Origin of the sequence: Candidatus Cybelea sp. (assembly GCA_036489315.1) — a bacterium.
GTDB lineage: Bacteria > Vulcanimicrobiota > Vulcanimicrobiia > Vulcanimicrobiales > Vulcanimicrobiaceae > Cybelea.
The window spans coordinates 56,670-140,765 of record DASXFZ010000029.1; the positions used below are offsets into that span (position 1 = coordinate 56,670).

Below are 84,096 nucleotides of genomic sequence, written 5' to 3' on the forward strand. Positions count from 1 at the left end.
CGAACGAATGTTCAGCTATACGGGCGGCGATCCGACCGTGCCGGCGATCGTCGTGGACGGCGTGTACCGGCAGTCCGGCTGGGGCTCGCCGCCAAGAGGTTGAACGGTTCACTAACGCGCCGGTCGGCGCGTTTCACTCAGCAACGTTACTACACAACGGAGGGCTCCTACGATGGACACAAATAACCCGGCGGCTTCAGCGGGCTTCCTCGCCGGCTTTATCCTCGTTTACGGCGTCGTGCTGATCGCGATTGTGGCCTTCACGATTTGGGTCTACTGGCGGATTTTCGCCAAGGCGGGCTACAACGGCGCGATGTCTTTGCTCAATCTCATTCCCGGCGTGGGTCCGCTGATCTGCATGATCGTCCTTGGTTTCGGTCGCTGGCCGATTGAAGATGAGCTCGCGGCGTTGCGCGGCAGCGGCCCCACACCGACGACGGTTCCCCCGCCGCAACCCGGCACCGGCGTCATGCCGACCTAGGCTCCTAAGGAGAGGGCTGCCAAAGCTCCGCGATCCAGCGCTCGACGTCGTCTGCCTTTGAGGGCAGAGCGCCGGAGAGATTCTGCGGGGCGCCGCTCGTAACGGCGATATCGTCTTCGATGCGCACGCCAATGCCTCGGAAGCGCTCGGGGACGGTCGCGTCGTCGGGTTGGAAATACAGACCCGGCTCGACCGTCAGCACGACCCCTTCGCGCAGCTTGCCGTACCGGTACTCTTCGTCGCGCGCCCGCGCGCAGTCGTGCACGTCGAGGCCAAGCATATGGCTCACGCCGTGCAGGGAGTACCGGCGATGCAGGAGACGCTCCGGATCGAGCGCTTCGTCGAGCGAGGCGCGCAGGATGCCGAGGTCGATGAGCCCTTGCGCGAGCACGCGCACCGCGCTGCGATGCGGCTCGAGGAAGTCGTTGCCGGCGATGGCCGCTTCGATTCCCGCGCGTTGAGCCTCCCAAACGATCTCGTAGATCGTCCGCTGCTCGGGTGAGAAACGTCCCGAAATCGGCAGCGTTCGGGTGATATCGGCGGTGTACAGCGAGTCGCATTCGACGCCGGCGTCGAGCAGAAGCAGCTCGCCGGGCCGGACGGCCCCGTCGTTACGCGTCCAGTGCAGCGTACAGGCGTGCTCGCCGGCCGCGGCGATCGTCAGATACCCGACGTCGTTGGCTTCGATCCGCGCGCGGCCCCAGAACGCGGCCTCGATTTCGCGTTCGCTCTTTGCGGTGCGCATCGCCCGAATCGCATCTTCGAACGCGAGCTTTGAGATCGCACAGGCCTTGCGCAGCTCCGCGAGCTCGTACTCGTCTTTGATCAACCGCATCTCCGAGAGATGTTCGGCCAGCTCCGCGTCGTCGTCGCTTCGTTCGAGGATGCGATCGACGCTCTCGTTATCGCCGCGCACGACGCGCAGAGGATAAGCCGCTTCGCGCAGCTCCTGCAAATAGGCAGCTAAGGTCCGCAGCGGGCGGCACTCGTCGACGCCGTAGTAAACGAGGCTCTCGTCGACGCCCCGGTGGCGGCCGACCCATAGTTCACCCGCGACGCGATCGGTAAAAAACTCCGCGCTGCCGCGATTGTGCTCGAGGACGAAGAGCAGGCTGCGATGGCGCGCGCCCTCCGGTTCGAGCACCAAAACGCCGCTGGGTTCTCCGTCGCCGGCGAGGTACGCAAAATCGCTCGACGCGCGAAAGCGGAAGGAGGTGTCATTCGCCCGCACTCGCTCGACGCCCGACGGAATAACGAGGTACGTTCCGCGATACGCCTCCGAGAGCGCTTGCCGGCGCTGCGCAAATCTTGCTGCTTGCGGGTGCGGCCGGACTTCTGCCGGCCGGTCGATCCAGTCGTGGGACATGAATTCCACCAGCGCCTTGGGCGGCTGGAAGTCGTGCTTCGCCTGGGCGGGCTCGGTCTCGGCGGGGGCGTTTCGTTCGGTAGACATGGTTGGGGAGATGCTTCGCCTAACGCCCCGAGGGTCATGCAGCCGGACCCCAGTGGAGCAAGCCAGGTGCGCGCCGCCGACGTGCTGGCAAACGAGCGGACCTATTTGGCCTACGTGCGAACGGCGCTGGCCTTCATCGCGTTCGGCTTCGTCATCGCGCGTTTCTCGCTCTTTGCTCGCGAGTTTGCCACGCTCGTTGGAGGTTCGGCCGTTGCAGCTGGCATCTCGACGCGCTTCGGCACGGCGATGGCGGTCTTTGGGATCCTGATGGCGCTCTTCGGTGCGTGGCGGTACGCGGTTACCAATCGCGGGTTGCTGGAGGGGCGAGTCACAACGCTCTCCGCCGTCGCGGGCTACGCGATCTCACTCTTCGTAGTGGTCGTCGGCGCGATCGTGGCCTTCGCGCTCATGCTCTACCACTAGCGATCTCCAGAGAAAGGTCGAGTGCCGGCGCGCCGTGCGTCAGCCAGCCGACGCTGATGATGTCGACGCCGGTCTGCGCGATGTCGCCAACGCTGGCCTCGGTGACGCCGCCGCTCGCCTCGGTGATCACGCTTCGCTGCACGAGATCGACGGCTTCGCGCAACTGCGCGGTCGTCATATTGTCGAGCAGAACGGCGTCGATCGGGCTGCGCAGGGCTTCGCGCAGCTGCGCGATCGTGTCGACCTCGACCTCGACCTTCACCATGTGGCCGGCGCGCGCGCGGGCCGCCGCAACGGCCTCGGCGATCGAGCCGGCAAGGGCGAGGTGGTTATCTTTGATCAGAATCCCGTCGTCGAGACCGAAGCGGTGGTTGCGACCCCCGCCGCAGCGAACCGCGTAGCGCTCGAGCACCCGCAGGCCGGGTGTCGTCTTGCGCGTATCGGCGATCTGCGCGCGCGTGCCGGCCACGAGTTCGACGAACCTTCGAGTCGCAGTGGCGATTCCAGAGAGCCGCGAGAACAGGTTGAGCGCCGTTCGTTCGCCGGTTAGCAGCGTGCGCGCGCGGGCCTCGATCTCAACGACAACCTCGCCCGCCGCCACGCTCGCGCCGTCGTGCGCGTGCGGCGAGCTTTCGACGCTCTCGTCGAGCATCGAAAACGCAAGCAATGCGGCGTCGAGTCCCGCGATGATTCCGCCGCGGCGCGCAACGATTCGGGCGCGCGCACGGCGTTTGGCGTCGATGATTGCATCGGTCGTGAGGTCGCCGCCGCGGCCCAGGTCTTCGAGCAGGCCGGCGCGCACGAGCGGCGCGGCGATCAGCTCAAGCGACGCTGCGGAGTCGTGTGAACGAACGCTTTGCGAGGGCTTCATCGGCTTGCGGGTAGTCGCTTCGATAGTGGCTGCCGCGGCTCTCGCGGCGCGCGAGTGCCGCCTCGGCGATCAAACGCGCGGCGACGAGCAGGTTGCGCAAAGGACTCATCCCGGCCGCAACGCCGTCGAGTTCCCCAATTCGTCTGACGGCCTCTCGCAGGCCGGCTTCGTTTCGCACCAGACCGACGTTTGCGTACATCACGTTGCGCAGATCGTCGATCGCTTGCGCCTGCGTCATATCGCACGTCGCCTCAACGGCGTCGCGACCGGCCGGGACGTGCGCCCGATCGAGCGACGGAATTTGCCGGCGAGTGCCGGAGATGTCGCTCGCAACGCGCGAGCCGTAGACGAGCGCTTCAAGCAGCGAGTTGCTCGCGAGTCGGTTCGCGCCGTGCACGCCGGTCGCGCTCGTCTCCCCGCAGGCCCACAGTCCCTCCAGAGAGGTCCGGCCCCACTCGTCGACGGCGATTCCGCCCATGTGATAGTGCGCGGCCGGGGCAACGGGAATGTTCTGCAGTCGAGGATCGATGCCGGCTTCGCTGCAAAAGCGGAAGACGGTCGGAAAGTCTTGGGGAAAACTCGCACCGATCGCGGTGCGCGCGTCGAGCCCGACGGTTCGCCCCCGCTGCTGCTGTTCGAAGATCGCGCGTGCAACAACATCGCGCGGTGCCAGCTCGGCGTCGGGATGGATGGCGAGCATGAAACGCTCGCCGAGATCGTTCACGAGGGTCGCTCCTTCGCCCCGGACCGCCTCGGTGACCAGCGGCATCGGGTCGCGTCCGATGGCAAGCGCGGTTGGGTGGAACTGAACGAACTCCATATCGGCGAGCATCGCTCCGGCGCGCGCGGCCATCGCGACACCGTCGCCGGTCGCTTCGACGGGATTGGTCGTAAATCGATAGAGCCGGCCCATTCCGCCGGTGGCGAGCACGACGGCGGCTGTCGCGAAAGCGACGAGCTCGCCGGTCGCGTTCTGGCGTGCGCAAACGCCCTCGACTCGACCCTCGTAGAGCAGTAGATCTTCCGCGGTCGCGTTCTCGACGATCTCGATCGAGGGATTGTCTCGCACGGCTTCGATCAACGTCTTGAGGATCTCGTGACCGGTCGCGTCTCCGCCCGCTTTGACGATGCGCCGGCGCTGATGCGCGGCCTCGCGCCCGAGTGCGAGTTTGCCCTCGTCGGTCCGATCGAATCCCGCGCCGAGCTCGAGCAGCTCTTCCACGCGCGCGGGTGCGTCTTGGGTGAGGATCTCGACGATCTTCGCATCGCTGATGCCGGCGCCGGCGCGCTGCGTGTCGATCGCGTGCAGACGCGGCGAGTCGTCGGCGCCGATTGCGGCCGCGATGCCGCCCTGTGCCCAATCGGTCGCGGCGCCCTTCCCTAAGCGAGTCTTGCAGAGAACCGTCACCTTCGCAGGGGCGAGCTTCAGCGCGGCGATTAGCCCCGCGATGCCCGCGCCGACGACCAGGGCGTCGCAGCGACGCTGCTGCACCAGAGTTCCGCTCAGTCTTTCGGCTGGCGGCTGAAGTCGAGCATCCGCTCGACCGCGCGGCGCGCTCGGCGCGCGATTTCGGGGGCGACGGTCACCTCATATTCCATCGCTTCCAGAGAATGCAATACCTTTGGGAGCGTGTTCCGCTTCATGTGCGGGCAGAGATTGCACGGGCGCACGAAATCGACGTTTGGATAGCGGCCCGAGACGTTATCGGCCATCGAACATTCGGTCATGAGCAGAACGCGCGGCGCTGCCCTTTGCGAACCGGCACTGGAGGCAAGCCGTCCGACGTACTCGCTCATGCCCTGCGTCGAACCGACGTAGTCGGCTTCGGCCAGAACGTCCGGCGGGCACTCCGGATGCGCGAGAACGATCAGCGAGCCGTCTCCCTCGCGGAAACGCCGAATGTCCTCGCCGCGGAACCGCTCGTGCACCTCGCAGTGGCCCTTCCAGGCGATAATCTCGACGTTGGTCTTTGAAGCGACGTACTTGGCGAGGTACTCGTCGGGCAGGAAGACGACGCGCGTCGCGCCGAGGGCCTCGACGATCTCGACGGCGTTGCCGCTGGTAACGCAGACGTCGGACTCGGCTTTCACCTCGGCCGACGTATTAACGTACGTGACGATCGGCGCGCCGGGATAGGCCTCTCGCAAGAGGCGGACGTCGGCGGCCGTAATCGAGGCCGCCAGCGAACAGCCCGCGCGCAGATCGGGAACCAGCACCCTCTTGCCGGGGTTTACCAGCTTCGCGGTCTCGGCCATGAACTGCACGCCGCACAGGACGATGACGTCGGCCTCGGTTTGGGCCGCCTTCATCGCCAGCGCCAACGAGTCGCCGACGATGTCCGCGACCGTGTAGAAGATCTCGGGAACCTGGTAATTGTGCGCCAGGATGATCGCATTGCGCTCTCGTTTGAGGCGGTTGATCGCCGCGACGTAGGGGGCATGCAGCGGCCATTCGATGCGTGGAATGATGTGTTCGACGCGCTCGAAGAGGGGGTCGGTTTCGGCGGCGATTTCCTCGCGCAGGGGTAGATCGATGGCGCCCATAGAGCTTTTGGGGAATCTTGCGGGCTTGGCCGCGCCTTCTCCCCCATCTACAACCCGCCGGAGGGGCTGCCGGTTCTTACGGCGAGGCCTCGCACGCTGGGAGTCCTCAACCAAGCGTTAGAGGGGGCGGCGCTCTGGGTAGGACCGCGCACAGAGCATATTCGCAACAGGCTAGAGGAGGATTACCGCATGAACCGCTGGTTCGCCGGGCTTATCTGCGCCGGAACGCTGGTCGCCGGCGCTACGGCGCTCGCCGCAAACGCACAACCCGTCACGCCCGCCCCGTCGACATCACCGATGTCGTCGATGGCACCGATGGCGACCACCGCCCCTATGGGAACGGCGGCGCCGATGGCATCCGCGTCGCCGACGATGAAACCCTGACGCAAACCTGGCCGCGCGTGTCGATAAACTGTGGGCAATCACAATTTTCTTGTGGAGCGGTTGTGGACGACTCAGTAATGCTATTGCAACCAGTGTGTTGCTTTGATAGCATGCAGACACTTCGTTCAATGACGAAGCGCGGACCGTATCGAGCCGCGATCGGAACACGTTGACGATCCGTCGCAATCTTGCGGCGAATCCGAGTGGCCCGGTCGAACAACCGGATCGAAACGTCGGTGGGAAGGCGGAAACGGCTTCAAACAGGCGAGAATGACCGGAGATACGCAAAGCCCGTAACGTTTAACGCTGCGGGCTTTGCTCATTGCAGCGGCCGCCAAACAAGGCCGGGCGCCTGCGAACGGGCAATCTTGGCGCATCGTGAACGATCGAGTCGAGTTGACGTTGCGCGCGCTGGTTTTGGGCGCCGCAATCACGCTCGTCTTTACCGCCGCCAACGTCTACCTCGGCCTGAAAGTTGGGCTTACGTTTGCGTCGACGATTCCCGCCGCGGTCATCTCCATGGCGGTTCTGCGCGCCTTTCGTAACTCGACGATCTACGAAAACAACATCGTTCAGACGGTGGCTTCGGCGGCCGGGACGCTCTCGGCGGTCATCTTCGTACTGCCGGGGCTCGTGATGATCGGCTGGTGGAGCGGGTTTCCATTCGCCGAGTCGTTCGGGGTCTGTGCGATCGGCGGTATCCTGGGCGTAATGTACAGCGTTCCGCTGCGCCGCGCTTTGGTCTCGGGTTCGGATCTCCCGTACCCCGAAGGCGTCGCGGCCGCCGAGGTGCTGAAGGTCGGCACGGCCGCACCCGCGAGTGCCGGCAATCGCGCCGGCCTGATGGCCCTGCTCGCCGGAACGGTCGCATCGGCGGGCTTCGCGGCGATCGTAGCCACTCGAATCTTCGCCGGACAGCTCGCCGGCTATTTTCGCGTGGGCAATGCGACCACCGGCATCGGATTCGGGCTCTCGCTCGCGCTCGCCGGGGCGGGTCAACTGATCGGCATCACCGTAGGGCTCGCGATCCTGACGGGCCTCGTGATCGCGTGGGGCGTAGCGACTCCGGTGCTCACCTCCCTACATCCCCTCGCCGGCTCGGCGGCGGACGTCGCGACGGCGGTCTGGTCGCATCAGGTCCGCTTCATCGGCGCGGGAGCAATCGGCGTGGCCGCACTCTGGTCGCTCGGCCGTCTCGCGCGGCCCGTCGCGCAGGGCGTCGGTTCCGCGATCGCAGCGTCGCGGCGGCGCCGCGCGAACGGCGCGCAGAGCGAGCCTATTACCGAACGCGACCTGCCGATCGGCGTCGTTCTTTTAATAAGCCTCTGCTGCCTGGTACCGCTGGCCGCGCTCTTGGCTCACTTCGTCGCCGGCGGCAAGCTCGCGCCGCTTATCGGAATCGTAACAATAGCCGCGGTCGCCTACGTCGTCATCGCCGGATTCTTCGTGGCCGCCGCGTGCGGGTACATGGCCGGCCTGATCGGCTCTTCGAACAGTCCCGTCTCCGGCTTGGCGATTCTCGCCGTGATCGGCGCATCGCTCATGCTCGTTGCGATCGCGAAAGCCACGGGAACCCAGGCCACGCTCGAACTCATCGCGTACGCGCTCTTCGTTACGGCAGTGCTGCTTTGCGTCGCAACGATCTCCAACGACAACCTGCAGGATCTCAAGACCGGCCAGCTCGTCGGCGCGACGCCCTGGCGGCAGCAGGTTGCGCTAATCGCCGGCGTGGTCATCGGCGCGCTCGTGATTCCGCCGATCCTCAACCTCCTCAATCGCGGCTACGGCTTTGCCGGCGCGCCGAATCTGCAGGGGGCCGCAACACCGTTGCCCGCACCCCAAGCGACGCTGATCTCCGCGCTGGCCAAAGGCGTGATCGGCGGCCAGATCGACTGGCGGCTGATCGGAACCGGCGCCCTGATCGGTGCCGGGATCGTGGCCGTAGACGAGCTCTTGCGCCGCACGAAAAAGGCTGCGCTGCCGCCGCTGGCCGTAGGATTGGGCATCTACCTGCCAGCCTCGACGACGCTGCCCGTCGTCGTAGGCGCGATCGCCGGATGGCTCTACAACCGCTGGGCGACGACGTGCTCTCACAGCGGGCGGGCCAAACAGTTGGCCGTGCTGGTCGCATCGGGCCTAATCGTCGGCGAGAGCCTTTTTGGCGTGCTGCTTGCGGGCTTGATCGTCTCGACCAATAAGCCCGAACCCTTTGCGTTGGTCGGCGACGGGTTCGCGACCGCCTCGGCGATTCTCGGAGGCCTCGCCTTTGCGGTGGTGCTCGGCGGCCTTTACTGGTGGACGAGCCGCGTCTCGCAGCGGCCGGCTTAAGTTCGGGTAAGAAGTAGCGTGACGAGCTCGTGCAACCCGCTTGCTCTCAGCCGAACCTGTGAATGTCTGGGGTAAAGTTTCCCGTTAGAATGAGATTGGCGATATCGATTGCGCTCGTCGCGCTGCTGACGATGGGTTGCGGCGCTGGCCGAGGGCATCGCGGACGTTCTGCCTCGCCGGGACCGGCCAGCGTGCCGACGCAGACCGCGGCTCCGGCGACGGTCCACCCGACGGTGCAGATTGCCGGCATCGTCGCGCCCTACCAAAACGTCGCGATCTCGAGCGCCCTTTCAGAGCCGACCGATTCCGTCAGCGTCATCCAGGGCGATATCGTCCGGCGCGGCAAGATCCTCGCGCTGCTCGACACGACGGATCTGCGCGCGAGCTTCACGGCCGCGGAGCGCAGCGCGGAGTCTTCGGTTGCGCGAGTCTCGCAAACGCAGTATCAGGCCCAGCTCAATATCGGCCAGGGCGGCGACCAGGTACGCAACGCCACGGCGGCGCTCCAGCAAGCCCAACAGACCCTCGCCCTCGACCAAAAGAACTTGACGCGCTTTCAAACGCTCGAAAACAGCGGATACGTCTCGCAGCAGCAAGTCGACCAGCAGCGCACGACCGTTCACAACGATCAGCAGCAGGTGCTCTCGGCGCAAGCGTCGCTGCAGTCCGCTTCGCTCAACGCGAAGGTCAACGGCAGCTATCAGCAAGGGCTTCAGGCCGCGAACGTCGCGTCGGCGCAGGCCGACGCGGCCTCCGCGCAAGCGCAGGCCGCGCAAATTCAAGCGCAGATCGACAAGGCGCAGATAATTTCCCCGGTCGACGGCGTCGTTGTGAACCGGAATCTCAACCCGGGCGAATATCCCGGTTCACGCACGATCTTTACGGTCCAGCAGCTCAACCCGGTCTATGCCGAGCTCAACGCGTCCTCCGAGGACGTCTTTCGGATACGGCGCGGTGCCGCGGTCTCGGTCACCGTCGCTGGGGTCAATGCCGCGCCGTATCGCGGCCGGATCAACGCGGTACTCGGACAAGTACAGCCGGGATCGACGAACTTCACCGTCGAGGCGATCCTTTCGAATCCGGAATACCGCCTCAAATCGGGCATGGCGGTTACCGGCACGGTTGACCTCCCCGCCGTGACGGGAATCGGCGTTCCGGCGACGGCGTTTCTCGACGACGCGCACGACAGCCTCATGCTCGTTGCGCCGGACGGAACCGCGAAGCTTACGAAGGTTGCCGAACGCGGCAGCGACGGCAAAACATCGGTCGTAACCGGTGTTCCCGCGGGATCGAAGGTGATCTCGAACGGGCAGCTCGGCATTACGTCGGGGCAGCAAATAGCGGGCGAATCCCCCGAACCGTAGGTTTGCGCGATGTGGCCGACTCGTCTCTTCGTTTCTCGGCCGGCGCTGGTGTTCGTCGCGCTCGCGCTCATCGCGGTGGCCGGCGGGATCGCGCTGACGACGATCGTGCAGCAGCAGTTTCCCAACATCGATTTCCCGACGATCAGCGTGCGCGCGAGTTATCCCGGCGGATCGACGACGCAGATCCGCGACGCGATCGTACGGCCGATCGAAGATGCGATTGCCGGAGCTCCGGACCTCGACCACATCAACGCGACCGTTCAGCAGGGGCAGGCGACGATCTCGGCAGTCTTTTCGCTGACCTCCAACAAAACGACCGATCTCGTTCAGGTCCAGCGGCGGCTGCTCGTCGCGCAATCGCAGCTGCCCAGCGATATGCCGGCGCCCACGGTCGGCACCTTCGATCCGGCGCAGGCCACGATCGTCACGCTCGGCGTGAGCTCGCGCTCTCTTTCGCCGGGCGCGCTCTCGGCGATCGTCACCAACAACATCGTCCCCGACCTCGAACAAGTCGACGGCATCTCCAATGTAAACGTCGGCGGCTCGGTGACCCCGGCAATCGAGGTCTCGGTTAATCCCAATACGCTGACTTCGTCGGGGCTGACGCTCAACGACATCGTCAGCACGATCTCGCTCAATAACCTGCGCGAACCCGGCGGCATCGCCTACCTCCCGAACCGCGAGACGACGATCGACGTCCGCGGTGACGTTCGCAACGCGCAGACGGTCGCAAACCTTCCGGTGTTCGGAGCGTCGCCCTTTACCTCGACATTTGGAAATGCATCGTATAACGAGCCCGCTATTCCGGGCGCCCCAGGCGCCCCGGTGAGCTCGTCGAGTTCGCAAAGGAGTGCGGGGGCGGCCGCCGCGTTGCCGACGCCGGCCGCGCAGACGAACAATACTTCGGCGGCAAGCAATGCGGCAGCGCCCGCAACCGCGGCTCCGCTTGCGAACGCGTCGCCTGCGCCGTCGCCGTTATCGTCGACGGCGCCGACGCCGGGGACCGCGGTAACCTTCGCGACACCGACACCGCTGGCCGTACCCTCACCAGCCGCGACGTTCAATCCCGTCGTGGCGCAGGCGATCCTTCAAACGACCGCGACGACGGCGCCGAGCGCCGCACCGGGTTCGCAGCAGAACGCGAGCACGCCCGCAGGATCGGGCGGAGGCGGCTATGGCGGACCGTCGCTTTCGAGCGTGAATCCGTGGACCGCTACGGCGCGCGTCATCCGCGTCGGCGACGTCGCAGCGGTTACGGACTCGTACGAGCCGCAGCGGCAGTACAGCTACGTCGGTACGGTGCCGACGATCTCGCTGAGCGTCCAGAAATCAACCGGAGCCAGCGAAGTAACCGCCGCGCAGAACGTGATGAAGGCGTTGCCGGGAATCGAAGGCTCCTTCCCGGCACTCGACTTTAAGCTCCTCAACGATCAGGCGACCTACACAAAGCAACAGATTTGGGGTGTCTTTCATACGCTGATCGAGGCGGTCGCGATCACGGCGCTCGTCATGCTGTTCTTTCTGCGGTCGTGGCGCAACTCGATCGTCGTCCTCATCGCAATTCCGGCTTCGCTGTGCGTGACGCTGGCCGCGATGAAAGCCGTCAACTTCACGATCGACACCGTTTCGCTGCTTGCAATGACCTTGATCATCGGGATCTTGGTCGACGATTCGATCGTCGTGCTCGAGAACGTCGAGCGGCATTACGATAACGGCGAGGCCCCGCGTGAAGCGGCGATCAAAGGGCGGACGCAGATCGGCTCCGCTGCCGTGGTGATCACGCTCGTCGACGTCGTCGTCTTTCTTCCGATTGCATTTCTTCCGGGTACCGTCGGCAAGTTTCTTTCCGAGTTCGCGCTGGTCGTGGTCGTCGCGACGCTTACCTCGCTCTGCATCTCATTTACGATAACGCCGGCCTTGGCCGGCAACTGGTCGCTGCTGTCGAACTGGCAGGCGCCCAAACCGATCGAGCGTTTTGCCGAGGGCTTCGAAAATTTGCGCCAGTGGTATTCGCGGCGGGCGTTGCCGTGGGCGCTGGATCGTCCGGTGGCGATCGTCGTCGTCTCCGCCGTCGCGGTCGTGTTCTCGATTCTGCTGGTACCGCTGGGGGCCGTCGGCTTCGAGTTCATGCCCCCAATCGATCGCGGTGAGATCTTCGTCCAGGCAACCTATCCGACCGGCACGCCGCTGACGACGGTTAACGCGGCGATTGGGCAGATGGCCGCGCGCTTCCAAAAGCTGCCCGACGTCGCGTCGCAGACGGCGCTCGCCGGCGGAACGCAATCGAATTTCGGCGGCCTCCTCGTTCAAGGCTCCGTCGGCCAGATTCACGTCTTCTTGAAACCGGATCGTAAAAAGTCGACGAGCTACTGGGCACCGGTGCTCGGACGCATCGCGGGCGAAGTCGCATCCGGGGCGCGCGTCGTCGCCATCCCGGCCACCGGCACCGGCGGGGGGAACTCTCAGCCGATCGACTATCTGATTACGTCGACGCGCGACAGCCCCGAAGTCTACGCCGCGAAGGTCGCGCAAGCGCTGCGCGAGACGCCGGGCACCGCGAACGTCAACAGCTCCGCACAGCAGCTCGCGCCGCAGGTCGACATCGAATTCGATCGGGACCGGGCGCGCGTCTTGGGCGTGAATATCGGCCAAGCCGCGGCGGCGATCCGCGCAGCATTCGGCGGGACGCTCGCCACCCAGTTCAACACTTCTCGCGGCACGAAATACGTGCAGGTGCTCTACCCGCGTGCCTTCCAGACGAGCCTGACGACCGTCGCCGAGATTCCAGTCAGATCGCTCGGCGGATCGATCGTGCACGTCGGTGACGTGGCGCACTTCGTCGAGGATCCTTCCGAGCCGCTGCTGACGCGCGTCAATCGCGAGACGGTCGTTCACGTCCAGTCGAATCTCGCGGCCGGCGCGACGCAGTCGATCGTCCAGAAAGCATTTCTGACGCGCCTGGCAGCCCTGCACCTGCCTTCGTCGGTTTTGGTAAAGGCCAACGTGGGCGGCCAGCAGCAGAATCTCTCCGATACGGTGCGCGGAATGGGCTCGGCGCTGGTCCTCTCGCTGCTGCTGGTCTATCTGCTGATGGTCGCGCTGTACGACAGCTATCGTCTTCCCTTCATCATCATGTTCGCCGTGCCGGTAGCGGCGGTCGGTGCGCTGACCTCGCTTGCGCTCACGCATCAGGCGCTCAATCTCTTTTCGCTCATCGGAACGGTGCTGCTCGTCGGCCTGGCTTCCAAAAACGGCATTCTGCTCGTCGACTTCGCCCACCACATGGTCGAGCGAGGGATGAGCCGGAGCGATGCGATGATCGAGGCTGCGCGCGAACGCTTTCGCCCGATCGTCATGACGACGTGTGCGATGATCGCCGGTATGACCCCCATCGCGCTCGCGCTCGATGCGGGCGCGGCGCAGCGCCAGGCGCTGGGCATCGTCGTAATCGGCGGCCTGATCAGCTCCCTCTTGCTGACGCTCGTCCTCGTCCCGGTGATGTTCATGTGGCTCGGGCCGCGCTCGCACGGCGAGCGGGCGGCAGTCGCCCCGGCCGCACCGCCGATGCCGGCGGCGGTGAAATAGCTTATGTGGCTGACCGATCTCTTCGTTCGCAGGCCGACGCTCGTCACGGTCTTTCTCTCGCTGGTGCTGCTTGCGGGCACGATCGCCGGCTTCAACTTGGTAAAACAGCAGCTTCCGAATTACGACGTGCCCTCGATCCAAGTGCAGCTGACGTACTCGGGAGCCTCGACGACGGAGATGCGCGATGCGATCGTTCGTCCGCTCGAGGATCAGATCGCGGGGGCGCCCGACCTTAGTTACATCGAAACGTCGATTCAGCCCGGGCAGGCCTCGATCGTCGCCGTCTTCTCCTTGACCTCCGATCAGAATACGGATCTCGTTCAGGTGCAGGGGCGCGTGCAGAACTCGTTGCACCAGCTGCCGAGCGATCTTCCGACGCCGCAAATCTCGATCTACAACCCGAGCGAGGCGGTCGTCGTCTCACTGAGTGCTTCTTCGTCGACGCTCTCGCTGGGCGACCTTTCATCGATCGTGACCAATACGATCGTTCCGTCGATCGAACAAGTCCCCGGCGTCTCGTTCGTTCAGGAGAACGGCGCCGTCACGGCGTCGATACAGGTTAACGTCAATCCGCGGGCGCTGCAGTCCTCCGGCTTCACGCTGACCGACGTGATCAACGCGGTCGCGAACAATAACGTACGCGCTCCCGGCGGCATCGTGTACCAGCCGAACCGAGAGACGAACCTCGACATTCGCGGCGACATCACCGACGTGCCCTCGGTCGCGGGGCTGCTGCTCGGGAACACGACGACCTCGCCCGCCGGATCGGCGGAAAGCACGGTCTATCCGTGGACGGCTGCGCCGCGGCTCTACCGGATCGGCGACATCGCAAACGTGAAGGACGCCTACGAAACGCAGCGCGTCTATGCCTACACAAACGCAAAGCCCACCGTCGAGCTCGACGTCCAGAAGGCCGCCGGCGCGAGCGAGGTCGCTGCGTCCAACGCGGTGCTCGCCCAGCTTCCCGCACTGCGGGCGCAGTATCCGGATATCAATTTTTCGGTTTTGAGCGTTCAGTCGACGTACACGAAGGAGCTGCTCTCCGGCGTCACGCGGACGCTGATCGAGGGCATCCTCTTCACGGCGATCGTGATGCTGTTTTTCCTGCGCTCTTGGCGCAACGCGATCGTCGTCATGATCTCCGTGCCGGCCTCGTTCCTCGTCACGCTGGCCGCGATGCGCCTCGTCGGCTTTACGCTCGACACCGTATCGCTGCTGGCGATGACGCTGATGATCGGCATCCTCGTCGACGACTCGATCGTCGTCTTGGAGAATATCGAACGGCATCACGCCGAGGGCGAGGCGCCCAGAGCGGCTGCGGTCAACGGCCTGACGCAGATCGGCGTTGCGACGATCGTCATTACGCTGGTAATCGTCGTCGTCTTTGCGCCGATTTCGTTCCTCCCCGGTTCCGTCGGCCTCTTCTTGCGCGAGTTCGGCCTCGTCGTTACGGTCGCGACGCTGACGTCGCTCTTCGTATCCTTTGCGGTCACGCCGGCGCTGGCCGGGCGCTGGGCGCTGTATTCGCGCTGGAAACCGTGGAAAATCGTCGATCGATTCGGCCGCGGCTTCGAGAACGTTCGGCAATGGTATACGCGGCGCGCGCTTCCGTGGGGGCTCGAGCACCGCTCGGCCGTCGTGTGGATCTCGTTCGTGAGCCTGGTTCTCGCGTTGCTGTTGATACCGCTTGGGATCGTCGGTTTCGAATACATGCCGCCGGTCGACCGCGGTGAGATCTTCGTCAACATCGAGTTCCCGACGGGAACGCCGCTGACGCAGACGCAGCAGGCCGTGCTTAAGGCCGAACGCGTTATCGACGGCATCGCGGATATGCAGTCCGAGACCACAATGGCGGGCGCCTATCAGGGGCAGGTCAGCGGCTACATCAATAACGGCGCAATCGGACAGATCCACCTCTTCCTGCGCGATCGGCGGGGGCACTCGACCGAGTATTGGTCCGACTACCTGCGCTCGAAGATCGGCGGGCTTTTGCCCGGCGCCAACGTCGTCGCGGTTCCGGCGACCGATCCGTCCGGCGGCATCGCCCAGCCGATCGCCTACGTCGTTTCGAGCCTAACCGCGGATCCTTCACAGGCGGCGGCGCGTGCGTATTCCGCGCTGGCGGCGACGCCGGGAACCGTCGACGCGACGACGTCGCTCACGAACGAGGCGCCGCAAGTCGAGGTCGAGTTCGACCGCAACAACGCGCGCGCACTCGACGCAAGCATCGGCACGGCGTCGACGGCCGTGCGTGCCGCGTTCGGCGGCGATACGGCAACGCAGTTCACCGGTGCCCAGGGGCTCAAAGACGTACAAGTGATCTACCCGCCGGCCGATCTGCGCTCGCTGGGTCAGATCTCGGCGATTCCGATACGCGCGAACAACGGCTCGATCGTGCGCGTCGGCGACATCATTACGCTGGTCGGCGCGCCGGCGCCGCCGCTGATCATGCGGATCGACCGGCGCAACGTCGTGCTGATCGGGGCGAACGTCGCTCCCGGCGCGACGCTTTCAAACGTCGAGCGAGCCTTCGAGAAGCGGCTGCGGCAGCTCGATCTGCCAAAAAGCATCGTCGTTACGCCGGTCGCCGGCGGTAATCAGGAGAGCGTGCACGATACCGCGACCGAGATGGCCGTCTCGCTGGCGCTCTCGATCTTGCTGGTCTACCTACTGATGGTCGCGCTCTACAACGGCTACGTGACGCCGTTCATCATCATGTTCACGGTTCCGGTCGCGGTGGTCGGCGCGCTCGGCGCGCTTGCGCTCACCCACCAGACGCTCAATCTCTTCTCGATGATCGGCGCGATCCTGCTCGTCGGCTTGGTGTCGAAGAACGGCATTCTGCTCGTCGACTTCGCCAATCAGCTGCGCGAACGCGGGCTTACCAAGCTCGAAGCGATCGAGGAGAGCGCGCACGCGAGATTTCGGCCGATCGTCATGACGACGATCGCGATGATCGCCGGGATGCTGCCCCTGGCGCTCGCGCTCGATCCGGGGTCGCAGGCCGAGCGTCCGCTGGGCATCGTCGTGATCGGCGGCCTCTCGAGCTCGCTGGTTCTGACGCTGCTGCTTATTCCGATTATGTATCTACGCTTTGCGCCGCAGCATTTTCGCTCGTCCTCGCTCAACGGCGAAGCCGATTCGCATCAGATCGAGCTGCCGATGCCGCTGCCGGCCGCCGGCGAAACCGACTGACGCCGCAGCGCGCCGCGCGCTTTGGCCTTCGCGTTCTCCGTCTCCCGATCGCGCGCTGGAGCGTGCGTTACCAGTGAGTCGAGCAGTTCCGTCGCCGCAGTGGTGACGCGCTCGACGGCTCGCTCGAACGCGGCCTCGTTGGCTTTCGACGGGCGCGCGAATCCGCTCAGCTTGCGGACGAACTGCACCGCCGAAGCGCGGATCTCGGCGTCGGTCGCCGGCGGCTCGAAGTTATGCAGGGTCTTGATATTGCGGCACACGTTGCTCTCCAGGATCGGGATTTTACGGGGCGCTTTTCTGCCATTCCGAGGCTTCTACGCCGCTCAACGACAGCAGCTGCCCGCAAAGGGTTTCGACCGCACGATCGTTGGCTTTGGGCGAATAGATGGCGGCGCGCAGGCTGATGAAGCCGTCGTCGGTGCGCCGGTGTTCGATCGATTGCAGGCCGATCGTCGAGCCGCCGGCGGCGTCGAGGATTGCGCTTGCGGCTGCGTCCTGGCTCTCAGGGCGGCAAAGCGCCGATAGCTTGTACCTCGTTTCGGCGGCCTGCCGGGCGTGGGCGCGCGCGTCGATTGCGTCGGCGACCGGTTGAAAGACGCAGTTGAGCAAAATGATGGCGGCCGCTCCGGCGAAGGCTTCCGCCCAGAGGCCGAAACCGGCGAGTGCTCCGACCGCGGCCGTGGCCCACATCGTCGCGGCCGTGTTGAGCCCCGAGACGTTCGCCCCCGTGCGCAGGATGACGCCCCCGGCGATGAAGCCGACACCGGTGACGACGCCGGCGACGATACGGGTCCTGTCGCCCGCGCCCATGACGATGTCGAGCAGCGTAAAGAGCGCGGCGCCGATGGCCACGAGGCTGGTCGTATGCAGGCCGGCAGACCGCTGACGCCACTGACGCTCGAAGCCGATGAAGGCGCCCAAGAGCGCGGCGATACCGAGTCTCACGAAGAGCTCGAGCGGGGTAATGTGCGACAGCGAGGCGCTCACCGGACCACCATCGGGGCGTCGATTCGCCGGACGAGCCGCAGATTCAGCCGGCAGGCACCCTGCGAGCGCAAATCGTAAGGCGGCGCATGGAACGCTGGCCAACGCTTCGCTACGACGATTGGAAAGAGAGCCTGGCGACGCTCCACCTATGGACGCAGATCGTCGGCAAGATCCGTCTGCGGCTGACGCCGCCGATCAATCAGTGGTGGAACGTTGCCCTCTACGTGACCCCGAGCGGGCTTACGACCGCGGCGATGCCCTACGGTGACGGGCGTTCCTTCGCGATTACCTTTGATTTTTTGCAACACCGGCTCCAGCTCGACGGCTGCGACGGCGAGCACGCCGGATTTGCGCTCGAGCCGATGACGGTTGCTGCATTCTACGAACGGCTGATGGACGAGCTGCGGGCGCTCGATTTCTCCGTGCGGATCGATACGATGCCCAGCGAGATCGCCGGCGCGATCGCGTTCGAGCGCGACACCATTCACGGGTCCTACGATGCGCCTTATGTGGAGCGCTTCTTCCGGGCACTGCTGCAGGCCGATCGCCTCTGCAAGATTTTCCGCGCCGGCTTTATCGGCAAGGCCAGCCCCGTGCATTTCTTCTGGGGAAGCTTCGATTTGTCGGCGACTCGCTTCTCCGGACGCCGCGCACCCCTGCATCCCAGCGTTCCGAACTTGCCCGACTTTGTGACGCGCGAAGCGTATTCGCACGAAGAGTACAGCGTCGGGTTTTGGCCGGGCGGGCCAGGAATCGAAGCCTCGTTTTATGCCTACGCCTATCCCGAGCCCAACGGTTTCGCCGATGCCGCCGTCGCGACGCCCGGAGTCTGGAACGGCGCGATGCGCGAGTTTTTGCTGCCGTACGAGAGCGCGCGAGCTTCGCCGGATCCCGATCGCATTGTCCTGGGCTTCTTCGAGTCGACCTACGAAGCTGCGGCAAATCTCGGCCATTGGGATCGCGCCTCTCTCGAGCGCGTCGCCGGCTAATACGCTAGAGTTTGGCCGGCAGAAAACTCGAAACGGTGAAGCCCGCTCCATTGCTTACGACGCCGACGCCCCCGTCTTCGTCGGTACGGTAGATGCGCGCGCCGAATCGGCGTAGCGTCTCCAGGGTCGACGCTGCGGGATGCCCGAAGAGGTTGTGCCGCCCGACCGAGACGATCGCAACCCGCGGAGCCACCGCCGCGATGAACGCCGGCGACGATCCATAGGCCGAGCCATGGTGGCCGACCTTGAGCACGCCGGCGCGCAAATCGATTCCTTCGCGCAGAAACCGCTGCTCCGCTTCAGTTCCGGCATCGCCGGTAAAGAGCATGTGAAACCCACGATAGTCGAGCACGAACGCCAGCGAGTTGCTGTTGATCGCGTTGCCTCCGCCGATGAAGGGCAAGGAAGGGCCGATGAACCTCAGCGTAACGCCGTCGTCGGTCTGCCAGCGTAGACCGGCGCGCGGGTAAAAAATCGGCACGCCCGCCCCGCGGGCGGTCGCGATCGCGTCGCGATACGCGTGGCCGCTGTAGCTCTGGCCGCCGTCGTCGAACGCAGCGACGCCTATCCGGCGAAGTACCGGCGCGACGCCGCCCGCGTGATCGCCGTGCGGGTGCGACAGAATCAGTGCGTCGAGCCGGTGTATCCCCTGTCGTAAGAGGAACGGCACGACCGTCCGTTCGCCGACGCGTTCGGCGACCGAATCGCCGTTACGCGAGCCTCGTTCGAGGCGTCCGCCGGCGTCGACCAGGAGCGCGTGGCCGCGCGGCGTTTGAATCACGATTCCGTCGGCCTGTCCCACGTCGAGGACCGTTATGCGCAGACGTCCGTCGAACGTCTGCGGCGGCCAGAGTACGAAGCCGGTTGCAAGCGCAAGCGCGGCGGCCGCCGGCGTGCGTGCGCCTTTGTTCCAAAGCGCGGGCGCCGCGAGCAGCGCGACGTCGTAGAACGCAATGCACCACGCCGGCGCCGGTGTCATCGGCAGCACGGAGTATGGTGCTCCGGCGACGGTCTGCACGACGCCGAGCATCCACGCGAGCAGCCATGAGTTGAGGTTCGCGCACGCAGCGGCTAACGGTTCGCACCAGCTCAGCGCGAGCTGCCCCGCGCCCAACGCCATCGTCAGGGCGACGCAGGGAACCACCGCGAGGTTTGCCGCGACGGCGTAGGGCGCAAACTGCAAAAAGACGGCCGCGCCGAGCGGCCACGTTCCGAGCTGGGTCGCCAGCGTGAGCATCAGCCCTTCACGTACGCGCGCAGGTAAGGCGACGTGCGCTTCGATCGCGCGCTCGATTGGGGTCGCGCAGGCGAAGATGGCGCCGACGCAAGAGAATGAAAGCGCAAACGACGCGCTGGCGACGCTCTGGGGGCGCAAGTACGCGACGACGATCGCGGCGCCGGCGAGCGAGTTGAATGAAAACGTCGCGCGGCCGCAAGCGCGTGCAATCAGCGCAAGCGATGCCATCGTGGCGGCGCGCTCGGCGGGCAGCTGCGCTCCACTCCACCAGACGAAAGCCCACGCAAGCGCGATGGCGAGCGCGCAGGTCGACCAGCGCGGCAGCGCGGCCAGCGAAAGCAGGAGCAGGCAGAGTGCGGTCACCGCGCCCACGTGCAGACCGGCGGTGACCAACACGTGTACGGTGCCGGTCTCTTGAAACTCGCTGCGCAAGAGCGGCGGCAGCGCCGAGCGTTCTCCCCACAGCTCGCCCGCAAGCACCGAAGCCGCCGGTTCGCCGAGACGCTCCCGCAATCGCTCGTGTGCCCACAGGTGCAATTGCGCCAGAGCGATCGCCGCACTCCAGTGCGAGCCGGAGGAGGAGAGGATCTCGGCTTCGTCGAGCCGTCCGTCGACGCCACGGTCGTGCTCGATCGCGCGTTCGCTCGGCTCGCCGGGATTTCGTGCATCGTCGAACGGCGCGAGCCGGCCTCGCACGATCAGCTGCGCTCCGGGAGTTCGTGCCTCAGAACGCAGGCGGCCGAGCACGATCGTACCGTCGTCGAGCGCGAGCGTCATTGCCGTCGATCCGTCGTCGGTGACTTCTCGGTCGAGCAGCGTCGCGGCGTACCGGGCCGTGCGGCGTTCCTGCACTATCCGCTCGCCGTTGTGGCGGAGTTGCGCGTTCGACGCGGCGGCGACCAGGGCGAGCAATACGACGACGCGAAAGCGCGGCGACTCGCGGCCAAAACAGAGATAAACGGCCAACGCCGCCAAACCGATTGCCTCCACGGGGCGGAAATCGGCGGAGAGCGGCGTAACGGCTAGCGTTCCTAACAAGGTCGCGACCGAACAGCAAAGGAGTCCCCACGATGGCATCGCCATCCCCCTGCGACGACCCGGCGCGCCGGCTAGTCGGCACAGCGTAACGGAGCGCGACGATGCGCGTTGTGATTACCGGAGGCGCCGGTTTCATCGGGTCGCACATTGCCGACGCGTATCTCGCGGCGGGCCACGACGTGCTGATCGTCGATTCGCTCTGGGAACATGGGGGCGGACGGCGCGCCAACGTTCCCGAGGGCGTCTCATTGGTTCACATGGATATTCGCGACGAGGCGATCGGCCGGATATTCGCCGATTTCGCGCCGGAAGTCGTCAGCCATCACGCCGCCCAGCACTCGGTGGCGATCTCTTCGCGAGATCCCATCTACGACGCGCAAGTCAACGTGGTCGGCCTGCTCAACGTGCTCGAGCACGCGCAGCGGTCGGGTGCGCGAAAGGTGATCTTCGCCTCGAGCGGTGCGAGCTTCGGCACGCCGGACCATTTGCCGATTACCGACGATATGCCGCAGCGCCCGAGCTCGCCCTACGGCATCACGAAGATGGTGGCCGAGCACTACCTGCGTTTCTTCAAGGCCTCCCGGAATCTCGATTTCACCGCCCTTCGGTACGGCAACGTCTACGGGCCGCGCCAAGATCCCAACGGCGAGGCCGGCGTGATCTCGATCTTCATCGGTAAGTTCTTGGCCCACAAGGGGGTGCGCATCGACTGGGACGGCGAGCAGACGCGCGACTACGTGTACGTCGCAGACGTCGCACGCGCGAACCTCGCGGCGCTCGAGCGCGGTTCGGGCGAGTGCTACGTCATCGGAACCAACGTGCAGACCAGCGTGAACGAGATCTATCGCCAGCTCGTTGCGATCAGCGGCTTCGAAGCGCCAGTCGAACACAGCGAGGCGCGCGTCGGAGACGCGCGGGCCGCACAGTTCGACGCCTCGCGAGCGGCCGCGGAGCTCGGGTGGACGCCGTCGACGGCACTGAGCGACGGCATTGCCGCGACGTACGAATACTTCGAGCGATGGAGCGCTTCGCTCTAACCGCGCAGCTGATCGGCTCGACCTCAGCCAAGCTCGAAAAAGTTGCCGCGCTCGCGCAGTACCTGCGCTCGCTCGACGACGCGGATCTCGTCGCGGCGACGCGTTTCTTCACCGGCACGCCGTTTGCGGCACGCGACCGGCGTAAACTCTCCGTAGGCGGCCGAACGATCGTCGAGGCCGCGCGCCGAGTCTGGAATTTCGACGACGCGGCCTTGGAAGCGGCGTACCGCGCGACGGGCGATCTGGGCGCGGCATTGGGTCGTCTCGTCCGTACGCCGCGCGAGGCGACGCTCTTTGCCGATCGCCTGACACCGGCGATGCTCGACGCGTTCTTCGGCGAGATCGCCGGTGCGTCGGGAAAACGTTCGGGACGCCTCCGGGAGGCGGTGCTCGAACGCATCCTGCGCGCATGCGAGGACCCGCAGACCGCAACGTACGTCGTGAAGATCGTCACGGGCGACCTGCGCGTCGGCCTGCGAGAAGGCTTGGTGCTCGAAGCCATCGGCGAGGCGTTCGGTGCAGCTCCCGCGGCCGTTCGCCGGGGGCTGATGGCGGCGGGCGACGTCGGCGCGGTCGCGCTTGCCGCCAAGCACGGAACGCTCGACGAGCTCCGCGTCGAGTACGGTACGCCGATCGGGTTCATGCTCGCCACGCCGATTCCGTACGGCGATAGCTACGGCGATCTCGACGGCGATGCGTGGCTCGTCGAAGATAAATACGACGGGATACGCGCTCAGGCTCACATCCGCGATCGGCAAGCGCGTCTGTACTCGCGCCGGCTCAACGACGTGTCGGCCGCCTATCCGGAACTGATCGATGCACTGGCCGCGATCCAGCACGAGGTCATCCTCGATGGAGAGATCGTCGCGATGCGAGACGGGCGGGTGCTCCCCTTTCGTACGCTGCAGGCGCGGCTGCAGCGCAAAGTCGTCGAGGAGTCGCTGCGTTGCGAGGTTCCGATCTCATACGCCGTTTTCGACGTGCTCGCGTACGACGGCGAACTGCTGATCGACGAACCGCTGATCGCGCGCCGGGAGCGGCTCGCAACGCTCGAGCTGCCGTCCGCGTTCGCGACGATTGCTCCGTACGATCTCGTGCGCGAACCGCCGGCCGCCGAAATCAACGCGCGCTTCGACGCGGCTCGCGCCCGGGGGAACGAAGGCCTCGTGCTCAAGCGCGCGGATGCCCCGTATCTCCCTGGCCGCCGCGGAAAGTGGTGGCTCAAGCTCAAACGCGAGCTGTCGACGCTCGACGCCGTCGTCGTCGCGGTCGAATGGGGGCACGGCAAACGCTCCGGCGTGCTCTCCGACTACACGTTTGCGGTGCGCGGCGACGACGGGCAGCCGGTCGTCATCGGTAAAGCGTACTCGGGATTGACCGACGCGGAGATCGCCGGACTGACGCCCTGGTTTCTCGCTCACCGGATCGCGCCCCAACGGCGTCGAGCGAAGGCGCGAGCGTCGGAGATCCCAGTCGAGCCGGCGATCGTCCTTGAGGTAGCGTTCGACGTCATTGCGCGCAGCGATCTGCACGAAAGCGGTTTCAGCCTGCGCTTTCCGCGGATCGTTCGAATTCGCGACGACAAGCCGCCGGAGGAAATCGACACGCTCGAGCGCGTGCGCGAAATCTACACAGAGATGCTCGCCAGAGAGGGATTCGGATGAGAAGGTGCGCCGCAGGAGCGAGCGAACGCAAGCCCTACTCGACGTAGTCAAAGATATGGAGGTCGCCTATGCCTCTCTCTAAACGACTCGCAGCAGAGCTCATTGGTACGTTTTGGCTGGTTCTCGGCGGCTGCGGCAGCGCCGTACTCGCGGCTGCCTTTCCCAATCTCGGTATCGGATTTGCCGGCGTGGCGCTGGCCTTCGGGCTCACGCTGCTCACGATGGCCTTCGCGATCGGCGGCATTTCGGGGTGTCACATCAATCCCGCCGTGACCGTCGGCCTGTGGGCGGCTCGCCGCTTTCCCGGAAAAGACGTCATTTGGTACATCGTCGCGCAGGTGATCGGCGGCGTCATCGCCGGCGGCGTTCTCTATATCATCGCCAGCGGCCAGGCCGGGTTTACGACGGCGAACGGCTTTGCGTCAAACGGTTACGGCGATCACTCGCCGGGCCACTTCTCACTGCTCGCCTGCGCCGTCTGCGAACTCGTAATGACGGGCATGTTCATCTTCATCATCGCCGGGTCGACGGCCAAGCGCGTTATCGCCGGATTTGCGCCGATTCCGATCGGACTCGCGCTGACGCTCATCCACCTCATCAGCATTCCGGTGACGAACACCTCGGTCAATCCGGCGCGCTCCACCGCCGTCGCGGTCTACGTGGGCGGCTGGGCGATTGCGCAGCTCTGGCTCTTCTGGGTCGCACCGATCGTCGGCGGTGCGATCGGCGGCAAGCTCTACGACTCGCTCTTTGGTTCGGAGGCCTAGACGGCGGAGTCCAGCCGGACTCCCCGGTATTCGCGTGCGCGTGCGTTTTCCGGCCCGCGACACGTCAGCGCAGCGGCGCGGCTAACCGTCGTTTCGACGGTAACGATCGATCTGTGCCGGCGATCGATTACCTCCACTTCGGCACGTTCGTTTTCGAGCCAACGGATGGAGCCCACCGTTAGCGCGTCTCGCTCGACAACGTTGAGTTGCTGATGCGCGAACGCGAGCGCTGCTTGTACCACTGGTGCGAGGCCGATGCGGCCGCGCAGCAGCGAAGGCAGCAGTTCGCCGGCATCGGTGCGCTCAACGAGTTCCGCTGCGAGTTGCGCCGGCACGCGTCCGTAGAGTTCGCCGGTCGGTAAGATCAAGAGGTTGGCCGCGAAACGGTCGCCGCCAAGATGTGTCGTTTCCCATACGCGGTCGGGGCGGATCTGCTGCAACGCTTGCGCGACCGGTCTGCCGCGCAGCGCGCAGCACGCATCGTGCCTGCCGTGCGTGCAGACCAGGTAGAGCGGAGCCGTATCGATTGCGACAGGCCTACGGTGTGGACCCCCGGTTTCAAGTTCCGCGGCGATCTCCGCCAACTCGCGTACGCGCCACCACGTCGTCGTAGCCGGGCTGCTGCGCGTATCGGCGATCGCTACGTCGTAACCGCCGGCCGTTGCGGCGGCGTCGTGTCTGCCTGGAAGCCGAATCGCCTGCAGACGCATGCCCGCATCGGCGGCGGCAGCATCGATGCGGCGCGCCACCTCCGGGTCGCATCGGCTCTCGACTAAGCCGCGCGGTCCCCACCCTCCCGGCTGGTGAACGAGGAGCAGGCGCGTCTGCGGCGGAGCCGTGCCGATCATCGGATCGCCGCGCGTCTCGGCCGCGACGGCACAGCGAAATGCCGAACCGTTCGTCACACGGGGACGAGGACGCCGGCGCGCAGCAGTGTGGCAAGAAGGGCCATTCCCTGCTCGGTGTTGATGCCTGGCAGTTCGGCTGCCGAAACGGAAGAGCCGGACGCTGCCACGCGCGCGGCCTCGCCAAAGACCGCCGGCAACGCAACTTCTCGATCCGGTAACGCTATGACGACCTGCTCGCTGCCGTCGTGCACCAGCACGCGCAGTCCGGGCCGGAGGCGCACGCGTCGCTCCGGGGCGAGTTCGGCCGACGCGGCGATTTGATCGAACGGTGCTATCGCGGCCGGCCGCATTGCCGACGCGAGATATTTCGCGATTCCGCTCGCCGCGGCTTTGCGATCCAAACGGTCGATCGCGGTCCGAAGCGCCGCGATCGTCGCGGCGAAATCTGTTTCAATGGCCTTTTCGTCGCAGAGATTCACACCAATCGGCAGCGACCGGCGTAACTCCGCATCGTAGCAAAGCGACGCGAGCGCATGGTCGGCGAGCATTCGCCGCGTGACGGGATGGACGCCGATGGTCAGGTGGCCCGAAATTTCCTCCAGCGACGTCGCCGCGTGGATGTACCCGCGGGGTAAATACAGCACGTCGCCGCGTTCGAGAACGCGATCGATGAGCGGCGTTTGCGCAGCGCGAGCCTCGACCGCCGCTCGTCGCTCCTGCCACGGCTGATCGCGCAGCGGGGCATTCAGTACCGGCTCGTAAATTCGCCAACGCTTGCGGCCCGCGAACTGCAGCACGAACACGTCGTGAACGTCGTAGTGCGGCGCAAACCCGGCGTTCTGCGGAGGCGTTACGTACGCATTGACCTGGACGGGGTGTCCCAGCTGCGCCGAAAGCTCGCGAGCAAAGGTTTGGATGGGGAACCACGTTCGATGCAACGCTTGCAGCACGAGCGTTGCGCCGGCCTCGAACTCGACGAGCACGCTATCGTCGGCGACTTGATCGGAGATCTCGGCCCCCGCACCGCCGCTGCGCGTAAAGCGGGACGACGATACGAGCTCGCCGTCCCTGCTCATCCGTACGAAGGGCGTGCGCAGCCCTCGCTGCGATACTAGTTCGTCGACCGCACCAAGCGAGAGCAAATCATCGAAGCCGTCGCCGGGAAGCTGCGCCGCCGTTGCAACCAGCGGCGCCGCATCCCAGTACCGCGCGCCGAACTCCTCGAGTTTGAGTCCGGTGATGCGGAATAGCGGGTCAGCGATTGGCTCCGCCGTCAGCGCCCCCGTCGGCACCTCCATCGTGAACCCCCGGTTTACCCGACGCGCCGCCATCGGCCGGCCCTTCGGCGCCGCCGTCGGCACCGCCGTCGTGAACCCCCGGCCTTCCCGAAGCACCGCCGTCGGCCGGCCCTTCGGCTCCGCCGTCGGCACCGCCATCCGCGCCGCCGTCGTGAACTCCCGGCCGCCCGGAAGCACCGCCGTCGGCAGGTCCCTCGCTGCGGAACTGATCGTCTTCAAACATCGCGCGACTCCTATCTCAAGAGTGTTAGTGATTTCGAAAAAGTTGCTGTCCTAGCTTGCCCACCGGAGCCGGCCGCAAAACTGGCGGACGAGGAACTCTTAGGGGAACGCGTCTGGAGTTCGGATGTGCTCGGGGCGTACGCCGACGCCGATCAGCCGCGCGGGAAGGCGGCGCAGGAGCGGAAACTCGTCGAAGAGGCGCACGGCCAGGGGAGGCCGCGTAATCTGCGCGCCATGTAAGAGCGGATCGATCGCGCGATTTTGAATGAACAGCTGAAAGTCTTGGGTGATCTTCGTCGGAAACATGCGACGCTCTTGGACGCGCTGCAAGTCGTCGTCGCTCGGGGCGTCCCCGGCGGCCAGCACCGGCGCAAGAATATTGGCCGTCGCGACCGCGTCTTGAATCGCGAGATTGATCCCGACGCCGCCGATCGGCGACATCGCGTGCGCAGAGTCACCGATACAGAGCAGCCCAGGTTTGTGCCAGTGCTCGAGGCGGTCGATGCGCACCTCGAGCATCGAGACCTTCGACCAATCGTCGATCTCGGTGACGCGGTCGGAGAAAAACGGTGCAACCTCTACAATCGATTCCTGCAGCGCTTCGATCCCCTTGCTTTTAAGCGCGTCGTACGAGCCTTTGGCGATGATGTACGCCACCTGCCAGTAGTCACCGCGGTCGAGCGTGACCATCAAGTGACCAGTTATCAGCCTTCCAAGTGCTGCGGTCGGGTCGCTGGGGCTTTTGGAGATGCGCATCCACAGAACGTCCATCGGGGCGCCGAGGTTGTCGACGGTCAAGCCCGCGAGCGCGCGCACCGTCGAGTGACGTCCATCGGCTCCCACAACGAGCTTTGCATCGATCTGGAGCTCGCCATCGGGCCCCACGGCGCGTACGCCGGTCGTGCGGCTGCCCTCTTCAATCAGCGCGGTTCCGGCGGTCTTCATCAGCAAGTGGAACGTCGGATAGCGTTTTGCCTGCGCGGCAAGAAAATTCAGAAAGTCCCACTGCGGCATCATGCCCACGAACTTACAGTGCGTGCGCAGATGCGAAAAGTCTGCGACTTGGACGTTCTCTCCCGCGATGTTTGCGCCGACGGTCGCAAACTGGTTGTGCGGCAGCGCCAAGAACTCTTCGAGCCAGCCCAGCTCGAAGAGCAGGTCCAGCGTCGACGGGTGGATCGTGTCGCCGCGGAAATCGCGAAAGAAGTCCGGATATTTTTCGAGCACCACCACGTCGACCCCGGCGCGCGCGAGCAGCACGCCAAGCATCATGCCGCACGGTCCTCCGCCGACGATGCAGACGCTAGTGGATATTTGCTGCGGCGAGATCATGCGACGATGTTGACCAGCTTGCCGGGGACGTAGATCTGTTTGCGCACGGGCTTCCCTTCGAGATGAGCGTGAACGTTGGGCTCTTCGAGGGCGAGCGCCAATGCCCGCTCTCGAGCGATCGACGCCGGGACCCGGATGCGGGCGCGAACCTTCCCGTTCACCTGAACGACGAGTGTAATCTCTTCGAGCACGAGCGCTCGTTCGTCGGGTTCGAGGTACGACTCCAGGTGCACGGATCCGCGGTTGCCGAGCCCTTCCCACAGCTCTTCGGCGATGTGCGGCGCGAACGGCGCGATCAGGATCGGCATCGAGCGCACGGCGTAAAGGAGCGCCGGCGAATCGGGCCTCGTGCCCGCCGCGGCCGTCATCGCGTTTACGAGTTCGTCGAGCTTCGCAATCGTCGTGTTGTAATGGAAGCGGCGCGAGAGCGTCTCCTCGACGGCCGACTTTGCGACCAGATGGACGGCGCGCAGCAGCGCCTTGTCATCGTTCGATTCGGCCGGCGGCAGAGCGCGGCCGCTTTCGCCGCGCTCCGGCGCGGCGCGTTCCAAGAAGGGCCGGCAGGCTCGCCAGATCCGGTGCAGCAAGCGTACGCGGCCGCTGATTCCCTCGTCGGTCCAGTCGCTCGTATCTTCCGGCGGCGTCACATAGAGCAGGAAGAGCCGCATCGCGTCGACCCCGGTCTTTTCCGCGGTCTCGTCGATACCGACCACGTTGCCGCGAGATTTCGACATCTTCTCGCCGTCGCGCAGCACCATGCCCTGGTGGAAGAGGTGCGCGAAGGGTTCGTCGGGGCCCTCGACCCAGCCGCGATCGTGAAAGAACTTATAAAAGAAGCGTGAGTAGAGCAGGTGAAGCACGGTGTGTTCGGCGCCGCCGATGTACTGGTCGACGTTCATCCACTGTTGCGCCCGCGCGAGGGACCACGGCAACTGGTCGTTGTGCGGATCGAGGTAGCGCAGATAGTACCAGCTTGATTCGAAGAACGTGTCCATCGTATCCGCCTCGCGTCGTGCGGGTTCCCCGCACGACGGACACTTAGTTTCGACGAACTCCGCGACCGAAGCGAGCGGCGAACCCTCACCGCCCAAGCGCACCCCCGGCGGCAGGAGCACCGGCAAATCTTCGTCGGGAACCGGAACTTCGCCGCAGCGCGGACAGTACACGATCGGAATCGGCGTTCCCCAATAACGCTGGCGTGAGATCAACCAATCGCGCAGCTTGTAGTTGACGCTGCGCTTGCCGATTCCCAACGTCTCGAGCCGCGCGGCAATCGCCGCGCGGGCGCGTTCGCTCGACATTCCGCTGAAATCGTCGCTGGCGATGAGGCGCCCGTCTTCGACGAAGGAACCATCCGGTACGACTTCGGCTTCATCTGGAGGAACGACGACGGTGACGACCGGGAGCGCGTGCTTGCGCGCAAACTCGAAGTCCCGTTCGTCGTGCGCCGGCACGCCCATGACCGCGCCGGTGCCGTAATCGGCAAGGACGTAGCTGGTAACCCAGATCGGAACGCGTTCGCGAGAGAGCGGATGAATCGCGTAGGCACCGGTAAAGATGCCGCGTTTTTCCATGAGGCTCGTGCGCTCGAGCTCGGACTTCGACTTCAAGCTCTCGGCGAAGGCGGCGATCTGCGCGCTGCGCTCGGCCGAGATGATTCTCTCGAGCGCGGCGACGATTGGATGCTCGGCGGCCACGGCCAAAAACGTGACGCCGTACACGGTGTCGAGGCGCGTCGTAAAGACCTCGATGCCGGCGTCGAGACCGTCCACCGCAAAAGCAAACGTCGCGCCTTCGCTGCGTCCGATCCAGTTACGCTGCATCGTGCGCGTGCGATCGGGCCAGCCCGGCAGCTGGTCGAGGTCTTCCAACAGGCGGTCGGCGTAGGCGGTTATGCGGAGAAACCACTGCGAAAGATTGCGGCGTTCGACCAGGTGACCGCAGCGCCAGCAGCGTCCGTCTTGGACTTGCTCGTTGGCGAGCACGGTTTGATCCTGCGGGCACCAGTTGACCGGCGCCTCACGTTTATACGCGAGGCCGCGCTCGTAAAGACGCAAAAAGAGCCACTGATTCCAGCGATAGAACTCGGGCTCGCAGGTCGCGATCTCGCGCGACCAGTCGTAGCTCGTCCCCATCAAGCGAATCTGGCGGCGCATGTTGAGGATGTTTTCGGTGGTCCAGGCTGCCGGATCGGCGCCGCGCGCGATCGCGGCGTTTTCTGCCGGCAAGCCGAAGGCATCCCAGCCCATCGGGTGCAGCACGTTGTAGCCGAGCATCCGCATCATGCGCGCGACCGCGTCGCCGATCGAATAGTTCTTCGCGTGGCCGATGTGCAAATCGCCGGAGGGATACGGCAGCATCTCCATCGCGTAGTACTTAGGCTTTTCGCTCTGGTTGGGCGCGCGATAGGACGCGTCGCGCTCCCAGCGCGACTGCCACTTATGTTCGATCGAAGCGAAGTCGTAGCTTTCGGCCATGAAGAGCATCGTACACGCTCCGGCGGCCGCGCCGCTACCCTTTGCAACGCAGGGCGCCGTCGTGATGGACGGCCATGATACTACGAATTACGCTCGCCGCCGCGCTCGTCGCGGCCGTGGCTTTCGCTTTTCACCACTCGGCGCCGCGCAGCGCGATCGAGACGGCCGCTCTGCCGGCGGCACCCGCAAGCGCATCTCCCTCAGCGGATCCGCGCCAGGCGCACCGGCCGCGTCACCCGGCGCAGAGCGGGGAGGTGGTCGTTTACGTCGCGGGCGCGGTACGCCGGCCCGGCCTCTACCATCTGCAATTTGGCGACCGGTACGCGCGGGCGGTCGAACTGGCGGGCGGTTTGAGTCCGCAGGCCGACGCGGCCGGGGTCAACCTCGCCGCGCCGGCCGGCGATGGGGACGAGGTCGACGTTCCCGCCGCAGGGCAGGCGCCCGCCGTTCACCGGCAGGCACGCCGTGGGCGCCACCGCGCGCACACGCCGGTCGAGGCGAGCGTCGACATCAATGCCGCCGATGCGGCTGTGCTCGGGGCGGTCCCCGGAATTGGACGGGCGATCGCGCAGCGCATTATCGAACTGCGCGAACGCGAGGGTCCTTTTTCGTCGCTCGACGAGCTGCTCGACGTTGCTGGCGTGACGCAGGGCCGTTTGGAACGTGCTCGGGCCTATCTTCGGCAGCCTTAGGAAGCTCTTGCGGCGCTCCCGATCCTTCGCACAAAAGGTCATCCCGCGACGGGCTGCGCATTGAGATTGCGGCATGCAGTCGGAGCTCCCGCCAAAGCAGACGCTCCCAAGCCTTATTCGCGAGTCCCTTGCGGAGCCGCGCGATGAGGTGCTGGTCGAGCGCGTCGAAGGGCACTGGACGCCGGCCTCAAGCGCCCAGCTGCTGCAACGCGTCGTCGATCTCGCCTGTGCGATCCGCGATGCCGGCTTGGCCGCCGGCGACCGCGTTTCGCTCGTCTCACACAACTGCGTCGACTGGATCGTCTGCGATTTCGCGGCACTCTTTGCCGGCTGCGTCGTCGTCCCAATCTATCCCACCCAGGCCCTCGACCACACCGCGTACATCATCGAGCACTCCGGTGCGCGACTGATTTTCGTCGACGGAGCGCAGACGCTGGCGCGGCTGCGTGAATTGGGGGCACCGCTGCCGCGCGTCGTCGTCTTCGATTCCCGCGGCGAGGATGGCTTGGCCGCTTTCGAAGCACGCGGCGCGGAGGTCCGCGCCGCGCACCCGGAGCTCCCCGCAACCTACGAGGCGGCGCTGCACCCCGACGATCTCGCGGTGCTGATCTACACGTCTGGAACGACCGGAGCGCCCAAAGGCGTCATGCTCTCGCACGACAACTTGGCGTTTGACGCGCGCGTCTCGCTGGAATGCGGTTTCGACGGCATGGAGGCGGGGCGCGACGTGATCTCCGTGCTGCCGTATTCGCACATTTACGAGCACACGCTGATCTACATCTACCTGCTTGCGAAGGTACGGTACTTCATCTGTCACGATCCCGGCGAGCTGCTTGCCGATCTCAAGGACGTGCGGCCGTCTGAGATGACGTCGGTCCCCCGCATCTTCGATCGTGTGCTCGCGGGGGTGAAGGGTCAGGCATTGGCTGCCGGCGGCCTGCGCGCGCGGTTGGTGCCGTGGGCGCTCGAGGCCGGACGCGCCTACATGACCGCAAAAGTGCTGGGCAACGGACCGTCCGGGCGGCAGTCGCTAACGTTCGCGCTTGCCAAGCGGCTGGTACTCGGTAAGATCCCGCCGGCGCTGGGGCTCGATCGCGTCGAGTTTCTCTGCAGCGGGAGCGCTCCGCTCCACAGCGATACGGCAATGACGTTCTTGGCGATGGGCATTCCGATCATGCAGGGCTACGGGCTGACCGAAACGTCGCCCATCGTCTCGGTGAGCCGCTTGAGCGCCAACGAATACGGTGCCGTCGGGCGGCCGATCACCGGCGTCGAGGTCGAGATCGCCGGCGACGGCGAGGTGCTCGTCCGCGGACGAAACGTGATGCACGGCTACTATCACAACGAAGAAGCCACCGTCGCGGCGCTGGAGAACGGCTGGCTGCACACCGGCGATATCGGCGAACGCAACGCGGCCGGGTTTCTGCGCATTACCGACCGGAAAGGCGAGATCTTCAAGACCGATACCGGCAAGTGGATCGCGCCGGCGCGGATCGAGGCGAATATCAAGCGATCGATCTACGTCGCGCAGGCGCTGGTCGTGGGCAGGGGACGTCCGTTTCCGATTGCGCTGATCTGCCCGAACTGGACGTTCCTGCGATTGGCGATTCCGCAGATTCCCGCTGGAACCGAGCCGGAGGGCATGGCGGCCCGCGACGACGTGTGCGTCTTTTTGACGCGGGAGGTTCACACGCAGACCGCTGCGCTCGCCGGCTACGAGCAGGTGCGCAAGATCGTGATCGTACCGCACGAGTTTAGCGTCGAACGCGGCGAGCTCTCTCCATCAATGAAAATCAAAAGACGGATGGTCGAGCAGCATTATGCCGCCGAGATCGAGCGGGCGTACGAGGGTGCGACCGCGGTGCACGCGCCCGCATGACCTCCGCCTCCCAGCGGATCGACGAAGTCGTTCGCGGGCCGATCAAGAGCAAAACGGTCTTTCCTGCCCTGATCCTCCACCTCGTCGAGTGCCGGCCGGATCACGGTTACGGCCTGATGCAGCGTATCCACGAGATCTGCGGCGACCTCGTCGCGGTAAATACCAACAAGATTTATCCGCTGCTGCGACGCCTCGAAGAGCGCGGGTTCGTGACCGCTTCGTGGGAAAATCCGACCAAGCGTTCCCGCCGAGTCTACGCGATTACCGCGGCAGGCGCGGAACGTCTGCGCCGGATAAAGAGTTCGATGCTGCCGTATCTTGACTCGATCGCCGGAGCGATCGAACGCTTACGCGCCGAGTTGTACGAAACTAGCAGGACCCCGGAACCGTACCGACGATAGTCGGCATCGCATTGGGAGGTCCTCGTATTGCACGTTACATCGCTACGCATTCTGATTGTTGCAGCTGCGGCTCTGGCGTCCAGCCTGCCCGCGAGCGCCGCGAAGCCGCCGCCGATACCGCCGCTGACGCCCGATGCCGTCACCCATCATCGGATCGTCCTCGACGGCAGGACGCTGGCGTACACCGCCCGCGCGGGAACGATTACGCTGCGCAACGCCGGCGATCAACCGACGGCACGCGTCTTTTATACCGCTTACACGCTCGACGGCGCGAGCCCGTCGAAGCGGGCTGTAACCTTTCTGTACAACGGCGGCCCGGGAAGCTCGACGATGTGGCTGCGCATGGGTTCCTTCGGGCCGGTTCGAGTGCAAACGCCGATCGGTCAGCTTGCGGGTCCGCCCCCCTATCGGCTCGTCGACAACGGCAACTCGCTGCTCGACCGGACCGATCTCGTCTTCATCGATATGCCCGGGAGCGGATTCGGCCGCATCATCGGGGCAGGAAAGCGTGACGATTTCTGGGGCGTCGACCAAGACGTCGCTGCCTTTGCCCAGTTCATCCAGCGCTACATCACGAACTTCAACCGGTGGAATTCGCCGCGCTTTCTCTTCGGAGAATCGTACGGCACGACGCGCTCTGCGGCGCTCGCGAACTATTTGCAGAACGCGGGAATCGGCCTCAACGGCGTCGTCTTGCTTTCGTCGTTCTTGAACTCCAACATCGACTATAACGACGGTGCGCCGGTCGGCGGCGGCGACTGGGGATATCTCCTTTATCTCCCGACCGAGACGGCGACGGCGTGGTATCATCACGCGCTGGGCGACAGGCGGCCGCTCTCGCAGATCCTTCCCGAGGTGGAGAGCTTCGCTCTAGGCGAGTACCTCGATGCGCTCGGGCAAGGCGCGCAGCTCGCTCCGGACCGTTTCAACGACGTCGTCGCGAAGCTGCATCGCTACACCGGCCTCTCGGAAACCTACATCCGCAACTCGAATTTGCGGATTCCCTACGATCGATTCGAAAACGAGCTGCTGCGACAGCAAGGCCGTACCGTCGGGCGCATCGACTCGCGCTTCAAGACGTACGTGCTGGACCGCCCCGAAGTCTCACCGGATTGGGATGCGACCGACGCGGCGATCGACTCGGCGTTCACGTCGACCTCGAACTACTACCTGCGCCAGGTGCTGCGCTATAACACGCCGCTGCTTTACCGCGCCAATATCTACGACCTCATCTACGGCGGCGGGCAGAGCTGGGATTTCAAGCACGGTACGAACGTTCAGATTCTCAACGTCACGCCCGATCTGGCCCAAGCGATCACGTACAATCCGAACCTGAAGGTCTTTTCCGCAAACGGCTATTTCGATTTCGCGACCCCCTTCTTCGCGACGGTCTACGCGCTCGATCATCTCTATTTGGCGCCGGCGCTTCGGCGAAACATCACTTACGGCTTTTACGAATCGGGGCACATGGTCTATCTCCACCCGACCGCGCTTGCGCGCTTTCACGACGACCTTGAACGCTGGTACGCGGGAGCGCTGAAAAATGTTTAGCCTCGCCGTAATCCTAGCGGCAGCGGTCGCCGTGCCGCCGACCCCCGGGCCCAACGCGCCGGTGCCCGACGCGGTAAGCAAACACACCATAACCCTTAGCGGGAAGGTCTATCCGTACACGGCGCGCGCCGGTACGATCGCGTTGGAGAACGATAAAAACGAGACGACCGCCTCGATCTTCTACACGGCGTTTACCGAAGACGGCGTCGACCCGCACACGCGGCCGGTAACCTTTCTCTACAACGGCGGGCCGGGCAGTTCGACGATTTGGCTGCGAATGGGATCGTTCGGACCGGTCAGAGTCTCGGTCGGCGACGGCGTTCCGACGCCGAACGCTCCGTTCGGGTTGAATAGCAACCCCTACTCGCTGCTCGATCGCACGGATCTGGTTTTCATCGATGCGCCGGGGACCGGGTTCAGCCGGATCCTCGGAGCCGGAACGCCGAAGGAATTTTATGGCGTCGATCCGGACGTACAGGCGTTCGCGCAGTTCGTCTCCAGATATCTTTCGACGTTTGGCCGCTGGAATTCGCCGAAGTTTCTCTTTGGCGAATCCTACGGCACTCCGCGTTCGGCGATGCTCGTCAACGCGCTCCAGCAGAAAGGCGTCGGCATCAACGGCGTCGTGCTCCTCTCCTCAATTCTCGACTTCGGTCTCGCGTGGGACGTGAATTTCACTCCGACCGCCATCGGCGGCGGTGACTGGGCATTTCCGCTGTACCTGCCCACCGAGGCCGCCTCGGCTTGGTACCACCACGCGCTGCCCGGCCCCCAGACGACGCTGAGCGATCTGCTGCCGAAGGTCGAGGCGTTTGCGATGAACGAGTACCTCAACGCACTCGCCCAGGGAGCGAATCTCTCGCCCGGCACGTACAACGACGTCGTCGCCAAGCTGCACGAATACACTGGTCTCCCCGAACGCTACATCCGCGATTCGAACCTGCGAATTCCCTACTATCGCTTCGAAACCGAGCTCTTCCGCGACAGCGGCGTCATGCTCGGACGCTACGACGCGCGTTATACGAGCTACATGCTCGATCGTCTTCAGGAACGGCCCGATTTCGACGCCGTGGATTCGGCGATCGATGCGGCCTTCGTCGCGACCGGAAACTCCTACCTCCGCGACGTTCTCGGTTACCGCACGACGGCGGTCTATCAGCCGGAGATCAACGTGTTCCGGCAGTGGGACTGGAAGCACAACGGCTCCCTTCCAACCAATACCGCTCAGGATCTAGCGGCGGCGATGGCCTACAATCCGAATCTGCGAGTCTTTTCCGCAAACGGCTACTACGACTTTGCGACGCCGTTCTTCGCGACCGTCTACACGCTCAATCACCTACAGCTCTCGCCGGAGCTGCAGTCGCACGTCAGCTACGGCTTCTACGAATCCGGCCACATGGTTTATCTGCACACGGCCGCGCTCGCGCAGTTCCACGACGATCTGGAGCGCTGGTATTCGCAGACGCTCCAGGCCGGCCGGTAGTTACTTCGAGATCGCCTCGAACTTCGCGAGGGTCTGTTTGTAGATCGCCGCGAGCCGGTCGTAGCCGGTGCGCATGTCGGGCGTGGGCGCGGCGTCCGCACTTTCGACAGAGCTTTCGAGGTAGTCGAGCTGATTCTCGAGGAAGAGAAAGCTCGTGACGTCGTGCGAGTAGACTCCCATCGAATCGTCGGGATTCGCGGGAGGCGCCTGACCGGCGATCTCGCGGCCGATCGCTTGGGCGCGCTCCGGCGAGGCCCGCTTGGCAGACTCTCCGGCCTTCGCGCGCGACTGCGCCACTTCGGCCCGCAGCGCTTCAATGCGGCGCGCCAAGACGTACTGCGCGGATAGATCCGCGTCGCTCGCGGCGATGCGCGGATCTCGCTCGACGCGGGCTTCTCGCGTGTAGGAAGCTCCGTCGACGCGCAGACGCACGGTATAGCTTCCCGGCGGGAGCAGCGGACCGTCGGACGTGTCCTGGTGGAAGTCCCAAACGAAGCGATGCGCTCCGGCAGCCGTCTCGGGAAGAGGGTGGCGTTCGATCCAGTGCGTCGTAAAGGGAACCGATTGCGGATCGACCGCTTTGGGCGGCTGCGAACTCGACCACTGCCGCACGACGCTGCCGTCGCCGGCGAGAATCTCGATAACCACCGGACCGCGCGCCTCGTGCGGCAGATAGTAGTCGATGTAGAGTCCGGTCGGGGCATTGTCGACCTGCGGCTCGTCGAGCGGCAGCGGCGTCCCCTCCTGATTGCCGGGGCGGATCCGCCGCGCAGGGACCGGCGCGAAGAGATAGGCCCGGTCGCGACCCGCTTGGGTGACTTGCCGCAGCGGTGCGATATCGTCCATCACCCAAAACGCGCGGCCGTGCGTCGCCAGCACCAGGTCGTTGCCGTGCACGGCGATATCGCGGATGGAAGTGACCGGAAGATTGAGCTGCAGCGGCTGCCAGTTCGCTCCGTCGTCGAACGAGACGTACACGCCTCGCTCGGTTCCGGCATACAGGAGTCCGGCGCGGACCGGATCCTCACGCACGGCGTTGACGAACGATCCCGTAGGAATGCCGTTCGAGATCGAAACCCACGTTGCGCCGCCGTCGCTCGTGCGATAGATGTACGGCTTGTAATCGTCGAGGCGATGGCGGTCGATCGCGGCATATGCGACGGCGGGATTGTAATGCGAGGCCTCGATGATTCCGACCTTGCTCCAAGCGGTAAGCTCCGGCGGCGTCACATTCTTCCAGTTGAGAGCCTGCCCCGAGCTTGTCGAAGGCCGCGTGACCCAGATGTAACCGTCGTCCGTGCCGGCCCAAATGAGGCCGGCGCGCAGCGGCGAGGGCGCGATCGAATACACGACGCCGTGACGGCGCACGTTGTTGTCGTCGGCAAGCGTCGGTGCGTCGAGATTTGCCGGCGTGCCTTCGTCGGCGCGCGAGAGATCGGGGCTGACGATCTTCCAGGTTTCGCCGCCGTCGCGCGAACGAAAGATATTTTGGTGGGCGAAGTAGAGCGACGTGCGATCGACCGGTGAGAACGCCAGCGGCAGCGTCCAGGTGTTGCGCCATATCGTCTGGGGATGCGACAGCATCGGATCGACGTTCTGCTCCCAGCCGGTTGCCGGTATCTCGCGCGTTACCGTCGGACCGCCCTCGCCGCTAGAGTCGCCGAAGACCATGCCGTGACGGCGCGGATCGGGAGCGAGATTGCCGTTCTCGCCGCCGGCATCGAGCGGTCGAAAATCTTGCTGTGAGAGCGTTCCGTACTTGCTCATCGTCGTCGCCATGGCGGCTCCGGAATCTTGTTGAGCGCCATACGCAGAGTACGGGAAGCCATCATCGGTAGCGACGTGATAGAACTGCGCCGTCGGCTGATTGTACCAAGAGCTCCACGTCCTCGCGCCGTTGAGGCTCACGACGACGCCCTGATCGCTGCCGAGAATCATGCGGGCCGAGTCGGCGGGATCGATCCACAGCGTATGGTAGTCGTCGCCGGTCGGATCTCCCAAAATCGCGGAGAAAGTCTTCCCTGCGTTCGTCGAGCGATACATCGCCGTGTTCATCACGTAGACGACGTCGGGGTTGCGCGGGTCCGCGGTGATCCCGCCGAAGTACCAGCCGCGCTGCCAGATCCGTTGGTCGCCGCTGGTTCGAGTCCAGCTCGTGCCGTCATCGTCGGAGCGAAAGACGCCGCCGGCACCGGGCGGACTATCGACGTTAGCGTAGATGCGGTGCGGCGCGGCCGCGGAGATCGAAAGGCCGATGTGGCCGACGCGCTGCGGCAGTCCGTTGGTCAGCTGCGTCCACGTCGCACCGCCGTCGCTGGTTTTATAAAGACCGCTCGCCGGGCCGTTGGAAGGGGGATAGACGTTCCACGGCGGCCGGCGCGTCTGCCAAAGGGCGGCATAGACGACGTTTGGGTCTCCGGGCTCCATTGCCAGCGAGATCGCGCCGGTATCGGCGTTCTTGAAGAGTACCTTGTTCCACGTATGCCCGCCGTCGGTCGTTTTGAAGACGCCGCGCTCTGCATTTGGCCCGTACGGATGGCCCAGGGCGGCGACGTACGCGACGTTGGCGTCGTGCGGATCGACGACGATCGCGCCGATCTGTTTGGTATCGTTGAGGCCGAGATGGGCCCAGCTCTTGCCGCCGTCGGTCGACTTGTAGACGCCGTCACCGTACGCGATGTCGGAACGCATGTCGGCCTCACCGGTGCCGACGTAGATCGTCTTTGGATCGCTCGGCGCGACGGCGATTGCGCCGATGGAGCCGATTGCTTCGTGATCGAAAACCGGCGTCCACGTTCGTCCGGCATCGTTGCTTTCCCAGACGCCGCCGTCTACGGCGCCGAAGTAAAAGTGGTTCGGGTCACCCGGGACGCCGGTTACCGCGAGCGCGCGTCCGCCGCGAAAGGGGCCGATCAGCCTCCAGTGCAGCGAGCCAAAATACGCGGGATTGATAGAGACGGCTGCGAGAACGACGGCGAGCAGGTGCATAGCTCGCTACCATCCTCCGCCGCTGTCTCCGCCTCCCCCACCGAAATCGCCACCGCCGCCGCCGGAGTCGCCGAAGCCGCCGCCGCTCCAGTCGCCGCCGCTGGCGCTGCCCATGTCGGATTGGCCCGCGTCGCTCTGCCAGCCGCCGGAATCGTTGGCGCCCCAGCTCCCGCCGGCATCGGGGGCGCTCTGTCCGGATCCGCCGGGGAGGATTCCACCGGCGCCGCCCCCGCGGAAGAGCTCGTTACCGAGCCAGGCTCCGCCTAGACCGCCCAACAGTCCGCTCCAGAAGCTGCCGCCGCCGCCGTAGCCCCCATACCCATAACCAGGCGGCGGCCCGTAGCCCGGGCCCGGAGGTGTCCCGGGCGGCGCTGCGGGCGGTGCGCTTCCTCCATAGTAACGCGGGCGCGACACCGCGCGCAGTACCGAACGCAGAAGCAGAAACCCGATAACTGCGATGATGACCCACCAAAACATCGATATATGCCCCAATCGTGAAGTGTTGCGCGCAGCGGGCGCCGCAGCACCGGCTCCACCGGGCTGCGGCCGGTTGAGCTCGCCGCGGTGCGCGCGGTAGATGTTGAGGATGGCGCTTACCGCGCCCGTTATCCCGGCGTCGTAGTTTTCACTGCGGAACTGCGCTTCCATCGAGGTGCGGATGTCGCGAAGCACGTCGGGCGTGAACCATCCGGCTTGCACGCCATTGCGATCGGGCACGATGATGTCGCGCCGGTCGTCGCGTGCGACGAAGATCAGGACGCCGTCGACGCTCTGCTGCGAGAACGCGTTCTGGGCAGCGCTCTGCAGAGGAGCGCCCCCTAGCGACGGCACCGTGAGGACGACGATCTCTTTGCCGGTTGCCGCGTTGAAGCTGGAGATCTGCATGTTGAGCTGCGCGACGGTGGCGGTTGAAAACATTCCCGCTTGGTCCTGCACGAAGTCTTTAGCCGAGGCCGCAGCGGCGGCGCACAGCCAGATCGCGCCGAGAATTGCGAGGGCGGTTCCAGGCCGGGCCGTGGGAAATTTCATGTCCGGTCCTACCCCGCGCGTTCGGGCGAAGTTTCGGGCCGGCAGGGGAACTCGACATCCGGAGGTGCGAGCAGCCTAAGCGATGGAGCCGCGCGCATCCCTACGAGCCGGATCGCTTTCATTCGCCGAGGTGCTCGCGACCTCGATCGCCCTGATCGGGCCGAGCATGACGCCGATCCTGATCGCCCCATACATGTATGCGCTTGCCGGGAACGGTACGTGGCTTGCCTACGTCTTCGGCGGCACGATGCTGACCTTCGTCGCGCTCTGCATCAACCAATTTGCGCGGCGTTCGACCTCCGCCGGCTCGCTGTACCACTATGTGGCCGAACACTTGGGGCGCGCGGCCGGCGCAATCGCGGGCTGGGCGGCGATCTGGGCCTACGGCTTCGTGGCCGCCGCCGTACTCGGTGCGATGACGCTCTTCCTCGGCTTGCTTTTCGGCTCGACCTCGTGGTCTGCGTTTCTCGTCGTCACCGTCATCGCGCTGCTCGCGTGGCAAGCCGCGTATCGCGGAGTGCAAGTCTCCGCGCTGGTGATGCTCGTGCTCGAAGTGATCTCGGTCACGGTCATCTCGATTGTCGTCGTTACCGTGCTGGTCGCCCGGGGACCGTCGCTCGACCTCGCGCAACTGCGAATCGAGGGCGGTTTTCCGGGCGGCGTGGGACTATCGATCGCGTTTGCGGTCTTCAGCTTCGTCGGCTTTGAGAGCGCCACGGCATTCGGTGCGGAGGCCCGCCGCCCGCTCGTCGCCATACCCCGTGCGGTGATCGGAAGCGTCCTTTTCGTCGCGGCGTTTTTCGTCATCGCGACCTATGCGGAGATCGTCGGTTTCGCGCACGCCGGCAAACCGCTGGGCGCGGCGACCTTTCCGATGGGAACGCTCGCCCAGTTATACGGGATTGGATTTCTGCGCGTGCCGATTGCCGCCGGCGCGCTCTGCAGCGCCTTCTCCGTCTGTTTGGCGTGCATCACGACGGCCGGACGAATCGCCTATGCGATGGCATCGGCCGGGCTCTTCCCGGCCGTGCTGGCTCGCGTGGAGCCGCGCCACGGAACGCCCAACGTCGCGGTCACGCTTGTAACCGCGCTCACGCTGGGGGTCGCCCTGGCCGCGCTGGCCTTGCGCGTGGCGCCGATCGACATCTTCAACAACTGCGGCACGCTCAGCTCGTTTGGATTCATTCTCATCTATATGCTGATTGCCGTCGCGGCGCTCGTCTACTGCCGCAAGCTTGGATCGATGCGCGTCGTCGACTTCATCGTCTCGCTGATTGCACTGGGGCTGCTCGTGCTGACGGCGATCTGGCTCTTCGACTCCGTTCCGGCACCGCCGCAACGCTGGTTCGGATACTACTTCGTCGCGTACTTGGCGGCGGGTGCTATCTGGTTTTTGCTTGCCGGCTCACTGAGAGTGCAGCGAGGCGGTAACGACGATCAATCCGCCGGCGACGCTGAGCGCGAAAAAGAAAATAAAAATCCAAACGCCTAAGCGCATCCAAAAGTCGCGCCGGGTGCGCGAGGCTCGAGTCCGGTGTAGGGGCCGCCGGGCCTTCACGAGCTTTGCGCGCGCCGCTCGGCAACATTCGACCAGAGCCGCTCCAAATTATAGAAATCCCGTTGTTCGGGCGTGAAGACGTGCACGATTACGTTTCCGAGGTCGATGAGGATCCATGAACCATCCGTGTAGCCTTCGACGCGCGAGACTCCATAACCGTGTTTGCGCGCGGATTCGACGACGGCATCGGCGATCGCGCGAGTCTGAATCTTCGAGCGGCCGGTCACGATCGCGAACGTGTCGGCCAAAATCGTGCGGGCGCCAACGTCCAGCGTCGTAAAGGACTCGCCTTTCTTATCGAGCGCGCTCTCGCGTACGAGGTCGATTAACTCGCTGATGCGCGTATCTCCGCGGGCGCGCCGCCGGCAATCGCCAGGCCGAAGCGCTCGGCCGCAGCGAGCGTCGCCGGCAGCGTCGCCTGGCCCTTGCGGACATTGTGCTCGATGGCGCCGAGCAGCACGGCACGCATCGCCGATGCGAGGTCGCTGCGCGCGAGCTGCCACAGCGCCGCCCGCGGTTCGAACGAGCGCCCTGGTTCGAGCGAGTCGGCGAGGTAAACGATGCAATCCAGCGCCGACATATTCGCCGCGCCGGTGGTGTGTTTTTCGATCGCGGAGAGCACCTCTGCGTCGTCTACCCCGAACCGCTCGCGCGCAATCTCGGCCCCGAGCTTCGCGTGGAGCAGCATCGGATTCGCGCGTTCGGCGTCGCCGATCGAGAGTCCGCGCTCCTGCGACTCTGCCAAAAGGCGTCCAGGCGAATACAGACGCGCGAGGTCGTGCAGCAGCCCGGCCAGCCGCGCTTTCCCCGTATCGGCGCCGTGCCGTTGCGCGAGGAGCTCGGCGCAGCGCGCGACGCGCACGCTGTGCGCGAAACGCTGCTGTTGCCCCAGATGCCGTCGCAGACGCCGCGAGAGTTCGGCATACGAGGCGGTCATCGCGCCAGCTTGGCGCGCAGGGCGCGCAGACGATTGCCGTAGAGTTCGCTCTTCAGACTGCCGGCCCACATGATCAGTGCGCTTTCGTTGTCGTCGGTGTAGTAACCGGTGCGCATCGTAACCGTGGTAAATCCGTACTTTCGGTAGAGCAGCTGAGCGGATGAGTTGCTCTCACGAACCTCGAGCGTCATCCACGCCGCGCCGCGGTCGATCGCTTCGTCGATCAGCCGCGCAAGCAGCACTTCGCCGAAGCCTCTCCGGCGATAGCCGGGATCGACGGCCAATGTCGTAATGTGCGAGTCGTCGACGATGACCCAGATTCCGCCGTAGGCAACGACGCGGTCGTCGTAGCGCCCCACGAAATAGTGCGCCAGCTTATTGGTATTCAACTCGTTGTAGAACGCATCGCTCGGCCAAACGGTTGAAAAACAGGCACGCTCGATGCGCGTAACCGATGAAATGTCCCTTGACGTCATCGGTTCGATCGAGAATCGGTTCGGCTGTTGCGACGGCTGTTGGAGTTCTGCTTTCAAAGTTTCGGAATCTTTGCGGCGGGCAACTCGCCGTAGTCGGCGCGCACTTCATGCAGGCTTGCCGGAGGCGTGCGAGACCCTGCTGCGAGCGCGGCGGCTGCGGCTGCGGGCGTTACGGCCGGGTCGAAGGGACGCACGTCTAGGGCGCGTTCGGCGAGCGCGTGGAGGACGTCCTTCGGAGCGCCCACAACATCCAGCCGCCCCTCGTGCCCCTCGGCGAGCAATTCCTCGAGCACGTCGGCGGTTCGGCCGGAGGCGCGGCGCGTCTTCCCCCCAGACCGGTAACGCGCCGAGATGACGCCGGGGCGCCCAACCACGACCGTAAGCACGCGTTCGAACGATCGCCCGAACTCGATCAGGTCGAACGAAGAGATGGGGACCAGCGGCAGCCGCCAAGCGGCGGCGAGCGATTTGGCATAGGCAATGGCGATGCGCAGCCCGGTAAAGCTTCCGGGACCGGCTCCGACCGCGAGACGATCGATGCCCCCTCGCTCGAGGCCAGCTTCGTCGAGGGCTTGGCGCACGATCTCGAGTCCGCGTTCGAGCGCGATGTTTCCGGATTGTTGCGCGCAGCCGGCGATCCGATCGTCGCGCGCGACGGCCGCGGAGAAGAGCCGCAGCGCTCCGTCGAGTGCAAGAACGTTCATCGCAGGTCGCGAAGCACGAGCCGGCGAGGCTCGCTGCCGGCGCCTTCCATCTCGATCTCATACCGGCGCTGCGGAATCAGGTCGGGCGCGTTGCGCCACCACTCTACGAGGACGATCGAAGCGCCGTCGAACGCCTCTTCGAGTCCCAGCTCTACGGTTTCGCGCGGGTCCTCGATGCGAAAGAGATCGATGTGGTCGATGGGCGGATCTCCGCCGTAGCGATGCCAAAAGGTAAACGTCGGGCTAGACGACGGATCGGAGCCCACGAGCGCTCGTACGATCGCTCGAACGAGCGTCGTTTTGCCCGACCCGAGCGGGCCGGAAAGCGCGACGACGTCGCCGGCTCGAAGGCGCGGTGCAAGCCTCTGGCCAAACGCGCGGGTCTCCTCTTCGTCGTGAAGAGTCAAGTGCAACGGGGTGCTCCAACGCGGAGTTGAAATACTCGATCCATGAGTGCAGGTAAGTATTGAACAACGATATCATAGCGCAGGTCAACGTCGAAGATGAGATGCGGGAGAGCTATCTCTCGTATGCAATGTCGGTCATCGCTTCGCGAGCACTGCCCGACGTCCGGGACGGTCTCAAGCCTGTTCAGCGGCGGATCCTCTACGCAATGCGCGAGATGGGCTTCGAACCCACCAAGCAGCACCGCAAGAGCGCCGGTATCATCGGCGAGGTGCTCAAAAGCTATCACCCCCACGGAGACAGCTCGGTCTACGATGCCCTCGTTCGCATGGCGCAGGATTTCACGCTGCGCTATCCGCTGGTCGACGGGCACGGTAATTTTGGCTCGATCGACCCGGACCCGCCGGCAGCTTACCGGTACACCGAAGCGCGCTTGGCGCGAACGGCGCTCGACGTTCTCGCCGACATCGATAAAGAGACCGTTCCGTTCGTTCCGAACTTCGATAACCAAGGCGTCGAGCCCAGCGTTTTGCCGGGACGTCTTCCGCAGCTGCTCGTCAACGGCTCCAGCGGCATCGCGGTGGGTATGGCGACCAACGTTCCGCCGCACAATCTCGCCGAAATCGCCGACGCGATCGCGGCGGTGATCGACGATCCAGAGATCGGCATCGACGATCTCAGCAATATCGTCACCGGGCCGGACTTCCCGACCGGCGGAACGATCCTCGGGCACGAGGCCATCCGGGAAGCCTACCGGACTGGGCGAGGCTCCATCACGATTCGCGGCAAGGCCGAGATCGTCGAAGAGCGCGGCAAGCACAAGATCGTCATTACCGAGATCCCCTATCAGGTCTATAAGAGCCGTATAATCGAAGCCGTCTCCGAAGCGTACTCGGAGAAGCGCATAGCGGGAATCGCGCGCATGGACGACGAGTCGAACCGCAAAGGCATGCGGGTCGTTATCGAACTGCAGCGGAACGCGACGCCAAAGATCGTGCTCAACCAGCTCTTCAAGCACACGCCGCTGCAGTCGAGCTTCGGCTTCAATATGCTCGCGCTGGTGCCCGTCGGTAAGGCTCGAGCGGACGGCTCCGTCGCGCTCGAACCCCAGGTGCTCAATCTCAAGCAGCTCCTCGAGCACTTCATCGCGCACCGCAAAGACGTCATCGTCCGGCGGACGGCGTACGATCTGCGCAAGGCGCAGGAGCGAGCGCACCTGCTGGAAGGCTACCGAATCGCGCTCGACAACATCGACGAAGTCATCGAAATCGTGCGTTCGAGCCAGACGACCGACGAGGCTAAGCAGCGTCTCTCGCAACGCTTTTCGCTCAGCGAAGTGCAGGCCCAGGCGATCGTCGACATGCGTCTGCGCACGCTGGTTGGGCTCGAGCGCCAGAAGATCGAGGACGAGTACGCCGAGCTGATCAAGACGATCGCGGAGCTGCAGGATATTCTCGGCAGCCCACGTCGCATAGCGCAAATCGTCAAGGCCGAGACGCTCGAAGTCAAGAAGCGTTTTGGCGACGAGCGCCGGACCGGCATCGAACCCGCAGAAGGCGAGATATCGATCGAGCAGATCACGCCGAACATCGACGTCGTCGTCACCTACACGGTCGGCGGATACATCAAACGCGTCTCGGTCGACACGTTTCGAACGCAGCTTCGCGGCGGCCGCGGCGTCATCGGCATATCGAACCTCAAACGCGAGGACGTCGTCAGAAACTTCTTCGTTACCAAGACGCACGACCACGTGCTGTTCTTCACCAATAAGGGTCGCGTCTATCGCTTACGAGGTTTCGAGATCCCCGATACGACGCGTCAGGCGCGGGGTACGGCGCTCGTCAATCTGCTGACGCTCCCGCCGGGGGAAGAGGTGACGGCGGCCTTTCCGATCGACAAGTTCGAGGGCGAGAAGTACCTCGTTATGGTCACCAGGAATGGCGTCATCAAGAAGTCCAAGCTCTCGGAGTTCGCCAACGTTCGCCGCAACGGGCTCATTGCGATCAACCTCGATCCGACCGACGACCTGCTGGCCGTCGACCTTTCCGACGGTTCGCGCGACATCATCCTCGCGTCGACGCGCGGGATGGCGGTTCACTTCAACGAGAAGAACGTGCGGCCGATGGGGCGCCAGGCGCGCGGCGTCAAGGCGATGACGCTCGAGAGCGGCGACACGATCGTCGCGATGGACGTCGTTGAAGACGAACGGCGCGAGGTGCTTCTGGTCACGTCGCTGGCCTTCGGCAAGCGCACGCCGATCGACGAGTACCGGCACACGTCGCGCGGCGGCAAAGGCGTCAAGGCGTTCGCCCGTCAGCGCGACGACATCGGCCAGGTCCTCGATCAGATTCTCGTGGCGGCCGACGATCAGATCCTGATGATCACCTCGGGGAACCAGGTCATCCGGCTGAAGGTCGGCGACATCCGCAAGACCGGCCGGGATGCCAAGGGCGTCCGGCTGCAGCGGCTGGGCGAGGGGGACGAGGTCATCGCGATTACCAACCTTGGCAAACAAGCCAAACAAATCACCGAGATCACCGGGGAACCGCAACAAACCGAGCTGTAGGAGTGTCTAGAGAAGAGAGATGAGTGCATTAGCAGAGGTCAGCCAAACCAACTTTGAGACCGAGGTGCTTAAGAGCAGCCAGCCCGTGCTGGTTGATTTCTGGGCCCCGTGGTGCGGGCCGTGCCGCATGCTCGGTCCGATCGTCGAAAAGGTCGCTTCCGCGCACGCCGACAAGGCGAAGTTCGTCAAGTTGAACACCGACGATAATCCCGGCATTGCGGGTCAATATCAGGTCTCGGGCATTCCTTGCCTGATCCTCTTCAAGAACGGACAGCCCGTCGATCGCATCGTCGGATACGTTCCGGAGAACGTCGTTACGTCGATGCTGGGCAAGCACGTCGCCTAACGAACCGGTCCCGGGCCGTCCGCCGGCGATGCATCGCATCTTGGACGACCCGCGTCTTCGCGCGATCGAAGCGGAGGTCGGCCGGGAACGAATCAAACGCGCGGCCCAGGACGTCTTGGGCCGCGTTCGTCTTTCCGAGACGGTCGAGTTTGAAGCGATCGTCGCTGCGGTCGTTGAGGCGGCGCGAGAGTTGCGGCTGGGAAGCCTGCGGCCCGTCGTCAACGCTACCGGGATCCTCATCCATACGAATCTGGGGCGTGCGCCGCTCGGGCGCGACGTGCTGGACTCCGCCGCCGAGGCCGGCGGCTATTGCAATCTCGAGTTCGACCTTGCGGCCGGCGAGCGCGGCTCGCGCTACGCCGCGCTCGACGCGCTTCTCGCGGAGGTAACCGGCGCCGGCGGACTCGTCGTCAATAATTGCGCGGCGGCGGTTTTGCTCGTACTCGATACCTTTGCGCGCGGTCGCGAAGTGGTCGTCGCCCGCGGCGAACTCGTCGAAATCGGCGGCGGCTTTCGGCTTCCCGAGGTGCTCGAGCGCAGCGGCGCGAGGCTCGTCGAGGTCGGCACGACCAATCGCGTCTACCTCGCCGACTACGAGCGCGCGCTCTCTCCGCGGACGGGGCTGATCCTGCGAACCCACCCCTCGAACTACCGTATCGAAGGCTTCGTAGCCGCCCCCGATGCGGCGGCGCTCGCGCAGCTCGGCAAGCGCGTTGGCGTGCCGGTCGTCGAAGATCTCGGCAGCGGGGCGCTGGTCGACCTTGCCGAGTACGGCGTGCCGCACGAACGAACGGTAGGTGAAGCGCTCGCCGACGGCCTCGACCTGGTGACGTTTTCCGGCGATAAGCTCCTAGGCGGCCCGCAGGCCGGCATCATCGGCGGGCGGCCGCAACTGCTCGCGCGTCTGCAGAACAATCCGCTGTTGCGGGCGCTGCGCCTCGATAAATTGTCGCTCGGCGCGCTCGCCGCGACGCTGGGGTGCTACCGGAACGCAACGGCGCGCGAGCGGATCCCGATCTACCGGATGCTTTCGGCGACGCTCGCGGAGCTGCGTGCGAGGGCGCACGCTTACGCCGCCGCCGTTTCTTGCGCAGAAATCGTCGAAACGCGCGGCTATATCGGAGGGGGTGCCCTCCCGCAGGCGAGCATCGCCTCACTCGGAGTGGCGATCCAAACTTCCGACCCGGGGGCCCTCTGCGCGCGCCTGCGCTGCGGCGAGCCGGCGATCGTGGCGCGCATCGAGCGCGATCGCGTGGTGCTCGACCTGCGGACGATCGCGCCTTCTCAGGACGATCGCGTCGTCGCTCGCCTCGCGCAGGAGTTGCCCAGCTTTTCTGACAAGCGTTGAAGCGTCTTTTTCCGTTGGAGGTTTTTGGAGATGCGTCAAGCAGCGATTATTCGTTTGGAGGGGAGCGCCGCACTCATTATTGCGTTCGCGCTTTCCGCCTGCGGGGGCCACTCGGCGTTCGATGGAGCCGTTCCGGCAGGGGGGAACGCGCAGTTACAGCGCGGTCCGCTCTCGCCGGTGCGAAGCACTCAAAACTTGCGCGCGATGATGGTCAAGGGCGGCCTGGAAAGCAACGCTTCACACGGTGCGGGGTATCCCGTTACGGCCGATCCGCCGGTCTCGCACCCCAACGAAGCCCCTTGTGTTGACAGGCTCTTCAACCCGCACACTCCACCGCTGCAATCCAGCGGTCTGCCCGTCGGCAAGTTTGCCGACTATAGCGATCACCCGTTCAACTATAAGCCGCCGGCGAACTGTCCGGGGCCGTATGCAAAGATCGTCTTCAAAATGCATTTCCGGGTGACGGCCGGCGTGCAATTCGACAGGACGGGAGCCGTCTGGATCGGCGCCACGAACGTCTTCTTCGGGACCACCTCCGAGCCCGGACAGAACGCGAGCCCGCAGTGGGACGTCGAGCGGGACGTCAGCGAGTACGCGCCGATCTTCGCCCAGCCGTCGGTGGGGCAAGCATCGGTCTATAACATCGTCAACTCGCAGTACACCGGCATCATTTACGGCACGGCCGAGCTGGATTTCTATCCGGCGACCAAGCAGTTTCCGGCGGCCGCGAGCGCCGACGGCGTCTATCCGCTCTCTGGCGGACCGAGCGGCGGATACGTCTACCTCGACGCGGCCACCGACCAAATGACCGGTACGTTCACCTTCCCAACCAATGTCCGGGCGGCCTATTTGGACGTCTTTCTCGAGTCGCAGTCGGGCGACGAGTTTTGGTACACCTGTTTTCCGAACGATCTCGCCGGTAAGCTGCAAAACTGCGGCAATACCGCCTTCCGGGAAGGCGAGGTGAGCGTCGACGGACAGCCGGCCGGGGTGGCGCCGATCTATCCGTGGATCTACACGGGCGGCATCGATCCGTATTTATGGATCCCAATCCCCGGCGTCGAAACGTTGAACTTCAAGCCCTACCGTATCGACCTGACGCCGTTCGCGGCGCAGCTCGACGACGGAAATCCGCATACGATCGCGGTCTCGGTCTTCAACGACGACAACTACTTCGCGGCAAACGCGGCGCTGCTCGTTTATGAAGACCACGGCTCCACGCAAGTCACGGGCGGGCTGATCGAGAACGGGACGGCGTTCTCGCCGGCAGAGAAAGTAGCCGAACACGTGCGCTTCGACAAGTCCGGCAACGCCAGCGGAACGATCGACGTCTCGGCGACGCACCCGGTCAGTCTGCGGGGTTACGTCAACACGTCCAAGGGCCGCGTCACGACGTCGGTGACGCAAAGCATCGCCTTCTCCAACTTTCAGCGCATCAACGATACCTCGAGTCAGTTTCTGCAGAACATCAAGCAGAACACCACGATCACCTCGAATACGATGACGTCGACGCGCGGCAAGCGCCTTCGGGCGCAGAGCCAGTGGACCTATCCGTTCGACGTTCGCTACAACTACGTCGTAAAGAGCGGCGCGGCAACCCAGACGACCGACGTCTTGCAGACTAAGAGCGGCAGCGGGCTCGATCAAACCCGCAGCAAGGCATCATCCTGGTCGTCGCTCAACAACCTGCACTCGTACGACGTTCTGAACATCCACGGGAGCAACGCCTCGCCGTCGAACGCCAAGAGCCGCCAACAGTACAAATCGCTCAACGTTGACGGCGGATGCTATGAGGAGACGCTCAAATCGCTGCTTAACGTCTTGACGAGTAAGCTGAAGGGCTGCTAAGCCGCCGCGTCAGCGGTCGCTGAACCAGCCCGACGGCGCGACGTCGAGGTTGACGTTGATCTGTTTGACCTCGGTATACGCGTCGTAGCCATAAGTTCCAAGCTCGCGCCCGATGCCCGACTGCTTGTAGCCGCCCCAGGGTGCCTCGTTATAGGTCGGGTGGTACGTGTTGATCCACGTGATGCCGGCGCGCAGCTTGCGAATAACGCGGTGCGCCTTGGCGATGTCTTCCGTGAAGACGGCGCCGGCCAACCCATAGATCGTGTCGTTGGCGACGGCAATCGCTTCCGCTTCGTCGGCGAAGGTTTGCACGACCAGCACGGGGCCAAAAATTTCCTCGGCGACGATCCGCATCTGCGGCGATGTCTGATCGAAGATCGTCGGAGCGATGAAGTTCCCCGCGGCGAGCTCACCGCCGAGCCGTTCGCCGCCGCAGAGAAGCTTCGCGCCTTCCCCGACGCCGGCGGCGATGTAGGCCTCGACGCGTTCGCGATGGACCGGCGAGATAATCGGTCCCATCTCGGTCTGCGGATCGAAGCCGTCACCGACGCGAATCTTGCGCGCTCGTTCGACAAGCCGCTCCAGGAAACGGTCGTGCAGCGATCGCTCGATCACCAAGCGCGAGCCGGCCGAACAGACTTGCCCGGCGTTGGCGTAGATCCCGAAGAGCGCGTAGTCGATCGCCGTATCGAAATCGGCGTCGGCGAAGACGACGTTGGGGGACTTGCCGCCGAGCTCGAGCGAGATCTTTTTCAGATTCGACGTTGCGGCTTGCATGATGCTGCGGCCGGTCTGCGTCCCGCCGGTAAAGGCGATCTTGTCGACGAGCGTACTGGCGGCCAGCGCATTGCCGGCAATCGCACCCGCGCCGGTGACGACGTTGACGACGCCGCGCGGAAATTCGAGCTCCTCGAAAATCGCCGCGAGGCGGATCGCCGAGAGGGGCGTTAACTCGGAGGGTTTGAGGATGCAGACGTTGCCCGCGGCGAGCGCCGGAGCCAGCTTCCAAACCGCCATGAGCAGCGGATAGTTCCAAGGAACGATCTGCCCGCAGACGCCGATCGGCTCGCGGACGGTAAATGTTTGCGAGGGTGCCGGCACGTCGAACGTTTGTCCGTGCGGTTTTGTCGCCAGGCCGGCGTAATAACGAAAGCAGTTGGCCGCGTCGACGGCGTCGTACTCGGTCTCGCGCAGAGGCTTTCCGTTGTTGAGCGTGTCGATGCGCGTGAACTCGTCGCGGTGCGCGTCGATCGCATCGGCCACTTTGAAGAGCAGCGCCGCGCGATCGGCGGCGCTCGTCGATCCCCAGGGGCCTTGGTCGAAGGCTTTGCGCGCGGCCTCGATCGCGCCTTGCACGTCCTCCGTCCCCGCTTCGGCGATCGTCGCGATCTTTTGACCGTTCGAGGGATTGAAGAGGTCGCGCGTCGCGCCGCTGCGCGCCGGCCGCCATTCGCCGTCGACGTACATCGGAATGACGCCGTCGACGCCGGGCAGGTGCGCGAGAATCGACTCGGGATCGACCGGAGAGTTCGCCGTTACTTGCATCGTCATCGTCTCTTTCTGTAGGGCCGTACGCCTCTACGATGCGTTCGACGTGGGAACCGGTTGCGGTTCCATGCTGGCGAGGCTCTCGCCCAGCGCGCGACAGACGTAATCCGCCTCGTCTTGCGTGATCGTCAGCGGGGGTTCGACCCGAATTACTCGGGCGTTCACGAGCGTCCCGGAGACCAGCACGCCTCGATCGAGCATTCGCTTGCCGAGCTCGAATCCGGTCGCGTCGTCGTGAAACTCGAGCGCGATGAGCAAGCCCTTTCCGCGCACGCTCGCGACGAGGCCCGCGTGCGGCTGCACGGCGGTGCGAATTCCCGCAAGCAGGCGCTCTCCCAGCCGCGCCGCGCGCTGCGGAAGCTGTTCCTCGATGAGCACGTTGATCGTCGCCAGCGCCGCGGCGCAGGCGAGCGGATTTCCGCCGAACGTCGACGTGTGCAGGAACGGATTGTCGAACAGGCGCGAGAATACTTCGCGCCGCCCGACGACCGCGCCGGCCGGCACGACGCCGCCGCCGAACGCCTTCGCCAGGCACATTAGATCGGGGGCGATACCGTAGTGCTCGCAGCAGAACATCTTGCCCGTGCGCCCCATGCCCGTCTGCACTTCGTCCAAAATGAAGAGCGAACCAAATTCGTCGCAGAGCGCGCGGACGCCGGGAAGATAGTCGTCATCGGGGATGTTTACGCCGCCCTCGCCTTGGATCGGTTCCAAGAGGACGGCGCCGACGTCCTCGCCGACCGCGCGGCACGAGGTCATCATGTCGCGCAGCGCGGGAAGGTCGTTGAACGGCACGTGCTCGATGTTGGGCAGCATCGGCCCGAACGGGCGGCGGAACTCCGCTTTCGCGCTGGCCGAGAGCGAGCCGTAGCTCTTGCCGTGAAATCCCTTCGTTGCCGCGACGATCGTCTGCTTTGTCGGATCGTAGGCGCGCGCGAGTTTGAGCGCACCTTCGACCGCTTCGGTTCCGCTGTTGCAGAAGAAGCTGAAGTCGAGTTCTCCGGGCGTCAGCATCGAGAGCGTTTTGGCGAGCATCGCGCGCAGCGGATCGAGCAGATCCTGGCTGTGCAGCGGCTGACGCCGCAGCTGATCGGTTACCGCTTTGACGACTTTGGGATGGCGGTGGCCGACGTTGAAGATCCCGAAGCCGCCCAAACAATCGAGGTAGCGGCGTCCGTAGACGTCGCGATAGGAGTTCGGGCCGGCGTCGGCCCACTCGACAACGGCGCCGGCCTCGCGTGCGTCGGTCGCCTTGCGGTATTCCAGGAATCCGGGGTTGACGTGATCGCGAAACCCCTCGACGGTCTCGCGCGTGATCCACGCGGCCTCCTCGGGGCCGACTTCGATGTTTTCGATCAGCGCGAGAACGCGCTGCGAGTATTCGTAGGCGCGGCGTTCGCGTTGCTCGGAAGAGCTCACGCCGCGAAGACCTCCGCGGCGGCGTCGCGGAGCGCTTCTAGGCCTTCGTCGAGCTCGGCGTCCGTCACGACCAAGGGCACGAGAATGCGAATGACGTTGCTCTGCCCGGCAAGCAGCACGATGAGCCCTCTCCGGCGCGCGGCCTCGAGAATTTGCGGCGCGCCCGACGAGAGTTCCATCGCCATCATCGCACCCAGGCCGCGAACGTCGAGGATTTGCACGTGGCTCGACTGCAGGCCGCGCAGCGCGGATTCGATGCGCGCCCCGATCGCGCGGGCTCGCTCCAAAAAGCGCTCATCCATGATCTCGAAGATCTCCAGTGCCGCCGCGCAGGCAACCGGATTTCCGGCGAAGGTGCCGCCCAATCCGCCCGGCTCCGGCGCGTCCATGATCTCGGCCTTTCCGACGACTGCGGCGAGCGGAAGCCCACCGCCCAGCGTCTTTGCGACCGTCATCAAGTCGGGCTCGATGCCGTAGTGCTCGCAGGCGAAGAGCCGGCCGGTCCGGCCGAAGCCCGTTTGAATCTCGTCGACGACGAAAACGATTCCGTGCTGCGCCGTAATACGTCGCAGCTCGTGCAGAAAGGCGGCGGGTGCCGGGAGGAAACCGCCTTCGCCGAGGACCGGTTCGACGATCATCGCCGCCACACGATCGGCGGAGACGACGCCGTCGAAGATCTCGGCGAGGGCTCGCAGTGCATCCTCGGTCGTCACGCCGTGGCGAAGACTGGGAAACGGCGCGTGGTAGATCTCGCTGCAAAATGGCCCGAAGTGCTGCTTGTACGGCGCGTTCTTACCGGTCATCGTCAGCGCTAGGAGCGTGCGTCCGTGGTAACCGTGCGTGAAGGCGATCACCGCCGGCCGTCGAGTGTACTCGCGCGCGATCTTGACGGCGTTCTCGGTCGCCTCGGCGCCGGTGGAGAGCAGCAGCGACTTTTTGGGCGAAGTGCCGGGGGCGCGGCGATTGAGCTCCTCGGCGACTCGGAGATACGGCTCGTACATCGCCACCTGGAAGCACGTGTGCGTGAACCGCTGCGCCTGCTCCGCGATGGCCGCGACCACCCGTGGGTTGGCGTGCCCGGCGTTGAGCGTGCCGATGCCGCCGGCGAAGTCGAGGTATCGCCGGCCCTCGGCGTCCCAGAGCGTCGCTCCGCTCGCGCGCTGCACCCAGATCGGATGCGCCGTAGCGACGCCGCGCGCGACGTTTTGCGCGCGCCGCTGCGAGAGAGAAAGTTTCGTTGCGGTGTTCAAAGCGAGGAAGTTATATTCGGCATATGTAAAGGCGCTCTTCCTTAGTCTGCTGGAGGCCATTGGGGGAGGCACGTGCACAAGCGAATCGTCGCGTTCGTCGTCCTGGCGGTGGTTGCCATGCCCTTCGGAGCGAGAGCGGGAACGACTGGGACCCTGCGCGGCCGAGTGATCGACGCGACGACCCGGGCTCCCCTCGCCGGAGTGGCGGTCAGTGCGGTTGCGCCGTCGCAGACGGCGCAGACGGTCTCGGACGCTTCGGGCTCCTATTCGTTTATCTCGCTTCAGCCCGACACGTACACGGTGAGCGCGAGCAAATCCGGATACGATTCGCTCTCCCAGCCAGGCGTAACCGTCATCGCCGACCAGTCGACCACGGTCGCGCTGGCGCTGCAGAAGACGCTGCAGACGATCGCGCGGACGACCTCACGTTCCGCACAGTCGCTGGTTCATTCCGGCGTGACGAGCGACGTTTTTTCGATCAACCCGACGGGTCAAAGGGCCGCCTCGACGCTCTCGGGCTCGGGTTCGCTCACGCAAGCCTACGGCGCGATTGCGAGCGCACCCGGCGTCAACATCCCTTCCAACCAACAGGGTTGGTATCAGAGCGTTTACGTTCGCGGCGGCGACGTCGATCAGGTTGCTTATGAGTTCGACGGATTGCCGACGACCCGGCAATCGGATCTCGCGCCGATCGCAACGCTGACGTCGCTGGGCAATCAGGAGGTGCAGGTCTACACGGGCGGCACGCCCGCGACTTCGAACTCCTCGGGCCTGGCCGGCTACATCAATCAAGTCATCAAGACCGGAACCTTCCCGGGCTATGCAACGGCGGACTTCGGTATCGGCGGACCGGCGTACTACCATCAGGCGACCGTCGAAGCCGGCGGCGCGACGCCCGATCGCATGTTCTCGTACTACGTTGGGCTTTCGGGAACGAATCAGACGTTTCGCTACGGCGACCAGTTCGGCGGGGTCAGCCAGCCGTTGTACTTCTATCCGCTCAACGTCCCGACGAACAACAACGTCTACAATATCCTCGACGGCTCGGCCGGCCGATATCCCAACTACGGGTTCATCGCGCAGCCCGGCTACGGCTACACGCAAGCGTATGATGCCGACCGGGAGAACGTCGTCAACTTTCACATCGGCATCGCGCACCGCGACTCGCCCCTGCGCGACGACATTCAACTGCTCTACGTCACGGGCGGGATCGGCGCGCAGTTCTACAGCTCCGCCAACGACATCGGCTACACGCCGCTGGTCGGCAAGCGCACCGGCATCGGCTATCCGATGCCGTACCTCGATTCGCTCTACTACGGCGGCCCGCTAATGAAGACGCCAAACCAAAGCGACGTCATCATCGGCGACTTTCCGAGCAGCCCGACGGGCCGGGCGCCGGGATCGCCGGTGGGGGTGAACGATCGCGACGGAAACTACAACGGCTATTCGATCGAAAAGTTTCAGTACCAAAAAAACTTCGACTCCCGCTCGTATCTGCGAGCGCTCGTTTACGGTGAGTATTCGCGCTGGTTCATCAACGGGCCCGACAGCGCTCAGCTGGTCTTCGGTTCGGATCCGGCCGACTACGAAGTCCTCGAGCATGGCTACGGTGCCGGCCTGATTTATTCAAATCAGCTCTCGGCGCAGCACCTGCTTACCGCCGAAGCTTCGTATACGACGCAGAAGCTGCAGACCTATAACGCCGGCTTCAGCTCGACCGATCCGTTTACGAGCAGCCGCGCACCTACGGGGCTCGGAACGATTCTCTCGAGCTACGGGACGCCGAACGGCAAGTGCTACAACTACAAGACTGGCCAGCCGTGGAGCTGTTTCGATGCCGGCAGCCAGGGCGGCTGCCTCTCGCCGGCCGGATGCTATCCCGGCGAAGGCTCCTACCGTTTCAACCTGACGCCGGGCGAGGCGCCCGCGAATACCCCCGCCGCGCGCGCCGGCGCTCGCTGGATGATGACCGAGAACGGCGTGAGCGCTCAGGTCGACAACGTAACGCCTCGCTTCGCTTCGGCGGCGCTCACGGACGTTTGGGAACCCAACGACCGGATCGTCGTCAACATCGGCGCGCGTTTCGACCGCTTCGCCTACGACACCAACAATCTGGAGGATGGCTACCCGGCGCGGCAGTTTTGGTTCGATGCATACAACGACGAGCATTGCGGCACGCTGGGATCGCAGCCGCAGTGGACGTGGAACGCAAAGAGCGGCTCGTTCGGTGCGTGCGCCCCCGGCCTTTCCCCGATGACGCAGCCGGGCAACGGGCTCTATAACACCGGTGCGGGCGAAGACGTATCTAACGTCTTCGCGCCGCGCGCTTCGTTTACGTACACGATCAACCCCGATACGGTGATTCGCGGCTCCGCCGGGCGTTACGCACGGGCCGAAGGCTCGTCGTACTACCAGTACAACACCTATCAGCAGAACCTCGCGTCCTTTATCTCGCAGTTCTACCCGTACGGCTACCACACGCCCGACCACGATATCTCTCCGGATACGTCGGATAACTTCGACCTCTCGCTCGAAAAGCACGTCAAAGGCACGCAGCTCTCGTTCAAGGTCACGCCGTTCTATCGCAATACGCGCAACGAGCTGCAGTTCCAGGCGATCAACGCCGTACAGGGAACCCTCGCCGGCCTCAACGTCGGAACGCAACGCTCCTACGGCGCCGAGTTTTCGCTGCAGTACGGCGACTTCAGCCGAAACGGCATCTCCGCAATTTTCTCCTACACGCATACGGAGAACCAGATCCGCTACAGCCCGATCAACGGCGTGAGCGTCATCGACGCGCTCAACTCGCAGATCGCCCTCTATAACTCCTACACGTCGGCCTGCGCCCACGTGACGCGAAGCTCCGCGAACTGGCAGGCGTGCGGGAGCGGCGCGAATCCCGGCAACGCCAGGCCCGTGCTGCGCAATACGCAATCGGGTACGGGCGATCAAGGGAAGCTCCAGGTACCCAACCCGTACTATCGCGGCGCGCTGCAGCCGCTCTTCGATACGAACGGATGGTACGCGCCCTACGACGTGATTCCGAGCCCGTTCAATGCTGCCAACGGTTACGAGGTGCCCGACGTCGCCTCGCTGATCCTCAACTACCGGCACGGCCGGTTCGCGGTAACGCCTTCGCTGCACTACGCCGACGGTTCGAACTACGGATCGCCGCTGGTCTGGCCCGGCTACGTGCCGCAGTCGTGCTCGGCGCAGCCGGCGAAGACGCCGCTGGCTCCGGGCAGCAGCTGCTCCGGCGGCGCGGCCGGCGCGATCTTCCTGCCCGATCCATACAGCGGAAAGTTCGACAATCTCGGCGCCTTCATTCAGCCGGCGGAGCTCACGCTGAACCTGCAGACGAGCTACGATTTCTCTTCACGCGTGACGCTGACGGTGCAGGCCGTCAATATCTACAATCAGTGCTACCAGCGCGGCTTTGCCTGGGACAACACGGTAACGTGCGTCTACTCGAACCTGCCCTCGAACATCTTGGCGCCCGCCGGCAACTTCCTCAAGAATCCGCCTCAGCAGCTGCGCTACCCGTACGGCACGTTTTTCAACATCACCGAAGTCGGCATCTCGTCGGTGCTTCAACCCTTCGGCTTTTTCGCGGATCTGAGCGTAAAGATCTAAGGAACGCTGTTTGAAGCGACGCGACTTCGTTACACGGGCCGGTGCCGCCGCGGCCGGCGCCGCCGGCCTTCCTCGTTTTACCGCTTTTGCGAGCTCGGCGGCACGCGACCGCGAGAAGGTCGTGATCGTCGGCGCAGGGATCGCCGGGCTAACCGCGGCGCTGCGCTTGCGCGACGCCGGCATCGAGGCGACCCTCTACGACTCTGCCGCCCGCGTGGGCGGCCGGATGCACTCCGAGCGGCACTACTGGAGCGAGGGACAGCACACGGAGTGGTGCGGCGCAATGGTCGACTCGACGCACGAAAACATTCGCGGCCTCGCCCGGCGTTTTGCCTTGCCGCTGCTCGACACGTACTCCGGGCGACCGCCGCGCGCGCGCGACACATGCTTCCTGAGCGGGCGCTACTACTCGATGGCCGATGCAGACCGCGACTTCGCCGGCGTCTATCCGATTCTGCAGGCCCAGCTCGCACAGGTCGACCCGACGACGACCTACGCAAACGCGACCCCAACCGCGCGCCGGCTCGACGCGATGAGCATGCGCGATTGGATCGTGCATTACGTTCCCGGAGGGCTCGGCAGCCAGCTCGGGCGCTTGATAAAAGAGGCGTACCGCAACGAGTACGGCCGGGAGATCGAAGAGCTCAGCGCGCTCAATCTGGTGCTGCAGCTCGGGCAGCAGCGCACCTACGCGCAGGCGCGCGAGATGAACGTCCTCGGATACTCCGATCAGCGTTACATCTTGGCCAACGGCAGCCAGGCGCTGCCCGAAGCGATCGCCGCATCGCTGCCGCCCGGCAGCATCCGCCTCGAGCGCCGGCTCGTCGGCATCGAGAAGGCGGACTACGGCCTCTACGTACTCTATTTCCGGCATCGCGGTCTGCGCCAGATCGTCTACGCGGACCGCGTCGTGCTCGCGATACCGTTCATCGCGCTGCGCGCGGTCGATTATTCCGGCGCCGGCTTCGACGGTGCGAAGATCAACGCGATCGAGAATCTCGGGTACGGCTTTCACACGAAGCTGCACCTGCAGTTCGATCGACGAGCCTGGATGCGGCAGAATCATCCGTGGCCGCAACCCGCGAGCGGGCAGATCTGGACGACGCTGCGCGTCCAAAGCGCGCTGGATTTCTCGCTGGGGCAGCGGGGGCGCGACGGCCTCATCGAGGTCTTTACCGCCGCGTCGCCCGCGATGGTCGATACGCCCCCCAAGCCGTATTCGCGAATTGAAGACTCGCCGGCGGTGGCCTGGCACGTGCGCGACTTTTTCACGCAGCTCGAACGGATTTGGCCCGGGGTCGCATCCACCTGGACCGGCAAAGCCACCTTTGGCAACGCACAGGCCGACCCGAACATTTTGGCCAGCTATTCCTGCTGGCTCGTCGGTCAGTGCACGACGATCGCCGGGCACGAGGCACGCGCGCAGGGCCGCGTTCATTTCGCCGGCGAGCACACCTCGGTGGAGTATCAAGGCTTCATGGAGGGCGGGGCACAGTCGGGATTGCGGGCCGCGGACGAAATCCTGGCGGACTACCGCATTCGGAGTCGCTAAGGACCGATTCGCGATGCACGTGATCGGGACGGCAGGACACGTCGATCATGGAAAATCGGCGATCGTTGCCGCGCTGACCGGTACGAATCCCGACCGCTTAGCGCAAGAGCGCGAGCGCGGCATGACCCTCGATCTCGGCTTCGCGCACCTGCGCTTTGCTGACGGCGTGGAAGGCGGAATCGTCGACGTGCCCGGTCACGAACGCTTCCTGCACAACATGCTCGCCGGAGCGGCCGGGATGGAGATTCTTCTGCTCGTCGTCGACGCCGTTGAAGGCGTCAGAGCGCAGACGCTCGAGCACCTCGCGATCCTTCGCTACCTCAATGTCCGCCGCACGATCGTCGTCGTCAACAAGATCGACCTGATCGAACCCGCGGATCGCGACGACGCCTGCCGGCGCATCCTGGCGCAACTGCAGGCCACGGTTGCGCGGGACGCGCCCTACTTTGCGGTCTCGGCGGTCACCGGCGAAAACGTGCAATCGCTCAAAGACGCGCTGCACGAGTTGCTCGCGGAGATGCCCGGCCGCAACGCAGAAGCGCCCGTTTATCTGCCGATCGATCGCGTCTTTTCGTTGACGGGACTGGGCACGGTCGTTACCGGTACGCTGATACAAGGCAGCATCGAAGCGGGTGACGCGCTGCGGGTGGAACCGGGCGGACACGCCGCCGCGGTGCGCAGCATCGGCGTCTTTGGATCGGTTCGCCCGCGCGCCGAAGCGGGTTCGCGCGTCGCGCTGAGCATTCCGGGAATCGACCATCGCGAGATCGTGCGCGGTCAAGCCGTCGTGGGAACGGAGTTTGCGGCCGCGACGGATTTTGCGGTTCGCTTTACGCCGGCGCGGGGTGCGGCCGCATTCATGCGCCGGCGCACGCCGGTGCGCGCGTACATCGGCTCGGCGGAACGGCTCGGAGTACTGGTCGCCGGCGAGCCGTATGCCGACGAGGCGGAGACGCCGGCCCGGCTGCATCTGCGCGAGCCGGTGGTTGCATTTGCGGGCGTGCGGTTCGTCGTGCGCCGTCCGTCGCCGATGACGCTGCTCGGCGGCGGTTACGTCGAAGGAGCGGGACGCGGCGAAGCGCCCGAGGCGGAGGACCCCGACGACGCCTTGCTCGCGCGCATCTTGCAGGCGCGCGGGCTCGAACCGGCGACTGCGCTCGAGCTCTCCGCCGCCGCGAACGTGCGCGAAGCGGCAACGGCGGCTGCGCTCGCGCGCTTAGTCGAGCACGGCGACGTGCTTGCGCTCGATAAACCGCGCGCCTACGTCTCGGGCTCAGCCGCCGGCACGCTGCTCGCAAGCGTCTTGGCGCAGCTCGACGAAGCGCAGCGGGCCGAGCCGTGGTCGATGGGAATGACCTCGATCGCGCTCTCGCGGGCGCTCGACGTCTCCGAGGGCGTGCTCGTGCGCGTCCTCGAGCACTTTGCCGATGACGGGCGCCTGGTCAATCGTCGCGGTTACTACGCGACGCTCGAGTACCAGCCGGCGCTGACGCTCGAGCAGCGAGCCTTCTTCGACCATTTGGTTCCGCTCGACGAAGGGCAACCGTTCGTTCCGATTCCGTTCGCCGGCGTCGCCGCGGCGGTGAAGACTTCGCGCTTGCCCGGCATCGCGAAGGCGTTCGACACGATGCTGGCCCGCGGTACGCTCGTGAAGGTCGGCGACGACCTCTATCGCGGCGCGCAGATCGGGCGGATCGTGGCGAGCGTTCGCAGCTATCTCGAAAAGAACGGCACGATGACCGCCGCGCATTTCCGCGATCTGCTCGGAAGCTCGCGAAGATACGCCGTTCCGCTGTTGGAATGGCTGGACGCGCAGGGGGTGACGATTCGCAGCGGCGATCGGCGCGTGCTGCGCAAGCAACTCTAGCGTCTTTTGCGCTCTTAGACCGCGAGCGCTTCGCGCGCCGCCTGCTCTTCGGAGAGCGCCGCACCTTCGGCGGCAAAGGCCTCGATCTCGTCCTCGGCGAGGCGCTCGCGAAGCGCCGCAACCAAAATCTCGTACGTCCGCCGCTCGGTGAGATCTCGTTCGCAGCCCTCGCTTCGATACCACGCATCGACGTAGCCGCGCAGGCGCGCGCCGCGGCGGCTCTCGCCGCGCAGCGCCGCAACGGCGGCCAGATGCTGCGTGGCGATCGCGGCGTCCATGGAGTGCGCGCCGCGAGCGAGCGCGAGCGCCTGCGCCGCCGCGCAGCGCGCACCGTCGATGTTGCCCAGCGCGAGCTGATAGGCCGCGGCATTTGCTCGCGCGGTAATTTCTAAGCGCTTGACCCGCACGCGGTGCGCCGCGAGCGCGGCCGCTTCGGCGTACTCGAGCGCGCGCTCGGGATTTCCGGCACTAAACTCGAGCTCCGCCATGTTGTGGCGAAGGACGGTCGCCTCGAGCGTGTCTCCCAGCGCCGTCATCAGCGAAAGCGCCTGCGTGTAGAACTGCCGTGCGTCGTCGACCAGACCGAGACGCGCGGCGATGCTCGCGCGCATGCCGAGTGCGCCGGCGTAACGACGCGTCCCCCGCAGGCCTCGTTCTTTGGAGATCAGCAACGCCGTCTCGGTGGCCTCCAGCGCCTCGGCGATCCGTCCGGCGTGCAGGAGGCCTGCACTCAACTGGTAGAGGCACCCGACTTTGGCGTAGGGCTCGTCGCAGTGCTCGAAGAGGCCCAACGCGCGCCGCGCGGCATCGACTTTGTGAGTTCCAAAGCTGATCGTCGACAACGTTCCCCACACCTGCGCCGCGACGCCCGGCGCGGCGGCCGCGTCCACGCGCTCGAGCACGGCTTCGAGCCAGCGGCGCGGCTGCGCATCGCCGCGATTCATCCGCCACGTACGCGTAGACGCACAGGCCAGCCGCGAAGCGATCGAGACTTCGCCGGCCGCGAGCGCCCAGTCGATCGCCGCCCTCGCGTTGTCGAGTTCCGGCTCCATCTCACCCGGCCACGATCGTGCCGGCGTTGCGCGGAGAGTATCGTCCGGCCGGGGATCGTAGGCACGTTCGCCGCGTTCGGCAAGATCGAGGCAGGCGAGTGCGTGGCGCCGAGCGATCGCGTCGGCTTCGTTGCGGGCAATCAGTTTTTCGCGTGCGTATTCTCGGAACGACTCGAGGAGCCGGTAGCGCGGTTCGCTGCCTTCGAGATCGGCGGTCAGCAGCGACTTATCGAGCAGCGAGGAGAGCAGGTCGAGCATGTCGAGCATGTCGGTCTCTCCATCGTCGCTCGAGGCACAGACGGCTGTGGCGCCGGCGAGCGTACACCCGCCGGCGAAAACGGAGAGTCGCTCGAAGACGCGCTGCTCCGGCGCGGGCAGCAGGTCGTAGCTCCAGTCGATCGCCGAGCGCATCGTTTGCTGGCGCGGCAGCGCGGTCCGCGCGCCTCCGGTGAGCAAGCGAAAGCGATCGTCGAGCATCTCGTCGAGCGCCTTGAGCGAAAGGAGATTCGCGCGAGCTGCGGCGAGCTCGATCGCCAGCGGAATTCCGTCGAGCCGGCGGCAGAGCCCGGCGACGGTGGGCGCGTTTTCGTCGGTGAGCTCGAAGCGATGGTCGACCGCCCGCGCCCGATCGACGAAGAGCTCGATCGCCCCGTACTCGGCCGCCTCGCTAGCAGAGAGTTCACGCGATGCCGAGGCCCGGGGCGTGCTCAGCGAGGGAAGCCGGTAGGTGCGTTCCCCAGCGAGCCGCAGCGGCTCGCGGCTGGTCGCCAGAACGCGCAGCCGCGGACAGGCTCCGAGCAAACTCTCCGCGACCCGCGCGGCTTCGCCCGCGACGTGTTCGCAGTTATCGAGAACCAGCAGAAGCGACTTGCTCTTGAGGTGTTCGATTAGGCGATCGAGCAGCGGGCGGTGCGGCGCTTCTTGCACTCCCAACGATGAGGCAATCGCTGCGACGACCAAAGAAGGATCGCCGAGCGGCGCCAGCCCCACGAAGCGAGCGCCGTCAATTCCAGTGTAGGCCGCGGCGATCCGCAAGGCGGTGCGTGTCTTCCCGATGCCGCCGGCACCGATCAGGGTGACGAGTCGATGCTCGCGCACGAGCGCGGCGATCTCGTCGAGCTCCTTTTTCCGCCCCACGAACGAGGTCAGTGCGAGCGGCAGGTTCGAGCCGCCCTCGGGGCTTGGGGTCGCTGCGCCGTGCCGCCGCGCGCCCGAGCGGGCGGCAGCGGCTGCGAAGGCGCGCCGCTGCTCGTCGGTCAGCGTCAGCGCGCCGGCCAGCAACGTCAGCGTTTCGCGTTGCGGCGTTCGGCGATGTCCGCGCTCGAGCGCGCTGATGCCGTCCGCGCTCATGCGCGCGCGTTCGGCGAGGGCCTCCTGCGAAAGACCGGCAGCAAGGCGGTGGTGCCGCAAGAGCACTCCAAAATCCAGCGCGCCCGGTGCTCGCGCCTCGTCCTCCATGATTCGCCGGGCTTTCGCGCCGCCGCGGCGCGCATCCTCACCTCGGCTTACATGTGCAGCAGCGTGAGGACGCCGATCACGACCTCGATCGCCACGAGCGCGACGATCGTAACTTCGAGAAACTCGTCGCGCCGGCTGCGCGCCTGATCGCTGAAGAAGCGATACATCTCGCCGACGCTGGCCAGCTTCGTGTCGATCTGGCGCTGCCAATCGGAGAGTCCGAGCCTCGTCGCTGCGGCTCGATAGATACGCGCGTAGTATGCGTCGCCGACGACCTTGAGGGCGTTGGTCGAACGATCCGTCAGCTCGAGCACGTCGACGATCAGATACCGGAGCACTGCGGCCTGTTCGGCCTCGCGGCGTCCGCGCAGCGACCTTGGCGGGCCGCTGGGCTGCATTTTGTAGATTCCGTCGAGCTCGTGGTCGAGCAGCGCGTCGTAGGTTCGCAGCTCGAGCAGCTGCGAGTTGGCGAACTCCAAAATGTCTTCGATCGCGAGCGCGCTCTCACGGCGATCGTAGACGAACGCGGTATCCCACTGCACGATCGTCAGATCGTCTTCGTAGTAGGAAAACCTCATGCGCAGTGCTTCTTCCGCTTCGCTCGCCGCCAGCGGCTTGCGCTCTCCGAGCAGAAGGCCGGCCAGCGCTCCGGCATGTTCGTCGATCAGCGTCTCCGCATCGACGCTTTCGGTAAAACGGTCGATCTCGACGATCACGTAATCTTCGACAAGCGGAGGATGCCGGTCGTCGAATGCCGCGGCGTACTCGCTGCAAACGCGCTCGACCGCCGTTTGCGCGAAGCTCGCGATGCGTTCGTCGGTGCGAGCCCGATCGACCAGCGAGTTGAGATCGTTCCAACTCCCGGACGCGGGAAAGCTCAGTCGCAGCGATACTACCCCGTAGTCGTACATTTTGAGGCGCACCGAACAGCGCAGCGCGCCGAACGAAGCGTCCTCGAGGTTGGCGACCAGCGGCGGCACCGGAAACTGCAGGTATGGTTGCGCGTGCGGATGCAGCGGAAGCGCTGCCGGAGCGCGCGACTGCGCGCCGAGTGCGCCGGCCTTTGCGAGATCGATCGTGTCGGCGACATCGAATAAGTAATAGGCTCGTACGGCACCGGCGGCGATGTCGAGCATCCAAGCCGCGCTTACGGCGCCGCTGGGCGCGCTCCTTTGAATGAAGCGAGGAGAGGTACGGCTCTGGTACCGTTAAAGAAGCGACGATGCTCCCAATGCTTGTGCTGGGCGCTGCCGTCGGCGCCGCGCCCTTTGCCGGACTGACCTTCCGGGAGATCGGCCCCGCAATCAGCGGCGGACGCAGTACCGCGGTGGCCGGCAGCGATCGCGACCCGCATCTCTACTACGCGGGCGGTGCGGGCGGCGGCGTCTTCAAAAGTACCGACGGGGGTGCGTCGTGGACCGCCGTCTTCGATCGCGAGGGCGCCGCGCCAATCGGCGCCATCGCCATCGCTACCCGCAACGAGCGGGTCGTTTGGGTCGGTACCGGCGAGTCGAACCCGCGCAACGACGTGGAATCGGGAGACGGCATCTATCGTTCGGTCGACGGCGGCGCGAGCTGGCGCCACGCCGGGCTGCGGCGGTCGGCCCACATCTCGGCAATCAGCATCGATCCGCGCAATCCGAGCGTCGTTGCGGTCGGGGCACTCGGCCGCGTCTCGGCCGGCGACGCGAATCGTGGGGTTTACGTGACGCGCGACGACGGTGTCCATTGGAGCCGGACGTTATACGCGGGTCCGTTGAGCGGCGTCTCGTCTTTGGTGCGCCTGCCGAATCATCCGTCGACGCTCTTCGCGGGCGTCTGGCAGCTCCGGCGCCTTCCCTGGACGCTGGAGAGCGGCGGCCCGCGCGGCGGGATCTATCGTTCCGACGATAACGGCGCCACTTGGCGGAAGCTGAGTGGGCACGGCCTTCCTCGCGGCCTGACCGGGCGCATCGGGCTCGCTGCCGGAACGCGCGGCCGGATCTACGCGCTCGTGCAGTCGCGCGAGGGCGATCTCTGGCGCTCCGACGACGGCGGAGCGAACTGGCGGGTGATGCCTCATAGTCCGCTGCTCGGCGCGCGGCCGTTCTATTTCAGCAGCGTCTACGTCGATCCGGCCAATCCCGATCGGCTGATCAACGTAAGCCTCATACTCTCGCTGAGCACCAATGGCGGCCGCTCCTTTCATCCGATCGCGGAGGACGCCGGATGGGACTACCACGCGATTTGGTGGTCCGCCGACGGCAGGCGCATCATCAACGGCAGCGATGAAGGCGTAATCCTCTCCGCCGACGGCGGCGCACGGTTTTGGCAGCCCTACGATCTTCCGTTCGCACAGCCGTACCACGTGGGTCTCGACGGCCCGCCGCCCGATTATCGCGTCTGCATCGGTTTGCAGGACGATAACTCATGGTGCGGTCCGTCGGCGCCGCCCAATGGGATCGGCGTGATGAACCGCGATTGGTATCAAGTCGGCGCGGGGGACGGCATGTGGGTACTCGCCGATCCGCACGATCCCAACCTCGTGTGGTCGACGTCGACGAACTCCGACACCGGCCAAGTCTATCTGTGGAACGCGCGCACGCGCCAGGCGCGCGACGTCTCCCCGGATGCCGAGTCCAACGGAGTCAAACCGGCGAGCGCGCTCGACTACCGCTTCAACTGGGACACGCCGATCGCGTTTACCGACGACGGCAACGCGCTGGTCGGCGGTAACGTTCTCTTCGAAAGCGCGGACCGCGGGGAGACGTGGAGCGTTCTCAGTCCGGATCTCACGCGCAACGATCGCAGCAAACAGGGACCATCGGGCGGTCCCGTTTCGTACGATCAGTCGGGGGCCGAGTTCTACGATACGATTCTTTACATTGCAACCACGAAGCTCGATCCCGCGCTGATCTGGGTTACAACCGACGACGGGCTCGTGCAGATTACGCGCAATGCCGGCGCGCCGGGGAAAACCTCGTGGCAGAATGTCTCACCCCCGGTCTCGCTCGTCCCCCCGTGGGGCCGCATCACCTGCATCGATCCGGGGCGCTTTGCAGCCGGAACGGCATTCATCGCCGTCGAGCGCCATCTCAACGGAGACGAACGCCCGTACGTGCTGCAGACCAACGACTACGGAAGCACGTGGCGTTCGATTGCCGGAGATTTGCCGCGCGATCGGTACGTGCGCACCATTCGCCAAGATCCGCGCGACGGCAACGTGCTCTATGCCGGCACCAATCGCGGCGTCTGGGTAACGTTGAACGGAGGATCGCACTGGCAGCCGCTCCGTTTGAATATGCCGGCGACGGCGATTTACGATCTCGAGATCGAAACGCAGGCTAACGATCTCGTGGTTGGAGCGCATGGCCGCGGCGTCTGGATCCTCGACGACCTGACGCCGATCCAGCGGTGGAGCGGCGCAAACGCAGGGCGCGTCACGCTCTTTGCGCCGCGCGACGCGATCCAAATGTGGAACTGGCCGCCGGTCAATACGTTTACCGATCCATTGCTCCCCTACAACGAGTACATCGGCGACGGCGGCGACGGAGGCGCGATCGTAACCTACTTTCTTCCGAGCGGCGCGAAGCGGGCGTCGATCGCGATCCTCGATTCGCGCGGGCGCGCGGTGCGGCATTTGAAAGACGACGACGTGCCGAAAGACGCCGGAATGAACCGGGCTTCGTGGGATCTCACCGAAGACGGCCCGGTTCAGTGGCGCGGCACGTACAAGCAGAACCGCGGGCCTGACGCCGGACCCGAAGTCGTGCCGCAAACCTTCACCGTCGCGTTGACGGTCGACGGCGTCACGAACTCTGTTCCGCTCGTCGTCCGGGCGGATCCCAGCACTCCGAACGTGCCGGCGCTCGAGATACGGTATAACACGCTCGCAAGGCTCTTTGGCGAACTGAGCACGATCGATACGATGCTCAACGGCATCGACGAGCGTCTGCGCGGGGCGACGCCGGCGCAGGCCCAGCGGCTGCGGGCCGTTCGGGAGCGCCTGAGCTACGATCCGCGCAACATCGAAGACCTTACGGGGCCGGCGCAGTTGCGTGAGGACGTGCTCGACCTCATATCGCGTGTCGAGAGCTCGTTTGCCCCGGCGACCCGGGCCGAAGTGCTCCAGGCGAGCCGATACTCGGACCGGCTCGCTCCGATTGAATCTGATTACCAGGCTGCGCTGTCAACAGGTGGGAGATGAACGTCGATAAGATGACCGAGCGCGTCGGCGACGCGCTCAACGAGGCCTACTCTCGTGCGCTGCACGAGCACAACACGCAGACGACGCCGGAGCACATGCTCGCGGCGCTGTTGGAACAGGACCGCGGCATCGCTCCGGACATCCTCGCCAAGGCCGGTGCCGATCCGAAGGCGCTGGCGCGCGCGGTCGACGATGCCATCGCCCGGCTGCCGCGGCTGAGCGGTGCGAGCGCCGATTCGGCGCAGGTGACGCTCTCGCCGGAGCTGGCCCGCATCATGAGCGCTGCCGAGAACGAAGCGAAAGGGCTCTCCGACGACTATACGTCCGTCGAGCACGTGCTGCTGGCGATGGCACAGTCTTCCGGCGAGCTCGGCCGCCTTCTGCGCAACGCGGGGCTGACCAAAGATAAGCTCCTGCAAGCGCTTCGCGAGGTGCGCGGCAATCAGCGCGTGACGACCAAAGATCCCGAGGGAACGTACAAATCGCTGGAGCGATATGGTCGCGACCTTACGCTCGAAGCGGAGCGCGGCAAACTCGACCCGGTGATCGGGCGCGACGAAGAGATTCGCCGCATCGTTCAAGTGCTCTCGCGCCGAACGAAGAACAATCCGGTGCTCATCGGCGATCCCGGGGTGGGCAAAACCGCGATCGTCGAGGGCCTCGCGCAACGCATCGTCCGCGGCGACGTTCCCGAAGGCCTCAAGAACAAGCGCATCGTCTCGCTCGATATGGGCGCGCTGATCGCTGGCGCGAAGTACCGCGGCGAGTTCGAAGAGCGTCTCAAAGCCGTGCTCAAGGACGTTGCGGCCTCCGAAGGCCAGATCGTTCTCTTCGTCGACGAGCTCCACACCGTGGTCGGTGCGGGTAAGGCCGAGGGGGCGATGGACGCGGGTAACCTGCTCAAACCGATGCTTGCGCGCGGCGAGCTCCACATGATCGGCGCGACGACGCTCGACGAGTACCGCAAGTACATTGAAAAGGATGCGGCGCTCGAACGGCGGTTCCAGCCGATAATGATCGAGCAGCCGAGCGTCGAGGATACGATTTCCATCTTGCGCGGTCTCAAAGAGAAGTACGAGGCTCACCACGGCGTCCGCATTAAAGACGCCGCGCTGGTCGCGGCCGCGACGATGAGCAATCGCTACATCACCGACCGTTTCTTACCGGACAAGGCGATCGACCTCGTCGACGAAGCGGCGGCGAAGCTGCGAACCGAGATCGATTCGATGCCGCAGGAGCTCGACGAGGTCTCTCGACGCGTTATGCAGCTCGAGATCGAGCGCGAGGCGCTGCGCAAGGAGGACGACGGCGCGAGCCGGCGCCGGCTGGAACAGTTGGAGAAAGAGCTGGCGACGCTGCGCGAAGATCAGACAAAGCTGCGCATTCGCTGGGATGCCGAAAAGAATGCCGCGATCAAACTGCGGCAGCTTCGCGAGCAGATCGAGAATACGAAGGTCCAAATCGAGCAGGCCGAGCGCAGCTACGATCTCAACCGCGTCGCCGAACTGCGCTACGGCACGCTCCCGCAGCTGCAGAAAGAGCTCAGCTCCGAGGAGGAGCGCCTGGCCGCCGGCGACGGCGCGCGGCTTTCAAAGGAAGAGGTCGACGAGGACGACATCGCCGGCGTAATCTCACGCTGGACGGGGATTCCCGTGACGAAGCTGGTCGAAGGCGAAAAAGAGAAACTGCTGCATCTCGAGGACGAACTGCACCATCGCGTCGTCGGTCAGAACGAGGCCGTCGACGCCGTGGCGGAGGCGGTGCTGCGTTCGCGCAGCGGCCTCGCCGATCCGAACCGTCCGATCGGATCCTTCATCTTCCTCGGCCCGACCGGCGTCGGGAAGACGGAGCTGGCTCGAGCGCTTGCCGAGTATCTCTTCGACGACGAGCGAGCGTTGATCCGCATCGATATGTCGGAATACCAAGAAAAGCACACGGTCGCGCGATTGCTCGGCGCGCCTCCCGGCTATATCGGCTTCGAGGAGGGCGGTCAGCTCACCGAGGCGGTGCGGCGCCGGCCGTACTCGGTGATTCTTTTCGACGAGATCGAGAAAGCGCACCCCGACGTCTTCAACGTGTTTCTGCAGATACTCGACGACGGACGGCTGACCGACGGTCAAGGCCATACGGTCGACTTCAAAAACACGATCGTGATCATGACCTCGAACGTTGGAAGCCACCGGATCCTCGACTATCGCGGATCCTTGGACGGTGCCGAGTACGCGATCATGCGCGCGACGGTGCTCGACGAACTGCGCCAGCACTTCCGGCCCGAATTTCTCAACCGCGTCGACGAGATCATCGTCTTTCACGCGCTCACCGAGGACGAGTTGCTGACGATCGTCGATCTGCAGCTGGCTCGTCTGCGCAAGCGTTTGGCCGAACGGCGCATCACGCTCCACCTTTCCGACGAAGCGAAGCGGCACGTCGTCAAGGTTGGCTACGACCCGCACTACGGCGCGCGGCCGCTCAAACGGACGATCCAGAAGGAGCTGGAGACGCCCCTTGGGCGCAAGATTCTCTCGGGCGAGATCGAGGACGGCGATACGGTGGACGTCGGGTTCGACGACATTCGCGGCGAGCTGACGTTCTCGATCGGGGAGCGCGTTCCGGCGACGGCGTAAGAAGGCGTTATGTTGATTGCCGCCTTCACCCTCACGCAGATTCTCGGATACCCGTTTCCCTCCGCTCCGATTAGTGACGTTCGCGGAGATGCGATCGCATACTCACTCGATACTCGGGGCATTCGAACGGTATGGTTCGCGCGAGGGCCGGAGTTCGTGCCCCGGCAACTCTTTGCATCGGCCGGCGACGACGGACAGGAGCTGAGCGATCTTACGATTTCCGGTGATGGGGCGCACGTCGTCTACGTGCGAGGCGGCGATCACGACGCAAACTGGCCGCTGCCGCTCCAACCGGGGCCGGCGGCGATGCCGCAGCAGCCGTCGATGGAGGTCTACTCGGTCGCGACCGGCGGCGGCGCTCCGAAACTGCTCGGTGCCGGCGACGCACCGGCGATCTCGCCCGACGGCAGCCGCGTCGCCTACACGCAGGACGGTGCGGTGATGATCGCGCCAATCGACGGCAGCGCCGCAGCAAAGCGCTTCTTTTTCGATCGCGGCCAGGATTCGGACTTGCGCTGGTCGCCCGACGGCTCCTCGCTTGCCTTCGTTTCGACGCGCACGGATCACAGCTTCATCGGCATCTATCGCAACGACTCGACGCCGGTTGAATTCATCGCGCCGTCGACCTCGCAAGATTTCATGCCGCGATGGTCGCCCGACGGGCACCAAATCGCGTTCGTCCGAATCGCCGGCGACGGCGGCGCGCCTCAGAATCCGTTCGACTGGAATCCCATTCCGTGGCAGATCTGGGTCGGCGATCCCAACGCCGGTACCGCCTCGCGCGTTTGGGCGAGCACCGGCACGCCGCGCGCCTCGCTGCCGCAGAGCGCGGGCGGCCCGTTGTTGGAGTGGATGAGCGGAGATCGCCTGCTCTTCAAAAGCGAAGAACGAAACTGGCTGCACCTCTACACCGTGAGCGCGCAGCGCGGTACGAGCACCGCGATCGGAAACGCGCGGCTGCTGACCCCCGGCGCGTTTATCGTTGAAGATGTGAGCGTTGCGCCGGGAGGAGCGTCGGTCGTTTACGCGGCCAACGCTGGTGCCGCGCCGGGCGACGTGGACCGCCGCCATCTGTTCCGCGTCGATGAAAGCGGGATGAACGCGCAGCTCACACGCGGTCGGAGCAGCGAGTTTGGTCCGGTGGCACTTGCGAGCGGAGCGGTTGCGTTCAATCGCACGACCGCGCAGCAACCGCCGCTGGTGACGCTGCTCTCGAGTGGAGCGCAGCGAGCGCTCTCGTCGCTGCCCGCCGACTTTCCGTCATCGCAGCTGGTGACGCCGCAAGACGTGACGTTTCACGCGTCGGACGGAGTGCTCGTGCACGGCCAGCTGTTCGTGCCATCGGGCGGCGGGCGTCATCCAGCGATCGTCTTCGTGCACGGCGGACCGCCGCGTCAGATGCTGCTCAACTGGCACTACATGGATTACTACTCGAATGCGTACGCCGTCAACCAGACGCTGGCGAGCCGCGGCTTCGCCGTGCTCTCCGTGAACTACCGGCTGGGCATCGGTTACGGCCACGACTTCGACTTTCCGGCGCGGTGGGGGCCGACCGGTGCTTCCGAGTACCAAGATGTGGTCGCCGGCGCTCGTTTTCTGCAAAGCGATCCGCGCGTCGATTCAAAACGAATTGGCATCTGGGGCGGGTCGTATGGCGGTTATCTCACCGCGCTCGCGCTCGCGCGCAACTCCGACATCTTCAAGGCGGGCGTCGACTTTCACGGCGTACACGACTGGTCGCTCGACGTCGACAATTCGCTGTGGGCTTTCACCCAGCTCAAACGCTACCAGCAGTACGACACGCGAGCGATCATGAAGCTCGCGTGGGAATCGTCACCCGATTCGGCGATCGCGACCTGGAAGTCGCCGGTGCTGCTGATCCAGGGCGACGACGATCGCAACGTCGAGTTCCATCAGATGGTCGATCTGGTAGCGCGCCTGCGCGCGGCGCACGTTCCCTTCGAGGAGATCGTCATCCCCAACGAGATTCACGGCTTTCTGCGGTACGCTTCGTGGCTTTCAGCCGATACCGCGACCCTGGAGTATTTTAGCCGAGTCTTCTCGGAACGGACGTAGCTCTCACACCTTCTCCCTGCGGCGCTGGCGCAGCCGATCCGTCTCGTCGAGCAGCCGCTTGCGAAGACGAATCGATTGGGGCGTGACCTCGACCAGCTCGTCGTCGGCGATGAATTCGATCGCGCGCTCCAGTGAAAGTTCGTCGGGCGGCGCCAGCTTCACATTTTCGTCGGAACCCGCGGCGCGCATGTTCGTGAGCTTCTTTTCGCGCGCGACGTTGATCGCGATGTCCTTATCGTCGTTACTGCGTCCGACGACCATGCCTTCGTACACGTCGATCCCGGGCCCGACGAAAAAACGGCCGCGCTGCTCGACGCCCATAAGCGCATAGCCAGTGGTGCGCCCGGTCTCACTTGCGACCAGGGCACCGACGTTGCGCTCGGGGAGCTCGCCTTGCCAAGGCTGATGATCGTAATACGTGTGGGAAAGCACGGCGGTGCCGCGCGTTAGCGTTAAGAGTTCGCCGCGCAGGCCGAAGATGGCTCGGGTCGGCATCGTATATTCGAGGCGCCGCTCGTCGCCCAGGGTGAGCATGTTCGACATCGCCGCCTTGCGGCGGCCCAGCGCTTCGATCACGGCCCCCGAGTACTCCTCGGGAACGTCGACGACGACGTACTCAACGGGTTCCCAGCGCTCGCCATCGCGCTCCGTGACGATCACCTGCGGCTTGGAGACGCCCAGTTCGTAGCCTTCGCGGCGCATCGTTTCGATGAGGATCGCTAGGTGCAGCTCGCCGCGTCCGCGCACTTCAAAGGTGTCTGGAGAGCCGGTCTCTTCAACACGCAAGGCGACGTTCGATTCGAGTTCGCGCATTAGGCGTTCGCGGATCTGCCGGGAGGTAATGTACTTCCCTTCCCGCCCCGCAAACGGCGAGTTGTTGACGCTGAAGAAGATCGAGACCGTGGGCTCGTCGACGGAGACGGCGCGAATATTCTCCGGCATGGCGGCATCGGCGAGCGTATCGCCGATATTGAGATCCTCGATGCCCGAGACGCAGACGATATCGCCGGCATCGGCTTGCTCGACGTCGACTCGCTCGAGCCCGGCAAACGTTAAAAGGCTGGTCAGCCGCAACCCGCTGCTGGTGGTGCCGTCGCGCGTGAGCTTGACGATCGGGTCGTTTCGCCGAGCGGAGCCGCGAAATATCCGGCCGATCCCGACGCGGCCGACGTAGCGGTTGTGATCGATCGCCGATATGAGCAGCTGCAGCGGGCCTTCCTCTGCCGGAGCCTCCGGCACGTTTGCCGTGATGGCGGCAAAAAGCGGCTCGAGCGAGTCGCTTTCGTCCTCGAGCGAGGCTTTGGCAATGCCCGCCTTCGCGTTGGTGAACATCACGGGAAAGTCGGCTTGCTCGTCGTTGGCGCCCAGCTCGACGAAGAGGTCGAAGGTCTGGTTGACTACCTCTTGCGGGCGGGCGTCCCTTCGATCGATCTTGTTGACCACGACGATCGCGCGCAGATCCAGCTCGAGCGCCTTCCTTAACACGAAGCGCGTCTGCGGCATTACTCCCTCGGCCGCATCCACGAGCAGGAGCACCCCTTGAACCATCTGCAGCACCCGCTCGACCTCGCCGCCAAAGTCGGAGTGGCCGGGCGTGTCGACGATGTTGAATTTCACGTCCCCATGGCGAATCGACGTATTTTTCGACAGGATCGTGATCCCACGCTCGCGTTCGAGGGGATTGGAGTCCATGACCCGCGTCGCGACCAGCTGCCCTTCCCGAAAGACCCCGCTCTGCTTGAGCATGGCGTCGACGAGGGTCGTCTTGCCGTGATCGACGTGCGCGATGATGGCGACGTTGCGGATATCGGAGCGTGTCTTCATAAAATGGTCACGGCCAAGACTAGCGCGAACTGGTCGTCGATGGCAACCATCGAGACGGCACGCCTGCTCCTGCGCGGGTGGCGCGACGAGGACCTCGAGCCGTGGATCGCGATGAACGCCGATCCGCGCGTGAGCGAGTTCTTCGGAAGGGTGTACAGCCGAGCTCGCTCTCTTTCGCAGGCATCCGAGATGCGCGAGCGGCTGGAAGCGCGCGGCTACGGCTGGTGGGTCGTGCAAGCCCGCAGCGGTCCGTCTTTCGTCGGAGTGATCTGTCTGCAAGAAGTTCCATTCGAAGCGCCGTTTACGCCCGCGTACGAGGTCGGCTGGCGGTTTGGGGCGGAGAGCTTGGGGCACGGCTACGCGACCGAGGGTGCGCGCGGCGCGCTCGACTTTGCCTTCGAGTCGCTGCACTGGAGGGAAGTCGTGGCGTTCACCGCGGCGCCGAATCTTCGCTCGGCTCGCGTGATGCAGCGCCTGGGCATGACGCACGATCCGCGCGACGACTTCGACCACCCACGGCTGGAACCGGGCCACCCGCTGCGACGCCACGTGCTCTACCGGATTCGCGCCGGCTACGCCGCGCACGCTTGCTAGGGCCGCGGCCCAGCCTGACCGAAGCGCGAAAGACCACGCGGCCTCGGCGAGCAAGTGCCCGCCGAGCGATACAGAGCAAGCAAAACCCAAAAGGAGAGAGCAAAAAATGCGACGCCTCGCAATTACCGGGCTAACCATTGCGGTGCTGCTATTACCGTGCGGCGCTTCGGCAAAAACGGTCTCCGCCTTCGGCATCAAGGTTCAGCGCTGCGTCGTGGTAGAGAATGCGAATCACACGCAAACGACCGGCGTTAACGTGGTCTATTACAACACGCACCAAACCCCCGCAACCGAAGTCTACTTCTTCGTGAGCTATCACGGAACCAACTATACGCTGGTAGACCGGGGCACGTTCACGTACGATGCGCAGATTAACCACACGTTAACCAACGCGCTTTCCGGGGTGGTTTGGCAGGGTGATAAGCCGGATCTCTGCACGCCGTCGCGAGTTCTATTTGCAACCGGGAAGATTCTCGAATAGCGCAAACCTAAGCCGCGACATGCGCAGCGTTCTCATTGCCGGTGCGGCCGGCTTCATCGGCTCATACCTCGTCGATCGCTACCTCGCCGCCGATTGGCGCGTCGTCGGCGTCGATAATCTCTTAACCGGAAACGAGCGCAACTTGGACCGGGCGCGCGAATCGGATCGCTTTACGCTGCTCCGGCGAGACATCGCGATGGAGAACGACGATTTGGCGGCCGCGGTGGAGGCATCTGGTGCGGCGCCCGAACTGATTCTTCACTTCGCCTCGCCGGCGAGTCCGATCGACTACTTCGAGTTTCCGGTCGAGACGATGGCGGCGAACAGTTTGGGAACGCTGCACTGCCTGCAGGCGGTTCGCCGCTGGGGCGGCCGGTTTCTCTACGCCTCGACGTCGGAGAGCTACGGCGATCCGCTCGTCCACCCGCAGCGCGAAGACTACTGGGGAAACGTGAACCCGGTCGGGCCGCGTTCGTGCTACGACGAATCGAAGCGCTTCGGCGAAGCACTGACGATGGCGTTCGTGCGCTCCGCGGACGTAAATGCGCGAATCATCCGGATCTTCAATACCTACGGACCGCGCATGCGGCCCAACGACGGGCGCGTCGTTTCGAACTTTATCGTGCAGGCGTTGCGGGGGGAGCCCCTGACGATCTACGGCGACGGCAGTCAGACCCGTTCCTTTTGCTACGTCGACGATCTCGTCGAAGGTATCGTCCGCTGCGCCGCGAGCGAGAAGACCCGCGGACGCGTCGTGAATCTTGGGAACCCCGAAGAACACACGATGGCCGAGCTGGCAACACTTGCCAGCGAACTCGCGGGCGTGCCGCTCTCGATTGAAAGGCAGCCGGCTCGCGAGGACGACCCGGCACGCCGCCGCCCCGACATCGGGCTCGCGCGCGAACTATTGGATTGGGAGCCGAGAATCTCGTGCACGGACGGCTTGCGTCGAACTGTCGACGCCTTTCGCAGCGCAGACGGCCTTACTTCGTCACACTCACCGTTATGCCGATCGGGAGATCGAACGGCCCCTTGAGAACCTTGATCGGGGACCCGCCTGAGGGATATTTCCGGATCGCTGCATTGTCATTGCCTGCGTCGGCTGCAGCGACGTCAGGTTTCTGTATCCAAAACGCATCGATATCTCCTCCGCTGAGCTGGGTGACGCCAATCTCTTTGGCCTTGCGTCCGTGTATCGCGAAATGGTCGATGCCGGAAGTTTCCTGATCTCCGAGCGCCAGGTAGTTCGCGTACCACTGAAGCGGCCCAGGAAATCCAATACTCGGGCTGAGCGTGATGGAAACAAATTTGCTGCGGCCTTTGCGCAGCTCGACGAGACTGGGCGTACTGCCCGCAAAGCCGTCGGCGAAAAGATCGCCCTTGTCGTCATAAGCGGTGAAGTACGTCTCAGTCAGACCATCCGAGGTGGTCGTTCCCGAACCCGAGCCGCCAATAAAAACCACGACGCCGCTCCCACCGAGAATCGTCACCGCGAGGTTGCCGCTTGTGGAGTCGACCGCGCAGCCGGCAGGTTCACCGCCCGAGACGTTCAGCGTTTTTAGCGGCGTCGTGCCTCCATGGGCGAACTCCAAGACTTCATCCGAGCCCGATGCTACGACCCACCAGTTGCCGCTCTTTGCCGCGCACAAACCCTGCGGATCGGCAAATCCTCCAGAGATGAGACCTACATACTTACCTCCCGGGTACGTGAACACCAAGATGCTGCTGCTATAAAAGTTTGAAACGTAGACGAGGTCGCTCTTCTTCGCGTCCGGCGCTATCCACGATCGTCCCGGGCTGGGACGGGCCTCAGGAGCACGAACGCGGTGCGCCAGACTCATCGTAGTCTGAGCCGCGTTGGGCTGCCTCTGGTTTGGCCCGAGTTGCGAACCGCCGCCGCAGCCCGCCAGCAGCGCGACGGCCGTATAAATGGCTAATCTTCGGCTCCGGGGAAGCATAACCATCAGAGCTACCTCCTGTTGATTGTTTTGCAGCGCGGACGGCGCGCTACTTCGCTACACTGACCGTTATGCCGGCGGAGAGACCGTACGGGCCGGAGAGAAACCTGATCGGGGCCCCGCCTGAGGGATATTTCCAGATCGCTGCGGTTTCATTGCCTGCATCGGCCGCGACGACGTCCCGTTTTTGAATCCAAAACGCAATGATATCTGAGCCGCCGCCAAGCCGCGTAACGCCGATTTCTTTCGCGTTGCCTCCGTGTATGGCGAAATGGTAGATTGCGGAGGCTTCCTGGTCGCCGACTGCCAGATAACGCTCGTGCCACTGAACTCCGCCGGGAAATAAAAGGGCGCGACTCAGTTTTATGGGCACAAATGTGCTGCCTCCTTTGGGAAGCTCGACAAGGCCGGGCGAGCTGTCGCCTGAGAGGCCGTCGGCGAAAAGATTGCCCTTGTCGTCATAGCCGTCGAAGTAGGTCGAGGCCAAACCATCGGAGGTGGTCGTTCCCGAACCCGAGCCACGCGTAAAGACCACGACGCTGCCAGTACCCAGGATCGTAACCGCGAGATTGCCGGTGGTCGGGTCAACCGCGCAGCCCGCAGGTTCACCAGCGGAGACGTTCAGCGTTTTGAGCGGCATCGTGCCTCCGTGGGCGTACTCCAAGACTTCGTCTGCGTCCGCCGCAACGACCCACCAGTTGCCGTTCTTCGCCGCACACAAACCCTGTGCGTCTGCGCCTGTTGCGATGGAGCCGACATACTTCCCGCGCGGGTACGTGAAAGCCAAAATCCCCGCATGATAACCCCCCGAAACGTAGGCGAGGTCGCTCTGCTTGGCCTCAGGCGCTATCCACGACCACCCGAGAACGGTACGCGCTCCAGAAGCGGGAGCGACGCGCCCCAGACTCGTTGCTGTCTGAGGCGCGTTCGACTGGACCTGGGCTGGCTCGAGTTGCGAGCCGCCGCAGCCGGCGAGCAACGCAACGGCCGTGTAGATGCCTAGCGCGTTGCTCCGAGAACCCATCATCGCAGCCATCTCCCACAGTACTCTTGTCCTCACTTAAGGCTCGCTGTCGTTACGCCGGCTACTGAGGGACTGCGATGATATCGAGCTTCTTGAAACCCTTGTACGTCGCTACGAGTTTAGGCGCGACGCTCGAGAGCCACCCCTTGGCCGGCCGCGCAAAGGCATAGACGCATTCTTTATGGGCATCGGCCACGTAGGCGATCGATGCGTCGGCGTTGAGCGCGATGCCGCTGATCGAGCCAATCGGGTCGGGCACGCGGAACGACGATCCTCCCGAGGGCGACGAAATCGAGACGAGCCCGGGCCCACCGTCGACGGGCGTAAGGACGTCCTCTTCGTTATCCGCGGCTCCGCCGATCAGGGCGATCGTGCCGATGCCGAAGCAGCTGCCTTCGGTGTACTTGCCGCCGGCGCGCGTGAAGGGACGCACGCTCGCGAAGCCGCAGCCGCCCGAAACGATGACGTTCTTTCCGTTGGGCGTTGAGAGAACCGAGGCGGCGTTCTGCGAGTTCTGCACCACGACCGTCGGGCCGTGCTTGGTCATCTTTCCGCGAGGAAAGAAGTACACCGCCTGTTGGCCGTAGTCGCTGACGTAGACGTTGTCGTGCGCGTCGACGGAGATATCGGTCAGCGCCGGCGGACCCGATCCACCCTGCAAGGTCGGTGCGTCGAGTTGGCGCACGAGCGTGCCGGTATCGGTAAAGATCTGCACGCACGCGGCGCACGGTTTCGAGTTCGATTCAGTCAAGGTCGTGTAGATGCGGCCGTGCGCGTCGGCCGCAATTCCTTGCGGCGTTCCACCGCCGGGAGCGAACTGCTTGGTTACTTTTGCCTTTCCTTTTGCGATCGAAAAGACGGTAATCGTTCCGTTGGAGTAACTGAGATTGAAAAGCTCGGTGAGGGCACCCGAGGGTGCACGCTGCACGCTGCTGCCGGCCGGCGCCGTCCCGGTAAATGGAAGCGCACTCGGCGCCGGCGTTACGCTGGAACAACCCGCCAATACGAGCACTGCTGCGGCGAGAGAGGATAAAAATACGGTCTTCATGTTTCCTTATTTGCAGCGCGGTGTCCGAAATCATTCGCACATTTCCCAAGCGGGGCAGAGCTCGATTGGGTGCTGAACCGCCGCTTAGCAGTCCGACAGTTCGGCATGGCCTCGGTCAAAAGACGAAAGGAAAGCCTAGCCTAGCGAGGGGAAGGCCCTCCGGTGAGTAATGGGGAGCGGTCTACTCGGATAGAAGACGCCCACGAGCTTATTCGGGCGAATCCAGAATGGTATCACTCCATCGAGTTGGCGCCGGGCGTGGTCACGCCAGGGCGCGCGCCGATCGAAGTTTGGCTTGAAACGCTGCGCGTGCTCGATTTGCCCGATTTGCGCGGAAAGTCCGTCTTAGATATCGGTGCATACGATGGCTTTTTTTCGTTTGCCGCGGAGGGTCTTGGCGCCACCCGCGTCGTTGCGCTCGATGAGTACGTTTGGTGTACGGACATGGCGGCGTACATGCGTGATTGGAGAGCGGCGCGCGACAGCGGCAGTTCCGTTCCGTCGCCGCGCGACTCAGATTACTGGCGGCCGAGTGAGCTGCCCGGAAAGCGTCCTTTCGATGCGGCCCACCGATTCTTTGGGAGCAAAGTCGAACCGATCGTCGGGGACTTCATGACGGTCGATCCGGCCCGACTGGGACAGTTCGACGTCGTATTATTTCTCGGGATTCTTTATCACATGGAAGATCCGCTCGCAGCCATGAGGCGGGTGAAGGAATTCATGGCGCCGGGCGGGTTTCTCGGGATCGAAACCGAGGCCATGGAGATACCGGGAGCTCCGCCCGCCGCTTTTTTCGAATTCTTTCCGGGAAACGAACTCAATAGCGATGCGTCGAACTGGTGGGCGCCAAACTCTCAGGCGATCGAGGGGCTAGTGCGAGCTGTGGGATTGGGCGAGTTTAAACTGCTCCGAGGACCTACCCCTCGATCGGGGCTCGGCGCCTTGCAGGCGCGACTCGGGCGAAAACGTACGCGATTTAGGGCGATTGCATCGGCGCGCAAACTTGTCTAGCCCTCTCGGCTACAGCGATTGTTCGGTCCGCGGCGGCACGTTCGATAAATTATCTGCGCTCGAAGGTCAAACTAGCCCCAGGAGTCACAAGCGTAGACAAAACAACCACACTTTTAAGGTCGGGGGAGCGTACGGACCTGGTGGTTCGCACGGTCTTCAAAATCGCTGAGGTCGTCGCAAGGCGACTGGTAGGTTCGATTCCTACACGCTCCCGCCACTTGGTCGATCCCGCCTTATTTTACGCGGGTTTGCGGGGCGACGGTGTTTTCACTACACCGTTTACTACACAGAATCGCCGGGCTAGGCGCTCCCGACGGCCTTATTGAGGTGGTGGTTGAGCAGCTTCGCGGCTGCCCTTCGTTGCTCGTCCATGATATGCGTATAGACGTTTGCCGTTATGTTAATCCCCGAATGCCCGAGCAGCTCGCTCGCGGTCTTCAGGGGGACGCCGGCGGCGAATGCCAGTGACGCATATCCGTGGCGTAGATCGTGGAACCGCGTTGCGGGCAACTTCTTGCGCCGGACCAAACGCGAGAACTGACGCGAGAGCTCGTTCGGGTTCCAGCGCAAGCCGTCGTACCGGTCGAACACGACCCCTTCTGTACCCTCGTTACCAATGCCGAGGAGTCGGTGCCGCTCTTCCTGTTGCTCGCGATGCTGTCGGACCGCCTTCACAACGAAGTCCGGCATAGATACGTCACGGCGCGACCCTTTCGTCTTGGGAGCCTTCGTGATGATCCTACCGTCGAGTAGAGCAGCGGACTGGCGCACGCGGAGCACGGCTTTATCGAGGTCGATGTCGCACCAACGAAGCGCGCACAGTTCGCCTCGCCGCAGCCCTGTCCCGATCGCCGCGATCACGGCGGCTTCGATTTCGCTACCCTTAGCGGCCTTGAGAAGCCTCCGCACGCGCTCGCCGTCGAACGCGACGTCCTCCCGGTCTTCCATGAGCGGCGGCTCGACATTTCGCGCGACGTTCCGAACGCCTTCGTAGTTCTTGGAACCCCATGCGAGCACAGATCGCACTCGAATGAGAACGTTCCGCTTCGTCCGACCACACAGCGGTTGCCCCTTGCTCTTTCGCGTTGAGCAATCGCGCGCATCATCCAGAATGCGCTCGACGTGCTCCCGGGTTAGCTTATCAAGACGAACGTTGCCGATCTTCGGGCGCACGTGCTGATTGATCGTGCGCCGATAGAGTGCGAGCGTCGTCTCCTGCAAGCGGCCTTTGCGCGCATCGAAATAACGGTCGAGCAGGTCCCCAAAGGTCATCTTTGAGGATGCCTCAAACTCGCCGGCCTCGATCGCGTCGAGGCGCTTTCCGAGAAGCCGGCGTGCTTGCGCCTCGCTCTTTACCGACATCGTTTCGTAGTGCTGTTTGCGCTTGCCATCGAGTACACGGGGCTCGTCGTAGATGAGCATCCACTTTCCCGATGGCAAGAGCTTTACGCTCCCTTTTTTCAAGGTATCTCTCCTTTCGCCGCTCTCGGTGGAGCGGTGCGCTGGAGTTCGTCTTGCATTGAAAGCAGCCTTTCAAGCGCGGCGACCGGGACGAGGTAGCGCGTTGGCCGGCCGTCACCTTTCCGCTCGCCAAAGGCGATGGTCGGAAGGGTTCCAGCGTGCGCTGCTTCGTAAGCTTGGTTACGGCCGATGCCGAGAATTTGGGCGGCCTGAGTGATCGTCACGGTACGCTTGCCGTATCGAGTCGACTTCATAAACGTTCGTCCTGCTGAGTGATCTTGACGAGTCCGATGCGAGCATCGCTTTGGGACGTTACCAAATAAAAAAACCGAGCTGTGCTCGGGCTTTTTGCACGCATTATTATGCGGGCGTAAATCGCGCGTTGTCGCGTACCACGATTATCCTACGCGGCTGCGACTCCGTCAACTAGGTGGTTTGACGCAAGACGCCGTGTATGGCCCCGCCGTGCGAAGGTCGAACCCGCAGCCCTCCATTCCGCTTGCCGCCAGTTCAGGCTACCGCGCTAGCGCATCCCGCGCTCAAGGCGACCGCTAACGCGGCTCCGCTTCGCTTCGGCCTTGAGCGCGGGTCCCGGCGCGCGCGTTTCCGCCGGCGGGCGGCAGCCCATCTGTCGGGCCGCAGGAGGACCGGATGATTTCGGTTTACGGCACAACGTTCGCGCACGTTAGTGAGATCTCGCGTGGCATGCTCGTCCGGCGCCTCGCCGGATTTCAAGTCGTTGTCGACGTCAAGTCCATCGAGGACGGCGGTGTACGCCTTTGGTTGAGCGATGGAAATACGATTACACTCGGCCGCGAGGGTCCAGTCGAGGTAGCGCGATAAGCGCGAGTCGAGCCGGTGGGACTTATTTACGCGTACGCCGGTTTCTAAATCACCTGCGGTCGTCTCGATGCACCACCTCAAGCACGGCTAAGCACTCGGAGTCACGACTACCGTGACTTGCGAGGGGCCTCGCGATGCCTAATCCGTTACAAAATCGTTACCAAATCGGAAACTTGGTAACGGCGCGCGCTAGACGGCAGCGTGTACGTCCTGAGGCGCTGATCTCAGACCGACTTGGAAGGTCGAACGTTTCCAGCTGGAGGAGCTGATTCGAACGGCCGAGCTCTCACATACGAAGCAGGTAAGGCCATCTAGTGTTGTGAGTTATAAGTTCGTTGCAATAACACGAGACTTTTGGTATACTGGATAAGTGAGGAAATCCAGGCAAACCGTTCGTGGCCGACCCAAGCGAGACCTCAATCTTACGCGCGACGAGCGAGAACAACTGGAGC

62 protein-coding genes and 1 tRNA gene (1 of these 63 cut by a window edge) are annotated in these 84,096 nt (G+C 64.6%); 33 read left to right on the forward strand and 30 right to left on the reverse strand.

Annotated features, from left to right (window positions below; translation table 11 throughout):
* Both VGG51_07305 and VGG51_07310 read left to right on the forward strand, forming a co-directional pair.
* Positions 1-103, forward strand: the end of a protein-coding gene (locus VGG51_07305; GenBank protein ID HEY1882830.1) for a glutaredoxin. The gene continues 158 nt to the left of window position 1, outside the view; only the last 103 of its 261 coding nucleotides appear in the window; the start codon falls outside the window, past its left edge; the stop codon is at positions 101-103.
* Positions 104-172: 69 nt separating this feature from the next.
* Positions 173-481, forward strand: coding sequence for a hypothetical protein (locus VGG51_07310; protein ID HEY1882831.1), 309 nt, complete (start codon positions 173-175; stop codon positions 479-481).
* Positions 482-485: 4 nt separating this feature from the next.
* Here the strand turns inward: VGG51_07310 and VGG51_07315 are convergent, their stop codons facing one another.
* The gene (locus VGG51_07315) at positions 486-1,934 is read right to left on the reverse strand and encodes an aminopeptidase P family protein (protein ID HEY1882832.1); all 1,449 of its coding nucleotides are present in this window, start codon (positions 1,932-1,934) and stop codon (positions 486-488) included.
* Positions 1,935-1,970: 36 nt separating this feature from the next.
* Here VGG51_07315 and VGG51_07320 point away from each other — a divergent pair, with 36 nt between their 5' ends.
* Positions 1,971-2,357 carry a DUF202 domain-containing protein gene (locus tag VGG51_07320; GenBank protein HEY1882833.1) on the forward strand — a complete coding sequence of 129 codons (387 nt, stop codon included), beginning with the start codon at positions 1,971-1,973 and terminating at the stop codon, positions 2,355-2,357.
* Here the strand turns inward: VGG51_07320 and nadC are convergent.
* The 4 genes from nadC to VGG51_07340 all read right to left on the reverse strand — a co-directional run bounded on the left by nadC (position 2,341) and on the right by VGG51_07340 (position 6,161).
* Entirely contained in the window at positions 2,341-3,228 is an 888-nt protein-coding gene (gene nadC, locus VGG51_07325; protein HEY1882834.1) for a carboxylating nicotinate-nucleotide diphosphorylase, read from the reverse strand. The genes VGG51_07320 and nadC overlap by 17 nt on opposite strands.
* Positions 3,179-4,720: an L-aspartate oxidase gene (locus VGG51_07330; GenBank protein ID HEY1882835.1), complete on the reverse strand. Its 1,542-nt coding sequence runs from the start codon at positions 4,718-4,720 to the stop codon at positions 3,179-3,181. The genes nadC and VGG51_07330 overlap by 50 nt, the downstream gene beginning before the upstream one ends.
* 11 nt (positions 4,721-4,731) lie before the next feature.
* The gene (nadA, locus tag VGG51_07335) at positions 4,732-5,772 is read right to left on the reverse strand and encodes a quinolinate synthase NadA (GenBank protein HEY1882836.1); all 1,041 of its coding nucleotides are present in this window, start codon (positions 5,770-5,772) and stop codon (positions 4,732-4,734) included.
* A gap of 182 nt (positions 5,773-5,954) precedes the next feature.
* Positions 5,955-6,161 carry a hypothetical protein gene (locus VGG51_07340; GenBank protein HEY1882837.1) on the reverse strand — a complete coding sequence of 69 codons (207 nt, stop codon included), beginning with the start codon at positions 6,159-6,161 and terminating at the stop codon, positions 5,955-5,957.
* A gap of 373 nt (positions 6,162-6,534) precedes the next feature.
* Between VGG51_07340 and VGG51_07345 the strand changes: the two genes are divergently transcribed.
* The 4 genes from VGG51_07345 (at position 6,535) to VGG51_07360 (ending at position 16,628) form a co-directional block, all read left to right on the forward strand.
* Complete coding sequence (locus VGG51_07345) at positions 6,535-8,484, forward strand: oligopeptide transporter, OPT family (protein HEY1882838.1); 1,950 nt, start codon at positions 6,535-6,537, stop codon at positions 8,482-8,484.
* 89 nt (positions 8,485-8,573) lie between these two features.
* Positions 8,574-9,848, forward strand: a complete 1,275-nt coding sequence (locus VGG51_07350; protein ID HEY1882839.1) for an efflux RND transporter periplasmic adaptor subunit — start codon at positions 8,574-8,576, stop codon at positions 9,846-9,848.
* Positions 9,849-9,857: 9 nt separating this feature from the next.
* Positions 9,858-13,433: an efflux RND transporter permease subunit gene (locus tag VGG51_07355; protein ID HEY1882840.1), complete on the forward strand. Its 3,576-nt coding sequence runs from the start codon at positions 9,858-9,860 to the stop codon at positions 13,431-13,433.
* Between the two features lie 3 nt (positions 13,434-13,436).
* Positions 13,437-16,628, forward strand: coding sequence for an efflux RND transporter permease subunit (locus tag VGG51_07360; protein ID HEY1882841.1), 3,192 nt, complete (start codon positions 13,437-13,439; stop codon positions 16,626-16,628).
* Here the strand turns inward: VGG51_07360 and VGG51_07365 are convergent.
* Positions 16,580-16,888 carry a DUF2277 domain-containing protein gene (locus tag VGG51_07365; protein ID HEY1882842.1) on the reverse strand — a complete coding sequence of 103 codons (309 nt, stop codon included), beginning with the start codon at positions 16,886-16,888 and terminating at the stop codon, positions 16,580-16,582. The two genes, VGG51_07360 and VGG51_07365, sit on opposite strands and share 49 nt — an antisense overlap.
* Positions 16,889-16,910: 22 nt before the next feature.
* Positions 16,911-17,615 carry an MgtC/SapB family protein gene (locus tag VGG51_07370; protein HEY1882843.1) on the reverse strand — a complete coding sequence of 235 codons (705 nt, stop codon included), beginning with the start codon at positions 17,613-17,615 and terminating at the stop codon, positions 16,911-16,913.
* Positions 17,616-17,701: 86 nt separating this feature from the next.
* Here VGG51_07370 and VGG51_07375 point away from each other — a divergent pair, with 86 nt between their 5' ends.
* The gene (locus tag VGG51_07375) at positions 17,702-18,604 is read left to right on the forward strand and encodes a DUF5996 family protein (protein HEY1882844.1); all 903 of its coding nucleotides are present in this window, start codon (positions 17,702-17,704) and stop codon (positions 18,602-18,604) included.
* 4 nt (positions 18,605-18,608) lie between these two features.
* Here VGG51_07375 and VGG51_07380 read toward each other — a convergent pair whose 3' ends face one another.
* Complete coding sequence (locus VGG51_07380) at positions 18,609-20,924, reverse strand: DNA internalization-related competence protein ComEC/Rec2 (protein HEY1882845.1); 2,316 nt, start codon at positions 20,922-20,924, stop codon at positions 18,609-18,611.
* A gap of 56 nt (positions 20,925-20,980) precedes the next feature.
* Here VGG51_07380 and VGG51_07385 point away from each other — a divergent pair, with 56 nt between their 5' ends.
* The 3 genes from VGG51_07385 (at position 20,981) to aqpZ (ending at position 24,347) form a co-directional block, all read left to right on the forward strand.
* The gene (locus tag VGG51_07385) at positions 20,981-21,916 is read left to right on the forward strand and encodes an NAD-dependent epimerase/dehydratase family protein (protein ID HEY1882846.1); all 936 of its coding nucleotides are present in this window, start codon (positions 20,981-20,983) and stop codon (positions 21,914-21,916) included.
* On the forward strand, positions 21,898-23,580 hold the full coding sequence (locus VGG51_07390; protein ID HEY1882847.1) for an ATP-dependent DNA ligase: 1,683 nt from the start codon (positions 21,898-21,900) through the stop codon (positions 23,578-23,580). The genes VGG51_07385 and VGG51_07390 overlap by 19 nt, the downstream gene beginning before the upstream one ends.
* A 68-nt stretch (positions 23,581-23,648) precedes the next feature.
* A complete protein-coding gene (gene aqpZ / locus VGG51_07395; protein HEY1882848.1) occupies positions 23,649-24,347 on the forward strand; it encodes an aquaporin Z in 699 nt (232 codons plus the stop codon).
* On the opposite strand, the gene VGG51_07400 is transcribed toward aqpZ, so the two are convergent.
* From VGG51_07400 to leuS, 4 genes are all read right to left on the reverse strand, one after another.
* Positions 24,344-25,252, reverse strand: a complete 909-nt coding sequence (locus VGG51_07400; protein ID HEY1882849.1) for a sucrase ferredoxin — start codon at positions 25,250-25,252, stop codon at positions 24,344-24,346. The genes aqpZ and VGG51_07400 overlap by 4 nt on opposite strands.
* Positions 25,249-26,712, reverse strand: a complete 1,464-nt coding sequence (locus VGG51_07405; GenBank protein HEY1882850.1) for a cupin domain-containing protein — start codon at positions 26,710-26,712, stop codon at positions 25,249-25,251. Before VGG51_07405 ends, VGG51_07400 begins: the two co-directional genes overlap by 4 nt.
* 102 nt (positions 26,713-26,814) lie before the next feature.
* Positions 26,815-28,047, reverse strand: coding sequence for an FAD-dependent oxidoreductase (locus tag VGG51_07410; protein HEY1882851.1), 1,233 nt, complete (start codon positions 28,045-28,047; stop codon positions 26,815-26,817).
* Positions 28,044-30,533, reverse strand: a complete 2,490-nt coding sequence (gene leuS, locus VGG51_07415) for a leucine--tRNA ligase (protein HEY1882852.1) — start codon at positions 30,531-30,533, stop codon at positions 28,044-28,046. The genes VGG51_07410 and leuS overlap by 4 nt, the downstream gene beginning before the upstream one ends.
* Before the next feature lie 65 nt (positions 30,534-30,598).
* On the opposite strand from leuS, the gene VGG51_07420 reads away from it, so the two are divergent.
* The 5 genes from VGG51_07420 (at position 30,599) to VGG51_07440 (ending at position 36,530) form a co-directional block, all read left to right on the forward strand.
* The gene (locus VGG51_07420; GenBank protein HEY1882853.1) at positions 30,599-31,216 is read left to right on the forward strand and encodes a ComEA family DNA-binding protein; all 618 of its coding nucleotides are present in this window, start codon (positions 30,599-30,601) and stop codon (positions 31,214-31,216) included.
* A gap of 73 nt (positions 31,217-31,289) precedes the next feature.
* On the forward strand, positions 31,290-33,095 hold the full coding sequence (locus VGG51_07425; protein HEY1882854.1) for a long-chain fatty acid--CoA ligase: 1,806 nt from the start codon (positions 31,290-31,292) through the stop codon (positions 33,093-33,095).
* Positions 33,092-33,496, forward strand: a complete 405-nt coding sequence (locus tag VGG51_07430) for a helix-turn-helix transcriptional regulator (protein HEY1882855.1) — start codon at positions 33,092-33,094, stop codon at positions 33,494-33,496. The genes VGG51_07425 and VGG51_07430 overlap by 4 nt, the downstream gene beginning before the upstream one ends.
* 27 nt (positions 33,497-33,523) lie before the next feature.
* A complete protein-coding gene (locus VGG51_07435) occupies positions 33,524-35,047 on the forward strand; it encodes a hypothetical protein (protein ID HEY1882856.1) in 1,524 nt (507 codons plus the stop codon).
* Complete coding sequence (locus tag VGG51_07440) at positions 35,040-36,530, forward strand: hypothetical protein (GenBank protein ID HEY1882857.1); 1,491 nt, start codon at positions 35,040-35,042, stop codon at positions 36,528-36,530. The genes VGG51_07435 and VGG51_07440 overlap by 8 nt, the downstream gene beginning before the upstream one ends.
* Here VGG51_07440 and VGG51_07445 read toward each other — a convergent pair whose 3' ends face one another.
* Both VGG51_07445 and VGG51_07450 read right to left on the reverse strand, forming a co-directional pair.
* Positions 36,531-39,518 (reverse strand): hypothetical protein, encoded by a 2,988-nt coding sequence (locus VGG51_07445; protein HEY1882858.1) that lies wholly within the window; start codon positions 39,516-39,518, stop codon positions 36,531-36,533.
* A 6-nt stretch (positions 39,519-39,524) separates the two neighbouring features.
* A complete protein-coding gene (locus VGG51_07450; GenBank protein HEY1882859.1) occupies positions 39,525-40,547 on the reverse strand; it encodes a TPM domain-containing protein in 1,023 nt (340 codons plus the stop codon).
* Between the two features lie 82 nt (positions 40,548-40,629).
* Here VGG51_07450 and VGG51_07455 point away from each other — a divergent pair, with 82 nt between their 5' ends.
* Positions 40,630-42,039, forward strand: coding sequence for an APC family permease (locus tag VGG51_07455; GenBank protein HEY1882860.1), 1,410 nt, complete (start codon positions 40,630-40,632; stop codon positions 42,037-42,039).
* Between the two features lie 62 nt (positions 42,040-42,101).
* On the opposite strand, the gene rsfS is transcribed toward VGG51_07455, so the two are convergent.
* The 5 genes from rsfS to tsaE are packed head-to-tail and all read right to left on the reverse strand — an operon-like array spanning position 42,102 to position 44,635.
* Positions 42,102-42,443 (reverse strand): ribosome silencing factor, encoded by a 342-nt coding sequence (rsfS, locus tag VGG51_07460; protein ID HEY1882861.1) that lies wholly within the window; start codon positions 42,441-42,443, stop codon positions 42,102-42,104.
* Positions 42,431-43,042, reverse strand: a complete 612-nt coding sequence (gene yqeK, locus VGG51_07465; GenBank protein HEY1882862.1) for a bis(5'-nucleosyl)-tetraphosphatase (symmetrical) YqeK — start codon at positions 43,040-43,042, stop codon at positions 42,431-42,433. Before yqeK ends, rsfS begins: the two co-directional genes overlap by 13 nt.
* Positions 43,039-43,575 carry a ribosomal protein S18-alanine N-acetyltransferase gene (rimI, locus tag VGG51_07470; GenBank protein ID HEY1882863.1) on the reverse strand — a complete coding sequence of 179 codons (537 nt, stop codon included), beginning with the start codon at positions 43,573-43,575 and terminating at the stop codon, positions 43,039-43,041. The genes yqeK and rimI overlap by 4 nt, the downstream gene beginning before the upstream one ends.
* Positions 43,572-44,222, reverse strand: coding sequence for a tRNA (adenosine(37)-N6)-threonylcarbamoyltransferase complex dimerization subunit type 1 TsaB (gene tsaB / locus VGG51_07475; GenBank protein HEY1882864.1), 651 nt, complete (start codon positions 44,220-44,222; stop codon positions 43,572-43,574). Before tsaB ends, rimI begins: the two co-directional genes overlap by 4 nt.
* Positions 44,219-44,635, reverse strand: coding sequence for a tRNA (adenosine(37)-N6)-threonylcarbamoyltransferase complex ATPase subunit type 1 TsaE (gene tsaE, locus VGG51_07480; protein HEY1882865.1), 417 nt, complete (start codon positions 44,633-44,635; stop codon positions 44,219-44,221). The genes tsaB and tsaE overlap by 4 nt, the downstream gene beginning before the upstream one ends.
* A gap of 53 nt (positions 44,636-44,688) precedes the next feature.
* Here tsaE and gyrA point away from each other — a divergent pair, with 53 nt between their 5' ends.
* Genes gyrA through VGG51_07500 form a run of 4 tightly spaced genes read left to right on the forward strand, consistent with a single transcriptional unit; the run spans position 44,689 to position 50,735 of the window.
* Positions 44,689-47,193, forward strand: coding sequence for a DNA gyrase subunit A (gyrA, locus tag VGG51_07485; protein HEY1882866.1), 2,505 nt, complete (start codon positions 44,689-44,691; stop codon positions 47,191-47,193).
* Between the two features lie 19 nt (positions 47,194-47,212).
* Complete coding sequence (trxA, locus tag VGG51_07490) at positions 47,213-47,539, forward strand: thioredoxin (GenBank protein HEY1882867.1); 327 nt, start codon at positions 47,213-47,215, stop codon at positions 47,537-47,539.
* A gap of 28 nt (positions 47,540-47,567) precedes the next feature.
* Positions 47,568-48,887 carry an L-seryl-tRNA(Sec) selenium transferase gene (gene selA / locus VGG51_07495; protein HEY1882868.1) on the forward strand — a complete coding sequence of 440 codons (1,320 nt, stop codon included), beginning with the start codon at positions 47,568-47,570 and terminating at the stop codon, positions 48,885-48,887.
* Positions 48,888-48,917: 30 nt separating this feature from the next.
* Positions 48,918-50,735, forward strand: a complete 1,818-nt coding sequence (locus VGG51_07500; protein HEY1882869.1) for a peptide-N4-asparagine amidase — start codon at positions 48,918-48,920, stop codon at positions 50,733-50,735.
* Positions 50,736-50,744: 9 nt separating this feature from the next.
* On the opposite strand, the gene VGG51_07505 is transcribed toward VGG51_07500, so the two are convergent.
* The 3 genes from VGG51_07505 to gabT are packed head-to-tail and all read right to left on the reverse strand — an operon-like array spanning position 50,745 to position 54,952.
* A complete protein-coding gene (locus VGG51_07505) occupies positions 50,745-52,286 on the reverse strand; it encodes an aldehyde dehydrogenase family protein (protein ID HEY1882870.1) in 1,542 nt (513 codons plus the stop codon).
* Between the two features lie 27 nt (positions 52,287-52,313).
* Complete coding sequence (locus VGG51_07510) at positions 52,314-53,702, reverse strand: putrescine aminotransferase (GenBank protein ID HEY1882871.1); 1,389 nt, start codon at positions 53,700-53,702, stop codon at positions 52,314-52,316.
* Positions 53,699-54,952 carry a 4-aminobutyrate--2-oxoglutarate transaminase gene (gabT, locus tag VGG51_07515; protein HEY1882872.1) on the reverse strand — a complete coding sequence of 418 codons (1,254 nt, stop codon included), beginning with the start codon at positions 54,950-54,952 and terminating at the stop codon, positions 53,699-53,701. Before gabT ends, VGG51_07510 begins: the two co-directional genes overlap by 4 nt.
* A 72-nt stretch (positions 54,953-55,024) precedes the next feature.
* On the opposite strand from gabT, the gene VGG51_07520 reads away from it, so the two are divergent.
* The 3 genes from VGG51_07520 to selB are packed head-to-tail and all read left to right on the forward strand — an operon-like array spanning position 55,025 to position 62,004.
* Entirely contained in the window at positions 55,025-58,585 is a 3,561-nt protein-coding gene (locus tag VGG51_07520; protein ID HEY1882873.1) for a TonB-dependent receptor, read from the forward strand.
* Positions 58,586-58,595: 10 nt separating this feature from the next.
* Entirely contained in the window at positions 58,596-60,137 is a 1,542-nt protein-coding gene (locus VGG51_07525; GenBank protein HEY1882874.1) for an FAD-dependent oxidoreductase, read from the forward strand.
* Positions 60,138-60,150: 13 nt separating this feature from the next.
* Positions 60,151-62,004, forward strand: a complete 1,854-nt coding sequence (gene selB / locus VGG51_07530) for a selenocysteine-specific translation elongation factor (protein ID HEY1882875.1) — start codon at positions 60,151-60,153, stop codon at positions 62,002-62,004.
* A gap of 14 nt (positions 62,005-62,018) precedes the next feature.
* Here the strand turns inward: selB and VGG51_07535 are convergent, their stop codons facing one another.
* Together VGG51_07535 and VGG51_07540 are read right to left on the reverse strand one after the other, a co-directional pair.
* A complete protein-coding gene (locus tag VGG51_07535) occupies positions 62,019-64,514 on the reverse strand; it encodes a helix-turn-helix domain-containing protein (protein HEY1882876.1) in 2,496 nt (831 codons plus the stop codon).
* 47 nt (positions 64,515-64,561) lie between these two features.
* Positions 64,562-65,650, reverse strand: a complete 1,089-nt coding sequence (locus tag VGG51_07540; protein ID HEY1882877.1) for a hypothetical protein — start codon at positions 65,648-65,650, stop codon at positions 64,562-64,564.
* Positions 65,651-65,736: 86 nt separating this feature from the next.
* On the opposite strand from VGG51_07540, the gene VGG51_07545 reads away from it, so the two are divergent.
* The 3 genes from VGG51_07545 to VGG51_07555 are packed head-to-tail and all read left to right on the forward strand — an operon-like array spanning position 65,737 to position 73,400.
* The gene (locus VGG51_07545; protein ID HEY1882878.1) at positions 65,737-68,700 is read left to right on the forward strand and encodes a hypothetical protein; all 2,964 of its coding nucleotides are present in this window, start codon (positions 65,737-65,739) and stop codon (positions 68,698-68,700) included.
* Positions 68,697-71,324 carry an ATP-dependent chaperone ClpB gene (gene clpB, locus VGG51_07550; protein HEY1882879.1) on the forward strand — a complete coding sequence of 876 codons (2,628 nt, stop codon included), beginning with the start codon at positions 68,697-68,699 and terminating at the stop codon, positions 71,322-71,324. The genes VGG51_07545 and clpB overlap by 4 nt, the downstream gene beginning before the upstream one ends.
* 9 nt (positions 71,325-71,333) lie before the next feature.
* The gene (locus VGG51_07555; GenBank protein ID HEY1882880.1) at positions 71,334-73,400 is read left to right on the forward strand and encodes a prolyl oligopeptidase family serine peptidase; all 2,067 of its coding nucleotides are present in this window, start codon (positions 71,334-71,336) and stop codon (positions 73,398-73,400) included.
* 3 nt (positions 73,401-73,403) lie between these two features.
* On the opposite strand, the gene typA is transcribed toward VGG51_07555, so the two are convergent.
* Positions 73,404-75,224 carry a translational GTPase TypA gene (gene typA, locus VGG51_07560; protein ID HEY1882881.1) on the reverse strand — a complete coding sequence of 607 codons (1,821 nt, stop codon included), beginning with the start codon at positions 75,222-75,224 and terminating at the stop codon, positions 73,404-73,406.
* 39 nt (positions 75,225-75,263) lie between these two features.
* Between typA and VGG51_07565 the strand changes: the two genes are divergently transcribed.
* The 3 genes from VGG51_07565 to VGG51_07575 all read left to right on the forward strand — a co-directional run bounded on the left by VGG51_07565 (position 75,264) and on the right by VGG51_07575 (position 77,335).
* Complete coding sequence (locus VGG51_07565) at positions 75,264-75,818, forward strand: GNAT family N-acetyltransferase (protein HEY1882882.1); 555 nt, start codon at positions 75,264-75,266, stop codon at positions 75,816-75,818.
* A gap of 106 nt (positions 75,819-75,924) precedes the next feature.
* A complete protein-coding gene (locus tag VGG51_07570) occupies positions 75,925-76,299 on the forward strand; it encodes a hypothetical protein (GenBank protein HEY1882883.1) in 375 nt (124 codons plus the stop codon).
* A gap of 19 nt (positions 76,300-76,318) precedes the next feature.
* On the forward strand, positions 76,319-77,335 hold the full coding sequence (locus VGG51_07575; GenBank protein ID HEY1882884.1) for an NAD-dependent epimerase/dehydratase family protein: 1,017 nt from the start codon (positions 76,319-76,321) through the stop codon (positions 77,333-77,335).
* On the opposite strand, the gene VGG51_07580 is transcribed toward VGG51_07575, so the two are convergent.
* From VGG51_07580 to VGG51_07590, 3 genes are all read right to left on the reverse strand, one after another.
* On the reverse strand, positions 77,283-78,140 hold the full coding sequence (locus VGG51_07580) for a hypothetical protein (GenBank protein HEY1882885.1): 858 nt from the start codon (positions 78,138-78,140) through the stop codon (positions 77,283-77,285). The two genes, VGG51_07575 and VGG51_07580, sit on opposite strands and share 53 nt — an antisense overlap.
* A gap of 166 nt (positions 78,141-78,306) precedes the next feature.
* A complete protein-coding gene (locus VGG51_07585) occupies positions 78,307-79,284 on the reverse strand; it encodes a hypothetical protein (protein HEY1882886.1) in 978 nt (325 codons plus the stop codon).
* A 58-nt stretch (positions 79,285-79,342) separates the two neighbouring features.
* Positions 79,343-80,329 carry a hypothetical protein gene (locus tag VGG51_07590; GenBank protein ID HEY1882887.1) on the reverse strand — a complete coding sequence of 329 codons (987 nt, stop codon included), beginning with the start codon at positions 80,327-80,329 and terminating at the stop codon, positions 79,343-79,345.
* Positions 80,330-80,575: 246 nt separating this feature from the next.
* On the opposite strand from VGG51_07590, the gene VGG51_07595 reads away from it, so the two are divergent.
* Positions 80,576-81,340 (forward strand): methyltransferase domain-containing protein, encoded by a 765-nt coding sequence (locus tag VGG51_07595; GenBank protein HEY1882888.1) that lies wholly within the window; start codon positions 80,576-80,578, stop codon positions 81,338-81,340.
* A gap of 123 nt (positions 81,341-81,463) precedes the next feature.
* A tRNA-Sec gene (locus VGG51_07600) sits at positions 81,464-81,557 on the forward strand.
* Between the two features lie 83 nt (positions 81,558-81,640).
* Here VGG51_07600 and VGG51_07605 read toward each other — a convergent pair.
* Complete coding sequence (locus VGG51_07605; GenBank protein HEY1882889.1) at positions 81,641-82,804, reverse strand: tyrosine-type recombinase/integrase; 1,164 nt, start codon at positions 82,802-82,804, stop codon at positions 81,641-81,643.
* Positions 82,801-83,055 (reverse strand): helix-turn-helix domain-containing protein, encoded by a 255-nt coding sequence (locus tag VGG51_07610; GenBank protein HEY1882890.1) that lies wholly within the window; start codon positions 83,053-83,055, stop codon positions 82,801-82,803. Before VGG51_07610 ends, VGG51_07605 begins: the two co-directional genes overlap by 4 nt.
* Positions 83,056-83,452: 397 nt before the next feature.
* On the opposite strand from VGG51_07610, the gene VGG51_07615 reads away from it, so the two are divergent.
* A complete protein-coding gene (locus VGG51_07615) occupies positions 83,453-83,644 on the forward strand; it encodes a hypothetical protein (GenBank protein HEY1882891.1) in 192 nt (63 codons plus the stop codon).
* Positions 83,645-84,096 lie beyond the last annotated feature (452 nt).

Coding starts and splice junctions, on each gene's coding strand:
- VGG51_07310 (HEY1882831.1), top strand. CDS start 173: ATGGACACAAATAACCCGGCGGCTTCAGCGGGCTTCCTCGCCGGCTTT.
- VGG51_07315 (HEY1882832.1), bottom strand. CDS start 1,934: ATGTCTACCGAACGAAACGCCCCCGCCGAGACCGAGCCCGCCCAGGCG.
- VGG51_07320 (HEY1882833.1), top strand. CDS start 1,971: ATGCAGCCGGACCCCAGTGGAGCAAGCCAGGTGCGCGCCGCCGACGTG.
- nadC (HEY1882834.1), bottom strand. CDS start 3,228: ATGAAGCCCTCGCAAAGCGTTCGTTCACACGACTCCGCAGCGTCGCTT.
- nadA (HEY1882836.1), bottom strand. CDS start 5,772: ATGGGCGCCATCGATCTACCCCTGCGCGAGGAAATCGCCGCCGAAACC.
- VGG51_07350 (HEY1882839.1), top strand. CDS start 8,574: ATGAGATTGGCGATATCGATTGCGCTCGTCGCGCTGCTGACGATGGGT.
- VGG51_07355 (HEY1882840.1), top strand. CDS start 9,858: ATGTGGCCGACTCGTCTCTTCGTTTCTCGGCCGGCGCTGGTGTTCGTC.
- VGG51_07360 (HEY1882841.1), top strand. CDS start 13,437: ATGTGGCTGACCGATCTCTTCGTTCGCAGGCCGACGCTCGTCACGGTC.
- VGG51_07375 (HEY1882844.1), top strand. CDS start 17,702: ATGGAACGCTGGCCAACGCTTCGCTACGACGATTGGAAAGAGAGCCTG.
- VGG51_07380 (HEY1882845.1), bottom strand. CDS start 20,924: ATGGCGATGCCATCGTGGGGACTCCTTTGCTGTTCGGTCGCGACCTTG.
- VGG51_07385 (HEY1882846.1), top strand. CDS start 20,981: ATGCGCGTTGTGATTACCGGAGGCGCCGGTTTCATCGGGTCGCACATT.
- VGG51_07390 (HEY1882847.1), top strand. CDS start 21,898: ATGGAGCGCTTCGCTCTAACCGCGCAGCTGATCGGCTCGACCTCAGCC.
- aqpZ (HEY1882848.1), top strand. CDS start 23,649: ATGCCTCTCTCTAAACGACTCGCAGCAGAGCTCATTGGTACGTTTTGG.
- VGG51_07410 (HEY1882851.1), bottom strand. CDS start 28,047: ATGATCTCGCCGCAGCAAATATCCACTAGCGTCTGCATCGTCGGCGGA.
- leuS (HEY1882852.1), bottom strand. CDS start 30,533: ATGCTCTTCATGGCCGAAAGCTACGACTTCGCTTCGATCGAACATAAG.
- VGG51_07420 (HEY1882853.1), top strand. CDS start 30,599: ATGATACTACGAATTACGCTCGCCGCCGCGCTCGTCGCGGCCGTGGCT.
- VGG51_07425 (HEY1882854.1), top strand. CDS start 31,290: ATGCAGTCGGAGCTCCCGCCAAAGCAGACGCTCCCAAGCCTTATTCGC.
- VGG51_07430 (HEY1882855.1), top strand. CDS start 33,092: ATGACCTCCGCCTCCCAGCGGATCGACGAAGTCGTTCGCGGGCCGATC.
- VGG51_07440 (HEY1882857.1), top strand. CDS start 35,040: ATGTTTAGCCTCGCCGTAATCCTAGCGGCAGCGGTCGCCGTGCCGCCG.
- VGG51_07445 (HEY1882858.1), bottom strand. CDS start 39,518: ATGCACCTGCTCGCCGTCGTTCTCGCAGCCGTCTCTATCAATCCCGCG.
- VGG51_07450 (HEY1882859.1), bottom strand. CDS start 40,547: ATGAAATTTCCCACGGCCCGGCCTGGAACCGCCCTCGCAATTCTCGGC.
- VGG51_07455 (HEY1882860.1), top strand. CDS start 40,630: ATGGAGCCGCGCGCATCCCTACGAGCCGGATCGCTTTCATTCGCCGAG.
- yqeK (HEY1882862.1), bottom strand. CDS start 43,042: ATGACCGCCTCGTATGCCGAACTCTCGCGGCGTCTGCGACGGCATCTG.
- tsaB (HEY1882864.1), bottom strand. CDS start 44,222: ATGAACGTTCTTGCACTCGACGGAGCGCTGCGGCTCTTCTCCGCGGCC.
- trxA (HEY1882867.1), top strand. CDS start 47,213: ATGAGTGCATTAGCAGAGGTCAGCCAAACCAACTTTGAGACCGAGGTG.
- selA (HEY1882868.1), top strand. CDS start 47,568: ATGCATCGCATCTTGGACGACCCGCGTCTTCGCGCGATCGAAGCGGAG.
- VGG51_07500 (HEY1882869.1), top strand. CDS start 48,918: ATGCGTCAAGCAGCGATTATTCGTTTGGAGGGGAGCGCCGCACTCATT.
- VGG51_07505 (HEY1882870.1), bottom strand. CDS start 52,286: ATGACGATGCAAGTAACGGCGAACTCTCCGGTCGATCCCGAGTCGATT.
- selB (HEY1882875.1), top strand. CDS start 60,151: ATGCACGTGATCGGGACGGCAGGACACGTCGATCATGGAAAATCGGCG.
- VGG51_07535 (HEY1882876.1), bottom strand. CDS start 64,514: ATGGAGGACGAGGCGCGAGCACCGGGCGCGCTGGATTTTGGAGTGCTC.
- VGG51_07540 (HEY1882877.1), bottom strand. CDS start 65,650: ATGCTCGACATCGCCGCCGGTGCCGTACGAGCCTATTACTTATTCGAT.
- VGG51_07545 (HEY1882878.1), top strand. CDS start 65,737: ATGCTCCCAATGCTTGTGCTGGGCGCTGCCGTCGGCGCCGCGCCCTTT.
- clpB (HEY1882879.1), top strand. CDS start 68,697: ATGAACGTCGATAAGATGACCGAGCGCGTCGGCGACGCGCTCAACGAG.
- VGG51_07555 (HEY1882880.1), top strand. CDS start 71,334: ATGTTGATTGCCGCCTTCACCCTCACGCAGATTCTCGGATACCCGTTT.
- typA (HEY1882881.1), bottom strand. CDS start 75,224: ATGAAGACACGCTCCGATATCCGCAACGTCGCCATCATCGCGCACGTC.
- VGG51_07565 (HEY1882882.1), top strand. CDS start 75,264: ATGGCAACCATCGAGACGGCACGCCTGCTCCTGCGCGGGTGGCGCGAC.
- VGG51_07570 (HEY1882883.1), top strand. CDS start 75,925: ATGCGACGCCTCGCAATTACCGGGCTAACCATTGCGGTGCTGCTATTA.
- VGG51_07575 (HEY1882884.1), top strand. CDS start 76,319: ATGCGCAGCGTTCTCATTGCCGGTGCGGCCGGCTTCATCGGCTCATAC.
- VGG51_07580 (HEY1882885.1), bottom strand. CDS start 78,140: ATGAGTCTGGCGCACCGCGTTCGTGCTCCTGAGGCCCGTCCCAGCCCG.
- VGG51_07585 (HEY1882886.1), bottom strand. CDS start 79,284: ATGATGGGTTCTCGGAGCAACGCGCTAGGCATCTACACGGCCGTTGCG.
- VGG51_07590 (HEY1882887.1), bottom strand. CDS start 80,329: ATGAAGACCGTATTTTTATCCTCTCTCGCCGCAGCAGTGCTCGTATTG.
- VGG51_07610 (HEY1882890.1), bottom strand. CDS start 83,055: ATGAAGTCGACTCGATACGGCAAGCGTACCGTGACGATCACTCAGGCC.
- VGG51_07615 (HEY1882891.1), top strand. CDS start 83,453: ATGATTTCGGTTTACGGCACAACGTTCGCGCACGTTAGTGAGATCTCG.